This is a genomic window from Granulicella sp. dw_53 (assembly GCF_018449545.1).
In the GTDB taxonomy this organism is placed as follows: Bacteria; Acidobacteriota; Terriglobia; order Terriglobales; family Acidobacteriaceae; genus Edaphobacter.
Genome location: NZ_JAAVUR010000011.1, coordinates 115,344 through 202,836 on the forward strand (window position 1 = coordinate 115,344; position 87,493 = coordinate 202,836).

Here is an 87,493-nt window from a genome sequence, read left to right on the forward strand (position 1 = left end):
AGTCCGGTTCGATCCGTACTACAACTTGGACCTCGGTGTGCATAAGACCTTCCCCCTTTACGTCGAAGGAACGTCGCTCGACTTCCGTACCGAAGCGTTCAATATCCTCAATCAGACCAACTTTGCCTATCCACAGAGTGGCGCGGGATCCTCTAGCTTTGGAGCGGTCACCTCTGCCACAACCTTCCCAGCCCGTGTCCTTCAGTTTGCCCTCAAGCTGCAGTTCTAACTGCCCTCCGGGAGATTATCGAGTGCGACATTCTCCCGGAGGACTTTCTACTGCACCGTCAGCATAACGGTAATCGTGTGCACTAATGTTACGTTGCCATTAGCCGCAGTACCGATGACATTGATGGTGTATGCCTGCTGTGGGTGCCCGAAATAGCCACTATTACTACCGCAACCACTGATGCCTGCCATAGCCGCGAAGCTTAGTATGGCTCCAAAGCCCAGCAAAAGCGGTCGCAGTCCACGCATGCTACGTCGCATTCGACGCGTAAAGGGCAACAGAAGCAGGCCAAGTGAAATTGTGCCAGCACCAAACAGCTCTCCATGATGAAGTAATGCGGTGCTGGCGGCAGTTTGAATCTTCATAGTGAAACTCGTAGCGGTAGTTCCCAAAGTGATTGTCGGCGGGGTAAAGGTCGCAGTAGCACCGGGAGGCAGTCCCGTCGCAGAAAGCGTGATGGGGAAGTTGAATGCTATGGCTACTGGAGAGATCGTAAATGCGAAGGTCGCTGCCTGACCTGGGGCGACAGTTTGACCTGCCGTGGGTGTGGTTTCAGCGAAGCTGAAGTCAGCAATAGACTGCAGGATCGCTGAAGAGGTGCTCGTGCTGAAGTTTGAATCCCCTGCGTAGACGGCCTTGATGCTGTGTGTCCCAGAGTTCAGCGTGCTCGTCGTCAGTGCGGCAGTGCCGTTACTAAGTATCTGGACCGAACCTATCAGCAGCGTGCCGTCATAGAAGGAAACAGCTCCTGTAGGAGTCACCGCTACGATGGGCCTAACGGTCGCCGTAAAGGTGACGGGCTGGCCGGCAAAGGTTGAGGTCAAACTGGAGGTTAGTGAGATCGTAGTAGTCGACTGTGACGAAGCACCAGTCAACAGAACACTTTGTGGAACGACTCCATTACCACTAAAGACTACAGAACCGTTGGTCATGCCCTGAGCTGTCGGTTGAAAGACTACATTCTCAGTGCAGCTAGCACCTGCCGCCAGTGTAATGGGCGAAGCAGAGCAGGTTCCGGTGTTACTCGCTAAGAAGGGGCCGGTAAAGGCAATGGAAGAGACGATGATCGGAGCAGAACCGGCATTAGATAGGGTGACGGTTTGCGGAGTACTTGCGACTCCGATAGTCTGGACCGGGAAGGAAAGAATAGGAAGGTTACCACTGCGGATACGTTGGTTCAGGGTATCTGCGATCGTAATATTGCCTAGTACATCGGCAGCGCCAGAATTAGGTGCGTTTAATACCGCGCTCGTAGAAGCGCTACCATCCCCACCGAAGCCCTGCTCACCTGTCCCAGAGACTGTAGTTATGGAACCTCCTCCGACTTGGCGAACACGCTGGTTATTTGTGTCTGCGATGTAGAGGCTTCCAGCCGCATCTACCCATACGCCGCTTGGTTTGGCCAATGTTGCAGAGGCCGCAGCACTGCCGTCGCCCGAAAAACTGCCTGCGAATGTGACGATACCTGCCCCAACGACAGTAGAGATTGTGCCGTCCGATGCGATCATGCGGACGCGTTGATTATGACGGTCCGCGATATAGATCTTTCCCGCCGGATCGACGGCGATTCCGGTGGGCAGATCGAGCGATGCTGCGGTGGCAGCGCCGCCATCTCCCGCATAGGATTCTTCGCCGTTGCCCGCAATCGTGGTGATTATGGTGCCACTGATCTTACGAATTCTTTGATTGTTTGTATCCGCGATATAGAGATTTCCGCTTACATCAACAGCGACCGCACTTGGCAGCGCGAGGGTAGCTGCCGTCGCCGGACCTCCATCTCCCGAGAAGTTTGGAACTCCCGTTCCGGCAATTGTAGTTATCGTACCGTTGACTACCGCACGGATGCGGTGATTGTGAGAGTCCGCAATGTAGAGGTTGCCGTTGCCATCGACCGCGACCCCTATTGGAGTGTCCAGGAAAGCAGAGGTTGCCTGGCCCCCATCACCACTGAATCCGGCAACGCCAGAACCGGCGACGGTAATGACGACACCTGATTTCAATACCTCGCGAACGACATGGTTTCTGGCGTCGGCTAGGAATAGATTGCCAGCTTTGTCATACGCCAGCGATTTGGGAGAAGCAAGAGTTGCAGCCGTGGCGTTGCCATTGTCGCCGGTATAACCAAGAACACCCGTGCCAGCGGTCGTTGAAATGCTGCGGCCAGGTGTGACGGTCAATATTCCTTGCGAGTACAGTAGAGGGACGAAGACCAGCGAGAGCGCCATCGTTATGAGTCTCTTGCTTCGCACTTTTAATCCCGTCAAGGCGCTCATCCTGTTCCTTCCAATCTTCGCGGTATGCGCTACACAAGAAACTTATTCACTGTGTTTCGTTAACCCCTACCGGCTCGATTGAGCCCGCTACTCTCTCCAACCGTTGATCATGCCATCATGCATCGTTCTACTCTGATGATCGCTTCACTTGCAGATAGATTGTTTGCTGTTTAGATAAGAGAATGTCTGTTATCGCCTTGGCGGGCCCCAGTTCAAAGGCCAGAAAAGAACCGTAACAATAAATGTTTTCCATTTCCAATCATCCTTCCAATGAGTTGCCCTGTTATTCAACATTGGTTATTGTCGGCAGCGCCTGACTGAAAATTCAGAGACTAGTCGCAGGAGAAAAATGAGTAGAAAGTAAAAGTACCAGTTCCACTAGGTCCGCCTGTGACTACTAAAGTAAGCGGAGTCCCTGCTGCAACAGAGGTTCCGGTAACGGTACAAGTTGCCGAGGGAGAGATGGGAATGCTTCCGGTTGCGCCGGCGCTGGTGATGGAACAAACACCCCCTACGGTCGTTCCCAAGCTCCAAGTGCCGGCAGTATTTGCATTGCCGGTAGCGCTCGCTGCAGAGATCAATGCGGGAATGGCTGTATAAAGCTGGAAGGTCAAGCTGGTAAATGGAGTGACGTTATAAAGGGTATAGGAAGGCGTGCATGCACTTGGTGTAATCGTCGTGGTGAACTCACCCAGATTGATACCCGAACCAGAATTTCCACCACCTGATGCCGGATTGTTATAGATGATGTTGGAGCTTATCTGGTGGGCAGACACGGAGTAAGGAATCCCGGCTGGTAAGGCCCCTGTGTTCCCGGTAGCCGAGCCAGTTGCGCCTGTAGCGCCGGTCGTACCAGTAGCTCCAGCTGGTCCTGTAGTACCAGCGCCTGTCGCACCGGTAGCCCCTGTCGAACCTGTTACGCCAGTAGATCCGGTCGCCCCTTGCGGAAGCAAGACACTCCACTCCGCTACGGTAGTGGGCGGAATAGCGGTAATGGAACCATTGAAGGTGTCGATGTACAGAGTACTGTTGAAGGTCACAACATCATTCAAGTGGTATGTCGTTGACGAACTATACGCCCCCGTGAAGTTGACGCCTGTGGCTCCTGTTGCCCCCGTACTGCCAGTCGCTCCTGTTACACCAGTTGCACCAATTACGCCGGTTGCACCTGTGGCTCCCGTGGTGCCCGTGTTACCTGTTGCGCCCGTAACGCCTGTGGCCCCAGTGGATCCCGTGGCTCCGATCAGCCCAGTCGCTCCGGTTGCTCCTGTAGCGCCTACGTTCCCTGTTGGACCTGTGGCTCCTGTTGTTCCAGGTACCCCCTGTGGTCCTATTAGTCCAGTGGCTCCAGTCGCACCTGTTGCGCCGGTCGCTCCGGCGACGCCACCAGTTGTCGCTACCCAGGATGCAGGCGTCGATGCTGGTGGCTCATTCGTTGTTGTCTGGATTGCCAGATAACTCAGGCCCTCTGAAACTACAACCGAGCCAGCCGGGTAAGTCGTGGCTGTAGAGTAGTTACCACCCAGAAATGGTCCGGTCTCACCTGTTGCACCAGTAGCACCCGTTGGGCCAGTTGCACCGGTGTTACCTTGAAGCCCTGCAGCGCCTGTGGCTCCAGGCAAGCCTTGGGTGCCCGTAATTCCTTGAAGGCCCTGGGCTCCTGTTGCGCCAGTTAGGCCGGTCGCGCCCATCGAAGTAATAGTGATGTCGAGAGTGGCCGCATGTCCTGTCTCGTCATTTTCTTTACTGTCGATGAGAATATTCGCTGCTGAAGAAGTGAGCGCAACACCATTGTTGCTACTGGGGGTTGTTACCCAACCCTGCACCAAAGAAGTCACATCGAGCACGACGTATTGTCCGGCTAACGACGCTGTAAAGTTGTTGGTCGCAGCTCCTAGAGTCGGAGTGGTCGCGTAAGTGACGCTAGATTCACCCCATGCCGACGTTACGGGAGCGACACTCACAACGCCGCCTGCATTGACGCGATTGATATAGAGGGTCAATGTGGCATGCGAGATCTGACTGGAGATAATGCCTGCTGGAAGCGAACCCAACTCGAACTGGAGAAGTCCTGTGTTGCCATTTCCAACATATAAGTTGGCAATCGTGCCGTAGTTGGTCGCAGTACGCGTCGAGTTGACGTGGGCGTCCCCGATGAGAGCAACCTCGGTTGCATTCGCGATAGAAGCGGTGAGAGCGAGGGTTAGGAAGGTGGCGGATAGAAGAACGATTGAGGGACGCTTCAAAACGCACACTCCTTCTCAGAGAGCTGTTACTCTTGCCCGGGCTAGGATTAGCCAAGGGATTGATCTTCTGAGACAACTCGAACCAGCATTTTTTGAATCACCGATCCACAAGAGCGTGCATCAGGTGAATTACTGCGATACCAGAAACATGAATCCTTGAGACGCGATTTAGCATACAGGCTAGATGCAATATGTCACCATGTTTATTTGAAAATTAGTAACTATATTTATTGAGCGACTTAGAAAGTAGGAAAGGGCTTGTGCCGGATGAATCTATCTACAAAGCAGAGGAGCCTGGGAATAATCGTATTATTGGCAATTTGCCTTGTTTATTCCAATTCAATGACAAATGGGTTTCACTTTGACGACTTCCATACCGTTACAGACAATCCCTCTATTCGAAGTTTGAGAAACGTACCGCATTTTTTTACTAATGCCTCAACATTTAGCGTACTTCCCGCAAATCGGACTTATCGACCGTTTGTCTCTGCTTCGCTAGCTTGGGACTACATGCTCGGCCGAGGTTACAAACTCTTTTGGTTTCACATCACTACTTTCATTTTATTTCTGCTCCAAATAGCTCTAATAGCCAAGTTTTATTACCTGTTATTGGATAAAGTCAGAGATTCGGTTGCTAATCGATGGATAGCATTAGTTGGCGCCGCCTGGTATGGATTGCATCCCGCTATGGCCGAAACGGTTAACTATGTCATCCAGCGAGGTGATCTATATTGCACACTTGGCTGTGTGGCGGCGTTGTATATTTTTGCTCGGTATAAGTCTCTACGTCGTACTGGTACATACCTTGTTCCACTTACATTTGCGTTACTTTCCAAGCCTCCGGCTATAGTATTTCCCGTTCTTCTTTTTCTTTACGTCTTCTTTTTTGAGGCAGTGATATCGCGGATCAAGAAGAGCTTTTTGGCCATAATCCCCTCTTTGTTGCTAAGTGCTCTTCTCATCTGGCTACAGTGGACGATGACGCCTAGATCATTTTCCCCATCTATTATCTCGCCATGGGCTTACCGTCTAACCCAACCCTTCGTCTGGCTTCGCTATATAAGCGCTTTATTTTTTCCTTTACAACTCAACGTAGATACAGATTTAGCACCCTTTGCTCATCTCAACCTCCGTGCATTGGCGGGGTTATGCCTCCTGATCTTTTTAGGTTTGAGTATCTGGTTTACATCCAGACGTCGCATTTTTTATCCCATCTCCTTCGGTCTGTGTTGGTTCGTCCTCACACAACTTCCGACCTCTCTCTATCCCTTGTCCGAGGTTGAAAACGACCATCGCATGTTTTTTTCTTTCGTGGGGCTGATATTGGCTGTCATTTGGTCTATATGGCTCTTGCTCGTTCACTATCTGGATTTAGAACATAAAGTAACGAATCGACTCTGGCTCCGTCGCGTAGTTGTGGCCACCGTATGCCTGGTGCTTACCAGCTATGCGTTTGGCGTTCATGTACGCAATGTTGTCTGGAAGGACGAAGAGTCGCTATGGTACGACGATGTCGTTAAATCCCCGCATAACGGTCGCGGCTTGATGATCTATGGTCTCACCCAGATGAATAAGGGCTTGTATGCCACAGCACTCGAGTACTTCGAGCGCGCTCTTCTCTATAGTCCAAACTATCCTACTCTGGAGATCAACCTTGGTATCGTCAATGGTGCTTTAGCGGATGCTGGTGATCAGAGTCGCGCCCGCGAAGCGGAACGACACTTCCAGAGAGCAATCTCGTTGGCACCCAACGACGATACCGCACATGCGTTCTATGGTCGTTGGCTTAATCTGCATAGCCGTTCACCAGAGGCTATTACGCAACTACAAAATGCCGTTGCGCTCAATCCACAACGCATCTTTCAGCGAGAAGTCCTCGTCGACGCCTATAACCGAACGGGGGACGAAGTTGCCGCGCGAAAGACCGCGCAAGACATGCTTTCGATTGCACCAGACAATGTGTTGGCAACACAGACCTTGGCACATCCGCCTACTCAGGATGTTTCCTTTTGGGTCAATCTCTCGATGATGCAGTTTCGACAAGGTCATTTCTCTCAGTCGATCGCCTCTGCCCGTCACGCACTCAAACTAAATCCAAATTCCGCTGAAGCCTACAACAACATTGGAGCGGCTTATGGAGCAATGCACCAATGGGACGATGCCATTAGCAATGAGCAGAATGCGCTTCGGCTACAGCCGAACTTGCAGATTGCCAGAAATAATCTGAGCTTGTACGCGCGAGAGAAAGGAAGTTCTGATTCGCCAGAGTCGGCAATCGAGTATCTCGAAACATCGCTTCGGCTCAATAGGGAAGGCAAATATGAGGCGAGCATTAAGGCCGCCCAGAGTGCAGTACGTCTGAATCCCGGATTGGCAGAGGGGTGGAATAACATCGCTGCTGGTCAGGGAGCTTTGCATCATTGGAACGAGGCGATTACGGCGGCAGAACGAGCCATAGCGCTCAAGCCGGACTTTCAACTAGCTAAAAACAATCTTGCCTGGTCCCTGGCGCAGAAAAGAAGAGAACGTCCTTAAGTTCTTGCGTCAAGATAATTCTGGTGGCCGTCGAAAGACAAATGTGCGTTGAACCGAGAAACTTACTAGGCTAAGCAATATGTCGACCGCAACTTTCGCGGCATAGACGTTCCATCGCAAATACGTGGTCAACAGCCATATTAATAAATAACTAAGCGCTGCTATCGCAGCCACCAATGCATAATAGCGCAGCAGCATACCTTGAATAGAGCCCCGGCTTTGGAAGACGAACCGTCGATTCACTGCAAAGTTAACTAGCGAGCTCAGCCGCCCTACAGCGACACTTATAGGCAAATTATGGGTAATGGCAAATGTAGCCGAGAAGCCCGCGAAATCTACTCCCGCTGCGATTAAAGAAGAGAAGTAAAAACGAACGAGCATGAAATAAATGCGCATCGAGTCCCAAAAGGGATTGAAGTGCGAAGATTTATTTCCGTCGAGGTAAATAGTCTGGATTGGCACCTCAAGCGGTTTGCCGCGTAGGCGACAGAGATGCACCAGTACAGTCATCTCATACTCGTATCGTTCTCCTTCAAGGATCATTAGTTCTGGAAGCATGCTACGGGAAAAACCGCGTAACCCTGTTTGGGTATCAACGAGTTTAGTGCCAGTAATGAACTGGAAAATATTGCGTGTTAGTACATTGCCGAATCGGCTACGCAAAGGCACGTCCTCCCCGAAGGTTCTAACACCCAACACCATCCTGTCGACAGACTTTTTCGTCGCTTGAGCTACGTGCCGAATATCTTCGGCTCGATGTTGACCATCTGCGTCTGCAGTCACCAACCAGTTGCACTTTGGCAGCTGGACAAGAAGGTGATTGATACCCGTCTTGAGCGCACGCCCTTTGCCTAGATTTACGGCATGGTGTAACACCTGCACGCTGGCGATCCCGCTTAACTGCTCAAAGAGCGGTTGGTACTCCGTTGAGCCGCTATCGTCAACAATAAGAATGGAGGCAAAGCCATAATCTACAAGCGCAGAAACCAAAGACAGCAAGGTCAGATCAGGTTGCCGGGCAGGGATTAAAATAGCCAGCCGGGTAAGGTCGCAGGGAGGATTGCTATCTACTAATGACATTGGCAAACCAGCTTATCGGATGTGCAGTGCACTCGCATACCAGTATGTCTTTGTCAGACTGAATATGCCAGTCAGATCGCGCGTCACGTACTTTCTCTACACCAATTACATGGTGTGCGGGCGGTCCACAATTCTTCCAGCGATATGGGTATGCAGCGCTCGCTCCCTACGTTCATAGGAGCCACAACTAAGCATGGGAAATCATCCGAAATCCCAGTTGGTGTCTCGCCGATATCGAAGGTTGCCTAAGTAATTGATTAAATGGTCGGGGCGAGAGGATTCGAAGCTCTAATTGAACGTTTCGTGTCATCTCGCCGGTTCGCAAGTATTTCATTCTATTGTCAATTGGGGCGCGGTCATCTCAGGGAGTCGGACCGCGTTCTCTGTGCGCCGCGAGTGTCCGCTGGTCGGAAGGCTCGTTGCCGTTGCAGACGCGATTCGGACGGAGAAACGTTCCAGTATTCGCCGAGGCGTTCGACGACATGAACACTGAGAACGGCGCGCCGCTCTGCAGTGTGACGATTCCCGTCAAGTCCCATCCTCTAATCGCGGCGTCAACGAATCCATTGGTGTGTTTTGTATACTGGTGGCCGCGACCGACCGGAAGCTGATAGATCGGGCTGAACGTGAAACGATGACGGTGATCAAAGTCGGACAGGCCATAGTCCGCTGAAAGATTGCGTGGGTTCTAAATGTTCATGCGGGATTCGCTGGAAGAGGAGTTGCCCCCCGGGTCCCTGATCCAGGCTGCGGCTCCAAGTATAGGCTGCGAGATACTGCAGTCCATGTCACGCGCGTTATTCGGCCGAAAGTTGCAGTGCGTTGTAGCTCGAGACGCCGCGGTTTTCCCACGCTGAAATCGACGAGTATGCAGCATAAGGCTGCCGCGCCAGCACGGACCCAGGGCCAGGGATCGCGACATCCTCGTTCAGCGTGATACCGAGGTGCGTGTCCTTGGAGTCCGCATACGATCCCCGCGCCGCCAGCGAGTTCGTCACCTGACGTTCCAGCGTCAGATTCCACTGGTAGACAGACGGCGTCGGGTTGCGTTGCGGAAAATACATCACGGTGGGAACATTCGGCGCAGACGGCACCAGCGGAATACCCGTCGACGTCGACAAGCATTGCGTCACGCCATCGCAGGTCGTCGAGAACGTCTGCGCAAATGGATAGTTGAGGAACAGACGTGCCGAAGATCCCGTCTCTTGCTCGTCAAAGAAGTATGCGCCAAGGGCAGAGCGGACGACGTTCTTATCGCCTAGCTTGCATGCTAAGCTCATGCGCGGAATGAAGTTCAGCTTGCGGGTCTGGATGATGGCACGGCTGTACCCACCTTGACTGGCCAGGGCAATGGTTCCTCTTCCATCGGGCGTCGCAGCGATGACGCCGTCATCTGGAATAAAGTTCGACTGCCGATCCTTGCGATCAATCGGCGATGTGAACAGGTCATATCGAAGTCCAGCCACCGCCGTAAGCCGGGACGTCAGGCGCCACATGTCCTGCGCAAATGCACCAAACTCCGTGTAACTGATATATGGAGTACCCTGAGGCAGAATCGACTTTGTCAAGCTCACCGGAGTCCCCAGCAGGAAGTCCGCAAAGCCAGAGCCGCCCGTACCGGAACCATTATTCGTATACGCGCCCGTAAAGCTCAGTGCGCCGGAAGGCGCGGACAGTTGGTTGAAGCCGAAGTTATTGTGAACCGCGCTCGCGCCAAAACGGAATGCATGCGCGCCATAGTTGTACAGCACGTTATCGGAGATCTGAATCGTGTTCTGGTGCACAATCTCTGGCTGGAAGCTGGCGCTGTATCCGCTGAAACCTGAAATCGTAAGACTGGCCAGACCCGTGCCATCGGTGTTCGAAATCGTTCGCTCCCGGCAGGCCCAGCGCGGCAGACGTTTTGTATCCGCTATCCAGCGGAGTCACCAGCAGAATGAAGCGCGTGTAGCCCAGCGCCCGTTCGTTCACTACGTTCGAAGAGAACATGTGCGTCTCCTGGAACGTCGCCTGCATCGACGGCGCATGATTGTTCCGGTTCGCCCCGGCAAAGGCCTGCGGGTTGAACGTGCTGCCGATCAGGACCGGTGTCTTTGGAAAGCCCACATCGGCGCGGCCATTCGTGTACTGGAAGAACATGCTGTCTTTAGGCGAGGCAACATAGTCGAAGCGCACATCGTACTGGTGCTGAATGCTGACCTGCAGATTGTTGTAGCGGAAGGTATTCGCATTCCCGGCAATATTCGCCTGCGGCAGAATCTGCAGAAGCTTAACAGCTGCGGGATCAAACCGCGAAGGATCAATACGGTTTCCCGGGAACTGTGTGCGGCTCTTCGTCGTCGCGACATACGTTGCGGGTCATTCAAATGGGTCAAACACTATGAGTTCGGTAGACTCTGTCTGTTCAGAGCCTCCGATGACTATCGCACAGGAGTCGAGGGTCCCTTATGGCGCTGGGGTCAAGGTATACAGATCGACACCTCCGTTGTAATTCGGCACGTAGATGTGGCCGCCGTCAATTACAGGTGGGTCGAACTTGTTGAATAGGAATTGCACACCGTGAGCCTGTGAGTCCCATAAAACTTGCAACGTGCCATTTGCAGCCAGGTGTACGGGATCGTAGATCAGAAGTCTTCCGTTGCCTACGACCTGATTGGCATTCATGTAAGGGATGGTGCACGCCAGGATCGCTGAGTTCAAATCGGACCCGTTGCTAGAACCCGAGCAGAATCCACCAGTCATGCCTCCCGGTGACGCCCCACGCACATTCGCGCTGGCGAATTCATTGCCCTGAGCCAGATACGTGAGTGTGCCGGTGGAACTCACCTTCCACTTATGCAGCTGGTTGTTCTCACCCCAAGCGAAGATCGTCCAGGAGTTCAGAAGGGGGTCGAAGAACTGCACGGGTGTCATGTGCATGTGCGCCGTGTCGCCCCATGGAAAGAAGTTGAGGGTCATTGGATTGGGTGGACAGGGACTCACGGGACCGGGATCTACCGTCAGCCAAACGGGAGGCGCGGCCAGCTTCGCGCAGTTGGTTGCTGGATTCCGTAGATCTGCCGGCTTCGTGCCTCCCATATTAGCCGTCTTGATCGGGTAGCCGATACCGTCCTTACCGGTTGCGACACACAGACCCAACGAAAAGATACAGGCGGGTCCTGCCGAGCCCCAATCCTCATCCGCCCATTGCCCTTGCGCCATCGCCTGTGGCACCACGCGCACCGTCAACTTGCCGTCGTTGGCGATCTCGCCTACTACCTTCGCGTTGCGTAGGTTCATGTTCATGCCCCCGCCGACCGGCATGCTCATCGCATCGGAAGGTGCGCTCACTCCGGCCACCTTGTTCTTCGGCGGTGCCACACCTCCGCTGCGTGCGAGATCCGTCCAAGGAGTCCAGTGGTCAACGACTTTCAGGCTGGCGGCGTTACCTGCGCTCGCAGGCGTATATCTAATCTTCAGGAACGATTCACCGAACTGTCGGACACCGTCGAAGTCCCCGTTGCCGGTCGTGACGTAGAGATCGCCGTTAGGGTCGGCTGCCGCTCCTTGGCCGCCCATCCATACGCCCGCGCCTTCGCCCTCGGTCATCGCTAACATGGCTGCCATTGTGTTGGAAGCGACATCGAACGCGAAGCAGTAGCCGGCGGCACCAGCGCTTGTCTCCTGGATGGTGCCAGAACACCCGAATACCGTCTTTACGCCGTTGATATTGGTTTCCACCAGCGACGACCGCTGCTTGCGCGGGAACTTCGGATTTACGAACGACTGCCCGTTGCTCGTTCCGCTGATGAGTACCGGCTCCGTGGCGAGGCTTCCGTCGCCCATGTTCAGCACAAACATGAAGTAGCGCGCGATGTTGGGATTGGTGCTGGGCGCGCCAGCAGGCAGCGGCGTTCCCTGTGCGTTCGGCAGCACCCAGCAAACTTGGTAAAGCCGCTTGAGGTCCGGGTCAATCACACCAGTCGAAATGCACCCCCAGAACTGGTTGATCTGCCACATGTCGATCGCCTTCGATCCGGTGACGGGCGTACCCAACGTAGTCTGCCAAATGCTCGACCCATCATGCGCGTCCACGCCGCGCACGACGTTTGCCATCGAGGGCAGCACCAAGACGTCGCGCGTGCCCCGCTGGGTTAGGACGCCGGGCAGGATGAGCGGCTGCGCTTCCATGCCGCGCGCGTCACCGACGAGCGGAATGATTGTGACACGCGCGATACCCCTGCTGGCCACGCTGGCCTGCGTGAGCTGAGTCTCCTGTGAGTTCCATCCTGATCTGCCGTTGTCCGCGGACCGTGTGAGCCAAGGGACCATTGTCTGCGCTGCTAAGGGCAGACATCCAAGGCAAACCACCACGCCGCACACCCATCGAATTATTGAGAATACCGTTGTCTTCCTCATCCTTCTACCCCCATATACGTCACTTCGAGTTCAAAACTCTGTCCGGCGTCCGTCAATCCGGAGCCTTCTATCGAGACCGTGTGCCATCCCGCCTGCTTTGTGCGGCCGATGTGATTGTTCGCCCCGCCGCCGACGCGTGCGGTCGAAACAGTGTCTCCACTCGCAGCCGAACGTACGGTGGCCATTAGAGAAGCGCCTATCGGTATCTGCGCCTTAATCCGCAGCGATACTTCGGAACCCTTGGTGCAATGTAGGCGTTGAGGCAGGAATTGTTCTGAGTTCACAGCGGGTCGTACATCGAGGTCGGCTGCACCAAAGTATCTTTGCGTCGTTGGAAACGTTCGCGAAGGGAAGGGATGGTTCACACCGGCTGGAGCGAAGCAGAGAAAAGACTCGCCCCGTGAAAACGCATTCGACGGAATTGTGAACGTCGCATTGCCGTTGCTATCGGTGAAGATATCTCCGTGGTGGCCGGTGTAATCATGGAGATGGCGGTTCGGCCCAAACGGAGTACCGCATGTGATAGTTCGCGGGGTCAGTGTATTGAAGTTCAACGCCGTTAGCAAACCACCGCTCTGCCCAATCTGGCCGCCGTCACCGTCGCGAGAGCCGACATGCACGTCGCGGTCGACCCAACGGACAACATAGTTGCCGATCGCGAACATCCGGTTTATCCAGCAGAGATTGTCGATCAGCGGCTTTAGCCCATAGGCTCCAGGCCAGACTCCGTTGGAAAAATAATCTTTTCCATACACGAGCGCCAGCCGCATCGGGAGCGACAGCATATACGCGTACGCTAGACCCTTATTGGAAACCACTTGTTGGCCTGCACTGGTATCGGTATCCGGATTGTCGACAAAACCGACTGCCAGCCCGGGGTTCATCTGCCAGTAGCCCGCCGAGCCCGCTACCAACTGCGTAGCATCAAAATCGTTGCAGGCCGCCTGGATGCGGAAATGCAGTGTGAAGTCTTCCACAGCCGAACGGCCATTCATCGGAGGCGATGTCGCCCATCCGTTCAGATTTGCGGGGTTGCCGTCGAAGAACTCGCTGTAAAAAGTCGCCTCGGGAAGAGCATTCATGATGCGTCGCACGGCCGGCGCATAGGTCCCCTTCGTATCGTCAAAGCGGAACCCCACCGCACCGGTTCGAGCTTGAGACCATTTCAGGTAATCGATAGCATCGCCTTCGGTTACACCTGCTGGGTGGCAATTTTGATAACTCAACTCGCGACCGAAAGGGTTGTCGTCTATAGGGACGGGCACATCGTCTTCGCGGCAAAACGGCGGGACCGGTCCGCCGCGAAACCATCCGGGAGTGGTCTGGCCGCGACCGTTTATCGTCACGCCGTCCGCACCAGGATAACGGAAGATCCCTGGACCTCCGTTTTCTCCACTCATCTGGTGCAGCACTAGATCAGCATAGGTCTGACATCCGTGCGTGTTGAGCGCGGCAACCGCGCTCATAAGACTTTCGAGCGATCCGTAACGCGTGCCGTTTAAATTGCGCCGTTGAAAGACACCATAGCCATCGCAGCCAGGAGCAGTACCACCCTGCGCCAGCGACCAGGGAGGCAATTGAACAATATCGAAGCTCGCTCCGAGCATGGGGGCGACGCCGCGGAGGAAATCCCAAAGCCAGGGTTTGCCGGGATCAGTGGGTGGTGCCGGAACGGTAACTTTATTTCCGGCTCTATCGAAAAAACGCCCCCAGGCAATGAGTCCGATTGCCATGATGCACCTATTCCGACTATTCGAGAAATAGTCGACTGAGATCTATTACTCTGTGGCCCAGTGGTGGTGCGTGAATTAACGTACAGGTGTTTTCTAACAGCGCAACTGGCAGAGCGCAACAAGTTCTTGCAAACTTTCCCAAATTACTATGCGGCTTTGTTCGGGCGCGAAAAGTTGGCACACAAACCCGACTCGACGATTAGTATCCATAGCACGCACTCAGGGCCAAATACCAAAATCATCTAGTACATGGAGAGCTTTATGAAGCTAGAGCAGGATCTTGTCTTTCGGCCCTTGCCACCGATCGCCGATACCAATCACTTTCCCTTCGGTTCGACCAACCCGCTCGATCCCATCACAGAACTTGTAGGGAACTGGAGCGGCAAGGGTTTCAACGTCATCTGGCGTCCCTTCTTTTCCGCTGCTCCGGCTCCACCTCAGGACCGCTTTCTTGAACTGAATCTAACCAACGATGCCATTCAGTTCGACGTGATCGCTGGCCCCATCCCGAACCGCGGACTACTGCAGCCCGATATCAACATGTTTGGTATCACCTATCTCCAACAGGTGCAGGACGCGAACGTACATGCTGCCTTGCACATTGAACCAGGCATCTGGGCTGTCGTTCCGCAAACCACTAATCCTGCGGAGGTGGCCACAGTCGTTAGAATGGGTTCGATTCCCCACGGGACCACGATCCTCGCCCAGGGGACCGGCACCCTCGACGTTCCTGGGCCGCCCGCCATTCCCGACGTCGACATCTTCCCCTTTCCGATCGGCGATCCTGGAGCACCCATCACAAACTTCCCTGAGCAGACTCTTGCCACTCCAAGCGTCTTTCGTTCGCAATCGCCACAAATCAATGGCATCACACAGACGATGGTCAACAACCCGAACTCCGTACTACAGGCGGCACTGCTCGGGCAAACAATCTTGCATACCACGACTCTGCATGTTTCCACGGTCGCTCCCGCACCGATCGATGGAGGTGGCACCGCCAACACCGCATTTCTGGCTGGCGCCAACGCACCAGGGGGTGGCCCCAATGCCGCCGCAGTAGTAATGGACTGCACCTTCTGGATCGAGCTTGTGGCCGGATCACCGAACTTCTTTCAACTCCAGTACTCACAAAAGGTGTTGCTAAACTTCAACGGTTTGAGTTGGCCACATTTCACCGTGGGAACACTGACGAAGAATGTGCCTGTCGGCGTTCCGGTTCGAACGGTCGACCCAGACATCCCGGCTGCTCTCTTTGAACAAGCGCAGAAGCCGATCAATCCGGACGTTGGTGCTCCGGTGCGCTCCACTACGGTGGCTGCCGCGAGACATCAAAAATGAATGACCCGCTTCACGCGTGGGCTCGATCGCGAGCCTACGCCCATGCCGCATCTGCGGTTCGGGGGCGTTCCCCTGCGTTACGTCCAAAAGAGCCAGCTTTCAATCGATTAGAAACCTATCTCGGCGACCTCACTTTGGATCTCCTAAGAGATCGAGACGTACATCGTTCGCCCACGATAAGCACTCCAATCCAGTCACTATTTTGAGCTGTCGCCCGCTCCAAGGACCATCTTTTCGTTGTGATGTTTCGGCCACGACAATTACTTATGTGAAAGGACGGTCTTACCGTGGCGAAGCCTGCCTTGCAGCTCTGGAATTGATATTTGGGCTACGGGTAGTTTGTCGTGGACTGCGATGGCCGCCGCAATGCCCGCAGCCTGGCCTATGATCGTAATTCAGAAGATCCAGCTCCGTTATGGCCTTAACGGACCCTAATGCAGAAGATGTATTCGTCTAAGCTCCACATTCAGAATGTGGAGGCGGACGGCGGAAAGCTGAGCTTCTTCCTGTACATTTCGGCAGCAGTACGTAACTAATTGAAACTTCGTGGCAAGGACCGCTCCTAAAACCACGTTCCAAGCGGGATTTCCCCGCTATTGGACCCTTTCGAGTACCTCCAAGAGAGTAACCACAGTGAGAGACACCCGCCTGACCTGAAGTAGGAATTCGAACCATTACTCGCATGATCTGCGCGAGCTGTTGAACGGAGTGCTGTTTGTGATCCAAAGGTCGCACGCTAGAGTGTGTAAATGTAACGCATTCAATGCTTTGCTCCCTCTAAGGAGATGAAGCGGCGAGTGTATCGTAGCCACGAACTGAACTGGGGGGAACGTCGTTTGAAGATCGGGGATCATCCTGCTCTCATACCTCATCGCCCAAAGCTTGGAAAGAGCTTCAAGTTGGTTTGCGGTGACAGATACAATAAAGATGATGAATTCTGTGCCTTCTACTGCAATCGATTCGTACCGGCCAACGAAAGTGATCGAATCGAGTGCCCACCTTCCATGGGAAGGGTTCGTTGTAGAAAAGAGCATCAGCCCTCCCGGAACCCTGCTTCCAACGTCCTTGGATAAGCATTCTATTTGGCAGGTGGGTTCTCTCGCGGTACGTGGCGAACGAAGCACGCGACGTGGAGGTTTTGCCTCCTATTCAAAGGCGCCAGGAGATATCACGATAGTGCCGGCAGGACCCATTCCCGATGTGCGCTTGTTTACTAATGCTGAGTTGATCTGCTGTACGTTCGACAAGAGCTTCACCGAAGGTATTTCTGGCGAGGTAGGCCATCGACTATCCGATGTCCCTGTATTTAGTCTCTCGGTGCGCGACGCCACGACAACTCGCCTACTTGACTTACTTATGGAAGAGTTGGAAACCGGCGCTCCGTCCGGCCAACTGTATGCGGAATCCCTTGCGCAAGCGCTAGCCGTTCGCTTTTTGACAAGCGCCTCCGTTTTGTCGAGGCGGCTTCACTCGCAAGCTTCCCCTCTGCCCCCGGCAATACTCCGAAAGATCAAAGACGTGATAGAAAACAACTTCACTCAGAAATTATCTCTGAAAACCCTTGCGTCAGAAAGTGGGTATAGCAGAGCTCATTTTCTTCGGATGTTTTATGCGTCGTTTGGGGTAACTCCGCATGACTATCTGGTGGACCGTCGTCTTAACCATGCAAAACATTTGTTAAGGCGGGAGCGTTCATCCATAGCCGGCATTGCAGTGGAGTGTGGATTTTCAAGCCAGGCACACATGACGAGCCTATTCCGGCAGAAATTAGGAGTCACTCCCGGATACTTTCGTAGAAGTTCTTAGGACGACTGAGATATATCCAGTCTCAACATCGTGGTCGCACCAAGTCGCACTAATCTGAAATCCTGCGCTTTTTTCTGAAATCCCATTCTGTCACCGTTGCTCCAGGATAGAGCAAGGAGTGATATGAAGAACCACGAGCAGATATACAAATTCGAGTCAGAAGTATTTCTTCGCCAAGTCAAAGCCAACCAGGCGAGTCTGAGATCGAACTTGCTGTCCTCCTACGACTTTATCGTCTGTGGGTCCGGATCATCTGGTTCGGTAGTGGCTCGCCGCCTCGCTGAGATCGACTACGCCAGTGTCTTACTGTTGGAAGCGGGCGGCGACGACGAGATTTCTGCGGTCTCGGAATCAAACCAATGGCCGTTCAATATTGGATCGGAACGCGACTGGGCCTTTACAACTCGTCCTTCTCGGCATTTGAACAACCGATCTATGGGCCTTCCCATGGGCAAGTTACTTGGCGGTGGGTCGAGTATCAACGCAATGATTTGGTCGCGCGGGCACAAGAGTGATTGGGATTTCTTTGCAGAAGAATCCGGCGATCCGTCCTGGAACTACGAATCCATACTCCGCACGTATAAACGAATCGAGGACTGGCACGGTTCACCGGATCCAAGCCACCGAGGAACGGGAGGACCCGTGTTCGTACAGCCTGCGCCAGACCCTCACCCCATGGCGCTTGCCATGCTGGAGGGGGCCAGAAGTGTCGGAATTCCTACCTTCGACAGTCCAAATGGAATCATGGTGGAGGGTGCAGGCGGTAGTTCTATTGTCGACACAAGAATTCGAAACGGAAAGCGTCTCTCCGTCTTTCGTACCTATACCTTCCCCTACATGGATCGGCCAAATCTAACCGTTCTTCCGAACGCGCTCGTTAGCAAGGTTCTTTTTAACGGTAAGCGTGCAACTGGTGTCGAGGTCGTCTATGAAGGGAAGGCGATCCGCATCAGTGCTGACCGTGAGGTAGTTCTGTCGATGGGAGCCATCAACACTCCAAAGGTGCTCATGCAATCCGGAGTGGGAGATGAAGCAGAACTCCGACGCCTTGGTATCCCGGTCGTCCAGCATCTTCCAGGTGTGGGCAAGAACCTCCAGGATCACGTCGGAGCAAGCTGCATTTGGGAGACGGAGCAGGATATCGTTATGCGCAATAACGGCTGCGAAGCAACGTTCTTCTGGAAGAGTGACCCCTCACTTCCTACACCCGATTTGCAACCCTGTCTGCTGGAGTTTCCCTACCCGAGTCCCGATATAACCGGCAGTTACCCGCTGCCACAACGGGGATGGACACTGTTTGCGGCACTTGTCCGGCCGAAGAGCACAGGACATATCCGGCTGACAGGATCGGGTCCATTAGATCCATTGGAAATTCACCCGAATACGTTGGGACATCCTGACGATGTACAGGCGCTCATTCGAAGCGTGGAACTCTGCCGCGAGATTGGCAACTCGGCGGCCCTTCGGTCATTTGCTAAACGCGAAGTTGTCCCAGGAAAACTCACAGCAAGCCAAATAGATCAGTTTGTTCGGAATGCCACCTTGAGCTATTGTCATCAGACCTGTACTGCCAAAATGGGGCGCGACGACATGTCGGTTGTGGACAGCCACTTGAGAGTCTACGGAGTGGAGAATCTTCGCATCGCAGATGGATCTATCATGCCCCGCGTAACTACCGGAAACACCATGGCGCCGTGCGTCATCATCGGAGAACGTGCCGGGGAGCTAATCAAAGCCACTGATCGGGTTGGGTGAGCCGCTGGTTTCGCGCATCCGGCAGATCCCGGCGTGGCCGGCGACCCACTTCGGAGCATTGGGGCAGTGTTCCGAATACGCCCGGATGAACCGTCAAGACCGTCGAGGTCAATCTACGCGTTAGAGATTCGTGAGAGCTTCAGGGTAGGCTCTAAGAACAGCCGCGCTTTAATCTTTATGGACGCCGCGATGGGTTCCCGATCATCGCTTCGACTTGTGTTCGAGAAGATCAAATGCCTCGTCGATATAGTGCGTCAACGGATGAGCCGCGTCTTCCTGCCGCCAGTTCTCTCTGGCAATCCGAAGCGTCCCGACGGCCATCATGGCGTCCATGCGTAGAGTAGGCCGCCGAGTCTGATCCGGCCACAATTCGTACATCGCATCCGCCAGCACTTCTTCCGCCTGAACAAGAAGCGCCTCTTTGCGTAGGCGAAGCGTTTCTATCGATCGCAGGATTCGGTCCGCGACGATGGACTCCTTGGTCTCATACGTCGAGGCAAGGGCCAGGAAGGTCTTCCGGGCGGCGGCGATTGGCGATTGCTTCGGCGATTGCTTGAGGAAGGTCGGACGCAGGGCGTCCGCGAACTTGCCGCCCTCATGCGCCAGCAGAACATCCTCTTTCGACTTCAAATAGTAGAAGAACGTGCGCCGCGATATTCCCGATGCTGCTGCGATCGCATCGAGCGTCGTCATCTCATAACCATTTTCGACAAAGAGTTTCAGACCGATTTCGGCAATCCGGTCAAGCGTCAACTGGCGTTTGCGTTCGCGCAGGTCGTTCGGGATTTTTTCTGGTTTAGCCACCTTGTTCAGTTTGACGGCAGAGGAGTTCTATTGACAAATTTACACTGAGTGCGATAATTTACACCTAGTGCAATTTTGTTGCACAAGGAGCTCTATTATGCCGTCGTCAAAGGTTTGGTTCATTACTGGTGCATCGCGAGGGTTTGGCCGTGTCTGGACAGAAGCCGCCCTGAAACGCGGCGACAAGGTTGTCGCCGCTGCACGAAATCCGGAGGCGCTCGATGATCTCGTCAAAACTTACGGGGATGAGGTCCTGGTTCTACCACTCGATGTAACGGATCGCGATGCGGTCTTCAAGGCGGTCGGTCAAGCGGTCGCACATTTCAAGCGCTTAGATGTCATTCTGTGCAACGCCGGTTACGGTTACATGGGGGCCATCGAGGAGTTGGACCCCGAGCAGGTCAGAGCCAACTTCGACACCAATGTGTTTGGGACACTCTCGGTCGTTCAGGCCGCGCTGCCGATCTTACGGGCACAGGGCGGCGGTCACATCCTGACGGTATCGAGCATCGGCGGCATTATCGGTTTCCCGACCGGTGGAAGTTACACTGCCAGCAAATTTGCCATCGAAGCGATGTCGGAAGCGCTGGCGGGCGAAGTGGCAGCGTTCGGAATCAAAGTCACGATCATAGAACCGGGCCACTTCACCACGGGTTTTCGCTCAGGCGTGAAATCGCCGTCGGCCATGGAGACCTATAACCCGATACGCCAGGTCATTCGTTCGTCGTTCAAACCCGAAGATTTTGGCGATCCCTTAGCAACCGCCGCAGCGATCTTCAGCGCCGTGGATGCCAAGGAGCCGCCCCTTCGCTTAGTGCTCGGTTCGACTTCGACAACGATTGCGAAATTCAAAGCGGCCTACGAGGCGCGGATGAACAACTGGGATAAATGGGAAGCCGTATCGAACGCAGCTCAGGGCGAGCAACATGCATAAAACGGCGTGGTCTGGCCAGCCATGGCGAGCCAAGACTCGCCTTTTTCTGTTGCCCTCGCCATCGCACGAGTTGTCTAGAGCAGGACACACGAGATCGACGCCGTCGATGCTTGAGGGTACGATGAGCACCGGTGAGAACAATTCCAATCTCGTATCGTGTCCTCGATTGGGCTGGCAAGATCGAAATTAGCGTGGTGGATACATGGCGAATAAAGCCCTGACCAAAACGATCTTTCCTGCTTCACGTTAGTTCGAATGTTTGGATGGGAGATCCTGACGATGAAACTACTACTGCTGGGTGCTACCGGGTTGGTGGGAAGCAAGACACTGAAACTCGCTCTCTCCAATGGCGCTATTTCAAAAGTGATTGCACCAACACGAAAGCCACTGCCACCGGACGAAAAACTAGTGAACCCGGTCGGGGCATGCCTGGAGGAGCTTATTCCGATTCTGATGTCGTGCAAGCCGGATGCGGTCATATGCGCATTGGGAACAAGCCAGGCAAAAGCAGGCTCGAAGAAAGCGTTCCATTATGTCGATTACGAACTATCGGTTGCATTGGGCAAAGCTGCGCATACTGCCGGCGTAGAAACGTATGCGATTGTGTCTGCCATGGGCGCATCTCCCGATTCAAGGAGCCTCTACTACAGAACCAAAGGAGAGGTGGAGAGGGACATCCAGGCAATCGGATTCCGATCCCTTACGATCTGCAGACCCAGCCTCATTGACGGAGAACGAAATGAAGCAAGGGCTACAGAGGGAGCGGTATTGACGCTGCTTCGACTTCTAGCTCCGATCCTGCCGAAAAAATTCCATGTCAATCCGGCAAATGTCATTGCTGCTAAGTTACTCGACTCAATCATCATCGCAACCAGAGGGTGTCATTGGATCTACGCTGAAGAAATGAACTGAGAATCGCAATGCAGTAAACATTGGTTGATGTCGGTGAGTGATCAATGTTACTCCGTCCCGTCATGGAGGCAGGACCCAAAGCGCTAAGAAGTTGGCTTGCCATCAGTTAGAAGGAAGTATCCTGCAGACCGCAGCAGGTTCTTCGCGATGGGCACCTCCAATGGAGCCCTATTTGCAGAGTGCCTCGCCTGCGAATTGTCCACGCAGTATCAGTGCGATCGCTGGCACACTGCCGGTTGAGGATGCCGAAAGCGCCACCCAGTTCGTCATGTAGCCGTGGTGCAGATCGACGGCACAGCCGTCCCGATCATGCCATACGAAGGAGGCACGCTCACCCATGCTGGGGATGGCTTTCGATGGTAGGCCGCCCTACGGTAAAAGCGCTCGCTGGCGGTACATCATCAGTAGGCCGGACGGTGTTTCGTAGATGGTCTTCGGCCTGAATTACCGCTCGAGCGATACGTCGACGACACCAGCTGCAATGGCCCCAAGGTCGGATGAATAGGAAGCACTGGTGTTGAATCGCGCATCGCTAGCGCATTGCGAGAAATCCATCGAAACCTCAAAGGTCTTGAATGATTGAGCGGGAATGTCGCCGACGGTGATCGGGAATGCCGTCAAAAGCGAAGGTTGGCAAGATCCTTTTCCGCTTGCTTGCACGAAAGAAAGCGAGTTGAGTTGCGCCGCTTTTAAGTCTTCTTTCCCTAAATTGGCAAGCTCCAACGTCCAAGTGCGATCGTCCGATGAGCCTCTACGAGAAATGAAACCCATGACAAGCCTACTGGCCGGTACGGGAGGCCCGATGACGATCTTGTCGATTCCGGGAGCATCATCTTTCCCGCCGCCCAAGGTGATGCTGTTTTTGCCGTCCTTTAACGATATGGGGACGACCACGCTTGTGGGTAGTGAATCGCTATCTCCTGTGAGACTGAGCTGAAATGGCTTCTCGTGATTGACCGTGACCCAAAGATACCGACTCCCCTTTGTCACAAAATCGATCTCCATCATGTACATCCCAGCGCCGGGAGCCACAACATTGTCGAAAAGAACATCGTTGTCCGGCTTTCCGCCGAGAGTGATAACCTGCGTGTTTCCCGAACAGTACACGCAGGGAGCATGCGTCGCGTTCCCCTCAAGGACGCCAACTTCGGCATCGTAGACCACTATCTGAGAGTTCGGGAGATCTCCGTTGCCAATGATCGTGACGCGGTCGAGATAGGGAGCGATGCCAGTAGGATTCTGAAACCGGATAATGTTATCTCCAGCCTTCAAGAACACGGGCACAATCGTGTTCGACGGTATGCTGAAGCTGCTGCCGCCGATCTTCACGGCGGTTTCGGCACCTCCATTGACCTGATAAAAGAGATCGCTCGGCCCATTCGTCGCGGCATCGATTTTCATGCGGTAGATTCCAGACTTCGCTACATGCACTCCTTGGATGTCGACGTAATTTTCCTTTTCCAGCCCTAGCTTGACCACCTCGTGCCCGGAAGCGCAGGTGGTAGGGCAACGAATAAAGGCTGTCTTTCCGTGCGTCACTCCCAGGAACGCCAAGTACCCCTGGGACTTCTGTTGGTCCACAGTTCCGGATTTGGTGACGCGCAAGAGCCGAACGCCGTGGCCCAGGACGACGCTTGAAAACTTCTGCTTGAATTCACCAAGGTCCTTGCGGTTCCACACATCGCGGACGTTCGATGCGTCGATAAAGCCAAGATCTTCCCACCTCACTGCAACCTCCGCTGGAAAAGCGTTGAGGTTGAAGAGCGCAACGTAAAACGCTCCATTGCCCAGATCGCTGACCCATACCGGCATAAGTCCACCGGCGAGCTGGGTCGCAGGCGCTCCCGTCTGGTCCACTCCAAGCACCTCATCGTTTGTCAGGAGGTTCGTCCCATTGGTATCGATGGCGCCCATGTCGCCACCAAGATAGAGCGGCGCATTGGCCATGGCCCACAGGGTGATCGCCGACTGTTGCTCCACACTCGATAAGCCGGTAGACGCTAGGGTTCCGATTTCGAGCGGCCCTAGATCGTTCCACCCTGTTTGAAAGCTGGCGAACGTTTGCCAACCTATCAGATCAAACCATCGTTCCGAAGTCAGGGCCCAATCGGTGAGGGTACTGCATGCGCCTTTGCATTCGATCGCCGCTCCAATGCGACGGGCGTTGGTATAGGTTCCCCATGTGTTGAAGTCACTCAGCTCGACTCCGGTCGATACGGTGAGCCACATGGGGCGTCCTGCTTTGCTAATTGCTTGAGCCCAGGCCTGAACCTCTTGCTGGTTGTCCACGGTCAACACACCCAACGCGGGCGCGACACCGTCCAGCCTGATGTAGTCCACACCCCACGACGCGAACAGGTTCACGATCGAATTAACATAAAGTTGTGCGGCCGAGTTGCTGAAATCAATCTTGTAGTTGGAGAGAGCCGCTGTCGCGTCGGACGCCGCAAAAACGTTTCCCGGAGCGTTGGGCACAGCGAGGATATCCTTCACGTAGCGCGTGCTCCCAGAAATGAGAGGGTTAGCTTGAAGGACCTCTTGGGGGATGCCGGGCCGCCAGTAGATCCCAGCCTTCTGCCCATTTTGGTGAATATGCGAAATCAAACCCGCGATGTCTGTGAAAAGTGTTGGATTCGGGGTGGGGCGCCTGCTAGAATCGTAACCCTTCTGCCAGCCGTCGTCGATGTTGATGTACGTGAAGCCGTGTTCTTCGAGGACCGAAGAGTTCAGCGCGTCCGATTGCGCTTCGATATTGGCTTGAGTCAGGAAGCCATTTGATTGGGTCTGTGAACTGAAACTGCTCCAGCCCAGATACGGGTGCGCAGCAACGCTTGTGGACTGTCCGAATCCCTGGGCAAGACTCGTTATCGCCAATAAGGATCCCCAGCGAAACCGCCTAATTGCGGATCGGCTCCGAACGCGCACTTGTTTCGCTAATTGAATACTGATTCTTGACATCCTGGCACCCGATGACGCAACCGCGCAAAGCGCAGCCTTCTCAATTTTGGTATGAGGAATGGACGATATGACCCTACAAAAGTCACCTCACACAATAGGTGGAAAATCAGATCGCAACCACGAGCCAAGACGGCGCCGGTATCTCTTCACCCAGTTACACATAGCGATTCTGTCCGCCAAAACTGTCGATACCGAGAACGAACATCACGTCAGCGAGCGATTACTGCTCTCAGCGGAGAATCTGGCTCAATGGCGGTTCGATGGCGTCCGGAAGTTGTACGCCGAGAATCTTGGCAATCGTCGGAGCAACCTGCAAGTTGGAGATTGTGCCCAAATGGATCCCAGGTTTGATCGACGCGCCGGAGGCGACAAAGAGCGCCTGCATGTCGGGCATGGTGTTCAGATATCCATGCTGACCGCGCGGAGGGTTGTTCCTGATAAGCGGCCCGTCGACACTATCACTGAAGGCATAGTCCGGCGCGGCGGTAAGGTAGAGTTGCGGTGCCTGATCCGAAGCTGTATCCGAAGGCAAACCGATGTACTGCGCTTCATCGTTGGTATAGACCCGCGAAACTCCGGGTAAACCAGCGAAGTATGCCTTCAGCTTCGGCAATAGCTGCGCACGGCGGCTCGCATTGCGTATATAAAGTGATGCAGAGCCTCCTTCGGCCTTGACCCAGACATCCCCAACGTACCCGTTGCCCTCCTTCCGAATCAGTCCCTGGTCTACAAGAGCAACATTGGGAGCAATGGTGTGAGTATAGGTAGCGAAGCCGTGATCCGAGGCGAGTATGAAGGTTGTACGATCTAATGCGCCAGCACTGCGCACTGCATCAACGACACGCTGCAGACAGTGGTCAGCGTAGGCATATGCAAGATACGCCGCTGGGGTGAGCGGGCCATATTGATGCTGGGTAGAATCACTTTGGAGGAGGTGCAATAGCAGCAGATTTGGAGTGTGCTTTTCGATGATATCGACTGCGGCATCGGTCCAAACCTGGTCGCGCCATGCTGCGCTACTCTTTTCGCCGAACTTCTCGACTTGCTCTCTGGTGACAATGCCATGCGCGATCAGCTCTTGAGGGATCACATCATGAATATCGGGCTTCTCGCCGAACTGCCACTGCACGCCCTTTGCACCATAGATCGCCACCCAATCGACTTGCCCGGTGGTAAGCCCTTTCTCAGCCGCCGCCTCATAGAGCGTTCGGGCATGGACCAGTTTGTCCTTGTCAACCCATGGCTCGATCTTTGGAGCGCTGCCATCCGTGGGAAAAGTAATAAGGCCGTTTGCCATAATGTAGTGCTGGCTCGCATTCACTCCGGTGATGAGGGAGGTATGGTTCGGCCAGGTTACAGTGGGGTTGATCGGCTGCATGGCCATCGCAACTGCGCCCTGTGCAGCTAGAGCGCGCAGGGTTGGCATGGGCAGACGCGGGTCCTCGAGCGCACGAGCCGGAAAGCCATCAATCGTAATGAGAATGACGATCGGTTTTTTAGCTCCATTATTAATGGGAGCTTGTGCCAGTACGACAGTGCATCCTACAACGGCTGTCAACAGTAGGAGAGACATCTGTTTCAAGAGAATCCGTTTCTGCGGCTTCATATGCAGCACCGCAATCGTGTAGATCTTATCCACGCGAAGAAGTGGGGAGCCGTTGGGGACGGCTCCCGTAGATGCGATTAGAACAACAATTTGAGTCCGAACTGCAGCTGCCGTGGAGAGTTTGCCTGGCTCGTGATCTGACCGAAGCTAGCATCAGTGACACTTGTGTTGGGGGCACCGAATTGAACATGGTTGAAGACATTGAACGCTTCGGCACGGAACTGCAGCTTGAGCCGCTCCGCAGAGCCAAACTCCTTGAAGGCCGAAAGGTCTGTGCTATCGAGGCCCGGGGAGCGCAGATTACTGTAGTACGCGGGTCCATTGCCAAGGGTAAAAGGCGCCGGTTGGCTGAAGTCCGACGTATTGAAGTATCGATTAAGCCGATTGTGAATATCTCCAGAGAGGGATGCGTTCTGGAAGTTCGTATTTGCGTACAAGGTCTGATAGTTGAAGTTGGATAGAGTATTGCTCGCACTAATCTGCAGCGGAGTGCCGCCCTGGATGGTCGTGATGCCGTTGACCTGCCAACCGCCAAGCGCGACGTCCTCAAGCCGCGACATGTGACCGCCGACAAGCCGGCCTCGCCCAATTGGCAGTTCGTAGATATAGCTCACGACAAGGCGTTGGCTGACGTCCTGTGAGCTGACCGCGTAGTCACCCATCGGATTGAAGCTGTCCTGATGGGTCGTACCATTGTCGAAGTTCTTCGACCAGACGTACGATCCCTGCAGTTGGAATCCAGACGAGAAGCGCTTGTTGAGGCGGAGTTGCAGTCCGTCATATTGATTATTGCCACCGGCAAGAAAAAGCGGAAGCACGCTGGTGAATTGTGAATATCGCTCGAGCAGCTGCCCGCGCGAGGTGGTCGCGGCTGCCAGCGCGCCGGTACTAATAGAGCCGAAGTATGGATTCGCCACACTACTGTTCAGAGCGGATCCCAGGGCCAGATCCCCCTTCGGTAGCTGGTTGAAGTCGATACCGCCTTCTCTGCTCTGCTGCTGCTTACGTCCGCGGTTTCCAACGTACGCGATATCGAAGGTCAGCCCATGAGGCAGGGTCTGCTCCACGTCGAGGTTGTACTGGATGACATACGGCGTGGGTGTATTTTGCAGTACACCTTCGATCTGGCCGCCAACGCCCGTCGTCAGGCCATCTGAAGCTCCCGGAGGTGCCTGAAACCCTTGAGGAAAGGGGTTGTCTAAAGTGTTAAAGGGCGTAATTCCGTCAAGCGAGCTAACCCAGGTATTCTGCACACGAAAGCCATACGGGCCGACGGTACCGGCTGCAGCCTGTGCCGATGGTCCGTAAACGATTGCCCCGCCTCCATGAACTGCCGTTGTCGAAGTGGCAGCGTACGCAAAGCCCACGCGCGGAGCGAAGTTGTTGGCATCCATATGGTATTGATGCCGGCTCTTGCCATCGACCCCGACAAAGACAAGGCCACCCTGTAACCCCGAGACTACAGACGACAGTGGCGATGAGACTGTGGGATCGAAGTAGTTCATGCGATTGAAGCGCTCGGTGCGTGGCGTATCCAGGTCATACCGGATGCCTAGGTTCAGTGTTAGCTTCCGGTTCACATGCCAATCGTCCTGCAGATATTCCGCGAAATAGTAGCTCTGTGATGCATCGTCCTTGAAGTTTTGAGTGAGGTCGCCCGTGCCGGTGCCGAGCAGCATAGTCGCCAGCCCATTGCCAGTGTTCGCGCTGGCGGCGTTTGGATTGGGCCCCTGTGTAAAGTTGGTCCCGAAGGTGAAGTTTCCTGAGCTGTCGTTGCTCTCATGATCGTTTACCCGGATTAGGCGTCCATCGAAACCTGCTTTGAAGGTATGCGGCCCATGTACCCAGGTAAGAGAGGAGAGCAGGCTATAGGTCATGAAGGCGTTATGGCGGTTGCCAGCGTCGCCGAGATGCGTGTAGCCGCTTGGCGAAAAGACCGGGAAGAGAGCAGTGCCGCCCGCCTGATCGAGACTGCCCGGCAGGCCAAGACTCGACGCCTGAAAGCCAAGGCTTTTATTGAGGAAGTTGAATAGGGTTCGTGAAAAGCCCAGACGCACATCGAAGATCATTCGGGAACTGGGGGTGGTCGTATAACCTACCGTCAGATCGCGAGCAAAGTCCTGATTGTCGATGAGGTCTTCGGCAACCGCTTGCGCAGCCGGAAAGAGCGGATTGGGATTATTGTCAACGACGCGGTTCGAGTATCGGGCGAAGACCTTCTGGCGGTCGCTGATGCTGTGGTCTATACGAACATCCCAGGACGTGATCTGGTTGATCTGACTGCCGCTGGCAAAATAGTTGTTCGCGTTCGTGATTGGATTTCCTTGGGTGTTGGGAAGGGGAAAATAGGTGAGAGCCTTCAGCGCCACGGCGCTTAACATTCCTTTAGGAATCACGTTATTGGGGAAGGGATCGCGGATGAAGCCGGAGCCGTTCGGATTGGCTCGGGTGCTAAAGGGATTAAAGATGGTAATCAATTGACCGTTGGCGCCGAAGGTCTGCGAGAAGTCGCCATTCCGCTGCGCTTGCGTCGGAACGGTCGTGGTCACGGACTGGAAAGAGTTCTGGCGCAACAGCTCGGTGGACACCAGGAAGAAGGTCTTGTTCTTGTAGATCGGGCCGCTTAAGACTCCTCCGTATTGGTTGCGATGAAACGGCGGCAGTGGTACCCCATGCTGATTGGAAAAGTAGTCGTTGGCGTCGAGAGCATTGTTGCGAATGAACTCGAAGGCAGTTCCATGGAATTGGTTTGTACCGGATTTGAAGACGACATTGACGATACCGTCGAGGGAGCGGCCAAACTCAGCCGGATAGCTCTGCGCCAGGACACGAAATTCACCGATAGCGTCGATCGAGGGAAAGACGCCGATGCCCGCATTGCCGTTCACCGTCGGAAAGCCGGCGGGCGTTCCATCCACAAGCGTGTCGGTGTATCCCTGGCGACCACCGTTCACGGAGAAGCCAACGGCGTTATAGTCGTCCCCGACTGATCCTGCGAAACCCGGTACCAGGGCCAGCAAGGAGTAAGGATTACGGGTATTGAGGGGTAGATTGCGAAGTTGTACTCCATTGACTTCGTCGCTGACGATGGAAGAAACAGTATCCAGTCCGGAGACGTCCGCATTAACTGTCACTGATTGTTGAAGCTGTCCCACTTCAAGTGCGACATCCTGGGTAGCGTGTTGATCCAGGTCGAGCTTTATGCCGGTCTGCTCATAGGACTGAAAGCCTTTTGCCTGAATGTTCAATCTGTAAGTTCCAGGCTGGAGATTAAGAATTGAATACTCCCCATTTTCATTGGAGAGCCCGGTAGTCCGGGCATTCGTTCCAGTATTTGTAGCTGCCACCACGGCCCCCTTGACGGTGCCGCCTCCGGAATCCCGGACCACGCCAAGAAGAGTTGCTCCAGTGCTCTGGCTGAGCCCGCTTTGACATAGAGCGAGCGAAATGAGTATGCACGCAAATTGAATCCACTTGAGTCTTGTATGTTTCATCGGGATGTTGCCCTCCATAAACCGAAAGAAATCAGGATTGCCGGTGATGTGTTTGAAAGATTCGAATAGAACGCGGCCGCTCTCCAAGCAGGGGCCGACTGATGCGACATTGGCTTAGTGTGGTCAACGGCGATCGAATGATGACAAGCTATGGCTACCGTGACTGTAGGGCCCTGTTGAAGAATTCACTCCGGTGTTTCACAGTGAAAGCCGGATTTCGGCGCCAAGTGGCATTGAATAAATGATTTACAGAGGGTTCACAATAGTTGGTTGCAACTGTTGCAAGACCCTGGTTTACATACCGTTCACGCAACTGGCTTCTACTGGGAGAACAAGCGTGTCTATATCAGCCACAAGTATCGAGAGTGAGCCTAAGTCCCATTCGCAGGACGCTCGTTGGTTGCTTGCGCGACGCGTCGCAAAGTCCTCAACCTTTGCACGGTCGGAGCAACTGCCCAAGCTTCTGCTGTATGTCTGCAAGATGGCGATCTCGAACCGAGCCGACGCGATCAACGAACAGCGGATCGGGATAGAAGTTTATGGAAGATCGCCAAACTACGATCCGGCTGTGGATGGGATCGTACGATCCCATGCGACGCGACTACGCCAAAAGCTCGAGTCTTACTTCAGCACCGAGGGCGCTCATGAAGCGATGCGGATCGAGATACCCAGAGGCGGCTACGTTCCCCGGTTTTACACTCTGGAGAGCGAAGCGCCCCGGGCAGCAGAAGCCTGCGCCGAGGAGGACGCCCTAGAGGAAAGGCCATCTGGCTTCGCAGCCTCCGACCCTCTTGAGCCTATTCTGTTGCCAGAAGCGTTGCCCCAAAACAAGATATTTGGTCGTCAATGGATCAGACCTTTTCTTGCTGGCCTTGCCATTTCTGCTGCCCTCATCGCAGGCGTGCTTCACCTTCGCCATGACTCAGCGCTGGCGGCGGGACGTTCTGAGATAACGCAAACTGAAATCGAATACAGGTTTTGGAGTAAGCTGTTTCCAATTAACGGACGAACGCTAATCGTTTCCGGTGATAGCGGACTAGTACTCTATGAAACGGTGACTGGCCAAGTGGTCACTCTCTCCGACTACATCGATGGCGTGTATCGCGATCCTAATCGAGCAAAGACTATCGCTTCTGAGGTACCTCAGGAGCTAACTTTTGATCTGGCTTCACGGCGCTATAGCAGCTTCGTTGACCTTACCTTGTCATCGCAACTATCTCATCTGCCAGAATGGAATGCGGAACGCACAACCACCATCTTTGCTCGTGATCTCAGACCGGCAGATGCCGGCAATTCAAACCTCATTCTCATCGGGTCTCGACAGGCGAACCCATGGGTTTCACTCATTGAGCCATCGATGAACTTCGTTCTGGCCCCTGACGGTAAGAGGGGGTTCTATTTCGCTAATCGTCATCCCCATGATGGCGAACTAAAAGAATATATTCCCAAGCCTGAGCCAGGGACTCTTGGAGCTTCTGTTGTATATGGAGATGTGGCCTACCTTCCTAATCCAGGCGGGCAGGGTATGGTGTTGTCCTTGGGTGGACTATGGATAACGGGAACACAATCGGCTGGCAACTTTGTTCTGAATGGAGCCCTGTTTTCAAAATGGTTGAAATCCATTGCCGGTTCCGACGGGTCAATTCCTCCATTTGAATTGTTGATCGGGACTAAGAACCTCCAGGGAAATGCGACCGATTCGTCAATCATCGCGAAAAGAGTTTGGGGCAAATGATTTCGGACCGCGGGTCTTTCTTCACCTCGCTTACGGTTCGATGATCTCGACTTCCTTCTAATGAGCAGTGGCACGCTGCACTTCCGCCATCGGGTTACGTTCAATCAATCGCCACCGCACAGCCTTGTCCAATGCCTGGGCGACCAAGGCAGCTACCGCGTTGACCGCCTTAGGAGATAGCACCGCCTGCCGTCTCGATATTGCTCTGTCTTAATGCCGCCCTGCCTAAGCAGCCTGCCGAAGTCTTGCTCAAACCCCATTGAAGCGAGTTTTTGGATGGGTACGTCGCCAAACGATGCGCAAGGATTCAAGACCAAGGGCGAGGCTGATGCTGTGGGACGACGCGACCGCAGACATCATTGCTAGGACGCTGAAACAACCTCAAAAACAAAGCTTCCGCCAAGCGGATGTTAGCTTTGATTATCCCAAACGGCCTCTTCTAGTGGTAAAGGCTGATAATAAAAGAGTTTAAATGGTCGGGGCGAGAGGATTCGAACCTCCGACCCCCTGGTCCCGAACCAGGTGCGCTACCAGACTGCGCTACGCCCCGAACTTGTTGCGATCCGTATTGCTCAGGTGCCTGGGTGGCCTGCTGGTCCGCTTACCGACTGATTCAGTTTAGCAGAGATTGGCTGTGGGAGTGGAAGTGGGTCGTGCACAGGCTGGGTTGGTTCTCCGTGTGTCTTGCTGGTGGTCATAGGTTCTGTGTAGGTGTTGTCGTTGGCTGAAGATCTATTCGAACAGGGTTTGTGCTCGTTGGAGTTCTTCTGCGGTGTCTACGTCCAGTTCTCCGTTTGGGAGGTTCAGGTAGGTGGCTTTTTGCAGGAGGTTTCGGGCTCCTGTGTCGCCTTGGAGAGTCGTTAACTCTTGGAAGACTTGGGCTGGGAAGTAGGCTGGTACTCCGCGGCGTCCAGCGTATTCCGATGCTATGACTTCTTGTCCGCCTTTGGCCAGGTTGCGCAGATGCTCGGATGTGACGGCTGGCTGATCGCAGGCCATGATTACGACTGCTTCTGCGCCTGCGTTCGCGGCGGCGTTCACTCCTGCGCGGATCGATGAGGCCATTCCTTCTTCGGCGGCTTCGTTCAGGACTGTGGTGCAGCCTGGGAGGGTTTCGAGTCCGAAGTTGGTGTTCTGTTCGCTGGAGACGACGATATAGACGGGATTCAGTCCGGCTTCGAGGGCTACGCGAAGCGTTCGCTCCAGGAGCGTTTCTCCGGCCAGAACGATGGTTTGTTTTGGACGGCCAAGTCTGCGGGAGGATCCGGCGGCCAGGATGATTCCGGCGACCTTCACTGCGTGGCGACCTCATCCAAGGCACATTGCTGGTGGAGGTACTGGTTGGTGCTTCCTATCGCGATCTGCTCCGCTACGTCGGTTGCGGATAGCCTGCGCGAGGCTCCTAACTTCCCCTGGATACAGGCCTGGGCTTCGGCGATTACTGCCAGGGCGATCGCCTCTGGACCGTCCCCTCCGAGGTCCAGACCGATCGGCGCATAGAGCCGTGCACAGCACTCTGTTACCGACAGTCCGATCCTGGCCGCTGCTTCACTGACTAACAGACTGCTGCGGTGGCGTGCTCCGAGCACTCCCAGATAGCGTGGCGCGATGGGCAGAAGCGTCGTTAACAGCTCCCGATCCTGTTCGAAGCTGTGGGTCATCAGGACTACGGCGTCTTCGGAGGAGATTCTTAGCTGCTCTACTAATAATTCTGGAGAGGAGCCTGTGATCCATACCACCTTCGATGCTGCAGGGAAGCGTTCTGCCCTTGCCAACTGGGCGCGGCCATCCGCGACCACAACGTTCCAGCCCAGGGATGAAGCCATGCTGACCATCGGCCTGGCGTCTTCTCCTGCTCCGAGCACTACAAGCCGCTGGGGTGGTCGAAGCTCCTCGACGAAGCGTCCCTCGTACTCGTATCCCGGTGCCAGAGTGCGTGCGCACTCGATCTTTGTCTCTTTCAGACCTTCGCTCGCGAAGACTACGTGGCCGTCGGAGGCCAGCACCAATCGTCGCAGACCTCTGCTGGAGGTGGGATCGGGGAGGAAGCTCACCATCACGCTGGACTCTCCACGGAGCGAAGCCTCCATGGCCTCTATTGCTGCTTGAAACTCCGGCGTGTCCACGGGCTCGATCAGCAGGTCGACTACTCCACCGCAGCCCAGCCCATAGGGCATGTTCGCGGTGTCGTCGAAGAGGGTTGAGTACTGCTTGATGACCGCTCCGCTGCGGACCATCCATGCGGCTTTGCGGACCAGCTCGCCCTCCAGACATCCTCCGCTGATGGTTCCGGCGTATTCTCCGTCCGTCGTTGCCAGGATGCGTGCTCCTGGCCGACGGTAGGAGGAGCCTTCGACTCGCACCAGGGTCACCAGGGCGGATAGTCTCCCCTGGCGAGCCAGATTCGTGATCTGCCGACGCTCCATCATGCTGCCCCTTCTACCCGTTGCTGCCGTGCGTCTTGTTTGATTGGCTCCATAGTACTTGGGCCGCGTCAAACACTACCAGTTCTATCTGGCTAGGTCCCCTTGATTCAGGGGGGTACCCCCCTAGGGGGTATTTGGGTGGAAGTGTAATCCTTGCAACGACATAGCGGGTGTGATTCCCGCTATCTGATTGCAAGGATTGGGCTTGCGTCCAAATACGTGATGCGCAACGACTTCGCTCCTTTCAACGGCAAAACCCCCGGCAAAATTGCCGGGGTTTTGATCTCTAGTTCTATTTTATGGAATGGAGGGAAACTAAAGTGCCACTGGTTTATTTGGTTTGGAATCAGTGAGTTGGTGTTTTTGGGGGCTTGACATGTGATTTTGCTGGGGTTTGGAAGATGGAAGGGAAGTTTTGTTCAGCTCCAACGGCCGGTTATGCTGTCTTCCCTTCGCTCGCTCCAGAGGCCAGGATGATGGCGCAAAACAAGCAACAGCAAGTGCGTGCCACAGGGAAGGTATCGGTTCCCCACCCATCGGGCGATCAGGCGCCCTCAGGATGGGGCACCCGGGCTTTGTGGGATTGGGTTGGGGGGAGAACAACGGCAAGAACAAACAACTGCAAGTGCAACCCCAGGTCTTTCGACTGCGCCCCTCGCGATGAGACTGCGAGGGGCTTCGCTCAAGATGACAAATTTGTGGGGCATCTGGATTTGTGGCGGGGAGAGCGTAGATCCCACCCTTCGCGAGAGACAAAGGCGCGAAGGATGGGGCACCCGGGCTTTGTGGGGTTGGGTTGGGGAGAACAACGGCAAGAACAAGCAACTGCAAGTGCAGCCGCAGGTCTTTCGACTGCGCCCCTCGCGATGAGACTGCGAGGGGCTTCGCTCAAGATGACAAATTTGTGGGGCATCTGGATTTGTGGCGGGGGAGAGCGTAGATCCCACCCTTCGCGAGAGACAAAGGCCCTCAGGATGGGGCACCCCGGCTTTGTGGGTTCTGGAAAGGAAAGCGGTCGGGCTTTGCCCGATACCCCACCCTATTTGCGATGAGACTGCAAAAAGGATGGGGCACCCGCTTTTGTGGCAGGGTGAGATGAATGGGGTATGTCAGGGTTTGAGTTGGTGGAGGAATTCTTCGAGCAGGTTGGCGGCTACGGCGGCGCGGTATTTGGCGGTGGAGCGGATGTCGTCGATGGGTTGGGTTTCGGAGGTGAGGGCTGCGCGGGCTGCTGCGATCGTTTCTCGGGTGATGGGTTGGTTTTGGAGAACTCGCTCGGTGGCGGTGAGGCGGATGGGGCGGTCGCGGAGGCTGGCGGCTCCGATGCGGATGTCTTGGATGAGGCCGTCTTTGAGGCGGGCCAGCGCGGCGATGGCTACTTTGGAGATGGCTTGTGCGTTGCGGGTGCCCACCTTGCGGGCGTAGTGGGCGTATTCGCGGAAGTCCCGTTTGAGGGTGATGCTGTGGAGTAATTCGTCGGGGCGGAGGATGGTTTTTTTATAGCCGAGGTGGAAGCCGGCGTAGGGGATGGTGCGGGTGGCGCGGGCGGAGACGAGGGTGAGTTCGGCCTCGTAGGCGAGCAGGGCGGGGAGCGAGTCTGCGGCGGGGGAGGCGTTGACGATGTTGCCGCCCAGGGTGCCGCGGTTCTGGTTGGCGATGGAGCCGGTCCAACTGGCGGCCTGGCTGAGGAGCGAAAAGTCGGTGGCGATCACGGGATCTTTGCGGAGGTCGGTGAAGGTGGTTCCGGAGCCGAGAGTGAGGGTCTCGGGGGTGGTGGCGATGAAGCGTAGCTCTTGAAGATGATTGATGGAGACCAGCTTGCGGGTTGCGAGGCGGCCGGCTCCCAGGGCGACCATCAGCTCGGTGCCTCCGGCGATGGGGGTGTAGGGGCCGAGATCCGAGGCGAGGATGTCGAGGACGGCTTCGAGGGTGGCCGGGGTGGTGAGTTCGTAGTGGGAGGGGTTCGAGCGCATGTCTTAGTTGTTGGTTGGTTGTTGGGTTTTGAGGATGGCTTGTTGGACTGCGTCGAAGATGCGGGTGTAGCCGGTACAGCGGCAGAGGTTCCCGGCGAGGCCTTCCTGTATTTGTAACAGTGTGGGTTGCGGATACTTTTCGAGCAGATGGTGGGTGGCGAGGATCATGCCGGGGGTGCAGATGCCGCACTGGGCTCCGCCTCTTTCGAGGAAGCACTGTTGGATGGGGTGGAGGCGGCCTTTGGTGCTGATGCCTTCGATGGTGCAGATGCGGGCTCCATTGGCTTGCAGGGCGGGGACGAGGCAGGAGTTGACCAGTTCTCCATTCATGAGGACGGAGCAGGAGCCGCACTCGCCTTCGCCGCAACCTTCTTTGGTGCCGGTGAGGTGGAGGTCTTCGCGGATGAGGTCGAGGAGGCGCTTCATCGGTGGAGCTTCGATGGTTTTGGTTTCGCCGTTGATGGTTAAGGTGATTTGGGTCATTTTGGGCTTAGCTTGGGGAGAGGAAGGTGGGGGTTGGAGGTTTACTTTCCACCGTTTGCAGAAGCGCGAAGGATGGGGTATCCGGGGGTTGTGGGGTTGGGGAAGGAAGGCGGTCGTGCTTCGCACGATACCCCACCCTATTTGCGATGAGACTGCAAAAAGGGTGGGGCACCCGCGGTTGTGGCTGGGTGTGAGTTTTCGTGACGGGGGTCATGCGGTGGTCTCGCTGAAGTAGGGGCCGGCGTTGGTGGGTTCCAGGTCTTCGCTGCCGGATTCGGGGGTGCTGGTCATGCGCTCGAAGATGTCTTCGGGGAGAAGGGGGATTTCGGTGAAGGCGATGCCGGTGGCGTCTTCGATGGCGTTGAGGATGGCGGGGGCGGGTCCGTCCATGGGGAGCTCACCGATGCCCTTGGCTCCGAAGGGGCCGTGGACGCTGGGGATCTCTTCGAAGGCGACGCGGATGGGAGGCAGGTCCGCGCTGGTGGGCATGATGTAGTTGGTCATCTGGTTGTTGGCCATGTGGCCCTTTTGCCAGACGCATTTCTCGTAGAGCGCGTAGCCGATGCCCTGGGCGACACCGCCCTCGATCTGGCCTTTGGCGAGGACGGGGTGGAGGACTTTGCCGACCTCCTGCAGGGCGTAGAAGTCGGTGCAGGTGGCGGAGTAGGTGGTGGTATCGACGGCGACCTCTGCGACGTAGACAGCCCAGGCGTAGGCGGGATAGGCTGCGCCGCGGTAGCTCTCGTCGTCCCAGAGGATGTCGCCGGGGGCTTCGTAGCGGGCGCTGGCGACGAGGGTGCCGTGTTCGGCAAGGTAGGCCAGAGCGGCAGAGCGGAACTCTGCTGGGGTGTAGGGGGTTGTGGAGGTTTCGCTAGTGGACGGCAGGTATGGGGAGAGCGTGTTGCGGAGAGATTGGGAGGCGCGTTCGACCAGCTTGCCGACGATCATAGCGGTGCGGCTGGCGACGGTGGGGCCGGAGTTGGGAACGTGGGAGGTGTCGGGCTGGGCGATGAGGACGTCTTCGTAGGGCAGGTGGAGGGTCTCGGCGGCGACCTGACAGAGGATGGTGTTGGTGCCCTGACCGAACTCGGTGGCGGAGACGAGGATCTGGGGGCGGCCTTCGGGGGTGAGCTCGATGTGGACGAGGGAGTTGAGGCGGCGTTCGCCGGAGCCGGTGAATCCTGCGCCGTGGAAGAAGGTGGCGAAGCCCATGCCGCGCTTGATGGGCGAGGAGGGGTTGGTGCGGGCGAACTCGGCGCGTTTGGCGTGGTAGCTGGATTCGTCGAGGGCGCGGGTGAGGAGGTGCTGCATGTTGACGGTGTCGGTGATGAGCTGGCCGGTGGCGGTGTGGTCGCCGATGCCGAGGAGGTTACGTCGGCGAAGCTCTTCGGGGGAGAGGCCGACGACCTTGGCGATCTTGTTCATGTGGCGTTCGGTGGCGAAGATGCTTTGTGGCGCGCCGAAGCCGCGGAAGGCTCCGTGGGGCGGCAGGTTGGTCGCCATGGCCTTAGCCCGGACGCGCAAGGCGGGCCAATGGTATGGGCCGGGGGCGTGGATGGTGCCGCGGGAGAGGACGACGGGGGTGAGGGTGGCGTAAGCACCGCCGTCGAGGGCGAAATCGATTTCGCCGGCGAGGATCTTGCCGTCTTTGCTGACGGCGGTGCGGTGGCGACTGCGGCTGGGATGGCGCTTGGTGGTGCCGGCCATGTCTTCGGCGCGGTCGTAACAGATCTTTACGGGGTGGCCGGACTTCATGGCGAGCAGAGCGGCGTGGGAGCCGATGACGGAGGGGAAGTCCTCCTTGCCGCCGAAGGCTCCGCCGGTCTCGGTCTGGATGACGCGGCATTTTTCTTCGGGGAGGTTGAAGACGAGCTCCAGGGCGTGGACGAGGTAGTAGGGGCACTGCAGGGAGCCGTGGACGGTGACGCCGTCGGTGGCGGAGTACTCGGCGATGACGCCGTTGTTCTCGATATAGAGCTGCTCCTGCGCGCCGGTGCGGTACTCGCCTTCGACGATGTAGTCGGCGGTGGCGAAGATGTGGTCGAGGTTGGAGGTGTCGCCGGACTCCATGAGGTAGGTCTTGAAGGTGTTTTTCTGGGTCGAGTGCTGGTGGTCGGCTGGGGCGGGGGACCAGATGGCGGGGGCGTTGGGGGCCTCGGACTCTTCGATGGTGAAGACGCCGGGAAGCTCCTTGTAGGTGATGTGAACTCCGGCGACGGCGGCGGGGAGGACGGCGCGGTCGGGGTGTGCGAGGAGGAGGATGGGCTCGTCGGGGTGGTTGACGCGGTCGGAGGCGAGGCAGCGGTGATCGTGGGTAAGGTGAACGATGGTGTTCTGGCCGGGGATGTCGGCGGCGGTGACGATGACGAACTCATCCCAGGGGATGGCGGGATCGAAGGTGATGGAGACGATGCGGCCGCGGGCGATGGAGCTGCGGACGGTGGCTCCGAACCACATGCCGGGGAAGGAGAGGTCGTCGACGTACTTTGCCTGGCCGAGGACCTTGGCGGCGCCTTCCTTACGGATGGGAGAGAAGCCTACGGTCTGGAGGAGATCAGGCATCGGGTAAGGGTTTCGGATATCGGGTAAGGATAGAACGAATCAGGGGTGGCGTCGATTCGGGGTAGGCTGAAGGCTGACGGGGTTGGTGTGAGTACGTTAGACTTGGCAGCAACTTGTCGCTGTTGCTATGTGACTTATTGGACGACTGCGCTGGGCGCAGCAGGGAGACGGAGTGGTAGAGAAGATTGATGCCCATCATCATCTGTGGCGGTATAACGCTGAGGAGTATGGATGGCTGGATGAGGATATGAAGGCGATTCGGCGGGATTTTCTGCCGAAGGATCTGATGGCGGAGCTTGCGGGCGCCGGGATTGACGGGACGGTGGCGGTGCAGGCTCGGCAGACGCTGGATGAGACGCGCTGGCTGCTGGATCTGGCAGAGGAGAACGAGGCGATACGCGGTGTTGTGGGGTGGGCTCCGATTGCGGGCGAGGACTTTCCGGGGGTGATGGAGGAGTTCGAGGACCGGCCCAAGCTGAAGGGGCTGCGGCATTTGATCCAGTCGGAGGAGGACGAGAACTACATTCTAAGAGCGGACTTCAATGCTGGGATGTATGCGATGCGCGGCAGCGGACTGGTGTACGACATTCTGGTCTATGAGCGGCAGCTTCTGCAGACGATCGAGTTCGTCGATGAGTATCCGGAGCAGGTGTTTGTGCTGGATCACATTGCGAAGCCGAAGATTGGGGCGGGGATTCTGGAGCCCTGGGCGGAGAATATGCGGGAGCTTGGGTTGCGTCAGAATGTCTGGTGCAAGGTGAGTGGGTTGGTTACGGAGGCTGACTGGAAGAACTGGACCCCGGAGACGCTTAAGCCTTATCTGGATGTCGCGGTGGATGCGTTTGGGGCGGAGCGGCTGATAGTGGGTTCGGATTGGCCGGTGTGTCTGGTGGCGAGTGGGTACACGCAGTGGTTCGATCTGCTGCGGAGTTACTTTGCCGGATTTACGGAGAACGAGCGCGATGCGGTCTTTGGTGGGACCGCAATCAATGTGTATCAACTTTAGGGATTCGCGTTGCGTCCATAGGAGAATAGAAGAGAACGGCGGGAGAGTGGATGAAGGCGTTTCGGATGGAAGCGGCGGGCGTGGCTGGAGTGGCCGACGTAGCCGAGGTCGAAGGGAAGAAGGGTGAGGTGCTGCTGCAGGTCAAGATGGTGGGGATGTGCGGCACAGACCTCAATACTTTTCGCGGACGCAATGCGATGGTGACGTTTCCCCGGGTGCTGGGGCATGAGGTTGCGGCGCTGGTGGTGGAGGGTGGCGGAGATCTCGCGGCGGGGACGGCGGTTACTGTGTCTCCTTATACGAGCTGTGGGATTTGTCCCTCGTGCAGGAGAGGGCGGGTGAACGCTTGCCAGCATAACCAGACGATGGGAGTGCAGCGCGATGGAGCGATGATCGAGTTCATCAGCGTGCCGCGCGAGAAGCTGTATGTTGCGAATCTTTCGTTGAAGGAATTGTGTCTTGTTGAGCCGCTGACGGTGGGCTTTCATGCGGTGGCACGGGGACGGGTTCAGGCGGAGGACTCGGTGGCGGTCTTCGGCTGTGGAGCAATTGGGTTGGGCGCGATTGCGGGTGCTGCGTTTCGCGATGCGGAGACGATTGCGATCGATATGGACGATGCGAAGCTGGAGATTGCGCGCAAGGCCGGGGCGAAGCACCGCATCAACACGGCGCGGGAGAATCTGCATGCTCGTTTGGCCGATATCACCGGAGGGCAGGGGCCGGATGTGACGATCGAGGCGATCGGGCTGCCGGTTACGTTTCGAGCGGCGGTGGAGGAGGTCGCATTTACCGGGCGCGTGGTGTACATCGGGTATGCCAAGGAGCCGGTGTCGTATGAGACGCGACTATTCGTGCAGAAGGAGCTGGATATTCTGGGCAGCAGGAATGCTTTGCCGGATGACTTTCGCCAGGTGATTCATATGCTGGAGGCGCGGCGTTTTCCTGTGGACGACACGGTGAGCGCGATTGTTTCGATGGAGGATGCTGCCCGCATGCTGGGAGAGTGGAGCGCTCGGCCTGCGGACTTTACCAAGATCCTGGTGCAGGTGAGTTAGGGATGTCGTAACGATTGGAGTAACGAATGCAGGTGTCAACGTCGACCAATGCAACGAACAAAGATGCGGGTGTGGGGCAGTCAGTCTTTCCTGTTGGGCAGATGACGTTATTTGTACTGGTCACTGTGCTCTTCTTTCTGTGGGGGATGTCGAACAACCTGACGGATATTTTGGTGCAGCAGTTTAGGAAGTCTTTCGAGCTCTCGCAGTTCGGGGCGCAGTTGGTACAGACGGCGAACTTTCTTGGCTACTTCTGCATGGCGATTCCGGCGGCGCTGGTGATGCGGCGGTGGGGGTACAAGGCGGGGATGGTGTTGGGGCTGGTGCTGTTCGGCGGCGGGATGGTGCTGTTCTGGCCGGCGGCGGTGAGCGGGCAGTATGTGCCATTCCTGATTGCGTTGTTCGCGGTGGGTTGCGGAGCGTCGGTGCTGGAGACGGCGGCGAATCCGTTTATGGCCCAGTTTGGGCCTGCGGCCACGTCGGAGCGGAGGCTCAACTTCGCGCAGTCGTTCAATCCGCCGGGGACTGTGCTGGGTGTGATTATCGGGGCGCAGTTTATCTTTTCGGGAGTGGAGCTGCGCGAGCCGGAGGTTGCGGCGATGCGGCAGGCTGGGACGTATGCGGCTTATCTGCACACGGAGTTGATGCGGGTGGTGCCGACCTATCTGGCGCTGGGTTCTGTGGTGCTGCTGTTTGCGCTGGTGCTTTCGCGGATGAAGTTTCCTTCGCTGCGGGGCGAGCATGAAGATCATTCGGTTGCGGAGGACCAGGGGAGCTTCAAGCAGTTGCTGCGCTTTCAGCATCTCTGGTTTGCGGTGCTGGCGAACTTCTGCAATGTGGGCGCGCAGGTCTCGACCTGGAGCAGCTTGATTCCTTATATGAAGCAGTACACGAATGTGAGTGAGAGGACTGCTGCTGGGTATCTGACGGCGACTTTGATCGCTATGTTGGTGGGGCGGTTTGTGACGACGCCGCTGATGAAGTACATTCCGGCGAGCAAGATCCTGGGAGCTTATGGAGCGGCGAACGTTCTGCTGATCGCGCTGGCGATTACGCGGCCGGGGATGCTGGGCGCTTATGCGATTGTGGCGAGCAGCTTCTTTCTGTCGATCATGTTTCCTACGATCTTCGCGCTGGGCTTGAAGGGGTTGGGGGCGAGTACGAAGCTGGCTGGATCATTCCTGGTGATGGCGATTGTGGGTGGGGCTGTGTTTCCGCCGATTCTGGGTTGGATTGCTAAGCGGAGCGGGAGTCTGGCGGACGGGTATATTGTGCCGGCGGTGGGGTTTGCTGGGGTTTCGCTTTATGGGTTTTTGGCGGGGCGGGTGCGGCCTCGTGAGGTTGCTGTCGTGGCTAAGGTTCTTTGATGTTGGTTGGGGAAGGTTGTGGTTCCTCAATCGTCGGGTGATTAGGAGGATAGGCCCCCGAAGTGTTTCGGTGGTGAGGAACAACGGTGCGGCTGGGGATTGTTTACCTCCCACCCTTCGCAAGAGACAGAGGCGCGAAGGATGGGGCACCCGGGCTGTTGTGCTTGAGTTGAGGAGAGTAGAGGCGTGGAACAAGCAACTGCAAGTGCAACCACAGGTCCTTCGACTGCGCCTCTCGCGATGAGACTGCGAGAGGCTTCGCTCAGGATGACAAATTTTTGATATTCGGAGAGATGTTTTTTGTTTGTCTAGCGGCCTTGGGAGGCTAGCTTTTGGTGGATCAGGTCGGCGAAGTGGCCTACTTGTTGCAGGGATTCCAGCTCGGCGGTTTGGAACTTGATGTTGAAGCCGGCTTCTACGGCTACGATCAGGTTGATGTGGTTGAAGGAGTCCCACTCCTGTACGTCCGCCGCAGTGAGGCTGGGCGTCAGGACGAGGGTGTCGTCATCGAAGACGTCGCGGAAGATTTCGGTGAGTTGAGCGTAGATTTCCTGCTGCTGCATGTGCTTTGAGACTTCCTTTAGGTGCTTCGGGTCTCGCCGACACTCAAGGGATCGGACTGGATTTTGCCGACCCCTGCGCTATGACTCTAGCTAGAGACTACAAGCTGTTGCGATCCTAGAAGTGGCGCAGGGTATCGATGGGTGTCGGGGGACGGGGTGCTTCCGGGCTGGGTGGAGGATCGTATGTGACGGGGCCGTCGGTGGTGCTCTTTTCGATGGAGCGGCTGACGAGGTCGCGCGAGCCGAGTCCGATAGCCAGGGAGAGTGTGAGTACGATGCCTCCGAAGAGGATGCCGAAGGCGAGGTCTACGACGGTGCCGCCGATCTGCAGGTGATCCAGGACCATCGCCGCAGTAAGCACCAGGACCAGCCACTTGACCCCAAGGGAGAGGAAGCGGGCGTACTGGAGACGGGCGTTGACGGCTCCGATGAGCACCGAACGCGAGAGGAAGCGGGCGATGAGGTTTCCGATGAGCAGCAGGATGACCGCGCCTACCGAGTGGGTGAGATAGGGCAGGATGAAGACGGAGATGTTCGAGTTGTCGGAGTAGGAGGCGTTGAAGGCGGAGATGCCGACGATGACGCCCAGCAGAACGCAGCCCCAGAAGACGACCCTGGTCACCAGGACGGTGGGGCTGTGAGCGGGGGACCACTCCTGAATGTTGCTGATGGCGGCCGCGGCCTGGTTGCGGGAGAGGCGCTCATCGAACTTTACTGCGACCAGGACGCGGCGCAGCAGCGCGGCGAGGCCGGAACCTATCAGGGTAAGGAGAAGGACGGCGACCAACAAGGCGACCAGGCCAGGCAGGAAGCTGGCGAGATTGAAGAGTACGCGGTGGGCGGACTCACTGAGTGCGGAATTAACTTGTTGCCACATAATGTCGTCTCCTTACGGGGTGCTGCGGGCGACTGGAAACCAGGCTGGTCGTTCTAGAACTATCTGTCTTTAAATCTTTTTTTAAAGCTCTCTTTGTCTTTTTCTTTTTAAAGCTCTCTTTGTCTTTTTATGGATTGAATCGATCCGGCCATCTCCAACGCGACACCAGATAGGCCTTGTCATTCTCAAAGTTCGTCGCCAACTCCTCGATGTGTTGCTCTGGGGCGGTCCCGCTTTCGGCGAGGATGATGTGCGACGCGACCCAGGCGAGGTAGAGGGGAGTCAACGCGCCCAGCAGGTGTCCGCGGTTGATGGTACGCAGGCGATGAGCCAGGACGAAGTCGTAGACGATGCGGATCCACAGAGCATCGCTCATGCGGAAGCTGGTCACAGGCATCTGGGAGAGACGTTTGAGGCCAAGCAGCGAGTTGGGAGGCAGGACGAGCGCCCAGATCTCGTGCAGGTTGGTGTAGGCGAGCTGGAAGGCTGCAAGCATCGGGGTGACGTCGGGCCAGCCCTCGGCGGGGGCTCGCAGCATGGAGACCTCCCGCAGGGGCTGGATGGTGCGGACGCGCTGCCAGAAGCTGGCTTTGAGGTTGATGTCGTTGAAGAAGGAGCCGGCGACCTGGGCGAGCAGAGCATTCAGGTCGATGGACGCGGGCTGCGGCAGGCTGCGGGGGCCGCTGTCGACCTCGGTGATGACGAAGTTGGCGGCGGCAGCCTCGGCGACGGGCCAGAGGATGGCATCGTTCTGTCCGGCGGCAGTGAAGGTCTGGGCGATTGCGGCGAGGCGCTCGGCCATGCGAAGGGAGAGGCCGAGATCGATGGCGAGGGGATAGCGCGGCTGCGCTCCGTAGAGGGTTCGGGTGACAGGATAGAGGATGGCGGAGTTGACCAGGCCTTCGTGGGGCCCGAGGTTGTAGCGCGGGACAGCGAGGTCGGTGGGGGCCTTGCCGGTAGGGTCCATCAAGGCGGATGCGAGGGCGCGGATCGAAACGGGAGTGAGGGACTGGGACTCCGGTCCAAGCAGAATGCAGGCGGTTACCTTGTGCTCCTGCGCCACCTTGAAGGTGTTGAGGTAGTCCGCCGCCGTGAGATAGAGCGCTCCGACCGCGGGCGTTGCAGCAGTGTAGGGGATCAGGCGAAGGTTGCCGAAGGAGCCACCGGTGAGGATGGGATTGCCGGCGTCGGGGGTGGTGACGAGGATGTTCCGGTTTCCACTTTGACCCGAGGTGGGGGCGGAGAAGGCGAGGGCGAGGTTGGTCAGGGTGGCTTCGAGGGCCTCGGGTGGAAGCGAGGTGAGGCCGATGAGCAGAGTGCCGGCGGTGTCCGGGGCTATGGAGGCAGCTTTGGCAGGTTCTGCGGCGTTAGCCGGGGAGTCGGTGGTGGCGTCGACGTTGCTGGGAGTAAGGGCCATCGGGGTATCCCGTCTTTCCTGGTGCTACGAGGGGAAGGTCTGATTAAGGATGCACAATTCAGGGACGTTCATCATCTTAAACCTATGGTCCGGACTACATGCAGTTACTCACGATGTTTCTGCGCGGATAGAGGAGGCAGGTGAGTTTGCATCACGGGTTTATCTTATGCGCTCCTGAAGCTGTGCGCGCTTGAGGGAGGGAATGATCTTCCGCGTCCATCTTGTTGGGGCGAAGATACATTCTTTCAGGGCGAGCGTTGCATCCTAATGTTTTGAGTAACTTCAAAACCCATTTCCCTCGAGCGTCAGATAGTAGAGATGCAAGGTTTGGGGTGCGCGGTTGCTGACGTACCGATCTGGACGAGGTTAAGTGGTGGCACGACAGAGGAAGACGAACAGGGCGCTGCATGGATCCCCTATTGAGGACTATTGCCTGATCGGCGACTGCGAAACTGCGGCGCTGGTCTCGAAGCATGGATCGATCGACTGGCTTTGCTGGCCAGATTTCTCATCAGGAGCTTGCTTCGCGGCGCTGCTGGGGACGAAGGATCACGGCTATTGGAGCCTTGCGCCCACGGCCAAGGTGAAGAGTTCCCGTAGGCGATATGTCGACGACACGCTGGTGCTGGAGACGACGTTCGTGACCCGTGGGGGCGAGGTTCTGGTCACGGACTTCATGCCGCCGCGAAGTGGATGCTCGCACCTGATACGCATCGTGCGTGGGGTGCGGGGTCGGGTGAAGATGAGGATGGAGCTGGCGCTGCGGTTCGACTATGGGAGGACCGTTCCCTGGGTGACGCATGCGAAGTCCGGCCTAAATGCGATCGCGGGTGACGATATGGCGGTGTTGCGTACCTCCGCTCCGCTGCGGGGCGAGGGGCTTACGACGGTGAGCGAGTTTACGGTCAAGGCGGATCAGGTGGTCAGCTTTGTGCTGACGGGCGGATCTTCCATTGAGAAGTTTCCTCCTGCGCCGAATACTCAGCGGGCGTTGCGGAGCACCAAACGATTCTGGTCGGGGTGGGCGAAGCGGGGGACGTACCGGGGAGCATACCAGGATGCGGTGCGGCGGTCGCTGATCACGCTGAAGGCACTGACGTACAGGCCGAGCGGCGGTATCGTCGCCGCGGTGACGACGTCGCTGCCGGAACAGATCGGGGGCGGGAGGAACTGGGACTACCGCTTCTGCTGGATTCGGGATACTTCGTTTACTTTGCTGGCGCTGCTGGCAGCGGGCTATGACGAGGAGGCGGTGGCCTGGCGTGAGTGGCTGATGCGTACCATCGCTGGTGCGCCGGATCAGGTGCAGGCTCTTTATGGAGTGCGCGGGGAGCGGCAGTTGACGGAGTGGGAGGCGGACTGGCTGCCGGGGTATGAGGGTTCGAAGCCGGTACGGATCGGGAATGGGGCGACGGGGCAGTTTCAGTTGGATGTCTTTGGGGAGCTGGCTTCGGCGCTGGCGAGGACTCCGGAGGCGAAGGGGCGTGAGCGGATCTCGGCTACGGCGTTGCAGGCGGCGTTGATCGATCATGTCTGCAAGGTGTGGCAGGAACCGGATGAGGGGATCTGGGAGACGCGAGGAGGGCGCAAGCACTTTACCCACTCGAAGGTGATGGCGTGGGCTGCGCTCGACCGGGCGATTCGGAACTACGAACGGTTCGACGGTTTTGGTGATGTCGAACGATGGCGGAAGAATCGGGACATGATCCATCGCGAGGTGTGCGCGAAGGGGTTTAATAAGAGGCTGAACAGTTTTGTGCAGTCGTATGGATCGACGCAGTTGGATGCTTCGTGTCTGAGGATTGTGCTGGTAGGATTTCTGCCTCCGGAAGATCCGCGGATTCGCGGGACGGTGGAAGCGATCGAGCGGGACCTGATGAGGAAAGGGTTCGTGCTGCGATACAACACGAAGAACTTTCGCGATGGGCTGCAGGGCAGCGAGGGAGCCTTTCTGGCGTGCAGCTTCTGGATGGTGAGTAATCTTTGGTTGATCGGGCGCAAGGCGGATGCGAAGGCGCTCTATGAGCGGTTGCTGGGGCTGCGCAACGATGTGGGGCTGCTGTCGGAGGAGTACGATCCAGTACGAAGAAGACTTGTGGGAAACTTTCCGCAAGCGCTTTCGCACATCGCTCTGATTCATGCTGCGTTCACAATCTCGGGAACGTGGCGGCCGCAGGCGTACGGCGATCAAAGGACTTAGACGGGAAGGGAGAGAGCAGGCGCTGCGCATCCAAGTGAGTGCAACCCGAAGGTGCCCTCGGTACTCTAAGGTTATATCTGCTGAACCTGCACCACTTGTGCCGAACCTGATCGGTTGACGACTCATGCTACGCACCCCTAAATCAACGTATCGACTCCAATTTCATAAAGACTTTACCTTCGACCACGCCGTCGCTATCGCGGACTATCTGCGGGAGCTGGGTATCTCGCATGTGTATAGCTCTCCCTACCTGCAGGCCGCGCCGGGCAGTACGCACGGCTACGACGTGGTGGATCACCAGAAGGTGAACGCGGAGCTCGGCGGAGCGGCCGGGCACGATCGCCTGACGAAGAAGCTCGGCGAGGTGGGGTTGGGGCAGGTGCTGGACATCGTGCCCAACCATATGTCGCTGGGCAGCGAGAACCGCTTCTGGTGGGATGTGCTTGAGAACGGGACTTCGAGCCGGTATGCTTCGTTCTTCGATATCGACTGGCAGCCGCAGGAAGAACGTCTGCGTAACAAAGTACTGGTGCCGATCCTCTCCGATCAATACGGAAGGGTGTTGCAAGCTGGCGGGATCAAGGTTGTGCGGGATGGAGGATTGTTCCAGGTGGAGTGTGCTGGGCAGACGCTTCCTGTCGCTCCGCCTACGCTGCCGACGATTTTGACGAGGGCCGCGGAGTACTCGAAGTCCGAGACGCTGAGCTTTCTGGCGGCGTCGTTTGGACGGCTTCCGGCTCCGGAGTACGTGGACCGCAGAACGATTCTGGCGCGTCATCGCGACAAGAAGGTGCTTTATGCGCTGCTGGCTCGTCTGTGTGCGGAAGAGCCGGGCGTCTGCGGGCAGATCGATCGTGCGGTGATGGAGCTGAACGCGAATTTGGATGCGCTGGACGATCTTCTGAATCAACAGAACTATCGGTTGGCCTACTGGAAGGCCGCGGATCAGCAGCTTGGCTACAGGCGCTTCTTCGATGTGAATACGTTGATCGGTCTGCGGGTGGAGCGCGAGCATGTGTTCGAGGAGACGCATGCTCTGGTACTGGACTGGCTGGAGCGCGGCGTGCTCGATGGCGTGCGGGTGGATCATCCGGATGGGCTTCGCGATCCGTTGCAGTACTTCGAGCGTCTGCGGGAGCGTGCGCCCGGGGCGTGGATCGTGGGAGAGAAGATTCTCGAGCCGGGAGAGTATCTGCCGGAGAGCTGGCCGATTGAAGGGACCAGCGGCTACGACTTTTTGAACGTTGCGATTGGTGTGCTGGTGCGGTCGGAAGGGATGGCGGAGTTGAGTGCGGTGTACTCCGACTTTATCGGTGGGTCTCCGACCTACTCCGACATCATGCACGAGAAGAAGATCAACGTGACTCAGGAGTCGCTGGCCAGCGATGTGAATCGGCTGACGTCGCTCTTCGTCGAGATCTGCGAGTGCAATCGCAATCAGCGCGACTACACACGAGCCGAGATGCGGCGTGCGATCCGTGAGGTGGCGGCGTGCTTTCCTATCTACCGGACCTATGTGGTTCCGGAGCGCAATGAGATTACCGACCTGGACCGGCGGGTCATCTCGCAGGCGACGGATTGCGCGAAGGCAAAACGTCCTGATATTGATGGTGGACTCTTTGACTTCATGCGCGATGTATTGACGATGGTCGTCCGGGGCAAGCAGGAGACCGAGTTCGTGATGCGCTTTCAGCAGTTCACCGGACCGGTGATGGCGAAGGGCGTCGAAGATACTGCCTTCTATTGCTATAACCGCCAGACCGGCGTGAACGAGGTGGGAGGCGATCCGGGCCGCGATGGTCTTTCGGTCGAGGACTTTCACTCTTACTGTGGCACGATGCAGAAGACACGTCCGCTGACGATGACGACGCTCTCTACCCACGACACCAAGCGCAGCGACGACGTACGCTCACGGTTGGCGGTGTTGACGGAGATGCCGGGCAGATTCGGTGCGGCAGTCCATCGCTGGTCGCGTCTGAATGCGGAGCTGCGCGGCACACGAGCGGATGGGACTTCGATCGTCGATCGCAATACGGAGTACTTCTACTACCAGTCGTTGATTGGCGCCTGGCCTGTCACGGCCGACCGCATGCGTGCCTACATGGAGAAGGCGATGCGCGAGGGCAAGCAACAGACCTCGTGGGTGGCGAACAATAAAGAGTTCGAAGATGCATTGAACAGCTTTATCGATCGGACGCTGGAGCATGCGCCATTTCTTGAGGAGCTGGAACAGTTTGTCGAGTCGGTGAAGCCTGCCGGTCGAGTGAACTCGCTTGCGCAGACGTTGATGAAGCACACTGCGCCGGGCGTGCCCGATCTCTACCAAGGCGGCGAGCTGTGGGACCTCAGCCTGGTGGACCCCGACAACCGCAGGCCGGTGGACTACGTCCTCCGCTGCAAGCTGCTGGAAGAGATGCGGACGATGACGGCGGCGCAGGTGATGGAACGCATGAACGACGGGATGCCCAAGCTCTGGACGATCCGGCACGCGCTGCAGCTACGCAACGAGCATCCTGAGTGGTTCGGCGCGGAGAGCGGCTATCGCGCGCTCAAGGCGACGGGCTCCAAGAAGGCTCATGTACTGGCCTATCTGCGCGGCGACAGTGTGGTGACGGTGGTGCCGCGGCTGGTGGTTACGCTGGATGGCAAGTGGGCCTCCACGGCGCTGGCATTGCCCAAGGGGCAGTGGAGAAATCGTTTGACGGGTGAGTTGGTCGAAGGTGGCAAGGTAGCCGTCGAAGGGCTGCTGCGGGAGTTTCCTGTAGCCCTTTTGGTGCGGGAAGAGAGTCCGGAGAATACCGGAGAGATAAAGGATTCTAAGAATGCATGAGTTTACGGTATGGGCGCCCAAGGCCGAGAAGATGTCCCTCAAGATCGAAGACAGAGCGTACACGATGGCGGGGCCGGATAGCAGAGGCTGGTGGCGCACGACTGTTGAGGAGGCTGGACCAGGCACCGATTACGCATTCCTGATGGATGACGATGAGACGGCGTATCCCGATCCGCGTGGGGCATGGCAGCCGAACGGAGTGCACTCGGCGTCTCGTCTGGTCGACCACAAGGCCTTCGAGTGGACCGATGCGGAGTGGCAGGGACCGCCGTTAACCGGAGCTGTGATCTACGAGCTTCACATCGGCACCTTCACTAAGGAAGGAACCTTCGATGCGGCAATCGAGCGTCTACCGTATCTTGTGGAGTTGGGCATCACCCACATCGAGCTGATGCCGGTGGCGGCGTTTCCCGGCGCGTTTGGATGGGGATACGACGGCGTCGCGCTGTTTGCTGTGCGGCATACGTACGGCGGGCCGGATGCGCTGCGGCGGCTGGTCGATGCCTGCCATCAACATGGCATTGCAGTGTTGATCGATGTGGTCTACAACCACTTCGGACCAGTAGGGAACTACGCCAACAAGTTCGGTCCTTACCTGACCGATCTGCATCGCACGCCGTGGGGCTCCGCGGTGAACTTCGAAGGGGCCGGCAGCGACGAGGTGCGGCGCTTCTTCTGCGACAACGCGTTGATGTGGATGCGCGACTACCACGTCGACGGTCTTCGTCTGGATGCGGTCCATGAGTTCGTGGATCGTTCTGCCATTCACTTTATGGAGCAGCTCTCCGCCGAGGTCGACGTACTGTCCTCGACTCTGGGACGGCGGCTGGTGTTGATCGCCGAGAGCGACCTCAACGATCCTCGCGTCGTTACACCTCGCGAGGCACGCGGCTATGGCATGGACGCGCAGTGGAGCGACGACTTCCACCATGCGCTGTTCGCGATCCTGCATACAGAGCAAGGTAAGGGATACTACGACGACTTCGGCTCGTTCGCGGATCTGGCTAAGGCGTTGAATCAGGTCTTCGTATACGACGGTGCATACTCCGGCTATCGCAGCCGGTCGCATGGGCGTCCCGTGGCTGGCCTATCGGCGCATCACTTTGTGGGCTTCATCCAGAATCATGATCAGGTAGGGAATCGCGCGACTGGCGACCGGCTGGAGCACATCATCGGCATGGACCGCTCGAAGGTCGCCGCCGGTCTTATCCTCACCGCGCCGTTCATCCCCATGCTCTTCCAAGGTGAGGAGTATGCCGCTTCCACACCCTTTCAATACTTTGCCGATCACGAGGACGGGGAGCTGCGCAAGGCTGTCTCCGAGGGACGTAAGCGCGAGTTCGCTGCCTTCGGATGGAACCCGGAGCAGATCCCTGACCCGGAGAGCCCTGAGACCTTCGAGCGGTCGAAGCTGAACTGGGACGAGGTCCACCAGGGACAGCATGAAGAGATGTTTCAGTGGATGAAGCAACTCATCCATCTGCGCCGCTCGTCTTCGTCGCTGAACGACGGCGACCTTGGCCATGTGAAGGTCGAGTACGACGAACTGAAGCGTACGCTGGTGATGACACGCGGTCTGGTGAGGATATTTTGCAACCTGGGTGAAGAGACGGTGAGCCTTCCGGACTCTGAAGGATCTCCGTTGGTGCTGGCGTCCTGCGCCGACATCTATATAGAAGATGGGAAGGTGGTTCTCCCCTTGAACTCCCTGGCCATCGTCTCTCGAGAGACGAACTAAGCCGAAGAGCAACTCGCGCCTACTGAGGTAGATACGAATGCCGTTGAGGATAGGATTGCCAGGTCTGTAGAGTAACCGTTACACTCTTCCAGACCCAGTCCACTCCCCGTTCCGTTCGGAAGCTGCCCAGCTCTTCTGTGCCCGGAACGCTACCCGAAATCGAAACTTTTATTCTGCGGATTTCGTATCTCTCACAGCTTTCTTACGTCTATGAAACAACATGCCGGTCAAGATGTTGGCCTGGCTGCGGTCGTATTGGAAGAGGCCGGGCGGGTCTGACTGGAATGATTGAACGCAAGCTGAAATTACCCTGAGGATCTACCCGATGGCAACAGTATCTGGCGTAACGCGAGCGGCTCTGCAAAGATTGGTGCTGCTCCCCGCGTTGTTCACCGTAAGTTTGACTCCGTTCGCCGTCGCGCAGGCATCGGCAGCGCCAACCGCCGCGGCTGCGGCAAGGCAGATCGGAACGGTGAAGTCGATTGCCGGAACCACGCTGATGCTGACCACTGATGCCGGTCAAGCGGTAACGGTAACGCTGGGAGATGCGGTTCGCGTCGTGCAGCTTGCACCGGGCAGTACAGATCTTAAGACCGCTACCCCGGGCACCTTGTCGGATATCGCCGTCGGCGACCGTGTGCTCGTCACAGGCAAGGCCGGAGATGCCGCCGATCAACTCACCGCATCCCGCGTCATCCTGATGAAGTCCACCGATATTGCACAGAAGCACGCACAGGAGCAGGCTGATTGGCAGAAACGCGGCAGCGGCGGTCTGGTCAACGCTGTCGACACTGCGACCGGCATGCTTACTGTGACCGAAGGCGCCAAGAAGGTGCAGGTGAAGTCCACCAACAGCACCATCTTCCGCCGCTATTCGGGAGCTTCGATCAAGTTTGAGGACGCCGTCCCGGGTACGTTGGCGGAGGTGCAGCCTGGCGACCAGCTTCGCGTGCGAGGGACGAAGTCTGAGGATGGGACCTCCATCGCCGCCGAAGAGATTGTAAGCGGCTCCTTCAAGAATCTCTCAGGAACCATCGCGACGCTGAGCGCCGCCGATGGCTCGATCACTCTGAAGGATCTGACCACCAAGAAGATGATGACGGTGAAGATCACCCCGAGCTCCGATCTGCGCAGGTTGCCGGAGCGGGCGGCGGCGATGTTTGCGGCGCGTGCCAAGGGCGGTGCGGCTGGTGCTGGCGCTCCTCCGGCGGCGGGTGGGGCTCAAGCTGCGAACGCTGTTGCCGGCGGTGCCTCTCCCGCGGGAGCCGGTGCAGGGCCAGGGGGTCCTCGTGGCCCGGGTCAGGGCGGTCCCGGAGGCGGAAGCCATTCGGCTGGGATGGATCTCTCGCAGATGCTCTCGCGGCTGCCGAACGAGACCCTCGCCGACCTCAAGGTTGGAGAAGCCGTGATGATCGTTGGCTCCCAGGCCTCGCCTACCAGCCCTTCCGTGACAGCGGTGACTTTGTTGTCGGGAGTTGAGCCGATTCTTGCAGCCACGCCAAGTGGTTCTCCTATGACGCTCTCTCCGTGGAGTGTAGGTGGCAGCGCGCCAGAAGGCGGCGGTGTTCAATAGCTCCCACTTCGCACAATAACGACATCCGATTCTCTCTTTAGGAGTAGTAATGCCACTTCGTTCCGCCTTGAAGTTCTTTTTTGCTTTTTTCATTGCCATGGTTCTCCTGTCGCCTCAGGAGGGATCGGCCCAACAGGCCGGCGCTACCGTTCGAGGCCTCGTCAACGATCCGGATGGGCTCGTCATTCCTGGAGCGACCGTCACCTTGACGCCGGTCTCGGGGAGCCCGCTACTTGCGACCTCGGGTCAGGATGGAACCTACGTCATTCGCGGTGTGCCTGCGGGCACCTACTCGATGACAGTGACCATGAACGGGTTCGCCTCGTTTCTGCGGCAGGGAATTCGCATTACGGCGAATCAGGCGCTCACCGTGGATGTGAAGCTGGCGATCCAGACGGAGCAGCAGGAGGTGCAGGTGACGGCGCAGACCGCGCAGGTGAGCGTCGACGCCGATAGCAATGCGAGCTCCACGGTCATCAAGGGGAAGGATCTGGATGCGCTTTCGGATGATCCCGATGAGCTCTCCTCGGAGCTGACTGCGCTGGCTGGACCGGCCGCGGGACCCAACGGCGGACAGATCTACGTGGACGGCTTTACCGGCGGACAGCTACCACCGAAGTCCTCCATCCGTGAGATCCGCATCAACCAGAATCCGTTTTCGGCGCAGTACGACAAGCTCGGCTATGGCCGCGTCGAGGTCTTCACCAAGCCCGGTACGGATAAGTTTCATGGCAACATCAGCGTTCAGGGTGGCGATAAGTCGTTCAACACCTCGAACCCGTTTCTTGGCTCCGCGAACTCTCAGCCTCCGTACCATACGATCTTCATCCTCGGCAGCATCACCGGGCCGGTGACGCATAAGTCTTCGTTCACGGTGGGTGGATCGCACCGGACGATTCAGGACAACAGCATCGTCAATCCGAGCGGCTACTATGCGACCTCCGCGGACTCGACAGTTCCATGCGCTCCCGGACTTGCCAACAGCGCTGGCTGCTCGTACTTCACCTCTTTCCCGAGCGTGGCCCGCGCGGTAGCACATCCGCAGACGCGCAGCGATATCACTCCGCGCTTCGATCTGGCGCTGGGCGAGAAGAACACCTTGACGGTTCGCTACCAGTACAACGTGACCGGCGCGCAGAACGCCGGCATCGGCAATACCAACCTGCCGACCGTGGGCTACAACACGGAGTCCACCGAGCACACTGTTCAGATCAGCGATACGCAGATCGTCAACGCGCATGTCATCAACGAGACGCGATTCGAGTATCAGCGAGACTTCTCGACACAAGATCCTCTGAGCACGGCTCCTACCTTGTCCGTTCAAGGCATCTTTACCGCCGGCGGCTCGAGCCTGGGTACTGTCCGTTCGACCTCGACGCATATTGAGGTGCAGAACTATACCTCGATCTCGCTGGAGAAGAACTTCCTCCGGCTTGGCGGGCGGCTCCGGACGACGAACGAGTCACTTACCTCCACTGCGGGACAGAACGGGACCTTCACTTACTCCTACCTGCTGGACCCCTGCACCGATACGAGCAGCAATGTGACCAGGCCGAGCAACTGCGCTGCCGGGGTCACGACGCCTTGCGCCAACGCAAATGCCAGTATCTCCTCCTATCAATGCGGCAATCCCGGACAGTACAGCATCACGAATATCAATATCCCGTCGGTCAACGGCCGCCTGACGGATGTCGGCCTGTATGCCGAGGATGACTGGAAGCCGAAGGCCAATCTGACGATCAGCTTTGGCTTGAGGTACGAGGCGCAAAACGTCATCAATAGTGCACACGATCTCGCGCCCCGCGTGTCGTTCGCCTACGGCGTACCCCGGGGCAAAGGCAAGACCAGCACCACCGTGATTCGTGGCGGCTATGGTCTCTTCTATGACCGCTTCACGCTTGCCGATACTCTCACCACACTGCAGTTGAATGGATCGAACCAGACCAAGGCGACGTTCATCAATCCTGGCGCTGCCTGCACCCCGACCAGTCCGGCAGGATGCGGAACCGCTGCTGCGAGCAGAGCGACGATCTACAGTCTTGGCAACAGTCAGTTTGGTCCTAGCCTACGCAGCTCTTACACGATGCAGTCGGCCATCGGGGTCGATCAACAGATTGGCCGCGCTGCGACCGTCTCGGTGAACTACCTGAACGCCCGCGGCGTTCACCAATATATGAGTCGTAACTTTTTCAATCCGAATAACACATCTACCCCCTACGACTACGAGTTCCAATCGGGTGGCGTCTATCGTCAGCAGCAACTGCTGGTCAATACCAATGCCCGCTTCAGGAAGGTGACGCTGTTCGGCTTCTACGCGCTGAGTTTTGCCAATGCCAATACTTCGGGCTCAGGCTTCTTTCCTACCAGCAATACGAATACAGCGGTCGACTATGGACGAGCCGCCTTTGCCAAGCGGAACATGGGTGTGGTCGGCGGAAACGTCACCTTGCCTCTCAGGATTACGGCCAGCCCGTTCATGATCGCCCAGTCAGGCACTCCCTACAATGCGACTACCGGCCTCGATCCGTTGGGCACCTCTATCTATAACGCACGTCCTTTCTTCGCCAATGGCAGCAGTGGAAACTGCTTTCATGCCTCTGACTTCAGCTCGGTGCAGACCGGCAACCTGACGCCTGTGCCGATCAACTACTGCACCGGCCCAGCGAACGTCACCTTCAATTTGCGCGTCGGCCGTGTCTTCGGCTTCGGTCCGAAGACTGGGGCCGCGGCGAGTGGCGACGGTGGCGGAATGGGCGGCCCCGGCGGTCCAGGTGGCCCGGGCGGCGGTGGCCGTGGCGGCGGTGGTGGCGGACGTGGCGGTGGGGGTGGCGGCGGTGGCCGTGGCGGTCCCGGCGGCGGTGTCTCGACTGGGCGGAAGTACAACTTCACCATCGGAGCGCAGGCCTTCAACCTCTTCAATATGATTCCGTACGGTACTCCCACCAGCACGCTAAGCTCGCCGCGCTTCGGGCAGTTCACCACACTGGCGACCGGACCGTTCAGCTCCGCTACAGCGGTGCGGCGGATCACCTTGCAGGCTGCCTTTAACTTCTAACCCTGAACTGATCCTAAAGAGGGCGCAACCGAATCTTCGGTCGCGCCCTTTTCTCGTGCAGATCGCTTTACTTCGTTGGCGAGAAGTTCTTCTTGAGCGTCTGCCAGCAGGTGTAGTACTCATGCTGCCGCGCCGCCGTCTCCATCGCGAACTTCGTGGGCCGGCAGACGAAACGAGTCTCGAACATAAAAGCCAGTGTCCCGTCCAGCTTCACCGGCTTCAGCTCCGCGCTGCTGGCGCGTGCGAAGGTTTCAGCGTCAGGGCCGTGGCCGCTCATGCAGTTGTGCAGGCTTGCGCCGCCCGGCACGAAGCCCTCCGCCTTGGCGTCGTACTCGCCATAGATCAACCCCATGAACTCGTTCATGAAGTTGCGGTGGAACCAGGGTGGCCGAAAGGTATGCTCCGCCACCAGCCAGCGCGGCGGGAAGATGGCGAAATCCACGTTCGCCGTTCCGGCTATCTCGCTCGGGGAGCTCAGCACCGTGTAGATCGATGGGTCAGGATGGTCGAAGCTGACCGTGTTGATGCAGTTGAACCGTGTCAGGTCGTACTTGCAGGGGGCATAGTTGCCGTGCCACGCAACGACATCCAACGGAGAGTGGTCGAACTCCGTCGCCCACAGGTTGCCGAGGAACTTCGCTACCACCTGGAACGACGCGCCGTCACGGTCGTCATACGCAGCATGCGGAGTGAGGAAGTCGCGAGAGTTGGCCAGCCCATTCGCCCCGATCGCGCCCAGCTCCGGCAGGCGCAGCGTCGCGCCGTAGTTCTCCAATAGGTAGCCTCGTGCAGCCGCGTCCAGCAGCTCAACACGAAACTTGATCCCACGCGGAACGATGGCGATCTCCCCGGGCGCAAGCTCGAGGATGCCCAGCTCTGTATGAAGTAGAAGTCGGCCTTTTTCCGGCACGAACAGCAGTTCTCCATCCGCAGAGTAGAAGAAGCGATCCGTCATACTCTTGTTGGCCGTGTAGATGTGGATCGCCAGGCCGGAGTGCATCGTCAAATCGCCGTTTCCGGCTAACGTCGTGAGTCCATCGACAAAGTCGACCTCTTCGGTGGGTAGCGGTAAAGGATCCCAGCGAAGCTGGCTCGGAGTCGTCTCGACCTCGTGGAACGGAGTCGAGCGAAGCAGCCCATTCGCGATGCGCTCGTAGGGCTTGTGCATCACCGAGGGCCGTATGCGGTAGGTCCAGGTGCGGCGGTTGAGCAGACGAGGCGTGGTGAACGGCGTGCCGCTCAACTGTTCCGTATAGAGGCCAAGGGGAGCCTGCTGCGGTGCGTTCTGACCGACGGGCAGTGCACCTGCTAGTGCCTCGGTGGCGAACTCGTTGCCGAAGCCGGTGAAGTATTCGAGATGGGCCATGGATTCCTCTCGGGATGCCGTGTCCAGCGCGAGACGAGACCGCTTCGCAAGGACGCCGTATCTTAGCCGAAAAGGAGTACAAGTTGCAGAAAAGCTTTGCGGAGCTAGTCGCTATCCCGCGTATCCATGTCGCGGCGATCCGGGAAGGGAATCAGCTCCCGCGAGTCGTCATGCGGCGTTGGAGCGCCGGGCGACGCGATGACCACCGTCTTTGCGTTCAGGAACTCGCGCATCCCCGCCGCCGACAGCTCGCGTCCGTAGCCCGAACGCTTGATGCCACCGAAGGGCAGTCGAGGATCGCTCGACACCATCGCATTGAGAAAGACCTGCCCGCACTGTAGCTCCGTGACCAGGCGCTGCTGCTCGGAGGGCTCCCGCGTCCACGCTGAGGCGGCGAGGCCGAAGGGCGTATCGTTCGCCAGTTGGATTGCGTGGCTCAAGTCGGTCACGCGAAAGAGCATCGCAACCGGCCCAAACAGCTCCTCGCGATAAGTCGGGCAGCTACGCGGCACATCGACCAGAACCGTTGGCTCGAAGTAGTTGCCCGCGCCGACCATGCGTTCGCCCCCGGTCAAGATGCGCGCTCCAGCAGCCTGCGCCGTCTTTACCTGCGCCTCTAGTTCATCGACGAGGCGCTTGGTCGCCAGCGGTCCGACCTCGGTGTTGTCCTTCATCGGATCGCCAATGCGAACCTCTTCCATCGCCGCGACGAAGCGGGACTCAAACTGATCGTAGATCTCATCCGCGACGAGGAAGCGTTTGGCGGCGATGCAGGATTGTCCGTTGTTCACGCAACGCGACTGCACGGCTGTTTCGATCGCGAGGTCGAGGTTCGCCGATGGCATCACAATAAATGGATCGCTGCCGCCCAGCTCGAGCACGGACTTCTTGATCAGCCAGCCCGCCTGCGCGGCGATGGCGCGTCCAGCCGCCTCGCTTCCAGTCACGGTGACGGCTGCAACCCGTTCATCGCCCAGCACCATCTCGACCTGCTTCGATTCGATCAGAAGCGTCTGAAATGTTCCCCTGGGAAATCCAGCACGCCGCACCAGCGACTCGATCGCAATCGCGCACTGCGGCACATTCGAAGAGTGCTTCAGCAAGCCCACATTGCCGGCCATCAACGCCGGCGCCAAAAAACGAAAGACCTGCCAAAAGGGAAAGTTCCACGGCATCACCGCGAGCACGATGCCAAGCGGATCCCAACGCACATAGCTATGGTTGGAGCCGATGGAGATGGCCTCCGGCGCCAGGATGCGTGCGCTGTGATCGGCATAGTACCGGCAGGTGGAGGCGCACTTCAGCACCTCCTGCCGCGAGGCTGGGATAGGCTTGCCCATCTCCAGCGTGATGGTCGTGGCCAACTCTTCGGTCTCGTGCTCCAGGATCGCGGCGAGCTTACGCATCCACAGAGCGCGATGCTCCAGCGGGACGGTGGCGTAGGCGCGGAAGGCGTCATCGGCCACTGCGATTCGTTGGCGGATGACCTCATCGGAGAAGGCTTCAAAGTGCCGCAGCAGGCGGCCGTTCGCGGGATTGATGGATTCGATTGCCATGCGTTGTTCTTTCAGCAGTTTACCCTGCCGATCCGGGTTCGGATGCTAATCGAGCCAACGCCTCGGCCAAAACATGCGCGCCCAAAGCGATATCTTCCGGCTTCGCATACTCGTCCGGCCGATGGCTCACACCCTGATGGCATGGGATGAAGATCATCGCAACCGGCGCGATACGAGCCATGAAGAGCGAGTCGTGATACGCACGGCTGACCATCGTTCTGTACGGCGTAGCGCTCTCCGTACAGATCTCCTTCAACAACGCCACGACGGGAGGCGCGCTCTGGGCGGGGGAGTCGGCGTTGATCAACTCTTCGCACACCGTGACGCCCCGGCGACGCTGTATCTCGTCGCGGTCCCAACGCACCGCGCGGATCACGCCTTCGCGCCGTTCCAGCTCGGTGTCGCGCAGATCGATCTGCAATACGACTTTGCTGGGCACGCTGTTTACCGCGCCGGGATAGACCTCGCAGGTTCCCACCGTCGCTACCGTATCGATCGCGCCGGTGGCGAGTGCATGCTTCTCCAGCGAAAGAATCATCTCCGCCGCGGCACACAGCGCATCCTTGCGATCGGGCATCAGCAGCGCACCCGCATGTCCGCCGAGACCCTCAATCGTGTAGCGATAGCTCGCCGGCGCGGCGATGCTAGTGACGATGCCTAGTCGAAGTTCTTCGCGTTCGAGCAGCGGGCCCTGCTCGATGTGCAGTTCAATCCAGGAGTGATAGTGGCCCGCAGGCAGACGTGTTGCGGCCAACGGCCCGGTAAATCCCGCCGCCTTGCGCGCTGTAGCCAGAGTAGAGCCTTCTTCCCCGGTCAGGTCTTTCAGATCATCGGCTCGAGCAGGATCGAGCGCACCAGAGAGCAGCCGGCTTCCCAGGCACCCAATACCGAAGCGCGTTGGCTCCTCCGAGGTCAGCAGCACCAGTTCGATCGACCGGCGCAGCTTCATCCCGCTGCGCTTCAAAGCACGCATCGCCTCCAGTCCGCCTAGCACTCCCACCGTTCCGTCATACATGCCGGCGTGTGGAATGGCATCGATGTGCGAACCCGTAGCGACCGCCGGCAGCTCCGGCTCTGTGCCCTCCCAGCGGATAAAGGTGTTGCCCACTGCATCCTCACGGACGCTGAACCCCTCCTTCGAGGCCAGCCCCTTCAGCCAGCTACGGGCCTTCAGATCGTCCTCGGAGAAGACGACGCGAGTCACCGCCGTGCCGTTGGCCGCTGGTTCAACGTGAGTAAGCGTCGCCAGGGTCTCCAGTTCGCTGCTCAGTCTTGCTTCGTCGATAAGGATCTGCATATGTGACTCCTGCTGATACATATAGAAATTAGCTGAGCGGGTGCCGGTTCCAGTCTTTATAAATCAGATACTTTGCCGGCTGCTTGCCCAGCGCTCCGAACCACTGCGGACAGTATGGGCTCATCCAGATAAAATCGCCCGCCGTAACTGGATACCAAGCATCGCCGAGCCGATAGATGCCGCCGCCCTCCAGCATCAGCAACCCATGCTCCATCACATGGACCTCGACCATGCTCAGCGCAGCACCCGGTTGATAGGTCATTGTGTTTACGGCGAAGTCATACGAAGGTGAGTCAGGAAGCAGGCTGCGAACCTCCAGGTCAACATCCCCCATCAGGGCCACCGGCGCAATGCTGCTCTCCTTGCCGACCAGCATCGTCGCCGCAGTGACTCCTTCAAGAGGCTGGTAGATCTTCTCGATCACCGCCAGCCGCGTTCTCTCCCGCGCGGTCAGGGTATGTTCAGTGCCTTCCGGCAGATACATATAGCCACCCGCGTTGAGCGTCTGAAAGCTGGTTCCAGTCGCAAGATCGACGCTGCCGTCCAACACATAGACGAAGCGTTGCGCCGCAGTGGAGCCCAACGTTCCCTCTGGCTCCAACTCCGCGGTGTACTGCGTGAAGGCGGCCCCTGCCGCGGGAGCGACGTGCACGATGGCAGTGCCCAGCTTCATCCCGGGCAGTGGCGCTCGCACGAAGCAGTCCGGCGTGTGCAGCAGGTGGTCGCGTTGATGGCTGCTGCGGGTGTGTCCAAGATTATGCATCGTCGTCCTTATGCCTCGTGTCCTGTGCTGGTGGATCGCGCTTCAAGCAACTTAAGAAACTCCATACCGGTGGTCAGCGCTGCTGCAACATCCTTCGCCAGCACAGACTCTGCCGGATGATGGCTTAGGCCGCCTGGACTGCGTACAAACAACATGCAGCTAGGAAGATGCGCCGCAACGATCATCGCATCGTGCCCCGCTCCGCTCATCATGCGAACAGGCTGTACATTGGCAGCCAGCATCGCGCATTCGAGTAGGCTCGTTAAAGACTCATCCATTGGCACGGCGTCCTGATCCATGGTCTCGCGCCAGGCGAACTTGACGCCGCGCCGGTCCGCCGCTTGCTGCGCCTCCAGCAGAATCTTGTCGAGCGAGGCGGAGCGTACGGCATCATCCGCGTGGCGCAGATCCAGCGTCGCTGCCACATCGCCCGCGATAACATTGCCCGCGCCGGGAAGGGCACTGATGTTGCCGACAGTAGCGACCAGCCCGTCGCGTACGGAGGCGATACGCTCTACTGCGACGATCCACTCCGCTGCGGCGGCCAGGGCATCATGCCGTAGCCGCATCGGTGTGGTGCCGGCATGGTTGGCCTTGCCGGTAAAGCTCGCGAACAAGCGGCTCTGCCCGACGATGGCCTCGACTACTCCCAGCGGTCGCGACACGCTCTCCAGCAGCGGCCCCTGTTCGATATGCATCTCCAGATACGCGAACGCCCTCGGCGAGACCTTGGCCGCTGGCAGCTCGGCAGGGTCGAGCCCGAAGCTGAGAATCGATTCTCCCAGACTCACGTCATGCACGTCCTTGATCTTCAGCAGCATGGCGTCCAGCGTGCCGGTGAACGCCATGCTGCCTAGGAACGGCTTGCTGAAGCGGACACCCTCCTCCTCGGAGAAGCCAACCACCTCAATCGCAAACGGCAGCCGTCGCCCGCGAAGCTCCTCCACCAGCGCGATTCCGAGCACCACGCCCAGCACGCCGTCGAAGGCGCCCGCGTTCGGAATGGTGTCCAGGTGCGAGCCGATAACCAGGCGCGGAGCATCGGGACGGAGCGCCGGATATAGACCGCGCAGATTGCCTACGGCGTCTACCTCGACGCTCATCTCCGCCTCTTCCATCCACGCCCGCAGCAGATCGTGAACGCCGCGCATCGACGGGGAAAGGAAGGTCCGCGTCGTCTCGCCCGGCACATCCGTCCAGGCCGCAATCTCGCGGCACCGTCGAATGATGCTCTCGCCCCGCTCCGTGTTGGTAACCTCTGTAACTTTCATAGGCACAATGGATGGAAAGACAAGCCGCTACAGATTCACGGCTTGCGTACGACGCGTGCTTCCATGGAGCCATGCGGCTCATCGATGGGCAGAAAGATCTCGTTGGGGTTGTCCTGCCCGAAGCGCGACAGGTCGACCAGTAGGCAGTGCTTGTTTGGCATACGGATCTCGATCTCGCTGATCTCCGGCACATCCGTCAAGGCGCTCCTGGCCATCGCATAGAGCGTCTGCTGAACGGACTTGCTATCGTGCTCGGCGAAGGTCTTCAGCATCCTCTCGCGAACCTTCGTGCGAATAGCCTCAAAGTCGAGACTGGTGCTGTTATAGGTCCAGTCCGCACGAACCGCGGTACAGAAGAGGCGGTCGTTGGTCCCCTTCAGCGTCGTCAGCGACTCTTGAATGAACCCTTCAAAGCCGGACTTTGCGGTCTTCATCACCACCAGATCTTCAAGTCCGGAGACGATCTTGAATGAACCTCCCTGTGTCTTCTCCACCAGCGTCGTCTGCAACTCGTCCGAGCCGCGCATGAACGAGTCGGGATGCGGCTTGCCGTCGATCGTCATCCGCTTCCACAACGTGCTGGCGATGCGAACCGACACGGAGCTTACCTGCTGGTTGCGGCTTAGCAGAAAGTCGATCAGCTCCATCGCAAACTCCTCCATGGAGACGGCGGTGGAGCTCCGCGCGATCGAATAGACGGTGTTCTTCATGGTGTCCGTCGCCAGGATTTTGCTGTTATCCCCGTGGGTGTGTGCGCTCTCGAAGTCGCCTTGAAACATCACCTGCACGGTCCACTCGCGCAGGTCATTTCCGTGCGCATGGCGCGTCACCTTCATTAAACGAACACGGGATTTTCCATAACGATTTGCAACAAGTTCAATCATTGAATCAACTCCCTCGATAGGTTGTGTAGCCGTTTGCAGTCAACAGCAGCGGGACGTGATAGTGCTGCGTGTGGTCGAGGATCTCGAAGACGACCTCGACATAGGGGTAGAGTCCTTGCAACCCGAGAGCCTTATAGTATCCAGCGGTGGCGAAGTGCACCCGGTAGGTCCCGGTCTCCAACTTCGCATCCTCCGGCAGAAGATACTTGCAGCGTCCATCGACGTCGGTCGAGACCTCGTTCAAGGCAGTCCAAACCTCGCCCTTCAACTGTTCCAGCGACACCGTAACCCCTGCCGCCGGACGGCCCAATGCTGTATCGAGAATGTGCGTCGAGATGCCCATTATGCAGCCTCCAGCCAGCGCTTCAGCCGCAGTGCGGTGATCTGCCTCTGCTGCTCCGCGGCTTCTTGTAACTCGGTGTTTGCGTCGTTGTTCATCCGGGCCTCCAGCGCCGCGAGAATCTCGCTCGTACCCTTGTCGCTCGCGCAGATGATAAAGATACGCCCGAACCTCTCCTCATAGCGGCGGTTGGCCTCCTGCAGCGCAAGCTTGGCCGCGTCATCCGCGGAGAGCGCGGCCGACTGCTCGTGCGCCGAGGAGTGCAACGACTCCTCCGTCACTCGCCCCTGCGCCTTCTGCTCCCCAATACGCGGATGGCTATCGAAGGCCTCCTGCCACGCCTCTTGCGGCAGAGCACCCCAAACCGCAGAAGACTCAGCCAGCAACACCGCCTCATCTGCAATCGGTCTCTTGGCGGCCAGCTCAGTAGCCCAGGCCCGCGACCCGCAACAGGGCAGCACCGCTAAGGCCGCGGCGTCCTGATCGAGCGAGTTCCATTGGGTGAGCACTTCAGCCATAAGTTTTAGAATAGCCTGACCTCGCGGCCTCTGGGCAGGGAGGCGAAGCTATCGTGTTGATAAATAGCCTCGCCGCGAAGATAAGTCGCCTCCACCACCCCCCGCAACGTCTCGCCAAGATAGGGCGAGATCGCGTGCCGGAAGTGCAGCTTATCCGTCGTAACGGTAAAGCTCGCCTCCGTATCGAAGACCACAAAACTCGCCTCCCGCCCAGCCATCAACTGTCCTGCCCTCGCACTGATCCCCGCCAGCGCTGCAGGCGCCGAACTCATCCAGCGTGCAACCTCATCGAGCCCAAAGCCCCGCCGCAGACACTCCGTGTAGATCACCGGCAGCGCCACCGACAGCCCCGCAATCCCGCCCCAGGCCAGATCGAAACGCCCTGCCTCCACTCCCTTCATCTCTGGTGGACACGGCGAGTGGTCGGTCACGATCATATCGATCTCCCCCCTACGCAACGCCTCCCACAGTGCCTCACGATTCTCCCCACTGCGAATCGGCGGAGCACACTTCCACAGCGTCGCACCGTCGGCAATCTCCTCCGCATGGAAGTGCAGATAATGCGGGCAGGTCTCCACGGTGATCGGCAGCCCCTCCGCCCTCGCAGCCCGCAGCTCCGGCAGCGCGAGCGCCGTAGAGAGATGCACGATATGCAGCCGAAACCCATACTCGCGGCACAGTCGAATCATCAGCCGAACCGCCTGCAGCTCTGCCTCATCCGGGCGCGAAGCAAGATACGTGGCATAGCTTCGCCAGTCGGCATCGCGCAGCCGCAGCATCGCCTCATCGATCGGCCCTGCCAGCTCCGCATGTACCAGCAGCGGCAGCCCCGACTCAGCAATCGCAGGTAGAGCGGCCTCAAGCTGTTGCTGGTCGATCATCGTAAAGCCATCGCACCCCGGATAGATCAAAAAGCACTTGAACCCAGGCACCCCGGCCGCCGCCAGCGGCAGCAGATGCTGCTGGTTGTCGGCCACCGCCCCACCCCAGCTTATCCAATCGACCCAGGCCTCACCCTGTGCGGCCTCCCGCTTCGCCTCCAGAGCCGCCACGGTGGTCGTCTCGGGCAGACAGTTCAGCGGCATATCCACCAGCGTCGTAAAGCCCCCTGCCACTGCGGCCCGCGTCGCGGTGTAGAAGCCCTCCCACTCCGTGCGTCCCGGCTGGTTAATGTGGACGTGCGTATCGACCAGCCCGGGCAGCAATGCCGCCGCGCCATAGTCGATGACCTCCGCGTCTCCCGGCACCTCGGAGGCCCTGCACACAGCTACAATCGTGCCTGCCTCCACCAGCAACGCTCCGGGCTGCGTGCCCTGCGGCGTAACGACTCGTTTTGAAAGGAAGGCCTGTGCCATAATCTTGATTATCCGCGACTTTTAGCCGCCGAGGATACCAAGGATACGCAGTCCATGCAGGGAAACCCAGTCTTCATGCAGCAGGCCATCGCCCTGGCCACTGAGAACGTCGTATCCGGCCGCGGAGGACCCTTCGGCGCCGTCATCGTACGCGACGGGGAGGTCCTCGCGATGGGCGCCAACAGCGTCACCATCAGCAATGACCCTACCGCCCACGCCGAGGTCGTCGCCATCCGCAACGCCTGCGCCGAGCTCAGTTCCTTCACCTTGCAGGGCTGCGAGATCTACAGTAGCTGCGAGCCCTGCCCCATGTGCCTGGCCGCCATCTACTGGTCGCGCCTCGGAGCCATCTACTACGGCAGTACCGCACAGGAGGCCGCAGACGCCGGCTTCGACGACGCCTTCCTCTACGACGAGGTCGCGCTCCCCCACGGCCAGCGCAGCATCCCCACCATCAACCTGCTGCGGGATCAGGCTATCTCCAGCTTCAACGCATGGCGCGCGTACGCCAGCAGAATCGACTACTAGAACGCCATGGCAACCAAAACGAAGAAGCCGACCAAAGCCGCAGCCAAGAAGACCGCCCCCACCAACGCCAAGCCGTCCGAAGCCGTAGTCAAAGTAGCCCTCCTCGGCTTCGGAACCGTCGGCAGCTCCGTCGCCACGGTCCTCGCGGCATCGAAGTTTCCCGGCATCCAGCTCACCCACATCTTCAATCGCAACATCGCCCGCAAGCTTGAGTCGCCCGCCGCGAAGTCCGTCCCGTCCTCCGTCATCTGGACCGAGGACATCCACGAGATCCTCTCCTCTAACGTTGACGTCGTCATCGAACTCATGGGCGGCCTCACCCCCGCCGAAGGCTGGCTCCGCAAGGCCATCGCCTCCGGTAAATCCGTCGTCACGGCCAACAAACAGCTCATCGCCTATCGTGGAGCCGCACTGGCCAAGCTCGCCGCGCAGCACAACGTCCACCTCGTCCACGGAGCAGCCGTAGCCGGCGGCGTCCCGGTCATCCCCGGCATGGCCCAAGGCCTCTGCGGCGACCAGGTCACCCGCCTCAGCGGCATCGTCAACGGCACCTGCAACTACATCCTCAGCCGCATGGAGACCGGAGCGAACTACGCCACCGTCCTCGCCGACGCCCAACACCTGGGCTACGCCGAGGCCGACCCCTCCGCCGACGTCGACGGCTACGACGCCCGCGCCAAGCTCTGCATCCTCTCCCGCATCGCCCTCCACGCCGAACTCGACCCCGACTCCGTCCCCACCCAGACCATCTCCACCGTCGAAGCCATCGACTTCTCCTACGCCAAGGAGCTCAACTGCACCATCCGCCAGGTCTCCCGCGCCCAGGTCGAGGGCGCCATCGTCCACGCCCGCGTCGCACCCATGCTCGTGCCCCTGGCCTCGCCCATCGCCTGGTCGCACGGCACCCAGAACATGGTCGTCGTCAGCGGCCGCTTTGGCGGCGACGTCGTCTTCTCCGGCCATGGAGCCGGAGGCGAGCCCACCGCCGTAGCCGTAGTCTCCGACCTCCTAGCGGTCGCGCAAGGCTGCAAGTCCGTTCAGCTTCCTGTCCGCAAGCGCAAGGTCACCGGCGAGTTCCTCGCCCCCCACTACCTCCGCTTCGTCGTGGACGACAAGCCCGGCATAGTGTCTGCCATTGCAGGCGCACTCGCCAAGGTCGGAGCCAACATCGACTCTATCCTGCAGCGCCCTGGCTACCCCAAGCACCGCCTGCCCTTCGTCGTCACCACCGAGCCCTGCCTCACCTCCACCATCGAACAGGCCCTGGCCTCACTCGCCAAGATGGACTGCATGCTAGAGCGCCCCCTCTGCCTGCAGATGCTCCAGATCGAAGACAAGCCCGACGAACTGTAACCAATCAGCGAGGTATCGGTTGCCGTCAACTCAATTGCATCGCCTCTTAGCTACTGCTTTGCTCATCGCCGCACCGATAGCTCTTACCGGTCAGGTCCAACGCAGGGTCATGACCGACAAAGGGGACACGCTGGACACCCCAGTCCCGCATCCCCTGAGTTGGTGGACCCAAACCCGCTCCGGTTGGACGCAAGCGGAGAGCTGATGCTCGGCAGAGCAACCTCTGATGGCCATACCATCACTGCGCGAGACTACCGAGTCGAACAAAAGGTGACACATCTTGGCACCCTCGCCGGACATCGGATCGTGCAAGTCTTCATGAACATCTATCCCGTTCAACAGGTGATCCCTTCTGGCTGGTCAGAAGGAGAGATGCCCCCGACCCAATGGAAGAGTCTGCTTGTACAAGTCGGAACGGGGAATCTGTACGTCGCAATCTACGAGATGCAGTCAGGGTTTGGTACTAATCGGCCAATGAAGCCAGCGGTGATCTACGGCACTGGGCCGAATGCCATTCTAGGAACGTATGATCCGGACAGTGGAAACGGCGGAGGCTGTGAGGACGGCTATTGGTGGTTCGATAAAGACGGAGCATACGCAGTGGACTTTTCGCCTCTCGAAAAGGCTATCGATGGCGTCCTGCCACCAAATAGCACGTATAGGCCAAATTGTTGGGCGCTCCATCCAGAGAAGGCAGAGTTGCAAAGCGAGGCGCAAAGGGCGGATCACGAATGCCATGCCTGCAGACAGCTTGGGAGGATCGATGCAAAGTACCGGATAGAACACAGTGCCGCGCTTCCGGTCTCTGTTCATTTCGAACCGGACAATCAGCAATAAGCGCAGAGAAAAGCAAAACGGCGCATCCAAAGGATGCGCCGTTCGCCAATACATCCAACCAGCCTAATACTTCGGCATGCTCGGATCGATCTTATCCGCCCACTCCAAAATCCCGCCGGACAGATTCAACACATTCGTAAATCCAGCTTCCTTCAGAATCACCGCCGCCTTCTGGCTGCGCGCTCCCGACCGGCAGTGGACCACGACCTCATCGTTCTTATGCTCCGCAATCTCGGCGATGCGTCCCGCAAGCGTCCCCACCGGAATCAGCGGAGCGCCAAGGTTCGCAATCTGATACTCATGCAACTCGCGGACGTCCAACACGAAGACATTCTCCTTCGCATCGAGCTTCTGCTTCAGTGTCTGCACCGAGATCTGAGGAATGCCATCGACGACAGCGGCATCGCCCACAGCCTTGTTCTGCGCCACTTCGAGCGGCCCAACCGCAGACGGCGGCTCAATGCCGCAGAACTGGTCGTAGTCGATCAACTCCGTTACCGTCGGATGCGTGCCGCAGGCCGGGCAGTCCGGATTCTTGCGCAGCTTTAGCGTGCGGAAGCCCATGCCCAGCGCATCGACCAGCAGCAGGCGGCCTACGAGCGGCTCGCCAATCCCCAGGATCAGCTTGATCACCTCTGTCGCCTGAATCACGCCGATCAGTCCCGGCAGAATTCCTAGCACGCCACCCTCGGCGCAGGAGGGAACCAGTCCCGGCGGTGGCGGCTCAGGATACAAGCAGCGGTAGCAAGGACCTTCCTTGGTCGCGAAGACGCTGGCCTGGCCCTCGAAGCGGAAGATCGAGCCATACGCGTTCGGCTTGCCCGTCAACACGCAGGCATCGTTCACTAGGTAGCGGGTCTGGAAGTTATCCGTGCCGTCCGCGATGATGTCGTAGTCCTTGAAGATCTCGAGCGCGTTGGCGCTGGTCAGCATGACGTTGTGCTTGACCACCTTCATGTTCGGGTTCAGGCCATTCAGCATGATCTCCGCCGAGTCGACCTTCAGCTTGCCGACCGTCGCGGTGGAGTGGATGATCTGTCGCTGCAGGTTGCTGGCATCGACCGTATCGAAGTCCACCAGACCCAGCGTACCCACGCCAGCCGCCGCCAGATACAGCGCCAGCGGCGCGCCCAGCCCGCCCGTGCCCACACACAATACCTTGGCAGCCTTCAGCTTCTGCTGCCCCTCCATGCCTACCTCGGGCAGAATCAGGTGGCGCGAGTAGCGCGCGATCTCATCGTTCGAAAGCTTCGGAAGTGCTGCTACCTCTTCTTCTTCAATTGCTATTGCCATGGAAGCCTATCCTTCGCCCGCTCCAGCAGGCTATATACACAAAATATGAAATCTTCGAAATTTGTATCCGATCAAGTTACGTAAGAAGTCCTACAGTATTACCGACAACAGCCACCCGCGATCGAAGGGATAATCGTTAGCTCATCGCTCTCCGCAGTCGGCGAATCTTCCTTCGCCGGCAGGTAGCGGATATCGTCCTCGTTCAGGTACAGGTTGACGAACGAACGCAGCTTGCCGTCTGCGGTAAACAGGTTCGGCTTCAGCTCCGGGTACTCCGTCGTCAGCTGGTCCAAAGCGCCGTTTACCGTGCTGCCGGAGACGCTTACCGTCTCTTTACCGCCGGTATAGGTGCGCAGTGGGGTGGGGATGTGAATCTTCATGCTTTGCTCTCCTGCAAACTTTCCTGGTTGTCGGCCATGTAGATCTCAATGCTCTCGTCGTGAAACTGCTTTTCGTCCTCCTCTTTGCCCATCAGCAGGAAAGAGTTCGTCACCTTCGCCTTACCCTTTTCCACGCTGGTGATCACATAGGAGCAGCCGAGCCAGTGGGCCTCGGCAAAGTCCGTCGGCGACCACTGCGCCGGATGATCCGGGTGCGAGTGGTAAAAGCCGACGATATCCAAACCCTGCTCCCGAGCCTGCCGCTGAATGCGAATCAACTCGATCGGCGCAATGTTGTACCGGTTATGCGCGGCGTCCGTACGTGTATTGCCCGCCCGGACCAGCGTCACGACCCGATTGCCATCGCCTTCGGCCTCGTTCTTGCCTAGCAGAACTCCGCAACACTCGTTGGGATAGGTCTCCTCCCCATGTGCCCGCAGTGCTTCGTAGTTTGCATAGTCGATGCTCAACATATGTTACCCCTCCCGCCAGAAACGTTCGCTCATGTATTTGTCCGCCCCGTCGCAAAGGATCGTGACGATCACAGCCTCACGACCTCGCGCCGCCTCCACCTCGCCGACCTGGAGCGCCGCAGCCGTCGCCGCGGCGGCAGAGACACCCACCAGCAACCCCTGGCTGCGTCCCAGAGACTTGGCCATCTCATAGGCCCGCTCCGTCGCCATCTCGATGTTCTGGTCGGCGAGGTTAGGATCGTAGATCCCCGGGACGATGGCGGTCGCCATATGCTTCAGCCCTTCCAGCCCGTTGAAGGGAGAGTCCGGCTGCATCGAGATGCATTGGATATCCGGGTTCAGCTCCTTCAGCCGCCGAGTCGTTCCCATGAACGTTCCACTCGTCCCCAGGGCCGCGACAAAGTGCGTCACACGGCCCTCAGTCTGCTCCCAGATCTCGTTCCCGGTGGTTCTGTAGTGCGCCTTCCAGTTCTCATCGTTGCCGTACTGGTCCGCGTAGTAGTACCGCTCAGGTTCGGCGGCGATCATCTCTCTCGCCTTGCGAATTGCTCCGTCCGACCCGTCCGCCGGGTTCGTCCAGACGATCTCCGCTCCATATGCCGCCAGGTATCGCTTCCGCTCCTCGGAGACGTTCGAGGGCATGCACAGCGTCACAGGGAAGCGCATGGCCGCGCCCAGCATCGCGTACGCAATGCCGGTATTGCCGCTGGTAGCATCCAGCAATCCTCTGCCTTTGCCCAGCAGCCCGCGCCGCTGTGCGTCTAGCACAATCGACGAAGCCGCCCGGTCCTTCACCGACCCACCTGGATTCACCCACTCAGCCTTGCCTAGAATCTGTACGCCGGGCAGGTGTTCGGTCAGCCTTTCCATCCGCACCAACGGCGTATTCCCGATGCGGTCCAGAATGCTCGTCCCCAGCGCTTTAGCAGCAACAATCATTGTCTGTCCCATAACATAAACATTCGTACGTCTGAATATTCCTTCTGCAAAGTCATCCACCGTTGGCTTCCGGTTTGAAGCCGGACTGCGGATGTGCGACAGTTAACTTCGAGTCTAAATTATGGCAAAGAAAGAAACCCTGCGCAGCTTCAACGATGTGCTCTCCATACTAGGTAGCCAACGGTTTGATGTTGCTCCCGCCCAGGAGGGTGCAAAGCGCACCCCTAACGCCTTCCAAGTAAGGAAATACGGCTGCGCGGCAGAGATCGCCGCAGCCTCCGACGGCTCCGTCCAGATCCTCTCCCGCCCCGGCTGGCTGCTTGGCGGAGAGATCTCCCGGCTGCTCGACCGTGGCTACCAGAAGTTCCTCAAGACCAGCCGTCTCGAGATCCCCGCCACCGCCGACCACCTCCGTGCCATCCACGAGTTCAGCGAGGAGCTCAAGGAGGCCGCAGGCTCTACGAGCCTCTACAACGAGTCCCTCGGCACCACCAGCGACGTCTACCAGTACGACCGCGTCAAAGGCAGAGAATAGACCAGCATAGGGCAGGGAACAGCTTCCGCGGACCTCACTGCGCGGGAGCACCCGTCGCGCCGATGACCTCCGCATAAAGCTTCTCCCCCACCGCTTTGTGCGTCGCCGTAGAAGGGTGCTGCGAGTGATAGTAGTAGTACGTCTCCGGCCACGCACACGGAGTCGGGTCCTCACTCCGGATCGCCCTCCCCGCGCACGCGTCCGTCGTATTTGTAATTCCGTACGGCTCCGGTTGCTGCAGCACCTCGTCGAAGAACAAACCCCAGTGGCTCAGGCTGATGTGGATGTCCGTCAACTCCGCCTGCATCTCCTCCGGAATCGCCTTCAGGCTCGGGTTCAGCCGCTTTCCCGTCACCCCAAAGCCCGGAATCGCCTCCGGCAGCATCGCCACCGCGAACCGCCTCGCCCCCAGCCCATACAGCGTCCGAATCTCCTCTTTCTCATTCGTTGCGGTCGTCCCATCCGGCAGCCGGCTGTCGTTCAACCCCCCGGCGATAAAGAACAGCGTCTTCTTCGGATCGAACTTGATCTCCTTCGACTGCACCTTCGCCGCAAAGTCGGCCACCTGGTTCTTCATCCCATAGCCCAGCATCATCCCACCCGGCAGAGGCCGTCCCTCCCCGCTCCCCGACTGCGCCCCGCTCACCGCATAGTCCAGACTCTTGCCCCGCACCTTCGCCGTATTGGAAGGCTCAAGCTTGAACCCCAGCCGCGCCGCCAGATACGCCACCGCCGTGGGCCCATTTCCATCCCGATATCCCTCCCCGATATCCGAGTAGCTATCCCCAAACACATACATCCGCTCGATCTTCGCGGCTCCGCCCTTCTGCTCCGCCGCATGCGCGAAGACCCCAAGCCCCAACACCAACATCCCAAAGAACTTCAACCGGTCCATCCACACCTCCAAAGACGTTCCAACTTCAAAACCTAACGCAGACGATTCTGTTCCCGCTGCAGCTCCCGGTAAGCATTGCTCTTGCCGATCCCTCGCTCCCGCGCCACCCGCTTCAAAGCATCCTTCTCCGCCAACCCCTCCGCCGCCATCAGAGCCGCAACCTCCGCCCCAATGCTCGTCTTGCCCTTCAGCGCCGCAGCCTCGACCGCCACCGGAGCCAGCATCAACACCATCTCCCCCCGCACCGTCCGCTTCGCCAGCTCCGCCCGTATCTCAGCGACTGCCCCCCGCAAAAACTCCTCATGCAGCTTGGTCAGCTCCCGCGCAATCACTACATGCTGCGCCGCTCCAAACACCGCTTCCACATCCGCCAGCGTGTCCTCGATCCGGTGCGGAGCCTCATAAAAAATATGCGTCCCACTCCCGCGCGGCAGCTCCTCCAGAACCGTCTTCCGCTGACCACCCTTCGAAGGCAGAAACCCATGAAACGTGAAACCCTCCGTTGGCAGCCCACTCGCAATCAGCCCACTGATCGCCGCATTCGCCCCCGGAACCGGATACACCGCCACCCCCGCCGCAATCGCCGCCGCAGCAATCTGTCCTCCCGGATCCGCGATCCCCGGCGTCCCCGCATCGCTCACCACGGCAATCCGTCCGCCCGCCTTCAACTCCGCCGCCAACTCCTCGCTGCGGCTCCCCTCGTTATGCATGTGATAGCTCACCGTCGGCGTCTTGATGCCGAAGTGGTGCAGCAGCTTCTGCGTCTGCCGCGTATCCTCGCACGCAATCCGGTCCACCAGGCGCAGCACCCGCAACGCCCGCAGCGTAATGTCCTCTAAATTCCCAATCGGTGTAGCCACCAGATAAAGCCCTGGAGCCAGAGGCTTGTCGACGCTCCCTACATACGTCTCCGCGGATCCCTCATCACTCATCATTGCTCTTGTCGGCTTCCCGCTCCCGCATCCTGCGTCTCTGGTTCAGCATCGTCATGGACTGCGCCAGGTTCTGCGGAGTGATAATCCCCACGATCCGGTCCCCATCCAGCACCGGCACCAACTGCGCACCCTGCCCCGACACGATCCTCCGCAGCGTCTTCACCAGCGAATCATCCGGCTGCGCAATCTGGAACGACCGCGTCATCACTCCCTGCACATACCCATTGCCGCCCGACTGCAGCGCATCGATGATCCCTTGCCGCGACACCGCCCCCACCAGATTCGTCCCCCGCACCACCGGAAACACATCCTGCAGCGAGTGAACCGACTGAACCAGCGCATCGTCCAGCGTCGCCGAAGCCGACAGCGTACTGAACTCCAGCAGCATCACATCCCGCATCCGCACCGAGTCTACGTCCGTCTGCAGCAGCAGCCCCTGATCCTCCATCCGCGCCCCGATCATCACGAACACACCCATCATCAGCAGCCACACATTCGGCACCAGGATGCCCGCGACGATCAGCCCGAACGAGACCACCTGCCCGATGTTCGCGACCATCTTCAAACCCTTGATCCCGCCATGCGACTTCGCAAACTCCCCGCGAAACACCCGTCCGCCATCCAGCGGAGCCGCCGGCAGCAGATTCACCGCGCCCAGCAGCAGGTTCACCCACACCGCCGCGCGCAGCAGATGCGTCGGCGTAATCCACGGCCGTTCAAAGAGATTCACCTGCGGAGCCACCACCAGAACCAGCGCGCCCAGCAACACCCCAAACCCCAGGTTCGCAATCGGCCCCACAATCCCCATGCGCTTCTGCATCTCCGGCGTAGAGGCCCGTTCCGTCGCCTCCGTCGAGCCGTACCCCATCAACCCACCAAACGGCAGCAACAGCAGGCTGCGAACATCCAGGTTGTACCAGGCCGCGGCAATCGCCCGTGCCGTCTCGCGCACCGCCACCGCCAGCACCAGCAGCAGCCACAGCCCAAAGCCTCGCCCACCCGTCGCGCCGCCCACCGACGCATAACTAATCGCTACTCCCAGCAACAGCAGGAAGAACGTGTGGATGCGAACATCCACCCCGAGAAATCTGCCGATAGGAAAAGACCACCCGCGCATGCCTCCATTGTATGCTGCCCCACCCACTCCCGTTTCAACGCTCTGGCCAGCCCTTGGTACCATAACCCGATGCGCGTCATCGCCGGCACCTATCGTTCGCGCCTCCTCCAGGCCCCCCGCGGCACCTCCACCCGCCCCACCAGCGACCGTCTCCGCGAGACCCTCTTCAACATCCTCCAACCCCGCATCGAGGGCTCCCGCTTCGTCGATCTCTACGCCGGCACCGGAGCCGTCGGCATCGAAGCCCTCAGCCGCGGAGCATCCCACGTCTGGTTCGCCGAGAACGCCGTCCCCGCCCTCGCCTCCCTCCGCGACAACCTTAAGTCCCTCAAGATCACCCGCGACTTCACCCTCGAAGACCGAGGCACGGGAGCCATGCTCCAACTCCTCAGCAAACTCCCTGCTCCCATCGACCTCATCTTCCTAGACCCACCCTACGAGTCCGACTCCGAGTACGAATCAACCCTAAGCTTCCTAGGCAGCACCCGCGGCCGCCAACTCCTCACCCCCACCGCCATCGTCATGGCTGAACACAGCAGCAAAGCCAAACTCTCCGCCCGCTACGGCGCCCTCGAACACTACCGCCTCCTAAAACAAGGCGACGCCGCCATCAGCTTCTACGCGTCTCCAGAGGTTACGGATGATTAGCCTTCACGCTCTCCGGTCGGACAATCTTCCCTCTCGGGCCGCTCTGGAGTGGTTTCTGATCGGGGAGTACCTTTGCTTTGCCTCGCTGGTCCTTAGTATCGCAGTCGTTGTGTTTACGTTAGTCGACCGGTGGTGGATCGGATTGCGGGGCCAACTAGGGAGCGCAGTCATTGAAGACGCCGAACTAATTCATCACCTTCCTCGAAGGGTTTGGGAAGTCAAACTCACTGTTACTCCCGACGACCGCACCGAGGGTTCCTTTCGTTGCCGCTCCCGTTGGACAGAACGCCACTTTGATCCGCTTCAGCATTCAACCGGTAGCATTCTTCCTGTCCGATTCCGTCGTTACCCGCACCCTATAACGTTCCCTCGGTAAGACTCTAACGAGCACCGCCGCTTACTTGCCGCTAAAAGCCCCACCCAAACAAACCCCAGTCCGCAGATCCACCGTGAACCCCACCTCTTTATCCGTCATCAAATTCCACCCAAACCCATGCAACACCCCATCCTCCACCTCACCCAACCGCAGACCCTCCCAACTCAACTTCGGTGTCTCCCAAGCCAGCCCCGCAAACCCCCACGCCACCATCGAGTGAAACCCAACAAACACCAGCAATCCCTCAACAGCTAACACCCGCACCACCGGCTTCAACGAAATATGCGTAGACCGCTCCGGCCGCAAGGTATCGATCACATACGCATACCCGCCTGCCACGGCACACAACTCATCAGGATTCGGACACCCATACACCGCCGTAGGCATCGACGGATCGGTAAACCCCAACGCACAAGTCGCCAGAAACGACCCTCCACCCTCAGGCCGCACCATCAACAACAATGCCCCCCGCCCCAGGGCATCTTCCTCCCCCGCAATCTGCTGCGGATACGTGTACTGCCGCACCGGAGCAATCAACGGCGGAACCTTCAAAGCCTCGGCAGCCCAACCATGCGGAAACGCATCGACAATCATCGCAGCCCATCCAGAGCCCGCGGCAGCCCATCTAGCGCCTGGGCCATATCTGCAATCAAATCCTCCACATCCTCACACCCCGCGCTCAGCCGTATAAACCCCGGAGCCACCGCATCCCCACCCCACTTCGCCCGCCGCTCTGCGGTAGTCACCACCCCGCCAAAGCTGGTCGCATCCGTCAACAACTCCGCCTTACTCAAAAACGCCTCCGCAGCCTCTTGATCCCGCAACACAAAACTCACCACCGCCCCAAAGTACCGCATCTGCCGCCGGGCAACCGCATACCCCGGATGCGTCGGCAGCCCCGGATACATTACCTTCTCCACCTCACTCCGCGTCCCCAAAAACTCCGCGATCGCCAAAGCATTGGCGCAACTCTTCTCCAACCGCAGCGGCAGCGTCGGAATCGACCGCAACGCCAGCCAAGCCTCCATCGGCCCCAAGATCCCACCCGTCAGCGTCCGCCACTGGTCGATCTTCGCCAGCAACGCCGCATCCTTCACCGCCACATGCCCCAGCAGAATGTCCCCATGCCCGCTCAAAGACTTCGTATCCGAAGCCACCGAAAGATCCGCCCCTAACATCAGCGGCCTCTGCCCCAGCGGAGTAGGCGTCGTATTGTCCACCGCCACCAGCACGCCAGCCCGATGCGCAGCCTCGCTCATCGCCGCGATATCACTTACCTCCATGGTGGGATTGCTCGGCGTCTCCAGAAACAGCAGCCGCGCACCCTCCAACAGCTTTTCTAACTCAGCCTCCGCATCCAGAACCCGCACCACGATTCCCATCTGCACGAAGTACTCCCGCAGCAGAACCCGCGCCGTATAGTACGAGTTCGACGGCATCACAATCGCATCCCCCGGCCGCAGTACCGCCCCGAACACCGCCGCAATCGCTGCCATCCCCGAGGCGAACACCACCACCTTCGCCTCAAAACTTCCATCCGACTCCATCTCCCCCAGCACCCGTTCTAACTCCGTCCAGGTCGGGTTGTGCGCCCGCGCATAGGTATAAGGAACCCCCGCCGGATCACCCGGCACATGATAGGGCGCAGCAAACACCGGCCCAAGCTGCATCTCCCTACCCGCCACCGCCGGCGTCAATGTAGACCGAACCACCTTCGTACTCTCACGCACCCCACACCCCCATAAAAAAATCCCAACAGCGTCCCTCAAGTCTAGCGGCACAACCACGCCAAGACTTCCATATCCCAGCCCATTCCCCATCGGGTAGCCACAAAAGCGGGTGCCCCATCCTTTCCGACAGTCTCATCGTCGGATAGGGTGGGGTATCGTGCGAAGCACGACCGTCTTCCTTATCCAACCCCAACCGCCCCGGGAAGAGAAGGGAAGAACAACCGTCGCTCCACCCAGCCCCGACAGCCCGGGTGCCCATCCTGAGGGCGCCTGATCCCCCGATGATTGGGGAACCACAACCATCCCCCCGCCCATTCTCCTACTCCCCACTACCCGCAGAAGCCAACCTCTCCAAAATGCACATCTGAAAAGGCCGAAACGCAGGATAAGCCCGAATAAGCCGTACAAGAAGCGCCTTAATCGGATTCCCATCCTTATCCTCAATCCAATTGAAATAAGAATGGTCCCTGCAACTCAACCCAACGCTCTTCGCAATCTCGCCGAGTTCCCGCTTCGTATACTCCCTCACATGTCCAGGATTCATCTCGTAGAGCCGTAAGCGTTCATACGGATTGCGCCCCATCGCCATCCGAATTCGCTTTCCAATCTCCGCGGCATTGGGCGTCGTACACACGAGAATGCCGCGCTCAGAGAGCAGGGAGCTAAGAAACGTGAGTACAAACTCCGGAGCCACATGGAGATGCTCGAGCACTTCAGAAAACACAATCAAGTCAAAACGGTCGCCCTCTGGCCAACGAGAGACATGAGGCGCGTCCAGAAAGTCAAAGGTGATGTGCGGAACATCCCCCATTGCACTCACCTCGCGATGACCACCGTCATCTACAAGAGGGTCCAGGCCCAGCGTTTGGATGTTCCGGTAGAAGCCCGACAAATAGGCTGTCAGCTCACACCTCCCTATATCCAGCACACGCGCCGAAGCGTTCGGCACCTCTCTCCTGCACAGACTCAAAATATCGGCGAACCGGCGTCCATGCATCGCTAGATAGTTCTGCCTCGACTCCTGCCCGCAGGTCACACTCTTCTCAAGTTGCACAAGCCGAGCCAGCATCCGCTCGGCGCTCTCTGCAAAAGCCAAAATCTCCTCCTCGATCGTTGTGGCATTGAAGTGCCACTCTGAACCTTCAAATGAGAACTAAACCACGGATGCGCCTGACGATACGGCTTGTAGGCCAGAGGCAACATAAGTCTACGAAGAGAGATATCGGAAGATGTCACGAGGATGTCAGCATATTGTTGACGCACGCCGTCAGGTCGCTGGCATGTTACGCCGGGATGAAGCCGCACTGCATAACAACCGGTCTTCTCCTCATACGAAGAGAAGCAACTTAGCTAGACGAAGCTTGCGGATCAAAAGCCCCAATCCACTAGAGGCTTTCACCTTGAAAAGTTGCAAGAGGAGCCATAACCCAAACCACCCTCAAGCCGAACCAGCAAAGTGCTCCCATCCCCCCGCCGGCAAAGCCTCCCGTCGTCCATCCCCCCGCACCAGCGTCACCACAGCCTCCCCCCGCCGTCGCCGCGTCAACCGCCCGATCCGCGTAACCGCAACCCCCGCAATCCTCCTTGGCACCCGCACGGAAGCATCCGCGGAGAACAGCAGCTCATAGTCCTCCCCGCCATGCAGCGCAAGCTCCAAAGCCCGTGCCTCTCCCATCCGAGCGGTCAGCGGATGCAGCGGCAACCAAGCCTCCTCCACCTCCGCATGCACTCCGGACTCCGCACACAGATGCGCCAGATCGGTCGACAAGCCATCGCTCAGATCCAGACAAGCCCTCGCCAGCCCACGCCGCCGCAGAGCCTCTGCCACCCGCAGCCGGGGCTCAGGAAAGAGCTGCGGATGCTCCTCCACATCCGTCACCCGAGCCATCCTGCCCCGCGCAAACAAACCCTCCAACTCCGCCGCCGCCCCGCCCAGTCGTCCCGTGCAATAGAGCGCATCGCCCGCCCGGCCTCCACTTCGCCGCAGGGCCGTCCCCGCCGGAGCCGTCCCCACCAGCACGATATCCGCCAGCACCAGCCCATTCGGCGACTCCGCGGTATCGCCGCCAGCCAACGGAACACCATAACGTCTTCCCAACCCTCGCCAACCCCCAAAGAACCCCTCCACCCAACCACGTCCCTTCGGAGTAGCCAACATCTCCCTTGGCAGCGCCAGCGACAGAAACGCCGCCAGCGGAGCCGCCCCCATCGCCGCCAGATCGCTCAGCCCACGCGCCAGACAGCGGTGCCCCACCGACTCCGCCGGATGCAAGTCCCGCCGGAAGTGCCGTCCCTCCAGCGTGAAGTCGGTCGTCACCAGCACCTCGGACCCCACCGCTGGCCGCAAAATCGCGCAGTCATCTCCAATTCCCAGCACGATCCCCCGGCCGCGAGCCGTCTCGCCTCGTCGAATCTGCTCGATCAGTGCCAGCTCTCCGGGCTGTTTCTGCTTCTTTTTCATCGTGTGAGAAGAATAAATGGTGTCGAAAAAGTGCCAGCAATTCCAGTCACATAGCCGATTGGCGTGGGTTGCACTGAGATGAGCGGTTTGATACGATCGACCTAAGCCCAGAGGGATTGTCGAATCCAAATTCGGGAATGAGGATTACCAAAGCTCATTCCCTCGACGGATTACGGTCCCTCCGAACCGCGCAGCTCCTTTCGGCGGTCAAATCAGGGCTCAGGTTTTCGGTTGAGTCTCAAGAAGCGCTACTACATCATGTTCGTAAGCCGGGACGACGAAGGCAACCTGAACAAGGTTCCCGTTCCTCTCCATTACGCTTACATCTTCGTCGCGGCCGCAGCCATCGGGATGTTCACCATCACCGGACTCGCTGGCTCCTACTCGCGGATGCTCATCAAGACCGCTCGCTTCAACCAGCTTCGCCAGGACCACAACTCGCTCCAGAAGGACTACGCGCACCTGGAGAAGGCAGCCCACGAGAAGGATGTGGAAGTCGCCTCTCTCGGCTCTTTAGCCAGCGAGGTCTCCGCGATCTACGGACTCACCGCCAGCAAGCTCGCCGTTCCCATGGGCCGCTTCACCGGCAACCCGGAAGCAGCCAGCCGCAAGGCAGCCAAAGCCAACTCCGCAGGAGTCGCGCCAGCCGCCAACGCGCTGACCGACCCAACGATCGCCGTCTCCGACGACAACAGCTACTACAAGTCAGTCGACGCCTTCTACGCCCTACGGACCACCGCAATGAGCGGCTCCGCGGTCCGCACCCTTCCCGCGCTCGCCAACTCCTCGGCGACCACACGCACCAGCCTCCGCTTCGGCCTGGGCTCTCTGGGCCCACTCGACGCCGACGCCCCAACGATGTGGCCCATCATGGGACCCATCAGCAGCGGCTTCGGCCAGCGTGAAGATCCCGTCACCGGAAACGGCGAAGGCGAGTTCCATACCGGCGTAGACATCTCCTCGCCCAACGGAACGCCCATCCGCGCCACCGGCGATGGCACCGTAAAGTCCGCCGACATGCAGAACGGCTACGGACGCGAGGTCGTCATCGACCACGGCCACGGCATCGAGACCGTCTACGGCCACATGTCAGGCTTCGCCGTCGTCGCAGGCCAGACCGTCATCCGCGGCCAGGTCATCGGCTACGTCGGCCACAGCGGCCGCACCACCGGCTATCACCTCCACTACGAGGTCCGCATCCACAACACCCCGGTCAACCCCCACAAGTACCTCCGCACCACGCTGGCCGACCTGGGAATGGGAACACCCGCAAGCTAACCGTCTCTGCAATGAAAAAAGGGCAGGCTGACCGCAAGGTCAGCCTGCCCTTCTTCCTGCCTTCCGTCAGTTATTTCTTGCCACATAACTGACATGCCAAATGCTCTTCGAGCCGTCATCGCTCACGAACAACGATCCATCCTTCGCAACCGTCACTCCCACTGGCCGACCCCAAACTCCGCCATCCGGAGTCACAAAGCCAGTCAGGAAGTCCTCGAACTCGCCGGTCGCAACACCATTCTTTATAGGAATGCGAATCACCTCATAACCCGCTCGCTTGGACTTGTTCCACGATCCATGTTCCGCCGCGAACCCATCGCCGCTATAAGCAGCAGGGAACTGATTGCCCGTATAGAAAGCCAGCTCCAGCGACGCAAAGTGCGGTTGCAGCAACACGTCCGGAACAATGACCTTATCCTTCAGCTCCGGATGCTTCCCCGCATGCCGCGGATCCTGATGTCCACCGATGTAGTAATACGGCCATCCGTAGAACCCATCCTCCTTCACCGAGGTGATGTAGTCCGGCACAAGGTTGTTGCCGAGATTGTCCCGCTCATTGGTCGAGCACCACAACTGCCCCGTCGTCGGATTGATAGCCTCGCCGACGCAGTTGCGAATTCCGTTGGCGAAGACCTTCACGAACTTCCCATCCGGCGCGAACTCCAGGACATCGGCGCGATGGAACTCCGTCGGATTATTATCCGTATCGTCGACGTTCGACGCCGATCCCACAGAAACGAACATCCGCTTGCCATCCTTCGAGAACACCACATCGCGAGTCGTATGTCCGCCTCTGCCGCCTGGAAGCGTAGGAACGATCGTCTCCGCCTCGCCGCTCGCCTTCAACTCACCTGACTTATAAGGGAAGCGAACGACGCTCGTCGTGCTCGCCACATAGACCCACTGCGGATTCGGCCCCAGCGGATAGAACGCGATGCCGAACGGCTGCTTCAAGCCGCTGGCAAACGTCTCACTCGTCACAACCTTGCCATCCGCACCCACTCCGCGAAACACCTTGACCTCTCCCGCGCCAGTGTCCGACATGAAGATATCGCCATTCGGTGCGGTCCGAAGCAGGCGAGGCACGCGAAAGCCCTGCGCATACAACTCCACCTTGAACCCGGGAGGAGCAATAGGCAAAGCACCCTCCGGCCTCGCCACCACGGTCGGTCCGTTGAAGACCGCTTCCCCTTGATTCGGCTCCGGCAGATCAGCCGCTGTAATCTTGCGCCGCACCCCCGGATGCTCCTGTGTGTAGTCCGTGAAGGCGGCCTGCCCGGTGATCGTCTTAGCCGCTCCCTGCGCGTGAGCTTGCATGCAAGGCGCGATCAACGAAGTGAGAAACAGCGCAGCTGCCATCGAAGAAGTGGCAGTTGCAACGACGCGGGCAGTCGAGTGGATCGAAGGATTGGCGGTCATGCGCAATGGTCTCCAGAAATCTCTCTGTGATATGTGGGGCGATGCATAAGCAGTATGCCTAGCGCAGACCGTTCGTGTCATCTGCACTTCGCGCCGGCGTCGTGAGTTGCTTCAACATGTCCATCGGGATATTCGCCGTCAACACCGCACGGTCATCCTTACGCTCGATCTTCAGCGAGTCGATCGCCTGTGCCATCGCCGCATCCGCTGGAGCGCCCTGCTGAACCCTCTGAATGGACCGAAACATCCCCAGCAGGGTCGACAGCGCCTCCACCGACCTCGCGGCATCCTCCGGCGTAGGCGCAATCTGCTCCACGCGCATCCGCACCGAGCCCCGATACTGCAAGCTCGCTACAAAGGTCGTGTCCTCCGGCAGCGGCAGTTGCAACCCCAGCACCGTGATGCGTCCGCCCTCCGAGAACGGCAGCCCCACATGCCCGATTCCCCACGCGCTCGAAAGCAGCGGAATATCCCCATAGCGCGCCGACAGCAGCGACGATCCAGCGAACGGCGAAGCCGCCGCCCGGTACCTGTCCAGAATGGAGTGAATCTGCTCAACGGTCGGCATATTCGAAGCGGCTACCATGTCGTAGCCCAGTTGCGTGACCCGCAGCTCCCGGCCACCTCCGGTCGCGGCATCGCCTACTGGAATCGTATAGATCGTGTGCCCGGCGTAGCTCTCCCGCGCCGTCGCAATGCTCGCCAGATAACGCCCCAGCCGGTCGCCATCGAACCGCCCCGAGAACACCTCGGAGTAAGCCACCGGCCCATTCGGTCCTCGCGGATCGTCCATCCGGTGCAGCGCAAACGCCACCTCGTCCAGATCCCTCTCCGGAACCACGCCCGTCGCATCGATGAACCGTTGAAACTCCGGGCTCCGCTTAACCGCCGTGCGGTCGAAGTGCGTCGCCAGCCGCAAAGGCCTCACGTTCGCGTACACAATTGCGTCCGATTCGGGCAACAGCCGCGCCACCTCGGGAGGAGCCTTCTGCCGCAGGTAAACCGCCACTGCCAGCGCGGCGATCAGGGCAAGCATCAGGAGCAGTGAGTAGCGAGTCCGTTTTCGCATCCAGTCTGTTTCTACTCTGTCCCGGCGTCTACGGCAATGGGCCCGCCTGCCAACGCCTATGCTGCAGACCTACTCCACGATCGCAAAGGTGTAGATCTTCCCGCCATTGGTCACGTTTCCCGTACCGGGAGGAAGAATGCCATACTCCCCGCCGTCGACCTTCTGATCCATCGTGAACTGATAGGTCCGCGGAGCCGTCTTCTCCGGCGTGAACTTCACCTCGTCCCGATCCGCGCCTCCGGTCGAGTGGAAGACGCCACCCGTAAGCGTCCTGAACTCGCGGCTATTCGAGTTCAGTCGAAACTTCACTAGGTCATACTCCGTAGCCGAGATCCCCTCCGGCACATAGATCAGGATTTGAATCGGCCTCTGCAGTACCAGCTTCGACTCGCGTCCGTTGATGTGACCGTTGCGATCCTGCTTGATGATCCCGTGCGTCACCGTCGATTTGACCCATCCGCCCGACTTGATGTGGACGATCTCCGGCTCCACCGGCACCCAGTTGCCGTTGCGGTCCTTGTAGTACACGCCGATCTCGTTCACCTCCGGCGTCACCGGCGCCAACGCCTCATGCGCCGCCGTAATCTGCCGTCGGCTCTTGTTCATCATGGCCGTGATCAGACGGTCCGAGACCCCCGCCTCCTTCAGGACCACCAGCGCATCTGCATCCGTGTTGTAGCGCCCCGGCTGCGCCTGGATGGTCTGCACAATCAGCTCGTCCCCCAGACCCGCCTTGACCATCCTCACGATCGAGTCATTGGACAGCGTCTTCGGTGCGACCTCCATCAGAGGTCCCTCTGTGGAGTTCTGCTGCGCCAAACCGCTACGCCCGCCGACGAGCAGCAAAACGACCAGCAGCAAAACGGCGAGCACGGCGCGAGGAATTCGGGACAACAGATTCATGCAAATAACTCCTGACGCTGATGGGGTGTGGATTTCTATCTTAGGACGCGGCTGTATGCGGAAAAGAGAGCGGTCGGAACTTCAATCGAGACCAGTTCCAGAACGGATCTGCAAACATCGGTAGAAGGGCGCTCGTTTGCAGTACGTCGCCTTCTCCTCCGAACTCTAACCCTATCTGGATCGCCACTTCTGATCACCGCATTTGCAAATCTCCAACAAAATCTCATGTCAAGCCCTAAATCTATCTAACTAGCTTTTTATCAGCAAGATCCAAGTGGCACTTTAGTTCGGTTCGATTCATTAGAATAGAAGTAGAAGTGGAAAATAGGCGAATGCGCCACTTCACTTCATCGCCCAGGCGATAGATTCCTCGTTCCTTGCCAATTCGTCGCTTCAGGTCTCGGCCCCGGCAAACCTCCCGCTGCAAGCTCCATCGAAGAGGTCCAGGTTTAAGCCGATTTAAATGAAGATTTTGCCTCAAAAAGGGGGGGAGGGGGTCCCACGGCAAACCCTCTCAGGGACATCCAGTGCCGCCCAAATACCCTCGCCTCCCGGTAGAACTGCGACCGGCAGAGGGCGTTGAATCCACAGGGTATGGTGGTTGCCCGGCCTGGGTTCTTATGCTAAATTGAAGTCTGCGGCGCACTCTGCGCAAGCACTGGTGCGCGTCTTACGGCTGGGGCTTATCAGGGGGCGGTCTCAGGTGAAATGCAAGGCTGTTTCGAGCTCTGGCTTTTTGGGCTGGCGTAGCTCAGCTGGTAGAGCATCTGATTTGTAATCAGAGGGTCGGGGGTTCAAATCCCTTCGTCAGCTCCAACATCCGCCAGCTCTTTTCGGCCAGCAGATGACAGGGTTTGAATGCGTTTCATGTAGTAGCGACAAGGAAGTCGCAGCACAGAAAGACGGATTTGGTTGTACTGTTTGCCGTCCTGGCAGCGCAGGCCTCCGGTCACTCCTTCAAGGTAGCTTCCACTCGATCGATTCGCAGTCGGAGTCGAGGCGTGGGTTTGATAGGTTGAGCGAGGGTTGCAATCAGGATCGCAGGCAGAAAGTGCACAGGTGGCCGAGCGGTTAATGGCAGCAGACTGTAAATCTGCCACTCTTCGAGTTACGGAGGTTCGAATCCTCCCCTGTGCACCATAATTTTGCAGTCGCTTTACGTTGTGGTGTTGTACAGGTGAGTCGTGGATCTGAGTCCTGCCGGTAGCGGTCGAATGGTTATCGCCCTGGCTGTCCTTGGATTCCTGGCGGTAATCTCCTGGCAGACGATGGACGCCGGGAAGTACCGTTCGCTTACTTGGATCTTGTTAGGTTTTTTTGCCTTCCGCGTCGTCCTCGGACGGCTCCGTTCAAGGTAGGATTGTAAGGTTGGTTTGCAACGCGTAATACAGTGCTGGCGTAGCTCAGTGGTAGAGCACTCCCTTGGTAAGGGAGAGGTCGAGAGTTCAAGCCTCTCCGTCAGCTCCAGAGATTAGATTCACCGGGCGGGAGTAACTCAGTGGTAGAGTCACAGCCTTCCAAGCTGTTGGTCGCGGGTTCGATTCCCGTCTCCCGCTCCATAGTTGAAGGCCTGAGCAGCACGATATGCTCAGGAGATTGATGTACGCAGGAGATTTACGTTGAGCACAATCTACGAGAAGCCGGAACTTGTCGTCGCTGATCCTCCGGTCTTCCTCGCCGTTAAGTCGGCGATCGAGTCTTCCTTCTCCTCGAACCGGGCGTCGGATTTCTTCAAATCCCTCTCTCGGGCCGGCCTTAGGATCCGCGACTTCGAGACGGTCTTGAAGCAAGGCTTGCTCGGAGATGCCACTGCCGGAGAGTACAGCCGCCTCGGTAACGGCGATCAAGGCCAGATTCGCGAGTTCTATCTCGCCAGCCTGGAGAAGGTCGCTCCCGAGCTGAGAGAGAAGTTCTTCAAGCTGTACGCGTACTACTGATTCACCCCGAATTTAGTACCACGATGTATTGACCTGAACCGCCGGTCTAGACGCCGGCCAACACGAGGAGACAAGC

At 58.4% G+C, this 87,493-nt stretch carries 67 protein-coding genes and 5 tRNA genes (1 of these 72 running past the window's edge); 27 read left to right on the forward strand and 45 right to left on the reverse strand.

Going from position 1 to position 87,493, the window contains the following annotated elements:
• Positions 1-229 carry the end of a TonB-dependent receptor gene (locus HB393_RS17300; RefSeq protein WP_345945271.1) on the forward strand. Its footprint begins 3,242 nt before the window's first position, so 229 of the gene's 3,471 nt are visible here — the last part of the coding sequence; its start codon lies beyond the left edge, outside the window; its stop codon occupies positions 227-229.
• Positions 230-276: 47 nt separating this feature from the next.
• Here the strand turns inward: HB393_RS17300 and HB393_RS17305 are convergent, their stop codons facing one another.
• Positions 277-2,454, reverse strand: coding sequence for an Ig-like domain repeat protein (locus HB393_RS17305; RefSeq protein ID WP_213806441.1), 2,178 nt, complete (start codon positions 2,452-2,454; stop codon positions 277-279).
• Positions 2,455-2,834: 380 nt separating this feature from the next.
• On the reverse strand, positions 2,835-4,748 hold the full coding sequence (locus HB393_RS25550) for a DNRLRE domain-containing protein (RefSeq protein WP_213806442.1): 1,914 nt from the start codon (positions 4,746-4,748) through the stop codon (positions 2,835-2,837).
• A 267-nt stretch (positions 4,749-5,015) separates the two neighbouring features.
• Between HB393_RS25550 and HB393_RS17315 the strand changes: the two genes are divergently transcribed.
• Entirely contained in the window at positions 5,016-7,283 is a 2,268-nt protein-coding gene (locus tag HB393_RS17315) for a tetratricopeptide repeat protein (RefSeq protein WP_213806443.1), read from the forward strand.
• A gap of 9 nt (positions 7,284-7,292) precedes the next feature.
• Here HB393_RS17315 and HB393_RS17320 read toward each other — a convergent pair whose 3' ends face one another.
• The 6 genes from HB393_RS17320 to HB393_RS17345 form a co-directional block, all read right to left on the reverse strand.
• Positions 7,293-8,363, reverse strand: a complete 1,071-nt coding sequence (locus tag HB393_RS17320) for a bifunctional glycosyltransferase family 2/GtrA family protein (protein ID WP_213806444.1) — start codon at positions 8,361-8,363, stop codon at positions 7,293-7,295.
• 361 nt (positions 8,364-8,724) lie between these two features.
• Entirely contained in the window at positions 8,725-8,895 is a 171-nt protein-coding gene (locus HB393_RS17325) for a hypothetical protein (protein ID WP_213806445.1), read from the reverse strand.
• A gap of 265 nt (positions 8,896-9,160) precedes the next feature.
• Positions 9,161-10,147, reverse strand: a complete 987-nt coding sequence (locus tag HB393_RS17330; RefSeq protein ID WP_213806446.1) for a TonB-dependent receptor — start codon at positions 10,145-10,147, stop codon at positions 9,161-9,163.
• Positions 10,116-10,538 (reverse strand): hypothetical protein, encoded by a 423-nt coding sequence (locus tag HB393_RS17335; protein ID WP_213806447.1) that lies wholly within the window; start codon positions 10,536-10,538, stop codon positions 10,116-10,118. The genes HB393_RS17330 and HB393_RS17335 overlap by 32 nt, the downstream gene beginning before the upstream one ends.
• A 270-nt stretch (positions 10,539-10,808) precedes the next feature.
• Positions 10,809-12,674: a hypothetical protein gene (locus HB393_RS17340; RefSeq protein WP_213806448.1), complete on the reverse strand. Its 1,866-nt coding sequence runs from the start codon at positions 12,672-12,674 to the stop codon at positions 10,809-10,811.
• A gap of 83 nt (positions 12,675-12,757) precedes the next feature.
• The gene (locus tag HB393_RS17345) at positions 12,758-14,494 is read right to left on the reverse strand and encodes a hypothetical protein (RefSeq protein ID WP_213806449.1); all 1,737 of its coding nucleotides are present in this window, start codon (positions 14,492-14,494) and stop codon (positions 12,758-12,760) included.
• Positions 14,495-14,755: 261 nt separating this feature from the next.
• On the opposite strand from HB393_RS17345, the gene HB393_RS17350 reads away from it, so the two are divergent.
• The 3 genes from HB393_RS17350 to HB393_RS17360 all read left to right on the forward strand — a co-directional run bounded on the left by HB393_RS17350 (position 14,756) and on the right by HB393_RS17360 (position 19,393).
• The gene (locus tag HB393_RS17350; protein ID WP_213806450.1) at positions 14,756-15,832 is read left to right on the forward strand and encodes a heme-binding protein; all 1,077 of its coding nucleotides are present in this window, start codon (positions 14,756-14,758) and stop codon (positions 15,830-15,832) included.
• A gap of 927 nt (positions 15,833-16,759) precedes the next feature.
• Positions 16,760-17,638, forward strand: coding sequence for an AraC family transcriptional regulator (locus HB393_RS17355; RefSeq protein ID WP_213806451.1), 879 nt, complete (start codon positions 16,760-16,762; stop codon positions 17,636-17,638).
• A gap of 123 nt (positions 17,639-17,761) precedes the next feature.
• Positions 17,762-19,393: a GMC family oxidoreductase N-terminal domain-containing protein gene (locus HB393_RS17360; RefSeq protein ID WP_213806452.1), complete on the forward strand. Its 1,632-nt coding sequence runs from the start codon at positions 17,762-17,764 to the stop codon at positions 19,391-19,393.
• A 201-nt stretch (positions 19,394-19,594) separates the two neighbouring features.
• Here the strand turns inward: HB393_RS17360 and HB393_RS17365 are convergent, their stop codons facing one another.
• On the reverse strand, positions 19,595-20,197 hold the full coding sequence (locus HB393_RS17365) for a TetR/AcrR family transcriptional regulator (protein WP_213806453.1): 603 nt from the start codon (positions 20,195-20,197) through the stop codon (positions 19,595-19,597).
• A gap of 97 nt (positions 20,198-20,294) precedes the next feature.
• Here HB393_RS17365 and HB393_RS17370 point away from each other — a divergent pair, with 97 nt between their 5' ends.
• Together HB393_RS17370 and HB393_RS17375 are read left to right on the forward strand one after the other, a co-directional pair.
• Positions 20,295-21,131, forward strand: coding sequence for an SDR family NAD(P)-dependent oxidoreductase (locus tag HB393_RS17370; RefSeq protein ID WP_213806454.1), 837 nt, complete (start codon positions 20,295-20,297; stop codon positions 21,129-21,131).
• Positions 21,132-21,410: 279 nt separating this feature from the next.
• A complete protein-coding gene (locus HB393_RS17375; protein WP_213806455.1) occupies positions 21,411-22,043 on the forward strand; it encodes an NAD(P)H-binding protein in 633 nt (210 codons plus the stop codon).
• A 168-nt stretch (positions 22,044-22,211) separates the two neighbouring features.
• Here HB393_RS17375 and HB393_RS17380 read toward each other — a convergent pair whose 3' ends face one another.
• The 4 genes from HB393_RS17380 to HB393_RS17395 all read right to left on the reverse strand — a co-directional run bounded on the left by HB393_RS17380 (position 22,212) and on the right by HB393_RS17395 (position 29,996).
• Positions 22,212-22,382 (reverse strand): hypothetical protein, encoded by a 171-nt coding sequence (locus HB393_RS17380; RefSeq protein ID WP_213806456.1) that lies wholly within the window; start codon positions 22,380-22,382, stop codon positions 22,212-22,214.
• A gap of 105 nt (positions 22,383-22,487) precedes the next feature.
• The gene (locus HB393_RS17385) at positions 22,488-24,917 is read right to left on the reverse strand and encodes an alpha-galactosidase (RefSeq protein WP_213806457.1); all 2,430 of its coding nucleotides are present in this window, start codon (positions 24,915-24,917) and stop codon (positions 22,488-22,490) included.
• A gap of 313 nt (positions 24,918-25,230) precedes the next feature.
• Positions 25,231-26,640, reverse strand: coding sequence for an alkaline phosphatase family protein (locus HB393_RS17390; RefSeq protein WP_345945272.1), 1,410 nt, complete (start codon positions 26,638-26,640; stop codon positions 25,231-25,233).
• 44 nt (positions 26,641-26,684) lie between these two features.
• Positions 26,685-29,996, reverse strand: coding sequence for a TonB-dependent receptor (locus tag HB393_RS17395; RefSeq protein WP_345945274.1), 3,312 nt, complete (start codon positions 29,994-29,996; stop codon positions 26,685-26,687).
• Positions 29,997-30,582: 586 nt separating this feature from the next.
• Between HB393_RS17395 and HB393_RS17400 the strand changes: the two genes are divergently transcribed.
• Positions 30,583-31,836 carry a hypothetical protein gene (locus HB393_RS17400; RefSeq protein ID WP_213806459.1) on the forward strand — a complete coding sequence of 418 codons (1,254 nt, stop codon included), beginning with the start codon at positions 30,583-30,585 and terminating at the stop codon, positions 31,834-31,836.
• 473 nt (positions 31,837-32,309) lie between these two features.
• Here the strand turns inward: HB393_RS17400 and HB393_RS17405 are convergent.
• The 6 genes from HB393_RS17405 to HB393_RS17430 form a co-directional block, all read right to left on the reverse strand.
• Positions 32,310-32,386 (reverse strand) — tRNA-Pro (locus HB393_RS17405).
• 182 nt (positions 32,387-32,568) lie between these two features.
• The gene (locus HB393_RS17410) at positions 32,569-33,132 is read right to left on the reverse strand and encodes a nucleotidyltransferase family protein (protein WP_213806460.1); all 564 of its coding nucleotides are present in this window, start codon (positions 33,130-33,132) and stop codon (positions 32,569-32,571) included.
• Entirely contained in the window at positions 33,129-34,265 is a 1,137-nt protein-coding gene (locus HB393_RS17415; protein ID WP_213806461.1) for an XdhC/CoxI family protein, read from the reverse strand. The genes HB393_RS17410 and HB393_RS17415 overlap by 4 nt, the downstream gene beginning before the upstream one ends.
• A 1,106-nt stretch (positions 34,266-35,371) precedes the next feature.
• Positions 35,372-36,235: an FAD binding domain-containing protein gene (locus HB393_RS17420; protein WP_213806462.1), complete on the reverse strand. Its 864-nt coding sequence runs from the start codon at positions 36,233-36,235 to the stop codon at positions 35,372-35,374.
• A 3-nt stretch (positions 36,236-36,238) separates the two neighbouring features.
• On the reverse strand, positions 36,239-36,718 hold the full coding sequence (locus tag HB393_RS17425; protein WP_213806463.1) for a (2Fe-2S)-binding protein: 480 nt from the start codon (positions 36,716-36,718) through the stop codon (positions 36,239-36,241).
• A gap of 210 nt (positions 36,719-36,928) precedes the next feature.
• Positions 36,929-39,280: a xanthine dehydrogenase family protein molybdopterin-binding subunit gene (locus HB393_RS17430; protein ID WP_213806464.1), complete on the reverse strand. Its 2,352-nt coding sequence runs from the start codon at positions 39,278-39,280 to the stop codon at positions 36,929-36,931.
• A gap of 172 nt (positions 39,281-39,452) precedes the next feature.
• On the opposite strand from HB393_RS17430, the gene HB393_RS17435 reads away from it, so the two are divergent.
• From HB393_RS17435 to fucP, 3 genes are read left to right on the forward strand one after another with little or no spacing between them, the layout of a single operon-like run.
• Positions 39,453-40,286 (forward strand): amidohydrolase family protein, encoded by an 834-nt coding sequence (locus HB393_RS17435; protein WP_213806465.1) that lies wholly within the window; start codon positions 39,453-39,455, stop codon positions 40,284-40,286.
• A gap of 50 nt (positions 40,287-40,336) precedes the next feature.
• Positions 40,337-41,341: a zinc-binding alcohol dehydrogenase family protein gene (locus HB393_RS17440; RefSeq protein WP_213806466.1), complete on the forward strand. Its 1,005-nt coding sequence runs from the start codon at positions 40,337-40,339 to the stop codon at positions 41,339-41,341.
• A gap of 26 nt (positions 41,342-41,367) precedes the next feature.
• Complete coding sequence (gene fucP, locus HB393_RS17445) at positions 41,368-42,708, forward strand: L-fucose:H+ symporter permease (protein WP_255551268.1); 1,341 nt, start codon at positions 41,368-41,370, stop codon at positions 42,706-42,708.
• A 308-nt stretch (positions 42,709-43,016) separates the two neighbouring features.
• On the opposite strand, the gene HB393_RS17450 is transcribed toward fucP, so the two are convergent.
• The 3 genes from HB393_RS17450 to HB393_RS17460 form a co-directional block, all read right to left on the reverse strand.
• Complete coding sequence (locus tag HB393_RS17450; protein ID WP_213806467.1) at positions 43,017-43,271, reverse strand: acyl carrier protein; 255 nt, start codon at positions 43,269-43,271, stop codon at positions 43,017-43,019.
• 115 nt (positions 43,272-43,386) lie between these two features.
• The gene (locus HB393_RS17455; protein WP_213806468.1) at positions 43,387-44,148 is read right to left on the reverse strand and encodes a hypothetical protein; all 762 of its coding nucleotides are present in this window, start codon (positions 44,146-44,148) and stop codon (positions 43,387-43,389) included.
• A 127-nt stretch (positions 44,149-44,275) separates the two neighbouring features.
• A complete protein-coding gene (locus HB393_RS17460) occupies positions 44,276-45,565 on the reverse strand; it encodes a hypothetical protein (protein WP_213806469.1) in 1,290 nt (429 codons plus the stop codon).
• Positions 45,566-45,938: 373 nt separating this feature from the next.
• On the opposite strand from HB393_RS17460, the gene HB393_RS17465 reads away from it, so the two are divergent.
• From HB393_RS17465 to HB393_RS17485, 5 genes are all read left to right on the forward strand, one after another.
• Positions 45,939-47,765 carry a glycoside hydrolase family 15 protein gene (locus tag HB393_RS17465; protein ID WP_345945275.1) on the forward strand — a complete coding sequence of 609 codons (1,827 nt, stop codon included), beginning with the start codon at positions 45,939-45,941 and terminating at the stop codon, positions 47,763-47,765.
• Between the two features lie 124 nt (positions 47,766-47,889).
• Complete coding sequence (gene treY, locus HB393_RS17470) at positions 47,890-50,595, forward strand: malto-oligosyltrehalose synthase (protein WP_213806470.1); 2,706 nt, start codon at positions 47,890-47,892, stop codon at positions 50,593-50,595.
• Positions 50,588-52,333, forward strand: a complete 1,746-nt coding sequence (treZ, locus tag HB393_RS17475) for a malto-oligosyltrehalose trehalohydrolase (RefSeq protein ID WP_213806471.1) — start codon at positions 50,588-50,590, stop codon at positions 52,331-52,333. The genes treY and treZ overlap by 8 nt, the downstream gene beginning before the upstream one ends.
• 325 nt (positions 52,334-52,658) lie before the next feature.
• Entirely contained in the window at positions 52,659-53,906 is a 1,248-nt protein-coding gene (locus HB393_RS17480) for a DUF5666 domain-containing protein (protein ID WP_255551270.1), read from the forward strand.
• Positions 53,907-53,955: 49 nt separating this feature from the next.
• Positions 53,956-56,961, forward strand: coding sequence for a carboxypeptidase regulatory-like domain-containing protein (locus tag HB393_RS17485; protein WP_213806472.1), 3,006 nt, complete (start codon positions 53,956-53,958; stop codon positions 56,959-56,961).
• A gap of 67 nt (positions 56,962-57,028) precedes the next feature.
• Here the strand turns inward: HB393_RS17485 and hmgA are convergent, their stop codons facing one another.
• The 9 genes from hmgA to allB all read right to left on the reverse strand — a co-directional run bounded on the left by hmgA (position 57,029) and on the right by allB (position 66,311).
• A complete protein-coding gene (gene hmgA / locus HB393_RS17490) occupies positions 57,029-58,327 on the reverse strand; it encodes a homogentisate 1,2-dioxygenase (RefSeq protein ID WP_213806473.1) in 1,299 nt (432 codons plus the stop codon).
• Positions 58,328-58,431: 104 nt separating this feature from the next.
• Positions 58,432-59,883, reverse strand: coding sequence for an NAD-dependent succinate-semialdehyde dehydrogenase (locus HB393_RS17495; RefSeq protein ID WP_213806474.1), 1,452 nt, complete (start codon positions 59,881-59,883; stop codon positions 58,432-58,434).
• 19 nt (positions 59,884-59,902) lie between these two features.
• Positions 59,903-61,180 (reverse strand): M20 family metallo-hydrolase, encoded by a 1,278-nt coding sequence (locus HB393_RS17500; RefSeq protein ID WP_213806475.1) that lies wholly within the window; start codon positions 61,178-61,180, stop codon positions 59,903-59,905.
• A gap of 28 nt (positions 61,181-61,208) precedes the next feature.
• Complete coding sequence (gene allE / locus HB393_RS17505) at positions 61,209-61,943, reverse strand: (S)-ureidoglycine aminohydrolase (protein ID WP_213806476.1); 735 nt, start codon at positions 61,941-61,943, stop codon at positions 61,209-61,211.
• A gap of 8 nt (positions 61,944-61,951) precedes the next feature.
• Positions 61,952-63,214, reverse strand: coding sequence for an allantoate amidohydrolase (locus HB393_RS17510; protein WP_213806477.1), 1,263 nt, complete (start codon positions 63,212-63,214; stop codon positions 61,952-61,954).
• Positions 63,215-63,249: 35 nt separating this feature from the next.
• Entirely contained in the window at positions 63,250-64,098 is an 849-nt protein-coding gene (pucL, locus tag HB393_RS17515; protein WP_213806478.1) for a factor-independent urate hydroxylase, read from the reverse strand.
• A 4-nt stretch (positions 64,099-64,102) separates the two neighbouring features.
• A complete protein-coding gene (gene uraH / locus HB393_RS17520) occupies positions 64,103-64,441 on the reverse strand; it encodes a hydroxyisourate hydrolase (protein WP_213806479.1) in 339 nt (112 codons plus the stop codon).
• Positions 64,441-64,956, reverse strand: a complete 516-nt coding sequence (gene uraD / locus HB393_RS17525) for a 2-oxo-4-hydroxy-4-carboxy-5-ureidoimidazoline decarboxylase (RefSeq protein ID WP_213806480.1) — start codon at positions 64,954-64,956, stop codon at positions 64,441-64,443. Before uraD ends, uraH begins: the two co-directional genes overlap by 1 nt.
• Before the next feature lie 5 nt (positions 64,957-64,961).
• Entirely contained in the window at positions 64,962-66,311 is a 1,350-nt protein-coding gene (allB, locus tag HB393_RS17530; RefSeq protein WP_213806481.1) for an allantoinase AllB, read from the reverse strand.
• Between the two features lie 54 nt (positions 66,312-66,365).
• Between allB and HB393_RS17535 the strand changes: the two genes are divergently transcribed.
• The 3 genes from HB393_RS17535 to HB393_RS17545 all read left to right on the forward strand — a co-directional run bounded on the left by HB393_RS17535 (position 66,366) and on the right by HB393_RS17545 (position 69,029).
• Positions 66,366-66,839 carry a nucleoside deaminase gene (locus tag HB393_RS17535; RefSeq protein ID WP_213806482.1) on the forward strand — a complete coding sequence of 158 codons (474 nt, stop codon included), beginning with the start codon at positions 66,366-66,368 and terminating at the stop codon, positions 66,837-66,839.
• Positions 66,840-66,845: 6 nt separating this feature from the next.
• Positions 66,846-68,192, forward strand: coding sequence for a homoserine dehydrogenase (locus HB393_RS17540; RefSeq protein ID WP_213806483.1), 1,347 nt, complete (start codon positions 66,846-66,848; stop codon positions 68,190-68,192).
• A gap of 204 nt (positions 68,193-68,396) precedes the next feature.
• On the forward strand, positions 68,397-69,029 hold the full coding sequence (locus tag HB393_RS17545; RefSeq protein WP_213806484.1) for a hypothetical protein: 633 nt from the start codon (positions 68,397-68,399) through the stop codon (positions 69,027-69,029).
• Positions 69,030-69,092: 63 nt separating this feature from the next.
• Here HB393_RS17545 and moeB read toward each other — a convergent pair whose 3' ends face one another.
• The 4 genes from moeB to HB393_RS17565 all read right to left on the reverse strand — a co-directional run bounded on the left by moeB (position 69,093) and on the right by HB393_RS17565 (position 72,126).
• On the reverse strand, positions 69,093-70,322 hold the full coding sequence (moeB, locus tag HB393_RS17550; protein WP_213806485.1) for a molybdopterin-synthase adenylyltransferase MoeB: 1,230 nt from the start codon (positions 70,320-70,322) through the stop codon (positions 69,093-69,095).
• 98 nt (positions 70,323-70,420) lie between these two features.
• A complete protein-coding gene (locus HB393_RS17555) occupies positions 70,421-70,702 on the reverse strand; it encodes a MoaD/ThiS family protein (RefSeq protein ID WP_213806486.1) in 282 nt (93 codons plus the stop codon).
• Entirely contained in the window at positions 70,699-71,175 is a 477-nt protein-coding gene (locus HB393_RS17560) for a M67 family metallopeptidase (RefSeq protein WP_213806487.1), read from the reverse strand. Before HB393_RS17560 ends, HB393_RS17555 begins: the two co-directional genes overlap by 4 nt.
• Positions 71,176-71,178: 3 nt before the next feature.
• On the reverse strand, positions 71,179-72,126 hold the full coding sequence (locus HB393_RS17565; protein WP_255551271.1) for a pyridoxal-phosphate dependent enzyme: 948 nt from the start codon (positions 72,124-72,126) through the stop codon (positions 71,179-71,181).
• Between the two features lie 109 nt (positions 72,127-72,235).
• On the opposite strand from HB393_RS17565, the gene HB393_RS17570 reads away from it, so the two are divergent.
• Positions 72,236-72,649: a hypothetical protein gene (locus HB393_RS17570; protein WP_213806488.1), complete on the forward strand. Its 414-nt coding sequence runs from the start codon at positions 72,236-72,238 to the stop codon at positions 72,647-72,649.
• A gap of 34 nt (positions 72,650-72,683) precedes the next feature.
• Here the strand turns inward: HB393_RS17570 and HB393_RS17575 are convergent, their stop codons facing one another.
• Genes HB393_RS17575 through HB393_RS17585 form a run of 3 tightly spaced genes read right to left on the reverse strand, consistent with a single transcriptional unit; the run spans position 72,684 to position 75,596 of the window.
• Positions 72,684-73,544: an SGNH/GDSL hydrolase family protein gene (locus tag HB393_RS17575; protein WP_213806489.1), complete on the reverse strand. Its 861-nt coding sequence runs from the start codon at positions 73,542-73,544 to the stop codon at positions 72,684-72,686.
• A 32-nt stretch (positions 73,545-73,576) separates the two neighbouring features.
• Complete coding sequence (gene rsmI / locus HB393_RS17580) at positions 73,577-74,476, reverse strand: 16S rRNA (cytidine(1402)-2'-O)-methyltransferase (protein ID WP_213806490.1); 900 nt, start codon at positions 74,474-74,476, stop codon at positions 73,577-73,579.
• Entirely contained in the window at positions 74,469-75,596 is a 1,128-nt protein-coding gene (locus HB393_RS17585; RefSeq protein WP_213806491.1) for a site-2 protease family protein, read from the reverse strand. Before HB393_RS17585 ends, rsmI begins: the two co-directional genes overlap by 8 nt.
• A 69-nt stretch (positions 75,597-75,665) precedes the next feature.
• On the opposite strand from HB393_RS17585, the gene rsmD reads away from it, so the two are divergent.
• Entirely contained in the window at positions 75,666-76,244 is a 579-nt protein-coding gene (rsmD, locus tag HB393_RS17590) for a 16S rRNA (guanine(966)-N(2))-methyltransferase RsmD (RefSeq protein ID WP_213806492.1), read from the forward strand.
• A 397-nt stretch (positions 76,245-76,641) separates the two neighbouring features.
• Here the strand turns inward: rsmD and HB393_RS17595 are convergent, their stop codons facing one another.
• The 4 genes from HB393_RS17595 to thiL form a co-directional block, all read right to left on the reverse strand.
• The gene (locus HB393_RS17595; protein ID WP_213806493.1) at positions 76,642-77,214 is read right to left on the reverse strand and encodes a hypothetical protein; all 573 of its coding nucleotides are present in this window, start codon (positions 77,212-77,214) and stop codon (positions 76,642-76,644) included.
• Positions 77,211-78,350: a cystathionine gamma-lyase gene (locus HB393_RS17600; RefSeq protein WP_213806494.1), complete on the reverse strand. Its 1,140-nt coding sequence runs from the start codon at positions 78,348-78,350 to the stop codon at positions 77,211-77,213. Before HB393_RS17600 ends, HB393_RS17595 begins: the two co-directional genes overlap by 4 nt.
• Positions 78,351-78,669: 319 nt before the next feature.
• The gene (locus HB393_RS17605; protein WP_213806495.1) at positions 78,670-79,446 is read right to left on the reverse strand and encodes a class I SAM-dependent methyltransferase; all 777 of its coding nucleotides are present in this window, start codon (positions 79,444-79,446) and stop codon (positions 78,670-78,672) included.
• Between the two features lie 342 nt (positions 79,447-79,788).
• On the reverse strand, positions 79,789-80,811 hold the full coding sequence (gene thiL, locus HB393_RS17610; protein ID WP_213806496.1) for a thiamine-phosphate kinase: 1,023 nt from the start codon (positions 80,809-80,811) through the stop codon (positions 79,789-79,791).
• Between the two features lie 231 nt (positions 80,812-81,042).
• Between thiL and HB393_RS17615 the strand changes: the two genes are divergently transcribed.
• Positions 81,043-82,089, forward strand: coding sequence for a M23 family metallopeptidase (locus HB393_RS17615; RefSeq protein ID WP_345945278.1), 1,047 nt, complete (start codon positions 81,043-81,045; stop codon positions 82,087-82,089).
• A gap of 66 nt (positions 82,090-82,155) precedes the next feature.
• Here HB393_RS17615 and HB393_RS17620 read toward each other — a convergent pair whose 3' ends face one another.
• From HB393_RS17620 to HB393_RS17630, 3 genes are all read right to left on the reverse strand, one after another.
• The gene (locus HB393_RS17620) at positions 82,156-83,406 is read right to left on the reverse strand and encodes a PQQ-dependent sugar dehydrogenase (protein WP_255551287.1); all 1,251 of its coding nucleotides are present in this window, start codon (positions 83,404-83,406) and stop codon (positions 82,156-82,158) included.
• A 160-nt stretch (positions 83,407-83,566) separates the two neighbouring features.
• Positions 83,567-84,577: a hypothetical protein gene (locus HB393_RS17625; RefSeq protein WP_213806497.1), complete on the reverse strand. Its 1,011-nt coding sequence runs from the start codon at positions 84,575-84,577 to the stop codon at positions 83,567-83,569.
• Positions 84,578-84,646: 69 nt separating this feature from the next.
• Positions 84,647-85,480: a hypothetical protein gene (locus HB393_RS17630; protein WP_213806498.1), complete on the reverse strand. Its 834-nt coding sequence runs from the start codon at positions 85,478-85,480 to the stop codon at positions 84,647-84,649.
• Positions 85,481-86,220: 740 nt separating this feature from the next.
• On the opposite strand from HB393_RS17630, the gene HB393_RS17635 reads away from it, so the two are divergent.
• The 5 genes from HB393_RS17635 to HB393_RS17655 all read left to right on the forward strand — a co-directional run bounded on the left by HB393_RS17635 (position 86,221) and on the right by HB393_RS17655 (position 87,417).
• Positions 86,221-86,296 (forward strand) — tRNA-Thr (locus tag HB393_RS17635).
• Between the two features lie 237 nt (positions 86,297-86,533).
• Positions 86,534-86,620: transfer RNA gene (locus tag HB393_RS17640), tRNA-Tyr, on the forward strand.
• A gap of 252 nt (positions 86,621-86,872) precedes the next feature.
• Positions 86,873-86,947 (forward strand) — tRNA-Thr (locus tag HB393_RS17645).
• 17 nt (positions 86,948-86,964) lie between these two features.
• Positions 86,965-87,039, forward strand: a tRNA-Gly gene (locus HB393_RS17650).
• Between the two features lie 60 nt (positions 87,040-87,099).
• Positions 87,100-87,417: a hypothetical protein gene (locus HB393_RS17655; RefSeq protein ID WP_218624007.1), complete on the forward strand. Its 318-nt coding sequence runs from the start codon at positions 87,100-87,102 to the stop codon at positions 87,415-87,417.
• Positions 87,418-87,493 lie beyond the last annotated feature (76 nt).

Coding starts and splice junctions, on each gene's coding strand:
- HB393_RS17450 (WP_213806467.1), bottom strand. CDS start 43,271: ATGCAGCAGCAGGAAATCTACGCTCAACTCACCGAAATCTTCCGCGAC.
- thiL (WP_213806496.1), bottom strand. CDS start 80,811: ATGAAAAAGAAGCAGAAACAGCCCGGAGAGCTGGCACTGATCGAGCAG.
- HB393_RS17620 (WP_255551287.1), bottom strand. CDS start 83,406: ATGCAAGCTCACGCGCAGGGAGCGGCTAAGACGATCACCGGGCAGGCC.
- HB393_RS17305 (WP_213806441.1), bottom strand. CDS start 2,454: ATGGCGCTCTCGCTGGTCTTCGTCCCTCTACTGTACTCGCAAGGAATA.
- HB393_RS17595 (WP_213806493.1), bottom strand. CDS start 77,214: ATGATTGTCGATGCGTTTCCGCATGGTTGGGCTGCCGAGGCTTTGAAG.
- HB393_RS17375 (WP_213806455.1), top strand. CDS start 21,411: ATGAAACTACTACTGCTGGGTGCTACCGGGTTGGTGGGAAGCAAGACA.
- HB393_RS17485 (WP_213806472.1), top strand. CDS start 53,956: ATGCCACTTCGTTCCGCCTTGAAGTTCTTTTTTGCTTTTTTCATTGCC.
- HB393_RS17315 (WP_213806443.1), top strand. CDS start 5,016: ATGAATCTATCTACAAAGCAGAGGAGCCTGGGAATAATCGTATTATTG.
- HB393_RS17625 (WP_213806497.1), bottom strand. CDS start 84,577: ATGCGAAAACGGACTCGCTACTCACTGCTCCTGATGCTTGCCCTGATC.
- HB393_RS17460 (WP_213806469.1), bottom strand. CDS start 45,565: ATGGCCCTTACTCCCAGCAACGTCGACGCCACCACCGACTCCCCGGCT.
- HB393_RS17495 (WP_213806474.1), bottom strand. CDS start 59,883: ATGGCAATCGAATCCATCAATCCCGCGAACGGCCGCCTGCTGCGGCAC.
- HB393_RS17630 (WP_213806498.1), bottom strand. CDS start 85,480: ATGAATCTGTTGTCCCGAATTCCTCGCGCCGTGCTCGCCGTTTTGCTG.
- allB (WP_213806481.1), bottom strand. CDS start 66,311: ATGGCACAGGCCTTCCTTTCAAAACGAGTCGTTACGCCGCAGGGCACG.
- rsmI (WP_213806490.1), bottom strand. CDS start 74,476: ATGAGTGATGAGGGATCCGCGGAGACGTATGTAGGGAGCGTCGACAAG.
- HB393_RS17345 (WP_213806449.1), bottom strand. CDS start 14,494: ATGGCAATCGGACTCATTGCCTGGGGGCGTTTTTTCGATAGAGCCGGA.
- moeB (WP_213806485.1), bottom strand. CDS start 70,322: ATGGCAATAGCAATTGAAGAAGAAGAGGTAGCAGCACTTCCGAAGCTT.
- allE (WP_213806476.1), bottom strand. CDS start 61,943: ATGCATAATCTTGGACACACCCGCAGCAGCCATCAACGCGACCACCTG.
- HB393_RS17585 (WP_213806491.1), bottom strand. CDS start 75,596: ATGCGCGGGTGGTCTTTTCCTATCGGCAGATTTCTCGGGGTGGATGTT.
- HB393_RS17415 (WP_213806461.1), bottom strand. CDS start 34,265: ATGATGGAGCGTCGGCAGATCACGAATCTGGCTCGCCAGGGGAGACTA.
- HB393_RS17430 (WP_213806464.1), bottom strand. CDS start 39,280: ATGCCTGATCTCCTCCAGACCGTAGGCTTCTCTCCCATCCGTAAGGAA.
- HB393_RS17420 (WP_213806462.1), bottom strand. CDS start 36,235: ATGCGCTCGAACCCCTCCCACTACGAACTCACCACCCCGGCCACCCTC.
- HB393_RS17380 (WP_213806456.1), bottom strand. CDS start 22,382: ATGGGTGAGCGTGCCTCCTTCGTATGGCATGATCGGGACGGCTGTGCC.
- HB393_RS17360 (WP_213806452.1), top strand. CDS start 17,762: ATGAAGAACCACGAGCAGATATACAAATTCGAGTCAGAAGTATTTCTT.
- HB393_RS17500 (WP_213806475.1), bottom strand. CDS start 61,180: ATGCAGATCCTTATCGACGAAGCAAGACTGAGCAGCGAACTGGAGACC.
- HB393_RS17560 (WP_213806487.1), bottom strand. CDS start 71,175: ATGTTGAGCATCGACTATGCAAACTACGAAGCACTGCGGGCACATGGG.
- HB393_RS17545 (WP_213806484.1), top strand. CDS start 68,397: ATGCTCGGCAGAGCAACCTCTGATGGCCATACCATCACTGCGCGAGAC.
- HB393_RS17370 (WP_213806454.1), top strand. CDS start 20,295: ATGCCGTCGTCAAAGGTTTGGTTCATTACTGGTGCATCGCGAGGGTTT.
- HB393_RS17440 (WP_213806466.1), top strand. CDS start 40,337: ATGAAGGCGTTTCGGATGGAAGCGGCGGGCGTGGCTGGAGTGGCCGAC.
- HB393_RS17455 (WP_213806468.1), bottom strand. CDS start 44,148: ATGTGGCAACAAGTTAATTCCGCACTCAGTGAGTCCGCCCACCGCGTA.
- HB393_RS17555 (WP_213806486.1), bottom strand. CDS start 70,702: ATGAAGATTCACATCCCCACCCCACTGCGCACCTATACCGGCGGTAAA.
- uraH (WP_213806479.1), bottom strand. CDS start 64,441: ATGGGCATCTCGACGCACATTCTCGATACAGCATTGGGCCGTCCGGCG.
- HB393_RS17320 (WP_213806444.1), bottom strand. CDS start 8,363: ATGTCATTAGTAGATAGCAATCCTCCCTGCGACCTTACCCGGCTGGCT.
- HB393_RS17425 (WP_213806463.1), bottom strand. CDS start 36,718: ATGACCCAAATCACCTTAACCATCAACGGCGAAACCAAAACCATCGAA.
- treZ (WP_213806471.1), top strand. CDS start 50,588: ATGCATGAGTTTACGGTATGGGCGCCCAAGGCCGAGAAGATGTCCCTC.
- HB393_RS17350 (WP_213806450.1), top strand. CDS start 14,756: ATGAAGCTAGAGCAGGATCTTGTCTTTCGGCCCTTGCCACCGATCGCC.
- HB393_RS17340 (WP_213806448.1), bottom strand. CDS start 12,674: ATGGTCCCTTGGCTCACACGGTCCGCGGACAACGGCAGATCAGGATGG.
- HB393_RS17510 (WP_213806477.1), bottom strand. CDS start 63,214: ATGAAAGTTACAGAGGTTACCAACACGGAGCGGGGCGAGAGCATCATT.
- HB393_RS17570 (WP_213806488.1), top strand. CDS start 72,236: ATGGCAAAGAAAGAAACCCTGCGCAGCTTCAACGATGTGCTCTCCATA.
- HB393_RS17480 (WP_255551270.1), top strand. CDS start 52,659: ATGGCAACAGTATCTGGCGTAACGCGAGCGGCTCTGCAAAGATTGGTG.
- HB393_RS17400 (WP_213806459.1), top strand. CDS start 30,583: ATGGCGATCTCGAACCGAGCCGACGCGATCAACGAACAGCGGATCGGG.
- HB393_RS17535 (WP_213806482.1), top strand. CDS start 66,366: ATGCAGGGAAACCCAGTCTTCATGCAGCAGGCCATCGCCCTGGCCACT.
- HB393_RS17355 (WP_213806451.1), top strand. CDS start 16,760: ATGATGAATTCTGTGCCTTCTACTGCAATCGATTCGTACCGGCCAACG.
- hmgA (WP_213806473.1), bottom strand. CDS start 58,327: ATGGCCCATCTCGAATACTTCACCGGCTTCGGCAACGAGTTCGCCACC.
- HB393_RS17540 (WP_213806483.1), top strand. CDS start 66,846: ATGGCAACCAAAACGAAGAAGCCGACCAAAGCCGCAGCCAAGAAGACC.
- fucP (WP_255551268.1), top strand. CDS start 41,368: ATGCAGGTGTCAACGTCGACCAATGCAACGAACAAAGATGCGGGTGTG.
- uraD (WP_213806480.1), bottom strand. CDS start 64,956: ATGGCTGAAGTGCTCACCCAATGGAACTCGCTCGATCAGGACGCCGCG.
- rsmD (WP_213806492.1), top strand. CDS start 75,666: ATGCGCGTCATCGCCGGCACCTATCGTTCGCGCCTCCTCCAGGCCCCC.
- HB393_RS17565 (WP_255551271.1), bottom strand. CDS start 72,126: ATGGGACAGACAATGATTGTTGCTGCTAAAGCGCTGGGGACGAGCATT.
- HB393_RS17575 (WP_213806489.1), bottom strand. CDS start 73,544: ATGGACCGGTTGAAGTTCTTTGGGATGTTGGTGTTGGGGCTTGGGGTC.
- treY (WP_213806470.1), top strand. CDS start 47,890: ATGCTACGCACCCCTAAATCAACGTATCGACTCCAATTTCATAAAGAC.
- pucL (WP_213806478.1), bottom strand. CDS start 64,098: ATGATTGAACTTGTTGCAAATCGTTATGGAAAATCCCGTGTTCGTTTA.